We start from the raw sequence: 115,343 nt of genomic DNA, 5'->3' as shown, positions 1-115,343 counted from the left end.
CGAATTTGACTTACGCCGTTGCCGAACAAACCACGGTCGTCCTGTCTCAAGGCACATCCGGAACGGCAGTGACGGAATTGCAGCAAAATCTTCAATCGCTTGGGTATTTCACCTACCCGAATGCTACCGGATATTACGGCCAGTATACGGTGCAGGCTGTCCGCTCCTTTCAGCAAGCCTACAGTTTGCCGATGACCGGTGCCGCTGACGGAACGACGCGGACCGCGCTGTCCCGCGCTCTTGTGAAGAAATCCATCCTCGCCGATGCAAAACGATACATAGGTACGCCCTACGTGTGGGGCGGAAGCACGCCTGCCGGATTCGATTGCTCCGGTTTTATTTACTACTTGCTCTCGAAGCAGGGAGTTCCCGTGCCGCGGACCAGTTCGTCCGTCATGTCCGGTATGGGCTTTGCGGTTGATCGGGACCGTCTCATGCCCGGCGACTGGGTATTCTTTGGATTGAACGAGCCCGGCGTCGCCTCCCATGTTGGCATCTATATGGGCAACGGCGAGTTCATCTCCGCCACCCGCTCCGCCGGAATCGCCGTTCAAAAGCTGGACAGCAGCTACTGGGGGCCCAAATACCTCGGCGCCCGCCGCTACTATTGATCGCCGTTTACGAAAAAAAACCGTCCGCAGCCCTCGCTCCAGACAGGCGCGCATGATGCGCCCCCTGCCTGGAAACGAATGACCGTGACGGTTTTTTCGTCAGTGAATATCCTTTTTCTTAAAGCGTCCGCCCTTCACGTCGTGGATATTGCCAACTGCAAGAAATGCGGATTGATCAAGCTCCTCGACGATCGACTTCAGCTTTGCTTCTTCCAGCCGGTTGATGACGCAGAAGATGACCAGCTTGTTGCCGCCCGTAAATCCGCCTTCACCTTGCAAATACGTGACGCCGCGGCCCAAACGGTGCAAAATGGCGTCGCCGAGCTCGCGGCTATTCTCGCTAATGATCCAGACGGATTTGGATTCGTCGAAGCCTTCGATCGTAATATCGATCAGCTTGAAGGCTATGTAATAAGCGATAAGCGAATACATCGCGTGATCCCATCCGAACACGAAGCCGGCGCTGCTCAGGATGAACAGGTTAAAAAACATGACCACTTCGCCGACCGAGAACGGCGTCTTCTTGCTGAATAGAATCGCCATAATTTCCGTGCCGTCAAGCGAGCCGCCCGAACGGATGACCATGCCGACGCCGATGCCGAGAATAATGCCCCCGAATACGGCCGCAAGCAGCGGATCGGTGGTCAGCGGAGGAACCGGATGAAGCAGCCATGTACCGACGGACATCAGGGAAACTGCAAATAAGGTAGAGAACGCGAACGTTTTACCGATTTGCTTGTACCCGATAAACAGAAACGGAAGGTTGAATAATAAGAGAAATACGCCGATCGGAATACCCGACAAATGCGAGGTAATAATCGAGATGCCCACGATTCCCCCGTCAATGATGTTGTTGGGCACCAAAAAGTTTTCCAGTCCGACCGAGACGAGCGCCGCCCCCAATAAAATAAAGACGGCGCGTCTTACCAGTTTAGGCAATGATAATTTGGAATGCTGCTTGGCATTTTTGAGACCCGCCTGCATTGCTTCTCCCCCTTAGATTGCCGTAAGACCTCATAAACGACAAGATTTTTAGTTATTGTTACTGTTCCAATTTGATGTTGATTTTAAGCAAACCGACCCGGCGAAGCGCCTGGTATACAATAATTAGTACAGGCCCCAGAATGAGGCCGATCACTCCGGCAAGCTGGAAGCCTACATACATGCTGACCAACGCCGCCAAAGCATTGATCCCGACGGCGTCGCCGATAATTTTCGGTTCGATCAGACGGCGGAACACCATGATGACAAGCAGCAGGACGATCAGTCCGATTGCGAGCCGCATGTCTCCCGCCAGCATGCTGTATCCTGCCCACGGAATAAGCACGGCACTTGTGCCAAATACCGGCAAAATATCCACCAGCACGATAAGCAGGGCAACGGCAAGCGGATAATCGACTTTCAGAACGAGCAAACCGACCAGCGTCACCACATACGTTAGCAGACTGATCAGCACCTGCGCGAACAGGAAGCCTAAAATAGCACGGCGCAGATCGTTCAGCACCGCAGCTACCTTGGGCCTCGACTGCTTCTCGAACAGGTTCAGAAACGACTGATGCAGCTTCGGCAAGCTGAACGAAATCAAGTAAAGACCGATCACGAATACGAAAAAAAACACGAACCAATTCGGAATTGTTTTGGCTACGTCGAGAAAATAACCGGAGATGGCCGCCACGATACTTTTTAAATTTTCCGTAAGCATCCCGGCTCCCGTTTCCACGTAGCGCTGCACCTGCTCGGCAACGTCGTACGGCAGCAGCTTATAGAACAATTTGTTTCTTACCGACGCATCCTCAATAAACAGCTTGGCGTCGCTTAAATAGACGGAAGCGTTCTTCCAGAATTGAATGAGCTCCGTGACGATTTTGAAGCCGATCAGGTAAACGAAACCAAGCAGCGAGCCGGTAAAAAGAGTACAGACTACGGCGGAAACCGCCACACGCCCGCCGCGGAACATTCGTGTCAGCAGCAGAACGATCGGTTCGAGCAAGAGGGCAATCAACATGGCGAGCAAAAACGGGAAGCCAATGGTGAACATTCCGTACAAAAGCACGGCGCCAAGCACGCAAAATACGATCGTTCTAAGCGACATCGAACGGGTACCCCCTATTCGTCAGGATGATCTTGACCGGCTAGCAGACCCGAAACGGGCTGTTTCTGAACGGGTTGAATTTTTACACGCAAAATACGCAATCGCTCGACCTCCGTAATTTCGAACAGGAAGCCGTTCTGCTCCAGCCGTCTGCCTTTGGAGACGGAGCCTTCCAACTGCTTGAACAGCCAGCCTCCGATCGAATCCACCTCGTCGTCCTCGATCCCGAGGCCGAGCATATCGTCAAGATCCTCCAGCAGCACGCGTCCGTCAACGGAGTAAGTATCTCCGCTCTTTTCCACCTCGGCCCGCTCCGTTTCGTCGAATTCGTCGTGAATCTCGCCGACGATTTCCTCCAGAATGTCTTCGGTGGTAATCAGCCCGGCCGTTCCGCCGTATTCGTCGATCACGACGGCGAGCTGGGAGCGCTTCTTCTGCATAAGCCGCAGCACATGGCTGATTTCCATCGATTCAGGCACCATGAGCACCGGACGCAGGAATTCTTTGATATCGTGCTTTTTGTCCGGATCGCAAGTAAGCAGGTCCGACATATGGACAAATCCGATGATTTCGTCTTTATCGTCCGTAGCCACCGGATAGCGCGTATGCTTCGTTTCATAAACGATTTTTAAGTTTTCCTCATAGCTGAGCTCGGTAAACAAACAATCCATATCGGTCCGCGGCAGCATAATTTCCCTCGCGACCCGATCGGAGAACTCAAATATATTGTCGAATAGCGCCAGCTCGTCTTTGTCAATGTGACCGCTGCGGGCGCTCTGGTCCATCAAAATCCGAATTTCTTCTTCCGTATGCGCTTCTTGCTCCATAGCTGGCTGAATCCCGACCAGCTTCAAGAGCTTGTTCGCGGCGCCATTCAGCAGCCAGATCGCCGGATAAAAGATTTTGTAAAACAGCATTAAAGGAGCCGACAGCCATAGAGAGGTTGCTTCCGATTTCTGAATAGCCATGGATTTGGGCGCGAGCTCGCCGAGTACGATATGCATGAAGGTGATCACGGCGAATCCGATTGCGAACGACAAGGCATTGGCATACCAAGCTCCTCCGAGTCCGAGAGCTGCCAGAGTCGGTTCAACGATCAGATGCGATACAGCCGGTTCTCCTACCCAGCCCAAGCCCAGCGACGCCAGCGTAATACCGAGCTGCGTGGAGGACAGGTAAGCGTCCAGCTTTTTGGTTACGGCGAGCGCATACTTGGCTTTCGGGTTACCCTCGCTCTCCAACTGCTGCAGGCGCGTAGCCCGGACTTTCACCAATGCAAACTCCGCTGCGACAAAAAAACCGTTCAGCAGCACCAAAAACACGACCAGTAGAAGATTAAACGAAATTAATCCGAAATCGAACCCTGTACTGTGACTTTCCAAGAAGGATCAGTCTCCTTTGCAAAAGTAAATGAAATAATGGCTGAATTACACAAGTGCTTTCCGCTGGGCGAAATCGACGTCTTTATAATACGTATCGACGACCAGAAGATTCGGTCCGCAGCAGTTGGCCGCCGGACAATGACAGCTTACGGTCTTACTCAGGCGATGATCTTTCCAGCGCGCAAATACTTGATCGAGCCGGTCCGCATGAATGTTGCCGAGCGCAGGCACATCCGCAAAATCAGTGACGAAAACGTCGCCCGTGAACAGGTTCACGTTGAGGCGGTTGCGCCCGTCCGGGTCGTTGCGCACGGTCACGTTCGGCTCGCGGCGAAGACGAGTTACCAGCTCCCGGTCCTCCTCCAGCGGGCTGCAAGCATAAAAGGGCAGCGTGCCGAACAGCATCCACAGATCACGGTCGCGGTCGTCGAGTAGCCGATGAACCGCAGCCCGCGTCTGATCCAGCGTCAGCACCGGCAAATTGGAGGCAAAAGCGCTTGGATACATCGGATGCACCTCGTGGCGGCGGCATCCCATTTCACGAATCAGCTTATGGATTCCGCTCAGCTTCGCGTGCGTCCGGTAATTGATCATCGATTCCGCCGAAACGAACATCCCGCCGCTAGCGAGCGCTTTCGCATTCTCGACCATCCGTTCATATAGTTTAGCCGCCGTCGTGGCGGATACTCTTCGGTCTGTCCGGACGAACCCGACTTCGTAGAAATCGTCGGCGTTCAAATAGTTGAACGAAATATGCATGACATCGAGATAAGGAGCCATCGCTTCGTACCGTGAAAGGTCCAGCGTCACGTTGGAATTGATCTGCGAACGAACTCCCCGTTCCTTGGCGTAACGCAGCAGAGGAACGATATATTCGCGCACCGTCTGCTCGTGATAGCTCGGCTCCCCGCCGGTGATGCTGATCGTCTCCAATCCCTCGACTTCGTCCAGCCGCTTCAAGATGACATTCAGCGGGATGCGCGGTCCTTCCGATGCCAGGAGCGATTCGCCGACGGCGCAATGCTCGCAGCGCATGTTGCATAAATTCGTCACGGTCAGCTCGACGCTCGTCAATCGGTGTTCGCCATGCGTCTGCAAAGAGCGCAGCGGGTCCCACGGATCGTATTCGGGCGTTATCTGGGGCAATACGGGCAAATCGTTGACGATTAAGCGATCGGACATGTTGTTTTTTCACACCTGACTTCTTTAAAAAGTAAAATCTAACAATAATATATTACCCATTGTATCGTAATACGATTGAAAAGAAAACCGACGTCCTGTCGCGCCGCACCTTACTCTCGCTGTTCGGAAAGGTCGATGCCGCGCGGCTTTCCCCATTTTCTTGCCCAATTTCCCATTTCCACAAGTATGGTTTGAAAGTCTTTGCCTTTATCCGTTAAGGAGTATTCGACGGTTACCGGTACTGTAGGAAACACTTGACGACGGATAATCTCATGCTCCTCCAGATGACGCAAAATATCGGTCAATGATTTGGTGCTGATATGGTCCAGATTGCGGCGCAATTGATTGAACCGCTGCGGACCTTTGAACAGTTGTCGGAGGACCAGGAACGACCATTTTCCTCCGAAAATTTGGAGCGCCTCCTCCACGGAAGCCATGCATTCCTCTTCGTTTGAAATTGGGTCCACTCGATCACCTCCTTACGAAAGAGAAGTTAGTTTATAATTTAACATTATACTAAAAAATCAGCTATGCTTCAAATTAAAATCCAATAGCTTACCATGGTCCTAGCTCTCCAAAGCGCCGCCAATGCCAAAAAAGACAGCTTCCGGGAAGCTGTCTCTGTACGACTTGACACTATATAGGTTTATGGTTGACGTCGGTAATCATGATCGACAGCATTTTGGACAAGTCGATTTCGGGCGTATCTTTCAGCTCCTGTCCCTCCGCATCCAGCAGCAGACGTACGACCGGGCGCTGCGGTACGTTCGCATTCAAATCGACGACTACTCCCGTTTCGCCCGTATTTAAAGTGACCGTGACTCCGATCGGATAGATAGCGATTTTATCGCGGAACAGCTCGATCTGCTGGGGCTCATACAAGGTGCCCGATCCGGTAAACAAAATTTCCATCGCTTGATGCGGCAGCATGGCGCTGCGGTACACGCGGTGGGTCGTCATGGCGTCGTAAGAATCGACCAAGCCGATCCAGCGGGCGTATTCGTGAATTTCCGAGCCCTTGAGTCCGCGCGGGTACCCGCTGCCGTCCAGTCTTTCGTGATGCTGAAAAGCGCAGTGCGCGGCGAGCAGCGGAATATTGGGCTCGTCCTTCAGAAATTGAAAGCCGAATACCGTATGGTGCTTAACTCGCTCATACTCGCTTTCCGACAGCTTTCCTTTTTTGCGCAGCAGCTCCAGCGGGATTTGGGTTTTGCCCACATCGTGGAGCAGCGCCCCCAGGCCGAGCGTCATCAGCTCTTCCCGTTCGTAGCCGTGCGCCATGCCAAGCATCGTCGCATAGATGCACACATTGAGCGAATGCTGGAACAAATATTCGTCCATGAGGCTGATATTGGTCAGCATGATCATGGCATCCTTGTGCTGGCTCAAGTCGTCCAAAATCATGCTCATCATCCCGCGAAACGCTTTGCCGACCTGCAGCTGACCCACCAATTTGCGTTTGACCTGATCCTCCATCATTTTGCGGAAGGAGGTCCGGATCTCGGTAATTGCATGGAGCCGCGTTTCCTCGCTAAGGACATCGTGGACAATCAGATCTCGGGTCCGGGGATCGTCGATATATACAAAGTCCACGCCATGCTCGCCCAGGCGGGTAATAAGCGCCTGCGTCAGTTCCACCCGCTCGCCAAGCAGCGTCAACCCGTCCGAGTTGTATATTTTTTTCCCAAGGCGCATGCCGGGTTTGACCATGCTTAGCGGAAGCAAACGCATCAACGAACCACGTCTTCTTTCTAAAGAAAAATTTAGAAAAATACCGATATGATTTAAGCGTATCGAATTCGAATAAAAAGAGCAATATATTTTTTCACGTTTTGACAAAATTTATATGAACATCGGACGAAAAAAGCCGGAAACAAGAGAAGATCCCCTATTTCCGGCAAAATATCGTCGAATTCCGAACAAGCTACCGCAGCACGAAGATCCAGAACAACGCGGCGGCGGCAAAGCGATAATACGCAAAATACGACATGCTGAACTTTTGGACGAACTTGATGAACGTAACGACCGCGAGCAGGGCCACGACGAACGAAACGATAAAGCCGATGGCAAAAAATCCGACATCTCCGGAAGAGAACGTATCGAGGTTTTTTAGCAGCTCGTATCCGGTAGCCGCCACCATGACGGGGATGGCGATAATAAACGTAAAGTCGGCGGCGGCCTTACGGCTCGCACCGGCCAACATCCCTCCGGCAATCGTCGATCCCGAACGGGAGAAGCCCGGCCAAATCGAAATGATCTGCCATAGACCGATAAAAAACGCTTGCTGATACGTCAGCTCATCGACATCGTGGGCCGTTACCTCCGGCTGGAATTTCTCCCCAACGATGAGCAGCACGCCGCCAAGGATCAAGCCTATAAGGACGGTGGACGGCGAGAAGAGGTGGGCCTTAATAAAGCCTTTCGTCAAATAAGCGATTGCCAGCGTCGGTACGATCGCCAGCATAATGTGCAGCAAGTTCATCCCTTTGCCCGCTTTGGGCTTTTCCTTGCTGAGACCGAACAGCCGCAAAATCCGCTTCCAGTATACGACGACCCCGGCCAGTATGGCGCCGAGCTGGATGACGATCTCGAACGTTTTGATCAATTCATCCGTATCCGGAATCCCCAGCAGCGTGCTCGTCAAAATCATGTGGCCTGTGGACGAAACGGGCAAAAACTCCGTCAAGCCTTCCACGATGCCGATAATCACCGCTACCCACCAATCGTGCATGCGCTCCTCCTACCCTCTCCCTCGAATTGATCCATTTCGTATCATATATCGCTTTTTATATTCTAGCTTGTTTGCTGTGGTTTGTACACAAAGAAGCGCATATTTTAAGTCGTGTGCTGTGATTCTCCCACCGCGCGCCACCGCCTGGAAAAGCTGTGCTGAAGCGACGTTTCGTCGCGAAGCTCCCGGAGCAGCACATCGCGCAAAAATTCCGGCAGGAAGAATTCGGCCTCCGTCCCTTCTCCGAGAGACGTGAAGCCGACCCGGAACGTAAACATGTCGATGGAGCCGACCAAATATTGCCGCTCCGCTTCCAACGGCAGCCCGCCGACGTCTACGGAGCGAATTTTCGCATAATCGGCCCCTTTCGGGTCGTACTCTACGATGAGTCCGTCTACGCAAAGCGTGCCGAGTACTTTGCCGCGAAAGCCGTAGCCGTACAACGGTTTGTCCATGAACTCGGGGAGCAGCGATTCCTCCAGCGCGCGAAGCAGCTGCGTTCCGGTCAGCTTCATCCGGCACGGATTGATCGGCGACGGGCACAATTGAAGCAGCATGCCGGCCGATACCGGGCCTTGCGGCAGTCCGCCGAGCAGCTGTCCGGCGTTGACCAGGCCGATCTCGGCTTCCATCCACCGGCGCAATCCCCCGGCCAGCAAATTGCCGAGCGGCGATTCGCCATACCAATCATACGGCAGCTCGACAGGCAAGCGGGCGACCTCACGGTCCAATTCGGCGGCGGCACGAAGGCCATACTCCCCGATCAGGCTGCGGATCTCCTCATCCTCCGGCTCGATAGCCACCGCATGCACGGAACCCTCCGCACGCACCAGCTTCTGCTCGGCGGGGTCCCATTCCAGATCGACGACTCCGACGTATTGTCCGAATTTGCCTGTGGCGCAGACGAGCGTACCTCCGATGCGCAGCGGTTCTTCGAGCAAGTGATGCGTATGCCCGCCCAAAATCAGATCAATGCCCGGCACTTCGGCCGCCATGCGCTCGTCGTTGCGCAGCCCGAGATGGGACATGACGATGAGCACGTCCACTTGGGGACGAAGCTGCCGGACAAGAGGCGGCACGACGTCGAACGGCTCCCGCACGTCCCATCCGAGCAGGTTATAAAACTCGGTAAAGCAGGCGGTGACTCCGATCAGCCCGATGCGCACTCCCGCTTTGTGGACGATATGATACGGCACCGCCCACAGCGGCAGCGCTCCCGTTGCCGATGCCGGCAGGTTGCAGATGACGGTGGCGAAGCTCGCCTGTCGGCCATACAGCTCCGCAAGGACGTCCTCCGTGTAGGACAATCCCTCGTTGTTGCCAAGCGTGACCGCTTCATAGCCGGATGCATTCAGCACCGCGATGTTCGTCCGGCCGTCCGTCCCTTCGGTTTCCGGGCGCATCCGGTCGATATGATCCCCGATATCGAGCGTAAGCGTCCGCTCTTCCCCGGCTTCCGCGCGCAGCCTCCGCAGGACGGAGGCGATGCGGGGCATTTGTTCAAAGTGGCTGTGAATATCGTTCGTATGAAGGACGCGCAGCCTCATTCGTTCGATCACAAAGGCACCTTCCTTCAAGTAGCGAGTAGATGAACAGAGCGGCGTGCTTTCAAGAACGCGGCTTGAGCAGCTGCTCCGGTGTTATCGTATTTTTAAACCCGTACGTCGCCGATTTTTCCGCGGCCTCTTCATCGTAGAGAATCCGGATTCGCACGACGCTTTTCACATTGAGGCATTCGCTGCTTCCGCCCGGAACGTACAAACGGATCGGATACCCTTTGGCCAACGGGCTGCCGTCCTCCTGCTCATAGAGCACCAAGGCTTGCTTCAATTCGCTCCAAGGAATGCCCGCTTGAAATTCGTCCGCCCCTTCGACCTCCAAACGGGTCGGGGTCCGTTCCGGCTCCGCCTGCTGCGCTCGAACCCAAGCTTCGTACCATGCCGGCCAGTCGAACGCGTTCCCCGCGACGCCGCTCACCCGCTCCTGCACCGGAAACCTTCGCGGAGCGATGGCCGCCAACTCGCTTACGGTATACTGGACGCGACCGACGTACTCATCTGCGATTTCTATAGTCATGCTACGCCTCCATCTCCCTTGAAACATCACCAACCATTATATCATTTTTCGCTAAAAATATGGTATGCTGAAACTTAAAAGAACAGCCCGCAAAGCCGGTGGATCACGAGCTTAACGCGGCCGGACCAATCATCTGCCGCACAGAGATCCCATTCGCCGGACTTGGAAAGGCCGCATGAACAAAGGAGTAGACAACCATGAAGCTGAAGCTGCTGCTTTTCGCCGGATTGGCCGAGCATTTCGGTTCCCCGGTACTGGAGCTGGACATAGAACAAGACGGGCTAACGCCGCAGGAGCTTAAAGCGCTGCTGGCCGCCCGCTACCCCGCGGCATCGGACGTGCTTAAACAAGCGTTCGTCGCGGTGAATCAGCAGTACGCGGACGATGCGGTCCGCATCACCGGGCAGGACGAAGTCGCGCTCATCCCGCCGGTTTCCGGCGGCGAGCCGGAGCCCTACGCCATCACCCGCGATCCGATCCGTACCGATGAGGTGACGGCCAAAGTGCTTCACCCGGACCATGGCGCAACGCTGGCGTTTGTCGGCACTACCCGGGAATTTACCCATGGCAAAAGGACCACGAAGCTGGAATACGAAGCCTACGAGCCGATGGCGCTGAAAACGATGCGCCAAATCGGCGACGAGCTGTCCTCCCGCTGGCCCGGTACGCGGCTCGCAATTACGCACCGGCTCGGTACAGTGCCGGTAGGCGAGACGAGCGTCGTCATTGCCGTATCTTCCCCGCATCGCGACTTCGCCTATGAGGCCAGCCGCTATGCCATCGAGCGGTTGAAGCAAATCGTGCCGATCTGGAAGAAGGAAATATGGGAGGACGGCTCGGAGTGGAAGGGACATCAGCAAGGCCCCTGGAATCCGGCAGCCGGTCTTCCGCAGGAAGGAGAAGGGCGAGCATGAGCGTATCCGACAGCATGGCGGAGCAGGATAACGTACACGTTGCGGACCGGGAACGGTATTCGCGGCAGATGCTGTTCGCCCCCATCGGCGAAGCCGGGCAAGCCAAGCTGCTGCAAGCCCGTGTCGCCATCGTGGGCATGGGTGCGCTCGGCACGGTGCTCGCCAATCATATGGTGCGCGCCGGTATCGGCTTCGTGCGCCTGATCGACCGCGACTTCGTCGAGCGGAGCAATCTGCAGCGGCAGATGCTTTACGACGAAGCGGATGCGGCCGGCTCCGCGCCCAAAGCGGAAGCGGCTGCCGCCCGGCTTGGCGCGGCGAACTCCGGCGTGGTTATCGAACCGGTCGTGGCCGACTTGAATTTCGCCAATGCCGAGCAATTGCTTGCCGACGTCCAGCTTATCTTGGACGGAACGGATAATTTTGCGGTGCGCTTTTTAATTAACGACGTCAGCGTCAAGCACGGAATTCCGTGGATTTACGGCGGCGCCGTAAGCTCCCGCGGCGTCTCGCATACCGTCATTCCCGGTGAAACGCCTTGTCTGCGGTGCTTGTTCGATCAACCACCCGCGCGGGGTACGACGGAGACATGCGATACGGCAGGCGTGATCGGGTCGATCATTCATACGGTCGCCTCCCACCAAGCGGCCGAAGCGCTCAAGCTGCTTGTGGGGGTGCATCAGCAGCTAAACCGCAAGATGGTCCATTGGGACCTCTGGTACAACCAATACGCTGCTATCGACGTGTCGAAAGCGCGCAAAGCGGATTGCCCTTGCTGCGCGAAACGTCAATTCGAATACCTGGATGCTTCGCTGGAGGAAGATACGATCCAGACGCTGTGCGGCCGGAATTCCGTCCAAATCCAGCCCGTTGCGCCTACCGCGCTCTCTTTGGAAGAATGGGCGGAACGGCTTAAGCCGCTTGGACGGGTCGAGAAAAACCCGTTTCTTCTGAAGCTTCATTTGGACGAATCGCTAACATTGGTGCTTTTCCCGGACGGACGAATGATCGTACAGGGCACCGAAGACCCTACTGTGGCCAAAAGCTTGTACAGCCGCTATATCGGAATGTAATTGTTACAAAATAGATTAAATATTAATTAATTTTTACCTTTTATTCGACAAAATTCGAGTGCCTTGGGTTCATTTTCCTGTTATCATGAGAACAAAAGGGACAACTTTTTTATTTACGGTAAACGTCCCGTGACCCCAGGACAGAGGTGAACCCGTTGTGCTCATATCGATCCATCAAGTCAAAGTTGGCGATCGGCTCGGCTCAGATACGTTTAACGGGTACGGACTGCTGGTCCTATCCGCACATACCGAGCTTTCCGTCGATGACATTGAGAAGCTGAAACTGCACCATATCGACGAAGTGGACATCGCTTTTCGCGCGGATGACCAAGAGCCCGACGCAGCAAGAGACGAATCTCCACCAACGCAGACGGAGCACGCTGCCTCAGCTGCCGCAGTAGCAGCTTACCATGAAGCAGTTGACGGCATGAAAGGCATATTTGAGCAAGCGATCCAAAAAGGAATTGTGCACAAGGATCTTATTGACAACGGTTTCAACCCGCTTGTCCAGCAAGTTCATCAGGAGAGGGACGTCGTTTCGCTCCTGCTCGTGTTAAACAGTTCGGACGATTATACGTATCAGCACAGCGTTCAAGTAGGCATGATCTCCTATTATATCGCCAAATGGCTCGGACAATCAGAGGCGGATGCTGAGCTCGCCGGCAAAGCGGGCTATTTACATGACATCGGCAAAGGCTTCATCGATCCGGCCATTCTTCAGAAGCCCGGAAAATTGACGGCGGAAGAATATGAACGCGTGAAAAAGCATTCGATCTACGGATACGAGCTGCTGCAGCGTTCAGGGCTGCCCGCGGAAATATGCTTGACTGCCTTGCAGCACCATGAACGGCTCGACGGGTCCGGCTACCCGTACGGCCTGCGCGGAGATGAAATTCATCCGCTGGCCAAGATCGTCGCTGTCGCGGACATTTACAGCGCGATGATTTCAAGCCGGGTGTACCAGAAAAAACGCGATCTGCTGTTCGTTCTGCGCGAGCTTCACCGGTGCAGCTTCGGACAAATTGATCCTCATATTACGCAATTGTTTATCCAGCACATGGTCCCGAATTTTATCGGCAAAAAAATTCAGTTGGCTTCCGGTGAAACAGGTACGATCGTACTCACCCATCCGTCCGATGTTTTCCGGCCGCTCGTCAATTTTGACGGGATGTTCATCGATTTGTCGGAACGGACGGATTTGGAAGTTGAGCACATTTTCGCGGATTAATACACGTTTGCCTTACATACGAAGAACAGCCCTGACGGACAACCGGCCGGGCTGTTACTTTTTTAAGAGGATACCCGCGTGGCAGCCAAAAACGTCTGCTTCCAATACGCATTGTTGATGTGGGTAATCTGCACGCCGTCTTTCGGCTCCGGAGCAGAGTGAATCATTCTTTGGTTCCCTAGATAAATGCCGACATGACCGACCGTCTTCTGGCTGCGAAACTTACCGGGAACGTAAAAGAACAACAGATCGCCCTTCCGCAATTGTTTTCGGTCGACGGCGGTCCCTTGCTTGGCTTGGGCCCGGGCTGTCCGGTTCAGCGTTATCCCGGATTTGGCAAACACATATTGCGTAAATGTGGAGCAGTCGAACTTGCCCGAGGTCGAATAAGGTGCGGCGCCGAACGAATAGTTCACGCCGACGTATCGCTGCGCCCGGGTCAGCAAAGCGTTCATATCGACCTGCTTCAGAACGGGGACCGCCATATCATCCCCGGAAAAATGGTCCAGTCCCTTCATGGCCTCGACAGCATCGGAAGCCTCCAGCAGCGGGTCACGCTCCAGCCTCATCGCCGAAGCCCCTCCTGTTCTTTGAAACGGGTCCTTCGGGTCGTCGCCGAAGTCAAGCTCCGCTCCCGTGCTCGCCTCCAGCGGGCCGTCGATCGCCCCGCTAACCGCCCAGTCGGTGGCTTGGACGACCGCCGCCTGTTCCTTGATTTCGAATGATAAATCTTTCGCAAATACCGGGTTTAACGCCGACACGGGGATATGTATCTGGGAATTAAAAAGAATAGGCGCTTCCTTAAGCGCCACCGTCTCATCGTCTCTCAGCGCTGATGCTTGGCCCGGCTTCAGCTCGTAAGACGCGTCGTGCTCCCCCAACTGAAATACTCCCCTGGCTTGATCCCAATTAGACCGGAATCCGACAATTTTGGCAAAATCGGAACCGACCACATACGCGGTCCCGCCTATAGTCACGGTGGGAATCGTCATTTCCACCCGGCCCTGCGGCAGCATGCGAATAAATCCGCCGTTCAGGCCGATTGTTGTCGTTTTTCCGTTGATTTCTTCGCTTTTTAACCGGTTTGCGGCTTGCCCCTGATTGCTCGGAATGCCCTGTTGATTCGAAAGCCGTTGTTCCTTCGATAATTGCGGTCCACAGCCTGCCGCGAGCAAGCATGCAACCAACGAAGCCGCCACCGGACGCCGCCATGATCCGATCATCGCACCATCTTCCTCTCGTTCGTGAATTCGTGAATTCGCCGGAATTCGGTCCCTTTATAGGATGAAGCAGGGGTCAGGGCGCTATGCATCCGGTTGGCTGGAAACAAATAAGTGCAGTCCTCCTGCATAAATTGGGCAAGAGTATTCATAAAAAACTCATATAAAATTAAGGGAAAATTTATAGACGCCGGTATAAAAGGTAATGTATGTTTATAGCAACAACCCAGAATATCCCAATGACTCTTCTATTGGGAGGTGTTCGGCTAACCGACAACATTCAAATTGAAAGCGAATTCAAAATGTAGAAGACTATCCGCCTGGTACAAAGAAAGCGCTTGTCGAGTTCATTCTATGAAAAAAGGAGCTTGAGATGGTATGAAAAGAAAAATCGCGTCTATCGCTTTCGTACTTGTCCTGCTATTTAGTTTTGCTTCCTCTGGTTTGGCGGCCTCGAGCGGACCGGGTACAGGCAACGATACTTGGGCGCCGGTCCAAGTCCATGGCAATATTTATATTGAAGGCAACTTCATAAACAACGGTCGGAGTAGCCTCGGGGTCAACTTCAAGCTGTACCGGGTGACACCGAACGGAGATGTGCTGGTGGGCAGCAACTCGACAGGAGCCATTGTGGCCGGTCAATATGCGCGTCTCAAGATTCCTTTGGCTTCGAATCAGCCCGACGGACAGTATAGACTTGTCTTAGACTCGCCGGGTGATTTCACCGTCGTTGCCTATCTGGGCTATAATTAAACGTGAAAACCTCCACAGCCACTTTGCTCCTTAAGGTGGCGATGGAGGTTTTTCATCTTCAGCTTAACGCAGCTGCTCCTTCGATTTTTTCTTTCAATAAGCTTCTTGTCGCCCGGGCCACGATTCGTTTCGTCTCCTTCGTATCCGAAGCTTCCAGCCATGCATCGCAAATCCGACGCACCCAGTCTGGATTCGTCTTACCAGCATCGTTCAGCCAATTTCCCACCGAATCTTGAACATATTTGACCGGGTCGGACTTGACCTCCTCCAAAAGCGGAAGCGCCAGTTGAGGCTGCTCTTTCAAGACATAAAGGTGCTTGGCCCAAACGCCTTGCGGACGGAGCGATTCGACGGCAAACCTGCGGATATTCGAATCCTCATCACGCACCCACTCGTGCAAAATATCGAGTGCTTGCAATAATTCGTTAGAAATCGATTCCCTGACCGCCATCCAGGCCATCTCGCGCACGCCAAAATGGGAATCGGCAGCAAAAGGACGAATGCCCGTAAGTTTCTGCGTTATAGTTAATTGCTCGTCCAATCCGATCATATAAGCCGCCCAGCAGCGCACGCTATCTGAACGATGACAAGCTAATGCATGGAAGATTCGGAAGCCTTCCTTTTCCGGTACACGGTCCAACAAGCTTAGCCACTTTTTCGCAATGGCGGGGATCGTGCTCATGATCTTCTTTTGGTTCAACCGTTCCAAACCGGATAACATCTCATCCGATTCTTCATGCAATTCGAGTTCGCAGAGCACATGCTGCAGCAGCTTGAGATGATCGATAGCCAGCCACTCCGTAAGATTGGCGGTCTGCAGTCTCCCCCTTTGCAGCAGTTGCATCACGGCTTCTGGGATATCGGCAGCCTTTCGGGCTCCCTTCCGCTGTATAATCTCAGCAGATATGGGGATTTTCTTTTCCAGATCCATCGCTGCCCCCTGCTACGACGAAATCGAGTTCAAAATCTGCATGATTTCGGCAGGCTCCATGCGGTTTTTGTAATCAGCATCCACCTGCGCCGCACGGATGATCCGTGCTTTATCGATAACAAAAGTAGCGGGTACAGGGAACTCCCATGAATGATCTCCGTTAAAGGCATCCAGTGTAATACCTAGCGACCTGTAAATGTCGTGCAAATGATCGGGTATTCTAAATTTCAGATTGTATTTTTCCGCTGTTTGATTATGAACATCGCTTAAGATCGGAAAGCTGAATCGGTGCTTTTCATTTAGAAGTATGGATTGATCGGGAGTTTGCGGACTAACTGCAATGAGCTGAGCGCCGGCTGCTTGAAGGTCATTCCATATTCTCTGATAGGCCAGCAGTTGCAAGTTGCAGAAAGGACACCATGCTCCGCGGTAAAAGGTAAGAACAACGGGACCTTTAGCCGTTTCCTCGGACAACGTGATTTTGCTCCCTGTGTGATCGATCAAAGTAAAGTCAGGTGCCTGAGTTCCAAGCTCCAATCCTGTACCAACACCGGATTCCCGAAGCTCCCGGATCGACATGTCGAATGCATCCAGCACTTCTTGAGGGAGTAGCTGCTCCATCTGTGCCGTCGCTGCTTCCAATTCAGACTGCAATTTTTGAAACGGCATCTTTTCCATGAGATCATCTCTCCATATCGTATAGGTTTTAGCCTCTATACGATACTTCTTTTTCTTTAGGGAAAGATGTAATCCAGTTTACAACTGCAGCCGGAAACCTTACATGATGTTCCTTTCCGAAAGCTTGCCTCGATGAATGTAGATTGTTTTGAATCCGGTCTTAATCACTTGTTCTTTCACCAGATCCTGCAAGGCTGCCGTGACGGCCTCTCGGGTTGCACCGACGAAATTGGCGATTTCTTGATGGGAAAGAGGAATATCGATTTGGTAAAACTCGCAATCCTCCGTGACTCCAAACTGATTGGAAAGCTTAATAAGAATAAACAAAATTTTATCGTGCAGCTTCGCAAGGGCCAAATTTTGAGCCAGCTTGCTCATATCGATCATCCGCTCGCTCAATACTTTCATTAAGTTCATCATAAATCGGGGATGATGAACTAAAAAACTCTCGAATCGATCCTTATTCATCAAACAAATATGACATTCTTCTACTGTTTCTATGTATAGCTCCCGTGTGCCGAATGAAATTCCGGCCATTTCGCCGAACACGTTCCCTTCGCTTAGGATATCCAGAGTGAACTGCTTGCCTTCAGCATTAAGCTTGTACAGGCGGACCTTTCCTTTTTTCACAAAGTAAAGCCCTTCGGCAAAAGTGTCCGGTGTTTGGATATACTGATTTTTCGCAATCGTAGTTATTGAAGTGAGTTGATCCATTTCGACCAAATCTTCCATCGATAGCGAGTTCAGCAGATTGAATTGTGACAGGTATTGAATTTTGTCCATTTCTCTCCCTCATTTGTCCTTAAAAAAAATACGTACCCGGGCGACTTTACACCTAAGCGTAAACGTCGCTACGGACACGTATTTGCATGTTTCCCCGAAAATGAAAACTTAACCGATTGAGCCTTCCATCTCGAATTTGATGAGACGGTTCATCTCGACTGCGTATTCCATCGGCAGTTCTTTCGTGAACGGCTCGATGAAGCCCATAACGATCATTTGCGTCGCTTCTGCTTCCGTCAAGCCGCGGCTCATCAAGTAGAACAGCTGATCCTCGGATACTTTCGAGACGGTCGCTTCGTGCTCCAGCGTAATGTTGTCGTTCATGATTTCGTTGTACGGAATCGTATCGGACGTCGATTCGTTATCCATAATGAGCGTATCGCACTTGATGTTCGCTTTGGAGCCTTCCGAATTGCGTCCAAACGAAGCCAAACCGCGGTACGTTACTTTGCCGCCATGCTTACTGATCGATTTGGATACGATCGTGGATGTCGTGTCCGGCGCCAAGTGCGTCATTTTCGCACCGGCATCCTGATGCTGCCCTTTGCCCGCAACGGCGATGGAAAGCACCATGCCTTTCGCGCCGCGGCCTTTCAGCACAACCGCAGGATATTTCATCGTCAGCTTGGAGCCGATGTTGCCGTCGACCCATTCCATTGTCGCGTTTTCTTCCGCAACCGCACGCTTTGTAACCAGGTTGTAAATGTTCGGCGCCCAGTTTTGGATCGTAGTGTAGCGGACGCGGGAATCTTTGAGGCAGATGATCTCAACGACGGCGCTGTGCAGCGAGTTCGTGCTGTAGACCGGAGCCGTACAACCTTCGACGTAATGCACGAAGCTGCCTTCGTCGGCGATGATGAGCGTACGCTCGAACTGCCCCATGTTTTCCGAGTTGATCCGGAAGTAAGCTTGCAGCGGAATTTCCACCTTCACGCCTTTCGGCACGTAGATGAAGCTGCCGCCGGACCATACCGCACTGTTCAATGCGGCGAATTTATTGTCGCTCGGGGGAATGATCGTCCCGAAGTATTTTTTGAAAATTTCCGGATGCTCTTTAAGCGCCGTGTCGGTGTCCATAAACAGCACGCCTTGCTCTTCCAGATCCTTCTGCATGCTGTGGTAGACGACCTCGGACTCGTACTGAGCGGATACACCTGCCAGGAACTTCTGCTCCGCCTCCGGGATACCGAGCTTGTCGAACGTTTCCTTGATCTCCGTCGGCACTTCTTCCCACGTTTTCCCTTGCTTCTCGGAAGGCTTCACGTAGTATTGAATGTCGTTGAAATCCAAATCGTCCATATTGCCGCCCCAACGCGGCATCGGCATTTTCAAAAACTGCTCCAGCGACTTCAGGCGGAACTCCAGCATCCATTCCGGCTCGCCTTTCATTCTGGAAATCTCGGTCACGATTTCGCGGGTCAGCCCTTTTCCGCTCTGAAACACGGCTTTGTGCTCGTCGCGAAACCCATATTTATATTCTTCCATTTCCGGCATTTTCTTTGCCATGGGTGTCATACCTCCTTATTTGTTGGTGTTTACTTGGTCGATTCCTTTGCGCAGCGCATTCCAAGCCAGTGTCGCGCACTTGATCCGTGCAGGGAATTTGTTCACGCCGGACAAAGCTTCCAAATCTTCGTATTCAAATTCCACAGGCTCGCCTTTCATCAGCCCGGAAAATTTCTCAGCCATCTCCAGCGCTTCTTCGAGCGTCTTGCCCTTGACCGCTTCCGTCATCATCGAAGCGGAAGAAAGGCTGATCGAACAGCCTTCGCCTACGAACTTAGCCGCCTTGACCTTGCCGTCCTCGACCTGCATTTGAAGCTGGATTTTATCGCCACAGGTCGGGTTATTCAGATCGATACTGACGGACTGATTCTCGAAAGTGCCGCGGTTGCGGGGATTTTTGTAATGATCCATAATGACTCTGCGGTATAAATCATCCAATTGCATAGCCGAAGTACTCCTTTGTTTTAATAAGGGAAGCGACCAACCGGTCTACATCGGCTTCGGTGTTGTACAGATAGAAGCTCGCACGGGCAGTTGCCGTGACATTCAGCCAGCGCATCAGCGGTTGGCAGCAATGGTGGCCGGCACGGACCGCGATCCCGTCGGCGTCGAGCACGGTGGCCACATCGTGCGGATGCACCTCGTCCAGGTTGAACGTGATCAATCCCGCCCGATCGTGCTGCGGTCCGTACACCGTCAAGCCTTCGATTTGCAGCATGCGTTCCATCGCGTAGGCGGCCAATTGCTTCTCGTGCTTCTCGATCGCCTCCAAGCCGATGCCGTCCAGAAAATCGATCGCCGCTGCAAGGCCTACGGCTCCTGCGATGATCGGCGTACCGCCTTCGAACTTCCAAGGCAGGTCCTTCCAAGTCGAGTCATACAAGCCGACATGATCGATCATTTCGCCGCCGAATTCGATTGGCTCCATCTCCTGCAGCAGCTCTTTTTTGCCGTACAGGACGCCGATTCCGGTCGGCGCACACATCTTATGGCCCGAGAACGCGTAAAAATCGCAGCCCAGCGCCTGCACGTCCACCTTGAGATGCGGCGTGCTTTGAGCGCCGTCAACAACCATTTTGGCGCCCTTGCGATGCGCGATTTCCGCGATTTCCTTTATCGGGTTTACAACGCCGAGCACATTGGATACGTAAACGACAGATACGATTTTCGTACGCTCGGTAACGGTGCTCTCCACGTCAGCCAGAAGAATCGTGCCGTCCGGCTGCAGCGGAATATACTTCAAGACAGCGCCGGTCGCTTTCGCGACCTGCTGCCATGGAATGAGATTGGCGTGGTGCTCCATCGGCGTAATGACGATTTCGTCCCCTTCGCCGCATACGGCCCGCGCATAGCTTGAAGCCACTAAATTGAGCGCCGTCGTCGCCCCGCGGGTAAAGATGATTTCCTCCGTAGACGAAGCGTTGATAAAGCGCCGCACTTTCTCGCGCGCGCCTTCGTATGCGTCCGTCGCGCGGGAACCGAGCGTATGCACGCCGCGGTGTACGTTTGCGTTGTCGAACTCGTAGTAACGTTTAACGGCTTCGATCACCGAGATCGGCTTTTGCGATGTAGCCGCCGAGTCCAGGTAAACGAGCGGATGGCCGTTCACATCCTGATGAAGAATGGGAAATTGACTGCGTATGTCCGCCGTATTCATTGTCCCAGCTTCCTTTCCACGAGAAGCTGCAGCTGTGACGCGATCTGCTCCAGTGGAATTTGAGACACCACCGGTGCCAGGAAGCCGTAAATGATCAGCCGTTCGGCTTCTTCACGCGAAACGCCGCGCGACATCATATAGTATACCTGTTCTGGGTTCACTTGACCCACGCTGGCCGCATGGCCCGCCGTAACGTCATCCTCGTCGATCAGCAGAATCGGGTTGGCGTCTCCGCGCGCTTTCGGGCTGAGCATCAGCACTTTTTCTGTTTGCTCGCCGTTCGCTTTGGTCGCGCCCTTCTCGATTTTGGTAATGCCGTTGATGATGGCCGTTGCCCCGTCACGCATAACGGCGCGGGTGATCATCTGGCTGTCGGAGCTTTTGCCGAAATGAACTGCCCGGGTGGACACGTTCAGCTTCTGCTCGCCGGTACCGACGCAGATCACCTTTGCATCGGAGGTGGAGCCGTTGCCTTTCAAAATCGACGTCGTATCCGACATCGCGTTGCCGTAATGCATCTCGCCGACGATCCACTCGATGCTTCCGTCGTTCTCCACCAGCGCGCGGCGATACGTCAGATCGGTAATCGATTCGTTCAAATTATGCACCGAGGCAAAGGTTACCTTCGCTCCCGGCTTGACGACGACTTCCACAATGCCGTTTTGCACCAGGCCGTTCACGCTGCCTTCGGAAACGAAGTTGTCGACGTAAGTCACCGACGCATGCTGTTCGGCAACGATCAAGACGTGCGGTGAAAAGCTCGCTTCGGCATCGTCCGTCACGAACAGCGCTTGTACGGGTACTTCCACCTGCACGTTTTTCGGAACGTACAGGAACACGCCGCCGCTCCAAAGCGCCGTATGCAGCGCCGTCAGGCGGTTTTCGTCCTTGCCTACGACAGACATAAAATATTTCTGCACCAGCTCACCGTGGGTTTGGAGCGCTTCTTCGAGGCTCATAAACACAACGCCCTGCTGCTTCAACGTCTCGGAGACGCTGCTGTACACGACGCCCGAGTTTTTCTGTACGATCAGATTGTCCGGGTGTCCTTGCCCGTCGTTCTGCAGCAGGCTCTTGGCCGAGGCCGGCAGTTCTTCGAGCAATGCGAGCTTCGCGCCCGCTTTATAAGTTCCGAAGGAAGCGAGGTTCCAACGGTCGATTCTTGTTTTCTCCAATGTCGGCAATTCGAGCGATCCGGCAAGCTCCAGCGCTTGCGCGCGCAGAGTCGTCATCCACTCCGGCTCTTGTCTTGCTTTGGACAGCTCTACCAAGCTTGCGCGATCGATCGGAAGAACGGTTTGTGTACTCATGGTTAATCCTCCTGTTCCCTTTCGATAGCTTAGTATTTCGGAGCCGTCGTATTCATCGGAATCTTGAATTCCTCTTCGTCCTGGCCTACCCGCTCGTCCACGATCCCAAGCTCTTCTTTCACCCAGTCATAACCTTCGTTTTCCAGACGCTGAGCCAGCTCCGGTCCGCCGGATTTCACGATGCGCCCTTGCATCATCACGTGAACGTAGTCCGGGGTGATGTAGTTCAGCAGGCGTTGGTAGTGGGTGATGATCAGGAAGCCGCGGTCTTCGGAACGCATGGCATTGACGCCCGTCGCCACGATGCGCAGTGCGTCGATATCGAGGCCCGAGTCGATCTCGTCAAGAATAACGATGCTCGGATCCAGCATCATCATTTGCAGAATTTCGTTACGCTTCTTTTCGCCGCCGGAGAAGCCTTCGTTCAAATAGCGGTGCATGAACTCGGGGTTGATCTCCAGCTCTTTCATTTTTGCTTCCATCTGGCGGATGAACTTGATCAGCGAAATTTCGCTGCCTTCCTCGCGGCGGGCATTGATCGCGCTGCGCAGGAAGTCCGCATTCGTCACACCTGTAATTTCGCTCGGATACTGCATGGCAAGAAACAGGCCGGCACGCGCTCTCTCGTCCGTTGCCATCTCAAGCACGTCCTCGCCGTTCAGCGTCACGCTTCCTTCCGTCACTTCGTATTTCGGGTGGCCCATGAGGGTGGACGCCAGCGTACTTTTGCCCGTTCCGTTCGGTCCCATGATCGCATGGACTTCGCCGCCCTTAATCGTCAAGCTAAGGCCTTTCAAAATCTCTTTGCCCTCGACAGTCGCTTTCAAACCGTCTATAGTAAAATGCGGTACGTTTGCCATAGTTTCGTGCCTCCGAGTTTTAATTATTATTTAATGATAATCATTACAAACTGATTATCAATGATTCTCAATAATAATATTATATCTCAATATGCAAAATCAAGAAAGTCCCGTCCGCGGATTTCCCGGAACTATTTTTGTGCAAGCGCCTCCCGAATCCGGTTGGCCTCTATCGCAAAAGCTTCATCCGTCAGCACCGGCCGGCGCGGAGCCCCGTTCAGCGATTCGGGGAGCCCGATCCACGATTTGCACCCGTTATATTCGTCAAGCACCGGGATTCGCACAGGCTCGTCCAGCGCATACACCCTAAGCAGCATGACATGCAGCGGCTTCGTTCGTTTCCACTTCAGCCTCTCTTCGGCAAGCCGGTCCGTCCAAATGTGAAACGGCTTCAGCTTGGCAAGCTGTTCCTCGGTCTCGATCAGGATATCCTCGGCGAGCTCGGCGCAGCATCCGATTTCCGCTTGCTCGCCGTTCCCTTCGGGCGCCCAGTCGTCCACCCGCTCCGCGAACTCCGGCTTGATCAGCTCTTTACGCTGATGCTCATAGGTCGGATACAAATAAAAGCTGTCGGATTCCACTTGAAAATCCCGGGTTTCCTCGCGGATGCCGCCTTTGCGCATAATCAGGATTTGCCGCCCCTGCTTCAAAGCCTCGACGGCCACGGCCCACTCCTTCAGTCCGACCGCCTGTCCTTGCGGTATCATCTCTTGCACCTTCCTCCCTTAGTAGTTTAGCCCATTCGTTTACGCTATTATAGATTTCCAGCCAAAACATTGCAATTCCGAAAGAGCATAAAAACGATCGCAAAAATCGATGCTAAAAACGCTACATCATTCAATCCGCTGCGAGGAGGGTGAAGAGCTATGCGCGAAGGTCTGATTCCAACCGTTCTCGGTACGGCTGTCGCAGCATCCGGTGCCGCTATGCGAAACAAATTCCCGATGGCGGCCGCGGCGGCCGTCGGTTTTGGGCTCGCACACGTCGTGCTGGGAACCATTGACTTGGTGGAGCATCGCAGAAGAACGCAGTAGCCTCCGGGCTTTTGCTCGGCAAACAAAAAGGGAAGGCGCCCATGCCTCCCCTTTTTCAATATGCAATCGTTTGTCCGATCAGTTTCCGTTCTGTACATAATAATTGGAAGCCGAGATTCGTTGGTACTGCTCGTGACTTGCTTTTAAAGGATTCGCATTCAGGGCTACGGACGGATTTTCCGGCGAGGTCCACCCGAGCACGCACAGGATGGCGAAGCACGCCGCGACCAACAGCAATTTACCGAGCAGTTTCTCCATATCAAAAACCTCCAGCTCCGCGTATTTACCTTTATTGTATCTTCCAGCATTAAGCGCATATTATCGGGGTATGAACATTTTGTAAAAGACACGGCCAAGACCGGACAACGCGCACGGAAGGAAAACGCATTTCCTCTATTCCAACGCAAACCAAATTGATTTATACTAGAGAGAATGGCAGTTTTCATATGGAAAAAGGAGGAATTCAACCCATGTCCGCATATCATCCGCTGACGGAATCGGAAGCTATCGATTATGCAAGAAGTTTACCCGACCTGTTTCAACCCGATTCCGAGCTCGCGAGCCGCGAAATCGGGGACGGCAACTTGAATCTGGTGTTCCATATTTCGGAGCCTTCTACCGGGAAAAGCATCATTTTAAAGCAAGCGCTCCCCTATGCCAAAGTCGTAGGCGAATCGTGGCCTTTGACCTTGGACCGCGCTCGGATCGAGAGCGAAGCGTTGATGATTCAGGAATCGCTGTGCCCCGACCTTGTCCCGCACGTATACGCTTATGAGCCGGACTTGGCACTTACGGTCATGCAGGATTTGAGCGACCATATCATTATGCGCAAAGGCTTGATCGAGCGTAACAAATACCCGCTGTTCGCCGAGCATATCGGGACGTTTTTGGCCCGTACTCTTTTTTACACGTCCGACCTCGGCATGAACCAGCAGGAGAAAAAAGAACGGGTCAAACGGTTCATTAACCCGGAGCTGTGCAAAATTACCGAAGACTTGATTTTCGACGATCCGTATATGGATTCGCCGAACAATAACGTGCCACCGGCCATTCGCGACGCCGTCGCCGCCGTCTGGCAGGATACCGGGCTTCATCTGGAAGTGGCGATTCTGCGCGAGAAGTTTTTGACCCATGCCCAGGCGCTGCTGCACGGCGATCTGCATACCGGCAGCATCTTCATCAAGCCGGATTCGACCAAGGTCATCGACCCGGAGTTCGCCTATTACGGCCCGATGGGCTTCGATATCGGCGCGGTGTTCGCCAATCTGCTGCTGAACTTCGCCGCGCAGGAAGGCTGGGGCGAGGACGAGGCTTCGCGCCAAGATTTCCGCAGCTACTTGACCGGCACGATCCGCGACGTATGGGAGACGTTCGAGCGCGAATTCCGGGAGCTGTGGAACCGGCACAGTACCGACCGAATCGCCAAAACGCCGGGTTACCAGGATTGGTACATGAGAGAAGTGCTGCGGGACACGTTCGGCTTCACCGGCAGCAAGATGGTGCGCCGCGTGCACGGTCTGGCGCAGGTGGCCGACATCAATCAAATTCAAGACGAAGCGGCCAAAGAGCGCGCCCAGCGGCTGGCGCTCGCCATCGGCACGTCGCTCATTCAATTTAACCGGCAGGCGTCTTCCATCGAAGAAATGATCGAATTCGCCAAGAAGGCCGTGAAATAAATAAAGGAGTGTGTTGACACCTTGACTACGGAACAAACCAAGCAAGCGGACTGGCTGCAATCCGTCCGTTGGAATTCGTTGGAGGACCGCTTGGATCTGCTCGATCAGCGGCTCCTGCCGGACGAAATCGTCTATTTGGAGCTGACGACCTCCGAGCAAGTATGGGATGCGATTAAGCAGCTCGCCGTCCGCGGCGCGCCGGCCATCGGCATCGCGGCGGCGTTCGGGGTCTATCTCGGCGTGCGGAGCTTCTCCGGAAGCCGGGATGCACTGCTGGCGGAAGTCAACCGCCAATGTGATTACCTCGCGACGTCGCGCCCGACGGCAGTGAATTTGTTTTGGGCGCTGGACCGGATGCGGGCACGGGCCGAGGCGCTGCTCGGCGCAGCGGCATCGGAGGAGACGACGGTGGAGAGCGCGCAGCAGGCGCTGCTGGACGAGGCGCGGGCCATCCAAGCCGAGGACGAGGAAACGTGCCGCTTGATCGGCGAGCACGCGCTGTCTTTGTTCGAGGACGGCATGGGCGTCCTCACGCACTGCAATGCGGGCGGCCTCGCGACCGCAAGGTATGGGACAGCGCTGGCGCCGATGTACCTGGCGCTGGAGAAAGGCATCACGCTTAAAGTGTTTGCGGACGAAACCCGGCCGGTGCTGCAGGGAGCGCGCTTGACAGCGTTCGAGCTGCAGCAGGCGGGCGTCGACGTGACGCTGATCTGCGACAACATGGCCGGCGCCGTTATGGCGAAGGGATGGGTACAGGCGGTCATCGTCGGTACCGACCGCGTAGCCGCCAATGGCGACGTCGCCAACAAGATCGGCACCTACAGCGTCGCCGTACTAGCTAAGGCCCACGGCATTCCGTTCTACGTTGCGTGCCCGATGTCGACGATCGACTTGAACACCCCGACCGGGGCTGATATTCCGATCGAGGAACGACACGAGGACGAAATTACGCAAGGGTTCGGCAAGCGCACTGCGCCGCAAGGCGTGAAGGTGTTCAACCCGGCGTTTGACGTTACGCCGAACGAGTACGTGACGGCCATTATTACGGAAAAAGGCATCGTCCGGGCTCCGTACGGGGATAACTTGCGGAAGCTGTTTACGGAATAATCGCGGAATTATTAATAACGATGGAAAAACGGCCGTTTCCTGTGCGTCTTTGCACGGGAAACGGCCGTTTTCGGTTTAAGGAGCAAATGAATTTGGCTCTTTCATGTAAATAGGATGGATCATCTTCAAAATAAAGAGCACATCGTCACGGTCGAACTTGCCATCTCCGGTAACGTCCGTTTGAGCGCGGATCGCTTTCATCGCCGAATCCAAATCAGTGACGACCGGCAAAAGAGGTCTCACCCGGTCGATAAAGATGGTGTATAGTGCTGTATTTCCGTTCTCAGCCGTCACTTGCAGCTCGACAGGAAGCCTTTGTCCCAAAATGAGCGATTTTACATGCAGCATGCCGCCGCTCCATTCGACGTTGGCTTGCTGATTTCTAAGCGCGAGCTGTGCCTTCGGATCGTCCGGAACGATCTGCAAGCTTACGGTATCCGTCTCGGGACCTACGGTTAATAGATATTGATCGGCCGCGACCATGACAAGCGGAACCGAATTGTAGGTCACGGAACGAAGAGACGTGTTGCCGGATGGGCCGGATTGCCGGGTGACCTCCACATGGAAGCTGCTTATAAAGCCGCTACCGATTTTCGCGACAACGGAAAACGATCTCGTCTGGTTCTCAATCAGATCCGATACCGTAATCGTCCGTCCATAGACGTCATAGGTTACCCCGGTTACCGTGGGCGGGACATAGAACGTCGCATTCGAATCGTACAGCGTAACGCCGAGCTGCACCTGAGTCACGTTCCCAGGCACGCTTAGCGAGTACGTCCGGGTTTCCGGTTTATAGGACAAGGGAGCGTTGGCGTACGACATGCTCATCTCGTTCAAGGTGATTTCATACGGCTGCCCGTGCGTACCTGAACCGCCCGTCAGCACGATTCCTTCCTTCAGCGCGATCACCGGCAGCACCGAACGCGTGCCGTTGTCCTCCTGATCCCGGTTATCGAACCACGCCTTGCCCTCGGCGTTGACAAGCAGCGGATACGCTTTGTTCGCTTGAGCATCGTTCAGCGAATTGATCAGCCAGTGACCGGAAAGCAGCTTAGGATCTATGAGTCCAGATAGTTTGGCCAACTGATCTTTGGTCAGAAGTCCGACATTCGCATTGACGGTAAACGAACCCTTTTCCACCAGTTGTTCCTTCACAAAGTCATAGGTCTTAATACCGAACGGCGAAGCAGCAATCCATCGCTTCGTTTCGCCCAGGCTATTGTAAAAATCCTGGTTCAAATACTTGCCTACGGAGCCTTCCGCGGCCGGATCGAAGCGATAAGCCGGATTATCGGCATTAAATATATTGCTTTTATAGGCATTATTCCAATATAGGCTGGCGACCTGCGTCCCCGGCTTCAAGACCATGGTCCGGCTCGCAGGGTCTATCATCAACCATTGCTTTCCGGCGTAGGAAACGACATCGCCAACGGACAACAACGATAAGGAATCACCCACAGCAGGCTGCCTCACAATCATAATTTCATAAGGAGCCTTGGTCCCGACAACCGAATCGGCCACCTCGAATGTAATCCTGCTTTGTCCTACAGGCAACTGCCCAATCGAAAGCTGGTTTCCGCCATAAGACGCCGTTGCGCCGGAGGAGCCCGCTGAAATTTTTTCTACGGTCATCGCGGAATGGCTCAGCACCATATCGAGGGCCACAGCGTTCATATCGCGTGGAAGACGAAGGCCGTAGGCTCCCTTACCTTCATTGTTCATTACTTTTTGAACGGGAATTCCGTTCGTTGCGGTCAACGACTTGATAGGAGACAAATCGATTTCGCTTGGAGTCGCGCTGTATTCCGGAGCTACCGTTTTCCCCGTTCCGAGCTGACCGCGGCGGTTATCGCCCAAACCGTACAGCTTGTTCCCGCTTGAGAGCATGTAGGTGGTTTTTGCTCCGCCGGCAATGCCGGCGACTTGCTCTCCGGAGTATAAGCCCGAACCTTGCCCTGTTCCGGAACCTCCGGTCCCCGGCAAAGGTACCGCAATCGGAAAAGCAGCGTTGGAACGGTCGGGACGACCGGATTGCCCGAAATCGTTAAGCCCTGTAACGTACAATGTGCGCGGAGTGATCTCTCCGTCCCCGCGAATGAGCAGCGTATGGTCGCCGCCGGCCACCGCCCCCCTCGCGTCTCCGATCGGATCGCCGGTTTCCGTCGTCATGCGGCTAGCATAGCTTCGATGGCCCAAAGTCGGGCCGAGCCCCAACTGCCCATATTCGTTGCTGCCCCAAACGTAGACGCTCTGCCCGTCGCCCTTGGCGATCGAATGCTCATTCCCCGCCGAAATGCCGGAAATGTTCGTCAGCCTGTCGCCTAACGTTTCCGACCGGACGACCTCCACCGGCAAACGCTTGTCGGTCGTCGTGTTGTCGCCGAGCTGTCCTTTGTTGTTGCGGCCCCAGGCCAGCACGGTTTTGTCTGTCGACCGGGCCAAGCTGTGGTAAGCGCCTAAAGCGATCTCTTTTATCCCGGTGAGATCCCCCGTGCCCTCCTTATTTTTCACAAAAACCGGAAACCCGCTTGCAGCCTGATCCCCGCTGCCCAATTGCCCGTATGTATTGTCGCCCCACGCCGCTACTTTTCCGTCGTCGAACAGCAAGGCAGCGTGATCGAATCCGGCGGCCATGGCCGCCACCGGTTCCGCGTCCAGGTCATAGCCCGCACCAAGCTTGACGTTCCCGGGAGCGGTTCTTCCGTTCGTCGTCCCGTCGCCAAGCTGATACTTGTTGTTGCTTCCCCAGGCCTTCACTCTCTTGACCCCGTCTTCGCTTGTCAGCACCAACGTAAACGCGCTTTTGGCTCCCTCCGTCGGGTTGCCGCCGGCAGCGGCCGCCGAGGCGTTCGCGATCCCCGGAACCTGCCGCGGATACGGCTGGTCGGCCCCGCCGGTATCGTAGCCCAGCTGTCCGAAATCGTTCGCCCCCCATGTCCATACGGTTCCGTCCTCCCGTACGGCAACGGTATGCGAATAAGAGGAAGATACGGAAACGAACATCGTATTCGATCCGTCCTGACCGTACGCCTGACTGCGTCCCGGAAGCGACAGCAGCAGACTGAGGCAGACGATGATTGCGAGAATCCAAAGCATTCCTTTTCTTTTGAAGCTTGCATGAGAATAAAAATCTGAAACGTCGACCCGGTCGACCAAATCCACTTGTACTTCACTCCTTCTGCACAAAATCACAGGGATTGCTCTATGAGGCTATTACTTTATTTTACCTTATTTTACTGACACTGTGGGTGAATATTGTCATAATTTTAGAAATTGTCGCCCCGATCCGCAAGAGTTCAAAAGACTCAAAATAATACCGCTTTAGGCCGAAAACAGTTGCGAAAACTAGTGATATTGGCTATGATGAAGAAGAAAATATTTTTCATCATTTTTATCGGTATGAAGAAAATGATTTACAAAATCTTTGCAAAACAGGTGATCTGATGTCCGGTATTCTGCAAGCCTTACGGGAACAGCAGCACCAGATGAATCCGAAGGAACAAATTCTCGCGCAATTTATTTTGGAGCATGCCCACGAGGCCGTTCATTTGAGCATTACGGAGCTGGCCGGACGTTCGGGAACGAGCACCGCGACGGTGTCCCGTTTTTGCCGCAGCTTGCTGTTCAAGGGCTACGGGGATTTTCGCATGAAGCTGTCCGCCGAGCTCGTCCAGCCTGTTCCGGCGAAGCCTTCCTACCAGGACATTGTCGCGGGCAACACGCTTCACAGCATCGCCCAGGCGATTGAAACGAACCATCTGCGTTCGATCTCGGATACGACGCGGCAGCTCGACCTCACGGAGGTCCAACGGGCGGTGGATGCGCTTCACGACGCTCGGCGCATCGATCTGTACGGGATGGCGACCTCGGGGATGGTCGCGTACGATTGCCAGCAAAAGCTGGTGCGCATCGGCAAAATGGCGCAGCATTGGTCGGATTCCCACATGCAGATTACGTCGGCAACAAGCCTCGGCGAGGGCGATGTGGCGTTCGCTTTCTCCTATTCCGGCGAAACCCCCGAAACGCTCGACGCCCTCTTGTGCGCCAAGGAGCGGGGAGCCACGACGATTTCGCTGACCAAGTTCGGGGCCAACCGGATTTCGCAGCTTGCGGATATCCGGCTGTATGCCTCCTCGCTGGAGGAAGGGATGCGCCGCGGCGATATGGCTTCGCGGATCGCTCAGCTGCACGTGGTGGACATTTTGTTTACCGCGCTGCTCAGCCTGCACTTTGACGATTATGTTCCGCTTCTGGAGCAATCGTTTCAAGAAGTGAAAAAATACCGCAAAGAAAAAGGGAGATGAGCCATGAACATCTTAACATTCCGCACACAAGAAGAATTGAACAAAGCCGGTGCCGGCATCATTACCGGACTGCTGCAAACGAATCCAAGAGCCGTGCTCGGTCTTGCGACAGGCAGCACGCCGATCGGCATTTACCGCGAGCTTGTCGAATCGCACCGGCAAGGGCTGGTCAGCTTCGGCAAAGCGACGGCGTTCAATCTTGACGAATACGTCGGTCTTGAGCCGGGGCATCCGGCCAGCTACTATACGTTCATGCAGGAGCACCTGCTCGGTCTCGTCGACATTCCCCCGCAGCAATGCCATATTCCAAGCGGAATCGCGCCGGATCTGCAGGCGGAATGCGTCCGCTACGACAGCCTGCTGGAGCAGTACGGGCAGATCGACTTGCAGCTGCTCGGTCTGGGCCATAACGGGCACATCGGCTTTAACGAGCCGGACGCTACGCTTGAGGGCGGCACGCATCTCGTGGAGCTAAAAGAATCGACCCGCTCGGCGAACGCGCGCTTTTTTGACAAGCCGGAGCAGGTGCCGATGCACGCCCTGACCATGGGAGTCGGAACGATTCTGAAAGCGAAAATGATTCTGCTCGTCGTCCGCGGCGCGGATAAAGCGGAAATCGTACAGCGGGCGCTGCAAGGCCCGATCACGACGGATTGCCCGGCCTCGCTGCTGCAGACGCATCCGCACGTGGTCGTATTGCTGGATTCCGAAGCAGGGGGTTTGCTAAAATGAGCCGCGAAGCATGGGATACCCTGATCGTTAACGCCAAAATCGTCACACCGGATGCGGTGATTCCCGCCGGGTACGCCGCGGTCAAGGACGGTAAAATAGAAGCGCTAGGCTCGATGGCCGAGCTGAACGAAGCGTTGGCCGAAGCGGCCGGCGCGAAAATCGACGCCCGCGGAAGCTGGCTGCTGCCCGGCTTCATCGACGTGCATGTGCACGGCGGCTACGGCAGCGACTTCATGGACGGAACGATCGAATCGCTTGAAAATATTACCCGCTTTCACTCCACACACGGGACGACCAGGATGCTGGCGACCACGGTAACCGGCTCCCCCGAAGCGATCGGCCAAGTTCTGGAGAGCGTCAAGGCGTACCGGGAAAAAGGGATGCCTTACGCGCAATTGGCGGGCGTGCATCTGGAAGGACCGTTCATCAGTCCGAAATGGCCCGGTGCGCAAAATCCGAACTTTATCGTCACACCGAAGCTCGAATGGGTGAAGGAATGGACCAGCTGCTATCCGGGCTTGATTCGCCTCGTTACGCTGGCTCCGGAAACTGAAGGAGCATTGCCGGTCATTGCCTTCCTCGCCGGACAAGGTGTCGTCGTCGCCTGCGGCCATACGGATTCGACCTATGCGCAGATCGGCGAAGCGGTCAAGCATGGGCTGAGCCATGCCGTGCATACGTTCAACGCCATGAAAGGGCTGCACCATCGCGAGCCCGGCGTTGTCGGCGCCGTACTGACCGAGGACAAGATCTGCGCAGAGGTCATCGCTGACGGACACCACGTCCATCCGGCCTGCATCCGGCTGCTGACCCAAACGAAGCGCAGCGATAATCTGCTGCTTATTACTGACGCCATGTCCGCCGCGGGTCTCGGGGACGGCGATTTTGAACTCGGCGGGCTCGCCGTCGTGGTGAAGGACGGCGTCGCAAGGCTTCGCGACGGCGACAGCCTCGCAGGCAGCACGCTGACGATGATGGGCGCCTTCCGCTTTGTGGTCAACACGGTCGGAGTCAGCGTCGAGGAAGCGAGCCGGATGGCCAGTTGGAACCCAGCGAAGCAGCTCGGGCTGCTGGAGCAAACCGGCAGCATCGAAGCCGGCAAGCAGGCGGATCTGCTTCTCGTCACGCCGGAGCTTGACCTCGAACGCGTCTGGGTTCAAGGAAGCGAATTGCACCAATAATCGCGCGACAAAAAACCGGCTGTTTCCGTCTTTTATAGAACGGAACAGCCGGTTTTGTTTTTTAGACAATTCGCTTATTGCGCCATAAGCTGCTGCGTCACGATGTAGAAGCGGAGCTTGTTCAAGTCTTTGGCCGAGATGCTGTAAATTTCGGCGCCGTAGCGAATCGTTTTTTCTTGAATATGGGCGTACCGGACCACGACCTTCGGATGAATCGTTTCTTCGTCGCACATGATCATCGTATCGTAGACATGATTCATTTTGACGGAGAAATCGTTAATTTCAAATCCGAACCCGAGACGGCTGATCCTGCAAAAACGAACCGCCATCGTACGGAAATCGTCGATCAGCGTGCCGTACGTGTTCAGCTTGAAGCTGGGAAACGCCAAGTTCTCGTCGCGGTACATATCGTCCAGTACGGCATCCGGTCTCGCTTCTATATTGAAAATTTCCGAATCCGCCGGCACGAGAATCAGCTTGGATTTGGAAACCTGCAGCACGCGCATTTGCACTCTCTTCTGAAAATCAAAGCAGATGACGGATTCCCCGCCCGTAAAGGAGGACGGCTCCGTGCAGGAAACCTCCATTAAATCCGAACCTTCATAGGACACTTGTCCCTTGTAAACTTTCCCCTGATGAAGCAGCTGCATGTCTTTCATACCAATCACCTCCGCTTGATACCTCTACTATAGCTCCGAATAATTATAAAAGTTTCAGTTAAATATTAGGAGATTATTAGATTTGATGTCGATTGATGTCGTTTAGTGTAACATTTAAACATTTATTAAGATATGCGGAGAGTCGTTAGCTGTGCTGCTCATGGGGATATTCAAAGGGCACGGTGTGCCAAAAAGCCCCCCGGCTTGCGGAGGGCTCGATTCTTGCTGCTATTAATGCTCCATATGATCTTCCGGCTGGGCCGCTTTGACGGTTAGACCGCCGTCGACCATCAGCAGATGGCCGTTGACCTGCATCGCTTCCTCGGAGGCCAGGAATACCACCGCATCCCCGATCTGGCGGGCGGTGCCGAGACGCTTCATCGGATTCGCTTCGATTTCTTTGACCCGGATGGCATCGTCAGCCAAATAGTCCGTGCACATGTCGGTATCGACCGTGCTCGGGCCGACCGCATTGACGTTGATGTTGTACTTGCCAAGCTCGATCGCCATCCCCTTCGTCAGCATGTTCGCTGCCGCTTTGGACGATTGGTAATGCGGAATGACCGGGCTCGTGACGACGAGGCTGGCGGTCGACAAGACGTTGACGATTTTGCCGTAACGCTTTTCGATCATGGACTTCGCCGCCAACTGCGAACAGAGGAAAATCGATTTGACATTCGTATTGTACGTCCGGTCCCACGTCTCCTCCGTGCATTTCAAGAACGGCTCGAACGGCGCGATTCCGGCGTTGTTGACGAGAATTTCCACATCGCCCAGCAGCTCCTGCACCTGCCGGAACATGTCTTCCACCTGCTGCTTGCTGCCTACGTCGGCTTGAACCACTATCGCTTTAACGCCGTGCGCTTCCGCCTGCTTCTTCACATTCTCTGCCAGCGGGCGCGAACGCTCGGAAGTGAAGTTAATAGCGACATGCGCGCCTTCCTCAGCCAAACGAATGGCAATCGCTTCGCCAATGCCCCGGCTGGCCCCCGTAACGAGCGCAACCCGTCCTGCCAATCTTCCCATAAATCCATGCCTCCTTCGTTGTGTAGTAAGCTTACAAGCTCGGTCCGATCCGGTTGATGCTGAATTCGGTATGGCCCAAAATTTCGGCCTTCGTCAGCTTGCCGTTTGCGACCGCTTGAATTTCTTCCCAAACGACCTGACCTGCCGCCTCCAGGCTGAGCGTGCCTTCCAGCATATCGCTGACGTCGACGTCCATATTGTCCGACATTCGCTCGAACATCCGTTTGTTGCCGGTAATTTTGATGACCGGAATGACGGCGGCTCCGGTAGGCGTCCCCCGCCCCGTCGTAAAGCAGACCAGATGCGCGCCACCCGCCGCCATCCCGGAGACGCATTCGATGTCGTTGCCCGGCGAATCCATAAAATAAAGCCCGTGTTTCGGAATGTCCTCGGCGTACTCTATGACGCCTTTGATCGGCGCGGTGCCGCATTTGCTGATGCAGCCGAGCGATTTTTCCTCGATCGTCGTCAGTCCCCCGGCAATATTGCCCGGGCTTGGATTGCCGCCCCGCATGTCGGCGCCCATCCGCTCGACTTCCTTCTCGAAGCGGTCGACGATATGGTACAGCTTCTCCGAAATGTCCGGTGCGGCGCAGCGTGAAGCGAGCACATACTCGGCACCGATAATTTCCGTCGTTTCCCCGATCACGACACCGCCGCCCTGCTGAATGAGCGAGTCGGCTGCCGCGCCGAGCGCCGGATTGGAGGCAAGCCCCGAGGTCGCGTCCGAGCCGCCGCACTTCACCCCGATGATCAGCTCGCTGAAAGGTATCGGCTCGGGCTTCATTTCATCGAGCTGGACGCGCATTTTCCGCGCGATTTCCACTCCGTGCTGGATCGCTTTCACGGAACCGCCGACCGATTGAATGTCGAACACTTCGACCGGCTTGCCTGTCGGACGGATCGCTTCGGCCAACGCATGCGGATCGACGACCTCGCAGCCGAGGCTGATGATGATAACGCCGCCGACGTTCGGATTGCGGCCTGTTCCCGCCAGCACGTCGAAGGTGCGGTCTTTGTCCGCGCCGATCTGGCTGCAGCCGTGCTGGTGGGGAATCGCTACCGTGTCCGGAACCATCTGGTTGATCCGGGTGCACACTTGGTTGGCGCAAATGACGGTCGGGATAATCAGCAAATGATTGCGGATGCCCACGTCGCCGTTCGGTCTTCTATAGCCCATCATGTGATTCATGAGTACTCGTTCTCCCTTCGCTTCACGCTTTCGCCTGATCTCCGCGACCGCGGATGCCTTCGACGTTATGCACGTGAACATGCTGCCCTGCAAGGATCTGGGTAGTCGTCCGTCCGATCACTTCGCCGTACTTGCGGATATCTGTCCCGGCCGGGATATCTTGAATCGCAAGTTTATGTCCAAACGGAACGTCGTCCAGCAGCGTTACTTCCTGAACTTGCTCCTGTACCCGGAAGGTGATCCGCTGTCCCTGCTTCAAATCTTTGATCGCCGTCGCCACATGGTCGTGCGGGTCCATCACGAGCGCGTCCGCGCCTGCAATAATCGGTCCTGCCATCCGTCGTTCCTCCTTTTGTCCGCTGCCGTTACGCTCGCTCGTTAACCATGCGGTTCGTCAGCGAGCCCAGCTTCTCGATCTCGATCGTGACGACGTCGCCGTCTTTCAGGTAAACCTGCTTCTCCTCCGGATATCCGAGCACGACGCCCTCCGGGGTGCCGGTCAATATGACATCGCCCGGTACCAGCGTCATATGCTGCGAAATGTAGCTGACGATTTCGTCGCAATGGAATATCATGTCCGACGTATTGGAGTTCTGGCGTACCTCGCCGTTCACGATGCAGCGGATGGCAAGGTTGTTCGGATCGCCGACTTCATCGGCTGTCACCAGATAAGGCCCAAGGGGACTGAAGCCGTCGCACGACTTGCCGAGCAGCCATTGCTGGGTGCGCATCTGCAGGTCGCGGGCGGACAAGTCGTTCACGTTGCAGTAGCCGAACACGTGTTCCAGCGCGGCTTCTTTGGAGACGTACTTGGCTTTCTTGCCGATCACGATGACCAGCTCCGCCTCGTAATCCACCTTGCTCGTTACGCTGACCGGCAGCGGCACGTCCTGTCCGTGACCCGTCAGCGTATTGTTGAATTTGTTGAACAGGATCGGATACTGCGGAATCGGCGCGTTCGTTTCTTCCGCATGCTTGCGGTAGTTCAGCCCGACGCAGATGATTTTGTTCGGATGCGGAACGCACGGACCGTAAGTAAGCCCGGCTTCATCCAACACATACGCCTCGCTGCCGCCGGACGCGAGCGCTTGGTCCACGTAAGCTTGCAGCGCCGTAACCGCAAAAGGTCCGCCTTCGATGACTTCGTGCGCCGTCTGCGGCACGTCGACGTTTCCGGCAGGGACCGCTGCAAGTGCTTTAGCGATATGTACGACACCGCGATCGGTCTTGACGCCGAGCCGTTCCTGTCCGTCCTCGATAAAAGTAAGCAGTTTCATATTCGAATATGCCTCCTTGGCTTATTGTAGGCCTGGTCTTAAAACGATGCGTTACGCGTTCTTGCCGAAAACGACGCCCCCGTCGATATATAGCGGGGAGCCCATCATAAATTTCGACTCGTCCGAAGCAAGGAACAGCGCCGCTTTCGCCACGTCGTCCGGGCGTCCCAGGTCGCCGCTCAGCTGGCGTTTTTTCAGCGATTCGTAAGCTTCCTCCGGATTGTCGTAGGAGTTCCGCAAAAAATTTTCCACGAACGGCGTCAGGATCGTGCCCGGCAGCAGCGCGTTCACGCGGATGTTGTATGGAGCGTAATCGACCTGCATCGATTTGGTCAGCGCTAGCACGGCTCCTTTGGTCGCGGAATACGATGCCCTGCGCGCCAGCCCGATTTCGGCAATGCAGGAGGACATGTTAATGATCGAGCCTTCTTTGCGCTGCATCATATGCGGCAGGACGTACTTGCACGGGAGGAACGTGCCGCGGATATTGACCGTCATGACGCGGTCCCATGCCTCGGGCTCCACTTCGTGGATCGCCCCTACGCCGCTGATGCCGGCATTGTTAAACAGCACGTCGATCCGGCCGTACTTAGAGATGACGGTATCCACCAGCGTTTGAACGGACTCGGGATTCGTCACGTCGGCTTGCACGAACAGCGCGTTCCCGCCGGCCTGACGTATTTCCTCCACCGTCTCCTGCCCTTTATCCTCCGCCAAATCGTTGACAATAACCGTCGCGCCTTCGCGGGCGAACAGTTGGGCCGTGCTTTTCCCGATGCCCGAGCCGGACCCGGTAATGAGCGTTACCTTATTGTGCAATCTCACAGGGTTCACATCCTTCGGTTAAGTGGTGGTTTGATACTGCGACAGCCTCTCGGCGAGCGCGCATATTTCATGCCGGGCCAGCTCGCGCTTCGCCTCCCATTCGTGCTGGAACATGGAGCAGCTGATCGCCGCGACGACTTTCCCGTCGCCGGAACGAACCGGGGCGGCTACACAGCAGAAGCCCATGACCGCTTCCTGCAAGTCGAACGCATAACCGCTCGTCCGCACATCTTCAAGCTGGCGAACCAGGTCGGAGCGCTTCTGCAGCGTGTGTGGCGTCAGGCACGGATCGAGCGTTTCCGAAGCGTACAGCGTCCCGAGCTCGGGCTCGGCGACCCATGCCAGCATCGCCTTGCCCAACGCCGTCGCGTGAGCGGGATATTTGATCCCGGGCTCCGACGATAAGCGTACCGGGGAAGGCATCTCTTCCTTCGCCAAATAAAGCACCTCGTTCCGTTCCAGCTTCGCCAGCTGAATCGTCTCTTTGATGACGTGCTTGGTGACGGAGGCTTCCTTGCGGAACCGGTCGATCAAGCTGAATTGCTTGAAAAAAGCGTTTCCAATGTAGCCCAGCTTGGATCCTAGCGAATACGTCGCGTCATCCTCCCGTACGACCCAGTCCAGCGCTTCCATCGTGGCGAGCAGGGAAAACATTGAGCTTTTGTTGATCCCGAGCCGCTTCGACAGATCGATCAATTTCAGGCTGGAGGGCTGCTCCGAGATCGCTTGGAGCACAAGGTTGGATTTTTCGAGGGCAGGTACCCAATATTTCTTGTCCATGCTTCCTCCAAAATGCAGTTGGTTTTGTATAATAAACCAAGGTTTTATATAATTGACACTTTCATAGTACCACCGCGCTTTCGAAGGTGTCAATCGGAATTTGGCCTTCGGGCGGCGGGATGAAATGGATTGTCGTCGTTACCGAGGAAGGGGTTTCCGAGCAGGGGCGCCATGACGAGCTCGTGTCTTCGGGAGGCGTGTACAGCCGACTGCATCAAGCACAGTTCGGATCCTAGACTGTGAACGATGAAGAACCGTCCACGCAAAAAACGCAGACGGTTCTTTTCGTTTTTCTTACAGATTCTTCAAAGCAGACGGACGTTCCGTCTTTTCCCCGCCCGTGACGCTGCGCCGTAGCTTCAGCGCTCCAGATCGATTACGGTTTCGTTAAATGCTTGCCGGAAATAAGATAAACCCACTTTCCGTCAGGACTGCTACCCGCCACCGAAGTACCGCTCCCAACGCCCGAGACGATCTTATGCTCCGCACGTTTGTCCGCGTCGAACATGACGAGGTCTTGATTATAAACCGAATCCTTAGGTGCATCCGGGCTCTCCTGCGTTCTGAGGAGCAGATGAGTTCCGCTAATCCACTTTCCGTCTCCCTGGATATCCTCCGAGATTTTGACGGTGCCTTTATAAATTCCGGCGTGGTAATACAATTGATAGATCCCGTCGCTCGTACGGGTAAAGCCTCCCCATAAATCGTCGGGCAGCGGCAGTTTTAAAGGCTCGAGCTTCCCGGTCTTCCAAGTGTAAACGTACCGCTTTTCGTGGCCGGTGTCCGTTTCCATCATGATGTATACGCGCTCTCCGTCGTCCTCGAAACCAACCGGCAATTTGCCGGCATGCGTCTGGTTGATGGGCACTCTGCCGACCAATGCCTTGGACAACCGCCGTTCCTTGCCGGACTTCAGATCGAGAATGAGCAAATCGGGATCATTTTCCTGCTCTTTGACGCCCACCGCCATAATCAGCCGGGTACGGTCTTTACTGAAGCCCGCTCCATGCACGTAATCGTTCAATCGGATCGCAGCGGCCGTATCGTTCGCCGGAATTTCCGTCCCCTGCTCCGGTTGCTCGTAAAAGAACCCCCGGCGGTCGGCAATGAAGTTCCCGCTACCCATATAACGGGTCATCAATTTATTGGGGTACGGGATAAATTTTTTCTCTTTCACATCGTACACGGTGTAAATACCTTCAAAGGGAGCATCGCATTGACAATAATGAGTCGTACGGCTGAGCAGCAAAAACTTTCCTGCTTCATCCAGCATTTCGATTCCGTAAGGCGGATCGAACGAAGTGAGCGACTCCGAGCTTTTGCCGTCTACGGACATTTTCCACAATTGATTCGGCCGCTCTACAACTCCTTTGAACGAAGGAGTTTCGCCAAGCGTCCTCCCGCTCTTCGTTTTCGCTCCCGAGACGCTTAGCTGATAAGAATGAAACGTTGGCTCGGGCAGTGAAATTTCCTTAACCGTCAAGTCCAGCTCCCGATCGTTGACCCACCGGTAATCGAAGGAAGGCACGATCCCGTCCCCGAAGGCTCCTTCCTTCTCCGTATACCGCTTGGCTTGTTCCAGCAAGGCGGCTTCCACCGAGGCCCAATCCATCGCTTCGCCGAATTCCAGCGTAAACTGCTGCTTCGTCGGAGCAACATTCGTCGCGACGGGGGATTGCAGCCGAGGCTCATCCTTTAGCCGGATCCGTACGTCATTCTTCATCGCTTGGTCACCTAAGGACGTCTGACCGTTCAATGCAGTGGAAGGCGTTTCCGTCGAGGTTGTCGGACCTCCTTGTATGGCGGACGGCTGCTCAACGGGGCTTTTTTCCGAGCACCCGGCTATCAAGAGAGTGACGGCAAGTGCCACGGCGGACGACAATGTTAGGAAATACGTTTTCAGTAAAACAACCCCCTTTGGAGTTCGCATCTAAATGGTATTGACGTGTCGTTCTGCCAAATGTTGCATGCTGCCGGGCAATGAGGTTTCCTTTTTTAGTCAAATTTTTCGAGCTTCAAACGCTGCGAATCGACCCCGAACACAAATTGTAAAGAAATTATAAAGAAAATTTTAGAAAGAAAAATGAATTCTTTTCTGCCTTTCATCCGTCTATTAATGTGGGATGAAGAAATAATTGGGAAAAGACGGCGGGGCAAGGTAATTATGCCGTCTTTCGGAAAAGGTGGAGAAAAAGCAATGAAACGAAGTCGTATTGGGCTCACGGCCGGGCTGGCTGTAGCCGTGCTGATTGCGGGATGTAACTCAGGGGGAGGAGCCAAACCGTCCAAGACGCTTAAGGAGCTTGGCAAAGACGAGAAAGCGAGCATCAAGGTCGTATACTGGGACAAAAATTACTTTTTCCAGCAATACGGCAACTTGTTCTCGGCAAAATTTCCGAATATTGACGTGCAAGTCGTTTCTATGCAAAACATCTACGGCAGCGGCAAGGACCCGAACGAGGCATTCCAGAAGCTTATTGACGAAGAAAAACCGGATGTGCTTATGTTCGACTCGCCGGATACGTTCGAGAAGTGGGCCAATGACGGCAAGCTGTACCAGCTCGACGACGTCATTCGTCAGGACAAGTTCGACATCGAAAATATTTTGCCGAGTGTCGTGGAGCAGATCAAAGCGAAAGGCAACGGCAATATTTACGGGTTGACCCCTTCCTTCTACGGTCAGGCGTTATTTTATAATAAGGATTTATTCGAGAAGCACGGTGTCCCGCTGCCGAAAAACAAGATGAGCTGGAACGAAGTGCTTGACCTTGCCAAGCGGTTTCCGAAGGACGGGCAAGGCGATAACCGGATCTACGGCTTTGCGGAGAACACATCGTATGCTTTCTCCGATAAGAAGCAGGTTGCTTTTCAAATGATGAACGCTATCGGAGGGACCAGCGGATTAACCTTCGTCGACCCGGACAAAGGAGCGGTCACGATCCAATCGGACGGCTGGAAAGAAGCGCTTCTTACGACAGTGGAAGCTTTAAAATCGGGGGCGGTGTTTGCCGGCAGCGACGAAAAATTCGATCCAAATAAGCCGATGATGATGGAAGACCATATGAAGAAAGATTTGTTCGCCACCGGAAGACTTGCCATGACGGTTGGAGGATCTTATATGATTAGCAGCCTTCAACGCACCAAGGAAACGCTGAAAGACATAACGCCTGTCAACTGGGATATCGTTACCGTACCGGTCGATCCGAAAAACCCGGAAGTTTCAAACTCCGTCTCCCTTTCCGGGCTGTTCGCCGTCAATGCCAATTCTTCCAATCCGAGAGCGGCTTGGGAGCTCGTCAAGTATATTAACAGCGAGGAAATGGCCAGATTGCTGACCAAGTCCGAAGACGGGGCGATGCTTTCCCGGACGGCTTACGCCAAAGAACGCGAGGGCCGCAGTATGGAGCCATTCTATATGCTGAAAATGAGCGAGAACAGCCTTTACAAAAACTTCAACAAAATCCCGTACGAATTTTTTTATCAACCGTTCAACGAGTTGGCCGGAAACGAAATCCAGTCCGTTATCGAAGGCAAGAAATCGGTGGACGATGCGCTCAAGACAATACAGGAAAAAGGGCAGGAAATTTATATTAAAGCCAAGCAGGAGCAGGATGCCAAGAATGCGAAGGAAGGCAAAGATCAGAAGCCTGCCGAACCGGCTAAAAACTAAAGTTTAAACAAAGCAGCGGCGTCTGGGGAATGGCAAAACCCCGGACGCCGCCGTTTTTTCCTTATTTTGCAGAGCGGACGAACAGCTTCTGCAGTCCCTCGTATCTCGCACGCAGCCACTGAATCAGCAGCGCTTTTTTCTTCCTCGCCAGCACCGCCAACCCCGCAAGCAGAGCAAGAACGACGATCGCCCCGAAGGAATATTGGGTAATCAGATGCAGCAGCTGCTCGATTTTCGCTCCAAAAATATGGCCTATCGTCACGTAAGTCATCACCCACAAAATCCCGCCGATTCCGTTGTAAAGCAGAAGCGTGCCGAAGCGGACCTTGAGAATCCCGGCAACATAGCCCGTAAAGTGCCGCAGACCGGGGACGAAATAACTGACCAGAATGAGCTTGTCTCCGTATTTTCCGAACCATTCCGTCAATTGGCGGAGACGCTCCGGCTTAAGGAAAAAGTACTTACCGTATTTTTCAAAAAACGGGGTGCCAAGCCGTCGGCCCAGCATATAGGTGACGAACGTGCCGGTAATGGCCCCGAGATACGACACGAGGATGATGGAGGCCAGTTGAAACGTGCCCAAGGAAGCCATATGCCCTGCAATGGCCATAGCCAATTCTCCCGGAAACGGCAGCGCCAGCGATTCGGCGAACAATCCGAAGAATAAGACGAAGTAACCGTACTGTCCAAACATTTGACTAATCCATTCCATGATCAGGCTCCTTATCGACAAAATTCCGTCTGTGTATCAGCTATTCCAAGTATAGCTGGATGACGGACTGTCAATAACGGCCTTAGGGTTAGTTTTGGAACTGGCCTTTGGTCTTGGTAAACCTACGACTTAAAGACAGTTAGCAGATTTGCCCTGTTGAAACGACGATATCCTCTTGATAACGGATAGCTGCCCCGATTCCTGCCTCCAGCCCTTTGACGATAGCCTCCAGACTCATGCTCGGCTGTCCTTTATGCTGCACGGCTTGTTCCGGCAAAAATGGAATATGAATAAATCCTCCGCGAACCGCCGCATTGTCCGTCGTTGCCAGATGATGCATCAAGCCGTAAAACAGATGATTGCAAACGAACGTGCCGGCCGTATGCGATACGGAAGCCGGAATGCCGTGATCATTCATCTCCTTCACCATGGCTTTAATCGGAAGCGTGGACCAATAGGCGGCGGGGCCCCCGGGGATGACCGGCGTATCGATCGGCTGCTGCCCGTCATTGTCGGCAATCCGGGCGTCATTGATATTAATGGCGATCCTTTCGATCGTAATATCCGGCCGGCCACCGGCTTGACCGACACAAATGACGAGCTTCGGCTTGATTTCCGACACAGCCGCAAGCAGTCGCTCAATCGATTTATCGAATACCGTCGGGATCTCGCGGGTCTCCACGCGATGGCCGTCCACCGTTATTCCCTGCAGCCTTCGAACGAGTTCCAAAGCGGGATTGAGCGCCTGCCCTCCAAAAGGATCAAACCCGGTAACAAGAATGTTTTCCACTATCATATCCTCCTCGCGATATAAAACCTGGTTGCAAAGCTGGAATGTATTTTCATATTTTAATATAATTGAAGCAGCGTTCCGATATACGGAACGAGTTGGAGGTTGCCATGCAGAATAAAAACAAGACCGTCGTCAAAGCCAAAGAGATTCTGGATCTCTTTCTAACCTACGAACAGCTATCTTTGCAGGAAATGTCGGCGTTGTCGGGACTAGCGAAAACGACCGTGCACCGCATGATCGGCTCGCTTGAGGAAATGGGCCTGCTCGCCAAAACCGCAGAAGGAAAATACGAGCTCGGCTTCATGTTCCTGCAATTCGGACAGTTGGTCAAGGAGCGTCTCGATATCCGCAAAATCGCCCTGCCGGTCATGAAGCAGCTGCGGGACGATGTGGAAGAGGCGGCCAATCTGGTCATCCGGGAAGGGAGCGAAGCGATCTACATCGAGAAAGTCGATACGACCCAGCCGGTAAGGGTGTTCACCCAAATCGGCCGCAGAGCTGCTCTTTACGCCGGAGCCTGTCCACGGATTTTGCTCTCGTTCATGTCGTCACAGGAGCTGCAGAAGTATATGGAAGAAACGCCGCTCGTCGCCTACGCAGACGGCACGATCACCGATAAGCGGAAGCTTATCGAGTCGATTCAAGAAGCGAAAACGCGCGGCTACACAATCAGTCATTCGGAGCTGCGCAATTTTACTTCGGCCGTGGCCGTTCCTATTTATAATTATAGCGGACAAGTGATTGCAGGGCTAAGCATCTCCGGATTAGAAAACCGCTTTACCGAACAGCGGCTGCCGGAATTAATCGAGAAGACCGTGGCCGCAGGTAAAGCGATTTCCAAAAATATGGGATATTTAGAGCATTGACACGATGTGCGGCGGACTGCCGCTAAAAAGCGAGAACATACATCAGCACGATATTGGTCGCCAACAAGATTAGAGCTGTCGGCACTTGGGCCTTGATGACACTATACTTGGGCAAATCGAGCAAAGCGGCCGGCACGATGTTAAAGTTGGCCCCCATCGGCGTCATCAGCGTCCCGCAGTAACCGGACAGCATGCCGATGGCGCACATGATGGCCGGATTAGCCCCATGCATGCCCACGAGCAGCGGAAGGCCTATGCCTGCCGTCATGACCGGGAACGCGGCGAAAGCGTTTCCCATAATCATCGTAAATACGGCCATCCCGATGGAATAGGCAGCTACGACGAGCAGACGGTTGTCCACCGGAATGGAGGAACCGACCAGCTCCGCGACCACTTTGCCGACCCCCGCTGCGGAGAACAGCGCCCCCAAGCTGGCAAGCGTTTGCGGAAGCACGGCAGCCCAACCGATGGAATCGAGCAGGCGCCGCGATTCCTTCACCGGGACAATGCTTTTTTGTTTGGTCAGCATTATGCCCGCGATGAATGCCAGTACACACGCCACGCCAAGGCTGGCCAGCGTTACGTTGGACTTGTCCAGCAGCCGCAAGCCGCCGATGGTCACATCCTTGAGCAGGGTAGCTCCGATTAGCGTCAGAAGAGGAATCATCAGAATCGGCAGGAACAGCTTGTTTTTATATTTCGCTGCCGAAGCCGCCCTCTCTTCATCCGATACTTGCTTATGCTTGCCCGACCGCACGCCGCCAAAGCCGGCAATGACCGCCATGACAATGACGATGATCCCCATATACATAGGTGGAATAAGCTTGCCGAAAGCAAAGGATACAGCGAAAAGCGCCCAAAACGCCGCCGTCAGCAGCCGCTTCGGATTGCTTGTATCCTTCAAGCTGAGACCTGCGATAATTGCCAAAAAGACCGCGGCGACATAGTAAACGTATTCCAGATTAACTAGCATGGCTCTGCACCTCTTCCAAGGTAACTTCAGACGAGCCGGACGGCTCCGAATCCATCATCTGCTTGATTTTACGATCCAGCAGGTACAGCCTTATGCCATGAATCACAAAAGCCGCAATCGCCGTCGGAATCCCCCAGACGGAAACGTGCAGAGGCTCCACTTGAATGCCGTTCTGCGCCAGGAAGCCTTGGATTAGCAGCACGGCGCCAAAAGCGATAAAGATGTCCTCTCCAAAAAACAGACCCACATTGTCCGTCGATGCGGATAAAGCTTTGATCCGATCGGACACGTTTTTGGGCAAAGGTCCGTGTCTGTGCGCTGCCGCGCCTTCGGCCATCGGAGAAACAAGCGGACGAACCATCTGGGCGTGCCCGCCAAGGCTGGTCAGCCCTATGGCTGCGGTCGCTTGACGGATAAGCAGGTAGACCAGCAGCAATCGGCCTGTCGTGGCCGCTTTAATTTTGCCGATCAGCTGCTGCGACTGCTCCTTCAGACCGTAGCGTTCCAACAATCCGACGACCGGCAGCGTGAGGATAAACAAGGACAAATAGCGGTTGGAAACGAAAGCGTTGCCGAAGGTCGTTAAAATTTCGCCGAAGGACAGATGGCCGGCAATTCCTGTCACAATCCCGGCCACGCAAACGACAAGCAGCGGATTAAAGCGCAGGGCGAAGCCGACGATGACGATCAAGACTCCAAGCAGCGTCAACATAAATGTATTCCTCCCTTTAGATGTTGCGGTTATCGTGAGCCGGCACTAGCGCAATTCCTTCGGCTTGGAGCATGTCCCGGATCCCGCGGGCGAAATCCACGGCATGCTTCCCGTCGCCATGAATACAGATCGTCTCGGCTAGGATGGGAACGTCCGCCCCCTGCTGCGATCTGGCCGTTCCTTCCTTCACCATGTTCATAATTTGCTTGACGGCGGCCGACGGATCACTGATCAAGGCGTCCGGTTGGCTGCGCGGAGTCAGGCTTCCGTCCGATTGATAGGTGCGGTCGGCAAACACCTCGCTTGCCGTCAGCAAGCCGAGCTTGGCCCCCGCACGAATCAGCTCACTTCCGGACAGGCCGTACAAAATCAGCTGCGGATTGACTTTATAAACGGCCTCTGCAATCGCCTCCGCCAGCTTGGCGCTGCGGGCCGCCATATTGTATAATGCCCCGTGCGGCTTGACGTGACGCATCACGCCCCCTTCCGCTTGGACGAAGCCGTTCAGCGCCCCGATTTGATAGACGACCATGTCAAACGCTTCCTGTGGCGAAATATCCATATTCCGCCGGCCGAAGCCGATCAAGTCCGGAAGCCCCGGATGGGCGCCGATGGCCACCTTGTTACCCAGCGCGGACTTGACGGTTTGACGCATCGTGCCGGGATCTCCGGCGTGGAAGCCGCAAGCGATGTTCACCGAAGTGACGAGCCGCAGCATTTCCTCGTCGTTCCCCTGCTTATAGGCCCCAAAGCTTTCCCCCAGATCGCAATTTAAATCCATCACATACACAGGCTGCCGCCTCCTTTCAAATTTCAGCGGATAACGCACCGCCAGACGTCATTCACCGGGCCTTTAAATAAAGCTTGATCGCCCTGGTCAATCGTTCGAATTCCAGTTCTTTCCGGATATAAAGCTCCTCCGCCTCCCGCAAAGAAACCTCGGCGAACCGGATGCTGTCTCCGGGCTTGGCTTGAGCCAAAACGGGAAGGTCCGCCGTGATGACCTGAGCGATTCTCGGATAGCCTCCGATGGTTTGGCGGTCCGCCATCAGCACGATCGGATTCCCTTCGGGCGGCACCTGCACGGTACCGAATGAAACCGCTTCAGATAGTGTCTCCAGCGATTCCTTAAAAGCCAGCGTCTCCCCCTGCAGCCGGTAGCCCATCCGGTCCGACTGCGGCGAAATCCGAAAGGATCGGGTGACAAACGCGGCTTGGCTTTCTTCCGTAAAAGCATCGTATTCCCGGCCCCGGATCACCCGGATCACGGGATCATTGCCATAGGCGGGCAGCGCCTCGTTCCCCATAAACCATTCCGCTGCCAGCCACCTCCTCGTACGAAGAGCGGACTGCCGGGCTTTCAGGTAACCGGCCGCCGGTTCGGAAGGAAGACCGCAGCCAAGCCGGTCGTCGGCCTTCAAGGCTCTTCCTTCGTGCCCTCCGATTCCCGCCCGCAGATACGTGCTGCGGCTGTGCATCACCGGCGGAACATCGATTCCGCCCGCTACCGCCAAATACGCGCGGGCGCCCGACCGGCACGGCCCGAATTCGAGCATCGAGCCCTCCCTGATCAAGAGGGGCCTCCATAAAGGAACCGGCTCTCCTTCAATCGCAGACGACAGATTTCCGCCGCAGATGGAAATGAGCGAATCAGACTCAAACCGGATGACCGTTCCCATCAACGTGATTTCCAAGGCGGCTGCATTGTCCTCGTTGCCGACCAGCGCATTCGCCGCACGAAGCGCGAACATATCCATAGCCCCGCTGACGATAACCCCCTGCCGCTGAAATCCAAACCTTCCTTTATCCTGTACCGTGGTCAAGAGTCCCGGATTGACGATCTGCATGCTCATGTGCTGCCCTCTCTCCACTCTTCGAATTGTTTAAGCGCGATCGGCTGGAATCGCACGATATCTCCCGCCTTCAGCAAGCTGGGCGAAGGGTGGTCGGGGCGAAATAACGGCAGCGGCGTTCTTCCGATCAGCTGCCATCCTCCCGGCGTAGAGATCGGATAAATTCCGGTCTGGTTTCCTCCGATGCCTACCGTTCCCGCCTCAATCTGCAGCCGCGGCGTGCTTCGCCGTGGCGTGGCGATACGTTCGGATAGTCCGCCCAAGTAAGGAAAGCCCGGAGCGAACCCGATCATATAGACTAAATAATCTTGAGACGAATGGATTTCGATGACTTCCTCGGGAGTCAGTCCATGATATTCGGCCACGCTGTTCAAGTCCGGCCCCAGCTCGCCTCCGTAGCATACAGGAATATGCACGATATTCGAAGCGCTTTCAAAGGTGTTGTCCAAGTTAGCGGCCGCCCGCTTGATGATGCCTTGGATCATCTCATACGGGGAGCGGAACCCGCTGCCGCCTCGCACTCTGCAGCTTTCCCCCGTCACTGGATCGCACAGCTTCAAGGGATCGTAAAACACGGTAACCGTCACAAAGGCCGGAACAATTTCGATCAGCCCCGGAAACGGATGCCGCTCAAGATAGGCGGCCAGAGCTTGAACTTGGTGGTGCGTCTTCGGATCAATGCCGCTACCCAATTGGACGGAAACCGCGGCATCGCCCAGCGGAACTATTTCCGGCTCCATCCGCTCTTCGCGCTGGTTGTCAGGCATGCTGCCCACCTCTTTTCATCGATGTTCGTTCGCGGGTCGGTCCGGATGGATTTCATGCGTTTCCAGGAACTTCGTATCAAAATCGCCCGATATGAACGTCTCGTGCTCCATCAATTGCCGATGGAACGGAATCGTCGTCTTGATCCCGTCGATCACAAACTCGTCCAGCGCCCTTCTCATACGTCGAATGGCATCCTGCCGGTCTTTGCCCCAAACAATGAGCTTCGCGACCATGGAGTCGTAGAACGGCGAAATCTGATAGCCGGCATATACCGAGCTGTCAACCCGGACACCGAAGCCTCCCGGGGGCGTGTAAGCCGTAACTTTGCCCGGCGAGGGCATGAAATCTTGAGCCGGATTCTCGGCATTGATTCGGCACTCCATCGCCCATCCGTTGATACGGACGTCCTGTTGACGGAACGAAAGCGGGCAGCCTGCCGCTACGGTCAACTGTTCTTTGATGAGGTCAATCCCGGTGACCATTTCCGTGACCGGATGTTCGACCTGAATGCGCGTGTTCATTTCCATAAAATAGAACCGCCCATGCCGATCCAGCAGAAATTCTACGGTACCCGCGCCACGATAATTGACCGCTTTGGCGGCGACGACGGCCGCAGCGCCCATTCGTTCCCGCAATCCGCTGTCGATCGCAGGGGACGGCGCCTCTTCCACCAGCTTCTGATGGCGTCGTTGAATCGAACAATCCCTTTCGCCAAGATAAACGACTTGGCCCTCTTGGTCGGCCATAATTTGCACTTCGACGTGCCTTGGACCTTCCAAGTATTTTTCCAGATAGACGCCCGAATTGCCGAACGCTGCGTCCGCTTCTTTCCGCGCTTGCTGGATGACCTCGGCCAGCTGCTTTTCGTCCTGGGCCACTCTCATCCCTTTCCCTCCGCCGCCGGCGGTTGCTTTCACGATCACCGGATAACCGATTTCCGCCGCCATCCGTACAGCGTCTTCCACCCGGTTGATGATGCCGTCCGTACCCGGAACGACCGGAACGCCTGCCTGCCGCATCGTTTCTTTGGCCACGGCCTTGTAGCCCATCTTGCGAATCGCTTCCGCGTCCGGTCCGATAAACGCGATGTCGTATTGTTCGCATGTCTCCGCAAAATCGGCATTTTCAGACAGAAATCCGTAGCCGGGATGAATAGCGTCGGCCCCTGCATGCAAAGCAACGGCGATCAGACGGGCCACATTCAAATAGCTGTCCTTGGCGGCCGTCGGCCCAATACAGTAGGCTTCGTCCGCCATGCTCACATGCAAGGCAGCTTTGTCCGCTTGGGAGTATATTGCAACCGTTTTCATATCCAGTTCTTTACATGCCCTTATAATGCGAACGGCGATTTCTCCCCGGTTGGCGATCAATACTTTCTTCAACATGAGATGCTCCCTTCCATCCGTTTGGTTCACGCGATTACTCGGGTTTGACGATAAAGAGTGGCTGCCCGTATTCCACGAATTGCCCGTTCTCGGCGGCGATCTCCACGATTTCTCCTGTTACCTTGGCCGATACTTCCGTGAACAGCTTCATGGCCTCCAGCACGCAAACCACCTTGTCCGGGGTTACCTTGTCTCCAACCTGCACATAAGGCGCTGCTCCTTGCTCAGCCGACGCATAAAACGTGCCGACGGTCGGCGCGACGATCTCGATGAGCTTGAGGGTATCCGCCTCCGTGTTCTTTTCGGGCACTGCCGGATGCTCGCCGCCGTCGGGTTCTGAAGGCTTCGCGGCCGCAGCTTCCGCATGATCCGCTATGGGCTCCGCCGCCGGCTTCGAGCTGCGTTTGTCCGCTTTTGGCGAAAAGAAAGCGTTGTCTTTTACGATTAATAATTTTGCCATCCCATCCGAATATTTAAACTTCTGAACGGGCGATCTGCCGATCAGTTCGATGATGTCTTGCAGCTCTTGTTTCGTAAACACGTTGCCGCCTCCTTGACAGGAATTCGTGAAATCATGAGTCAAAATCTTGTCGTACCGAATTTCGGAATTTAAGTTCCGTTTTTTAATAGTTTGATTGTAGCAACATCTTTCTAAAAAAACAAGATGCTATGTGATGTTTTTTAACATAAAAAAGCCTCAAACCCGCCGAAAATCCGGGGGCTTGAGGCTATTATTCTTTACTTCACGGGAACGACCCGCTTCACCATATGATCATACAAATGTCCGCTGACCTGAAGCTGACCGTCCGCTTCGTAGCCCTTGGCCTCATACAACCGTCTCGCTTTGTCGTTGCTTTCCTCGACGATCAGCGATACTTTGTCGTATCCTCGCCTTGCGGCTTCCGCTTCGAACGCCTCCATCAAAGCCTTGGCAATACCCTGCCCTTGATAGGCCGGATCGACGGCGAGCGAATCCAAATAAAACTCGTCGTCCCGCGCTTCCTTCGTTAGTGTGATATCCGGTTGTCCGTTCGCGGCAAGCCGCTCGACGAGCGGCCGATCCAATTCGGCCGTACGGCTGCCGTGGTAGAACAGTATAAAGCCGACCGGACGTCCATCCCGCTCCGCAACGAGCGTATTCTCATAGCTGAGCCGGTTGTCCTGGCGCTCGAAAAATTCGCGCAAAATATGCTGCGCCTGCTCCGGATCGGTAGTGCCCGTCAAAGTAAACGCAATATCGCCGATGGCGGAATAAATGAGCGGTATGACGCTAGCTGCGTCTCCCGGTTGAGCTTGTCTTATCATAAAAATCCTCCTTAAGCTTCGGCCGCGTAAGTCTTACACGGACTGCAGCCAAACATTTTTGAAATCGATCCAGCCGAGCGAATTGAACGTTACCCCGCGCAAGGACGGATCGTGCACCGTCTGCAGCCCTTTGAACAAGAGGAACAGCACCACATGCTCGTGGTTCATAAGCGCCTCCAGCTCCTGCATCCGGTGCTTGCGATATTCGGGTGACGGAGAGGCCAGCAGGTCAGAGGCGATTTTGTCTACGCGCGCGCTCACCTCTTCGTCCATAACCAGGCGAACATAGCTGTCTTCGCGCAAATACAGCTCCAGCAGCGACACTTCCCCTTCGTCGATCACGAATTGGTGCAGCAGCGCCTCCGCGTTCAACTTATGGTCCCGGACCCGCTGTGCCAGCTCGGAGATCTCATAGCAGACAACCTCCGCCTCGATCCCGAACGCCCGGCAGCGGTCCCGCAGCCAGTATGCGTCCGCCAGATGCTTCCAGATGGCCGCGATCCGGAACGGCTCTCCCGTATACCCCATCTCGTCCAAAAGCTTCCGGGCGACGGACGGATCGAACGCATGATCCTCCTGCCCCAAATAATCGTGAGGCTGCATCCCGGTTGCAGGAAAACGGCGATTTTCGCCGAGACGCTCCACCATGCTTTTCCGGTCCACCAAATGATGGAGCGCTTTGCGAAACCGCACGTCCTGCTGCGGCCCGCCCTGCCGCATATTGTAGGACAACATCGTACAGCCGTTGTTCAACAGCTCGATGCGCTCCCAGGATGCCGTACGGGATAGCTTGCACCTTCGTGGTTGCACAGCATTTTTTCGGAATCGCCGGCTTGGAAGTTGTGCACTTCCTCGGGCGGCAGGAACACCACCTCGACCCGGTCCAGGTGCGCCCGACCTTCGAAATAAGAAGGGTTCGCCGTCAGCACGCACCGGCTTTCGTTCCACAGTTCCAAGCGGAATGGTGGAACATGATGCCTCTCCGCAAATAAAACTTCCAAACGAGGTGGTCCGAACTGCATTCCCAGTAGTGGGCAACCTGCGGCTCCACCGTCTGCCGCTGCTCATTAAAGGTGACCAGCGTATTATACAACTGCTTCATCAAATGCGCTTCGAACGCATAGATCATCCGCCCGGGATCAAGGGTCAGAATCGACCGGAACACCGGAAAACGCAGCGTCTCGACCGGCTTGCTGTCGGCCGTTTCCTTCTTATAGCCGAAATAATCGGACAGCCAGGCCATGAACCGCTCCTTCGTATCCGTTCCTTGACCGAACCGCTCCAGCCACTCCAGCGCATCGTTCAGTCGGCCGCCCTGCACCGCCTGCTTGGACAGTTCCAACAGCAGTTCCTGCGGCTCCATAAGAAACCGGACCCGGGATACATGCCCGCGTCCGCGTCCTGGGCTCCACTCGATCCAGCCGGCGCTTTCCAGCTTTTTAAGAATCATTTTCACATTCCGCTCTGTACAAAGCCAGAGCTCCGTAAGGTTGGCCACCGACACTTCCGGCCACGCTTCCCCCGGCATATGGAAGGTACGATACAGCTCAAAGTATTGGATTTCCAGCATGATCGTTTCAGCCGCTTTCGTTTGGGTTAAGCTTATTGTACTTCTTTTTGGGCTCGGGGTGAACCCAGGGGAATGCTTTCGGGATGCGGGGGGCTAGTCGAGCTGGGCCTTGGCCTGGTGGAACCGGTGAAAATCGCTGGTCAAACGGTGCAGCTTGGCTTCGGTTCTTTTGATGAATTTCGGATTGGTGCTGTCCACTATTTCGTCGATAAGCCAATCCAGCTTCCCTTTTAACTCGACAAGCCAGGAAGCGGGACGGTCCTGCCGGAGCCGCTGCAAATCGTCCGCGAAAGCTTCGGATAAAAAACGGAGCTTCGGCGGCTCCAGCCAACCGCGGACGGCAAAGTGGCGCGGAGTCGTATCGTACCGGAACTGCTGCCCCGGCACTTGATCCCAAAAGTCTTCCCATTCCCGAATCAAGCCGGCTTCATAATAGATATACTTCAAGAAACCGCACAGCCAAGCCGTACAGCTCGTATTGCGCTGTCCGCAGCCGATACCGTCTTCCAGAAACGGGCAGCCTGAGCAGCAGGAGCCGCCGCCCGGAATACAAACTTTACAGATCAGATCCGCTCCCACACCTTCGAGATAAGCCAAACCCGCTTCGATCACTTCTTGTTTGGTCGTCGGGCGCGCAAGCTCTTTTTGTTGCCGAGTCCAAAAGCCGGACATATGCCATCGCCTCTTTCCAACGAATAACCGGTCAAATCTTTGATTATTTGAATATAACAATATTATACGTTCACGGTTTGTTTTACAACCGGCTTCTTATCTGTGGTATGATATTCATATATTCAGACGTTCAACGTTTTAAGGGGCTTAGATCCATGAATCGTGAAATCCAGCAGTTTAAAGCGGAGTTTTTCAAAGCATTGGCGCATCCTATGCGCATCCGGATTCTTGAGGTGCTGTGCGAAGGGGACAAAAACGTTAACGAGCTGCAGGCTATTCTGAGAAGCGAAGGCTCCGCCGTGTCGCAGCATTTGGCCGTACTCCGCAGCAAAAATGTGGTCAGCGGAACCAAAGAAGGAACCTCCGTTATTTATTCTTTACGCGATCCTCTGATTAAAGACCTCCTCGGGGTAGCCAGACAAATCTTCGATAATCATTTGGTGGACGCCATCTCACTGCTTGAAAACATACGCAACGAATAATTATGCCGATGGACGGTTGCAAATGTCGAAAAACCGGTCTCCTTGTGCTTGCAAGGAGCCGGTTTTTTGTTTGTTATCCGTTGATGCGGCGATAAACCTCGTAGCTGCGCCGGGCGCATTCCGAAATCGCGATCGGATGAAAGCCGCTTATTTCCGAATACAGCGTATCGTTCAGCTTCGCAGTCCAATGCTCCGGCAGCCGCTTCGCCCCGTCTATCGCGCCCATGATCGAACCGACGGTTGCGCCGTTGCAGTCGGTGTCCCAGCCGCCGAGCACCGCCGTCGTGACCGCGGTCTCGAAATCGCCGCGGGCGAAGACAAGCGCTGCCGCGCATAAAGCGGCGTTGTTGTTCGTATGCACCGGATGGTAATGCTTGAACGCCTCCCAGATCCGGTCGACCAGCTCGACCTGGTCTTTCGCTTCCCGGGCGATCGCCACCGCTTGTCGGATATCGGAAGCCAGGCGGCAGCGCTGCGGAATTTCGCTCAAACCGATCTCCACGATCCGCTCCGGGTCGGTTTCGACGAACGCCGCGGCGATCATCGCCGCCACGAACATAGCACCGTAGACGCCGTTCTTCACGTGGGAGAACGAAGCGTCCCGCCAAGCGAACTCGGCGGCCAGCTCGGGATGCCCCGCCGCGCCGTAGGCTAATCCGTCCACGCGGATTTGCGCGCCGATCCATTCGCGGTAAGGATTCAAGTGCATCCGCACCCACTCCTTTTGCGCATCGGAATCCGCTTCCCGCTGCCACCCCATCTGGCTGTTCAGCACCGTAAAGTTGACGTAGGACCGCGCCTCGGCGGTGAACACCTTATGAAACGGCAAATGCTTAAGCCATAGGCCGCCGACGTCCCACGAGTCCCAATCCTTTCCCTTCTCCTCCAGCAGCAGCAGACCGAGCACTGTATAACGGATATCGTCGTCGGTTTCCATATACCGGATACGCTCCAGCTCGCTTTCCTTTCCGTAGGGGGCGAGCGCCAGACCGTACCGCTCCTGTGCCCGCGACTGTCCCGGCGTATAATCGCGAATTGGCCAAGCATCCGCTCCTTCGAACCACAGCTTTACGTTGGCCCAGCCGGGATACTCGTCCGTGCCGTACAGGAACGGCCCAATCTCCAGCGGCTTGCCAAGCGCGCAGCCTACGCTTCGTCCGAGCCACGCACCATAAAACTTATCCTTCCACTGCTCCTCCGTCCACTCCGCTCGCAGCTTGCGCGGACCTTCCGGACGCGCCGCCCGGATCTCGTCCAGCCCGTTCGGCTCCGAATACGGGAAGTCCGCCGCGATCGGCAATGCGGACAATTCCTCGTAAACGGTCGTCAGCCTGACGGCATCTTCCCCGGCCTCCTCTAGCTTCGCTTGAAACCCCTCGACGTTGCAGCCTTCTTCCTTCCGCTGCTTGATTTCATCATGCAGCAAAACTTGCAGCGCTTGCCAGCCCCAACCTGCCATCTGCTCTCCCCATTTCCGTATCGAGTGTACAGCCTGCCTGACCTAAGTTGTACTTTCATTGTAATCGGCGGGAGAGCGCGTCGTCGTCTTATTTTCATCCATATTATTCTCAAAAACGGCTAGATTCCTTGCCAACTCGCGATATTCCAGAGGAGCGGACCCGACGATTTGCCGGAACGCGCGATAAAACGGCGCATGGCTTTGGAAGCCGCTAGCAAACATGACGTCCGCCATCGGCAGATCGGTGCTGGCCAGCAGCCGCTTGGCCTCGTTTACGCGCAGCCGGAGCAAATACTGTTTAAACCCGATGCCCAGCTTCTCCTGAAAAAGATGCCGCGCCCGGGACGGGCTTAAGCCAAGCCGGGCAGCTGCGTCATCGAGCGTCAGCGATTCTCGAAATCGCTCGTCGATATAATCGAGCGCTGGCTTGATGCGGTAGTAGGACGTCAATGTCCGGTTCCATTCCGCAGACGACGTTTGTCCGCTGTAATGCCTGAGCAGCAGCGCGCAAATCTGCAAAATTTTCCCCCGCATCATGCCGTGATAGCCTGGCTGCTTGTACCGCTGCTCGTCCGTGAGCTCATGGAACAGCCTTCCGATTCGGCGGGCCGTGTCCAGCTCCCCTGGAATACGGTTCTGAAACTTCGTCGGCAAATAGACGAACGGCAGCAGCAGTTCCCTATCCGCCTGCTCGATCACCATCGGGTCAAAATATAAAAACAGATAATGGCTCGGATTGTCCGCATCCGATGCGGCAGCATGCCGCTCCAGGTGGTTGACGACGAAGACGTCGCCCGGCTGCGCCGCATAAGCCTTTTGCCCGAAATAAAAAGTACCGCTGCCCGATAAACAATAACCGATCTCCAAATGGTCGTGGGTATGAAACGGATCGATATGCACGCGCGGGGACCATTCGAACAGTTGGATTGCCGGTTCATTTCGCATCCTTTTCACATCGCTCCTTGCCTGGCGGGTTACCCTGCCTTGTCAGGGCTTCGTTCTTTTCATTATACCTAAGATTATGCCAAAAAGCGGCACCTGTCCGTCATTGACAAGAACGGATTTCCGGGTGTATATTCCCCATATATTCAAATAATCAAATATATGAAAAGAAGGTCTTGTCATGAAGCGGTCGGGTAGATTTGACGGGTACAGCGCAAAAGATTTTCGCCGGGATCTGATCTCAGGCTCGATTGTCGGGGTTATAGCCATTCCTTTAGGGATGGCTTTTGCCATTGCAGCCGGAGTCAAGCCGCAGTACGGCATTTATACGACGGTGATTGCCGGATTTCTCATCTCGCTGCTCGGCGGGTCCAAATTCCAGATCGGCGGGCCCACGGGCGCGTTCGTTCCAATTTTGTTCGCCATTGTGATGCAGTACGGGTATGAAAATTTGCTGATCGCTGGCGGGCTGGCGGGAATCATCCTAGTCTTGATGGGGGTGTTCAAGCTCGGTGCGCTGATTCAATTTATTCCCCGTCCGGTGACGATCGGCTTTACCGCCGGAATCGCCGTCATCATTTTCACCGGCCAAATCGCGAATTTTCTAGGGCTGAGCGGCATCCGCAAGCATGAGGATTTTTTATCCAACATGAAAGAGATCGGGCTGCACCTGTCGACGGTAAACCTATACAGTGTCCTAACGGCGGTCGTGTGTCTCGCTCTGTTATTGGCGACCCCGAAGCTGCTGCCCCGAGTGCCCGGATCACTCGTCGGCCTGCTGGTATCCAGCGTGCTGTCGGTTGTGCTGTTCGAGGGCCGGGTCGATACGATCGGGTCGACGTACGGCGCCATTCCCGGGACGCTTCCCCAGTTTCACGTGCCGGAGGTAACGCTTGAGAAGGTAATCCCGCTTCTTGGCCCGGCCTGCATCATCGCAGCGCTCGGAGGAATCGAGTCGCTCTTGTCGGCGGTCGTAGCCGACGGCATGACGGGAAGCCGCCATCACAGCAACCGCGAGCTGATCGGACAAGGGATTGCAAATATCGTCACCCCGTTGTTCGGCGGAATTCCGGCGACGGGTGCGATTGCCAGAACCGCGGCCAATATTAAGAACGGGGCAGCGAGCCCCGTGTCGGGGATGGTGCACAGCATCTTCGTTCTCCTCGTGCTGATTGTGCTTGCCCCCTCGGCTTCTGCCATTCCGCTGGCCAGCATGGCGCCAATCCTGATGATTGTGGCCTGGAATATGAGCGAGCGCAGAGAGTTTGTTCATATTGCGAAAACAAGAACAGCCGATTCCGTCGTCCTGATCATTACTTTCTTGCTTACTGTGCTGACCGATCTGACAACGGCTGTAATCGCCGGGCTTATTCTAGCGGTCGTTCTGTTCGTCCGGCGGATGAGCGGCATGCTCAGGGTGACCAAGGTTTTGCCTGACCCGGCTTCTCACCGCGGGAAAGTGGCTTCTCATATCGTAAACGAGAGCCATGACTGTCCACAGATTGCGATTATTACGGTGGAGGGAGCGTTGTTTTTCGGAGCGGGGACGCTGTTTGAAAAATCGATTTCGGGGACGCTCGACGAACGGCCGAAAACCGTGATCCTGCGCCTCGGCAAAGTGCTGTTCATGGACACGACGGGAGAATCGTATTTGGCCGGCGTGGTCCGGGATATCGTCCGGCAAGGCGGCATTGTTCTCATCTCGGGCCTGCAGCCTCAGCCCCGGGACGTGTTAAACCGAACCAGACTTGACGAGTTGATCGGAAAAGAGCACTTTTTTGCGCATACAGGCGATGCGATCGATTACGCTTTGACCCGGTTGGAGCACCGGAAGTGTCTGGGCTGCCGGCATTTTGCCTTTCGGGAGTGCGCCACCCTATCTCAACCGGATATCGCAAACGAGCATTAAAAAAGCAGCCCCTGCCAAGTCGAGCTTGGCGGGGCTGCCGCGTTATTGAAAAGTTTAGCCTTCCATTAAGCTGTTCAGCGGAACCTCTTGCTCCTGCTCCGGCTGGCCGAGCGGATAAATTCTGGCGGACTCCCGTTCTTCGTCCACATGCTGGATATAAATCGGAACTCCTTCGTACGTCACGTCCACCATTACCGGCGAGGCGGCGATTTCCTGGGCACGCTGCTTATTCATGGCTATGACCTCCTTTGGATTAGGTAACCGTCATAGTATGCGTATAAGCGACTGGAATATGCTTCCGGCTTCCGCTTTGGAATTCGATTTAAGCCCCGTTTACCGGATAATGACCGCGTACACCTTGCCCGGACCGTGGATGCCGATCGTCAGATCGTTCTCGATGTCGGCGCTGCGGCTCGGCCCGGTAATCAGGTTAAGCGACGAAGCGTACTGTGCCGGCAGCTGTTTGCCGCGGGTGATCTGCTCGAATGCCTCACCCATCCGGTTCACAAGCTGATCGGCCCGGAAGACGGCGAACAAAATTTCCGTCAGCAAGCTCACCGAGCGGCCACGCTGCGGGGAGCATTGGAGCACCAAGGTGCTCGTATTCGCGACGGCGAAATCGGGCCAGACGATCCCGAGCTGGCAGCGCTCGGTTCGCTTCAGCAGCTCGCTCCGCTGCGCCCAGTTCGCGCCTCCCGCCGCCTTCGGCCATGCCTCGCTGTCGCCTGCTTCCACCGGCAGCCATGGCGCGACGGCGATGCCGGAGGCAGCCAGCGCCTCGTCCAAGCCAAGCGCCGTCAGGCCTTCGTGCTCCCAGCGGGACACGTGTGTCACGCCAAGCTCGGCGGCGATGTCCTGCAACCAAGCGCCGATTTTGTCCGCTGCCTCGGCTTCATCCACCACCAGCACCTTGCCGGTCAAAGCCTGCCAGTTCCGGGCAAACAGCTCGATCTTTTCCTCCGTTGAAGGCTTGATCTGCTTGTAAAACTCCGGCGCGCCGCGAAATGGATGCGCTGGAACCGCCGCCGGGACCTCCCGGCGTCCCAGCCTCGACGACACATTCGCGATAAACGCTTCGCGGCCGCGGATCGTTCCGTTACTCATGGCGCCCGCCTCCTTTCCCAGAGCCATCCGCCTTGCCCCGTCCGGGCACAGCTTGCCCGCGGGCTGCTCCGTCTTCGCTCCGGCCGCCCCGCTGCTTTAGCTCCTGCTGGAGCGTGTCCCAACGGTCGCGGAACGACAGCTTCGGCTTCATCGGGAAATGGCGGGACTGCGTCCAGCCCGCTGCCGGACCCGGCGCCTTCTTGATCACGCCTTTGCTCACGAAAGGCTTCATCATATAGTAGGCGGACTTCGTCGCCATCTTATACAGCGTGACGTTCCCGAACATCGTCTGGAACGTCTTGAAGGCGGCGCGCTCCGCCAGCGGAGTCAGCCCGAGCCGCACCTTGCGCGCCCGCAGCTGCACCAGCATGTCGTGCAGCGGAATTTTGACCGGGCATGCCTCGTGGCAGGCCCCGCACAGACTGGAGGCGTAAGCGAGCTGCCCCGCCTCCTTCATGTCCTGCTGGAGCAGCGGCGTCAGCACCGCCCCGATCGGGCCGCTGTACACGCTGCCGTAGGTGTGGCCGCCCACGTGACGGTACACGGGGCACACGTTCAGACAGGCTGCACAGCGAATGCAGTGCAGCACTTCCTGAAACACCGGATCACCGAGCTGCGCCGACCGCCCGTTGTCCAGCACGATCAGATGAAGCTCCTCCGGCCCGTCGAGCTCGCCTTCGCGTCGCGGCCCGGTGATCATCGACGTGTAAGTCGTCAGCTTCTGCCCGGTAGCGCTGCGGGCAAGCAGGTTCAAGACGACCTCCAGGTCATCATAGGTCGGCACGAGCCGCTCCATGCCCATGACGACGACGTGGCACTTTGGCAGCGTCGTCACCATCCGCCCGTTGCCTTCGTTGGACACGAGCGTGATCGCCCCTGATTCGGCAACGCCGAAATTGCAGCCGGTTAGCCCGATATCCGCTTCCAGAAAATAATTGCGCAGCCGCTGCTTGGCATACTTGGCCAGCACCTTCGTCTCCGGCGCAAACGTCTCGCCCGCTTCCTCCGAGAAAATATCCGCGATCTGCTGCTTATTTTTGTGAATCGCCGGAATGATCAGATGCGACGGCGTCTCCTTCGCGAGCTGCAAGATGTATTCGCCGAGATCCGTTTCGATCGCCTCGATCCCGCGTTCCTCCAAATGACGGTTCAGATGAATTTCCTCCGATACCATCGATTTCCCTTTTGCCACCAGCTTCGCCCGGCGTTTCTCGGCAATTTCCATAAACGTCTTGACCGCCTCATCCCCCGTCTGGCAGAAATAGACGTGGCCTCCGGCTTTGGAAACGTTATCGGTAAACTGCGTCAAATAATAGTCGAGATGTTCCACGACATGCTTGCGGATCTGTCTCCCCCGCTCCCGCCAATCCTCCCAATGGCCGAAATCGTCCGTCACCTGAAGCTTGGCCGTCTTCAGCTTGTCGGTCGTAAACGCAACCGCCTTGCGGAGAAAATCGTTCGTGAGCGCTTCTTCTGTGCGCTTTTTTAAGCCCGTGCCGATCAATTCCTTCTCACTTGCCGTGCCGCTCACCGCGCTTCACTCCTTCCTCCAGCAGCTGGGCCAGATGCATGACGCGCACCGGCTTATTCTCTTTATTCAAACGGCCTCCGATGTTCATCAGACAGCCCATGTCCGTACCGATCAACAGGTCGGCATTCGTCGCGCAGACGTTGGCGGCTTTCTCGCAGACCATCGCTTCCGACATGTCGGCCATCTTGACAGCAAACGTGCCGCCGAAGCCGCAGCAATCTTCCTTGCGGGGCAGCTCGATCAGCTCCAGCCCCTCGATATGCGCCATCAGCTCGCCCGGCTCCTCACGCACCCCGAGCAAACGCATCGCATGGCAGGACGGATGATACGTCGCTTTGCCCTCGTACACGGCGCCGAGGTCTTTGATACCCAGCACGCTGACTAAAAACTGGGAAAACTCGTACGTTTTCCCGATCAGCTTCTCCGCCTTGGCCTTCCACTCCGGCTCATTCTCGAACAGCTGCGGGTAGTAATGGTGGACCATTCCAGTACAGGATCCGGAAGGCGAGACGACATAATCGCTGTGCTCGAATGCGCGGATCAGATTGCGCGCCACCTCGCGGGCTTCATCCTGGTAGCCGCTGTTGTACGCAGGCTGTCCGCAGCAGGTCTGCATTTGAGGAAAATCAACCTCGCAGCCGTATCGGTGCAGAAGCCTGACAACGCTTTCGCCGACTTCCGGGTAGATCTGGTCGGCCAAACATGTAATGAATAAAGAAACTCGCATACAGGTCCCCATCCTTCGATTTATGGTTCCTTCTCTTACTTGTCAGGTTATCAGATAAGTTGTTATTTGAAAAGAGCCTTCTCCATAACAGGCGAAACTTTTTACCGTGGAAAAGCGTCGAATGGGGTGAACGATGAAGGATATTTGAGGTGTTTTGACGTTATATTTCCAAGAAAGGGGTAAACTTCCAATTGGCAATCGTTTGAATAAAATTCTTGGCACGGTCTTCCTGCTCGCCAGCGGAGCCTATTACACCGCCGAGAGGATCGGGACCAAGATTGCTGCAGCGATTCCTGCAGCCGGAGCGGCTGCAAGAGGATCATACGATGCGACGCTGTCCAACCCGACATTTTTTGAAAACTTCTTCGTTTGGTTTTTTATGCTGGTCGGCTTCGTGCTGCTTACGTTCGGCTTTCCGAAAGACAAGGACGGATAGGCCGCTCCGCTCGGCAACGGCCGGTCCTTCCCCTTGTCCTATTTATTCAAATAACGGATCAGTACCTGCTCGACATGAAACAAATGCCGCCGCATCTCGTCCTGCGCAGTCCTCGGATCCTGCCGCTTAATCGCCTCGTACACGGCTTGATGTTCCTGCAGCAGCTGCCGGGAGACCGTGCGGTTCGCATACATTTGCAGCCGGCGCGTTTCGCGGATCGCGGTCTGCATCTGCGATGAGATCGATTCGATCATCCGCGCCATGATCGAATTGTGCGTCGCTTGGGCGAGTACTAGATGAAACTCGATATCCGCCCGCTCGCCTTCCTCTTCGTCGCCCAGATGCTCCTCCATCCGCTTGAGCACCGCCTCGAAGCGCCGCAAGTCTTCCTCCGTCCGTTTCTCCGCCGCAAGTGCCGCATTGGAAACCTCCAGCGCTTGGCGCGCCTCGATCAGCTCCATCACCGTGTCCCGGCTCATCAGCAGCGAATTAAATTCCGGCAAATCCACGTCCTGCGACTCGATGCTGCGTACATAGCTGCCTTCCCCTTGGTAGCTTTCCACCAGCCCCATCGCTTTGAGCGCACTGAGCGCTTCCCGGATCGTGGAGCGCCCCACTTGGTAGCTCTCTGACAGCTCCTTCGTGGAAGGAAGCTTATCGCCCGGCTTCAGCGCACCGCCGACGATCTGCTCTTTGATTTGCTCGGCGATGGCTTCGGAAATTTTGCGCGGCGTAATTTTTTGAATTTCCACCTTCCCGTCCCCCCGTTCGTCTTGACGCGTCATTTCCATTATACCCGCTTTGGCAAGGAGCTCAACCGGACGCACCCGCCGCTTGAACGCGGCAGCAGCCCGTCCGAGAAGAACGGGAATGGCGCGCCCTCCGGTTCATGAACCGTTGTTTTGACGGGCCGTCTGCTCGTCCAGCCAAAGGAGAACGTCCTGCATCACTGCATCGCGATTGATCTCGTTCAGCATCTCGTGACGGCCTTGCGGATACAGTTTGCAAGTCACATGCCGCAAGCCCAGCTCCCGGTATATACCGGCCAATTCAACAACCCCTTTTCCTCTACGTCCGACCGGATCCAGCTCGCCGGAAAATAAATAGACCGGCATATCGACCGGAATCCGACGCATGTTCCGCTCATCGTGAATCTCTTGCAGCCCGCGGAAAAAATCGATCCAGAAGCCCGCCGTCATCGCAAAACCGCACTCCGGGTCCGCAGCAAAAAGGTCGACTTCGCGTTCGTCGCGGCTGAGCCAATCGAACGGCGTCCGATTCGGCCGAAACTGGCGGTTATAGCTGCCGAGCGTAAGTCTCATCAGCAGCTCGCTGCGATGCTGCTCCCCTTTGCGGGCCGCCAGTCTCCGGGCCAGCGCGCTGCCGATTCCAAGCAGCTTCTGCGGCCCGTTCGTTCCGGACAAGACGATGCCGTCCACTTTCTCGGGAAATAAGTACATATATTTTTGAGTCAAAAATGACCCCATGCTGTGGCCGAATACGTAAAAAGGAACATCCGAAAATCGTTCGCGAATCAGGTCCGTTAGCTGCCCCATCGCTTCCGCCATGCGTTGAAAGCCGTTCTCGCCGATGACGCCGAACCGCTCCGGGCTGCCCGCCGTCCGGCCGTGCCCTCGATGGTCGTTGGCATACACCGCATAGCCCGCCTCCGTCAGCACCCCGGCGAATCGCTCGTAACGAGCGGCCGTTTCGGCCATCCCGTGCGCGATTTGTATCACGCCCTTCACCGGCACATCCTCTTCCGGCAGCCATTCGTATACGAATATCGCTTCCCCGTCAGCGTCGGGAAATGTAAATTGTCTGTCTCTCATCGGACTCCTCCGTTCTCCCGAATATCCTACCGTCCTATTATAGGACGAATTCCTCCCTCCGGGAAAGATGTCTCCGTCCATAAAAAAAACGCCTGATTTGCTCAGGCGCTTTACCTCAAGTGGTTTCGGTCAAAACATCCGTACAATCGCGTCCCGGCCCTTCATTCCCGGCACCACGCCGAGCGACTCGGCTCCGTAGGTGACCGACTCCAGCGGCGCTTCCAAAAGCTCCTCGATCGTCCGCACGCCCGTTGCTCGGGCGGCGATAATGCCCCGTTCCCTCAAACGTTCATTCAGCAGTCCCACATCAAGCGCGCCGCACATAATGTACCCTTTGTCGGTCGTCACCGCAAGCAGATTCGTCTTCGGCAGCTTCACCTCGATCGCCAGCGCCGTGTGCCCATCCAACTCCACCGGTTCCATGCGCATCATTGCCCCAAGCATCCCCTTTAACACCCGTATGCCTATACTATATGCCCTTGGGCTTTCATCCGTGCACGGGGTCGGGGAATTATGAAATGCTACCCAATGTCAAGATACGATTTTTTGAAAAATAAGAGATAAAATACTAAACTCCGGAAATTATATCTTTTGCCAATTCAATTAATTCTTTTGTTTCATTGCGATTTACTTTAGAAATATCAAATGGCTCCCCATTTATGACCATTTTTTCTATACTACTGTTATCTAATTGCTCGATTTGAGGAGCTTCTCCAATAAAAGTACAATGAATTAGGGTACTCATAAAAAATTGGGTTCCAATAAATGTGCAGTTTTCAAAACGACAATATCTAAGATCAACTCTCTTTAGGTTGGCAGAATTGAAATTGCAGTTAATAAAAACAAGATCTCTTCCCACAAGTTTATTTAAATTTGCCTTGTAAAAAGATGTATTTTGTATTGGTTCACCGTCGTTGTTTAAGCCAATTTTGTGCAAATTCGCATATTCAAATGAACAATCAATTAATATGGAGCTGATTCCAGATTTTATATCTGTATAATCAAGCCTTACATCTTTTAATACACTTCTTGTAATCGACGTTATAGTTGAACATGATAAATCTATATTATGTAAGTTTTGATAAGAAAAACATTTCAAGTCCAAACCTCTAAAGTCTCGTTTTGACGATATCTCACCAAAAGGAGAATTAGGAAAATTAACATTTGCATCTTGACGATTACGCCAATCTTTTTTCCATAAAACTTTGTTTAATTGAGCGACATAATCTTCGTCCCATCTGTTTTTCAATGCTTCTATTTCTTTCTTTTTGAATGCCAAATTAACTCAATCCTTTTCATAATCTCCCTGACTACCGCAAATTTACGATACCATAATATAACATTATTTTTCGACAGTGAATTACTATTTCAAACTCCCGCTTTAATGTAAATAAATGAGAGCTAGTTATGATATCCACAAGGAAGCGTACTATGAGTCAACATTGGGATTAAGGAGAAAGACATGAAAATGTGTCACTAACAATAGCCGCTTTTAAGGGCGGTTCTTCAAAAGATTGATATGAAAAATTCGCTAATTCTAACTTGAAATAAAATGCACGACGCCAATAACAATTAACAGTGAAAAATAAATGACCACCAGCCATAGAATGATTTTGACAACTCTGGCTAAAAGCGACTCTTTCGTTGGAGAACTCATTTTGCGATCAACTCCAATTCGGATAGTCCCTCAAATGATATAACAATGCTCAATACGCTGGGCTATAGACAATTTACCATACAATTACAAACATATCCATAATTACTGAAGAACACAAAAAATTTGACATAGTCCTTTAGATGTAGTATTCTCGCATCATATTTAGTTATTAGGTCCTACCATTTTTATCCTGAACCTAGTTCCAACATACCGCAGCAGCAGCATGCCAATTTCGTACCATACGTCGCTTTCGAACTTCAAGTTATTCCCATCGTATACGAACAGTATTAGGATAATAATTCCAGTCTGTTTACTTCTATTTTCCTATAGTAAAAAATGTTATAGTAAAGATTACGCAAGCATCAAATGAGGAGGAGCCGCCTGTGGAAGCCAGCAAACTGCAAAAACGAAAGTTTTTGTTCAATGTAGACATCATGATTGAGGAAGATACCAACGGGCGAGCCTTGGAGAAGCTGCTGCATCAGCTCAATTCGGAACTTGTAACCGATTATCAAATCAAGCAGGGGATAGAATTAGGTAAAACGATCGAGGCCTCGCTGAAAGAAACCATTCTCAAAAAAGTCGACACGTCTGCCGAGCCGGTGAAAAGCCGGACGAACGCCGCTTCTGCGGAAACCGCCCCGAAAGCTCCATCCGCTTCGAACGCCAAGGTGACCAAGGCTGCGGTGGAAAAACGCCCGGAAGCCGATCCGTTCAAGCAGATCTGGGAAGAAATGAAAACATTTCAACAAAGCAATACGCTTGTGCGTTTGTCCATCGTGAAAGAGAAAGGGGTCAAGCTCAGCATGCCGTGCCGTATTCTAAATACGGACCCATCCAGCGGAAACCTCACGGTCTATCATGTCGACGAAAAGAAAGTCTACTTGCTTAAAATTAACGAAATTGACGATTTTCAGGCCCGCTGAACCGGGCCTTTTTAATTTAAAGGGGGACTCTCCTCGCCGGCCGCAGCCTGCGCAGAGTAAAGCTTCATCAGACACTCCGCGTCAGGAACGGCAAGGGGCGGGCTCAAATAAAAGCCTTGAATGAGATGGCATTCGTTCTCATGCAAAAATCGGAGCTGCTCCTCGGTTTCGACGCCTTCTGCGATCACTTCCATGTTCAAATGCCGGGTCATGGCGATGATCGAAGCGACGATGGCCGCATCGTTCGGATCGGTCATAATGTCGCGCACGAAGGAGCGGTCTATTTTTAATTTATCGATCGGGAATTTTTTCAAGTAGGATAACGAGCTGTAGCCGGTCCCGAAATCGTCGATGCTGATTTTGACCCCGAGCTTCTTGAGCTCATGCAGCAAATCGCTGGCATAATCGACATCCATCGTGCAGCTCTCCGTAATTTCGAGCTCCAGCAGGCCGGGATCGAGCTCCGTTTCCCGAAGCGTCCTGCCGATTTTGGCGCACAGCTGATGCTGCATGAACTGCCGGATCGACAAATTGACCGACACCGGTACGACCTCCAGCCCGGCATCCTGCCACTGCTTGTTCTGCCGGCAGGCTTCCTTCAACGCCCATTCGCCGATGGGCACGATCAGACCGCTGTCTTCCGCGAACGGAATGAACTCTCCCGGCGCAACCAGCCCGCGCTCCGGATGCTGCCACCGGACGAGCGCCTCGAACCCGACAATGCGGCCGGTCGCAATATTGATCTGCGGCTGATAATACAGCAGTAGTTCGTTGTTGGCCAAAGCCCGGCGAAGCTCGCTTTCCAGAGTTAAGCGTTTCAATGATACGGACTTCATCTCGCTGTTGAACAGTTGATAGTTGTTTTTGCCTTTTTCCTTGGATCGGGTCAATGCCATATCCGCGCATTTCATAAGCGAATCCGCAGACTCGTCCTCCTGCGACAGCAGCGATATGCCGATGCTGGCCGTCAGGTGAACTAAATTTTGCCCCAGTACGAAGGGCTCCTCCAGCAAGTCGAAAATTTCCTTTGCGATCGCTCCCACCGGCTCCGCCTCTTGATCAGACACTTGGAAGAAAAACGCAAACTCGTCTCCTTCCGTACGCGCGAGATAATCGTCCGGGCCCACGCAGCGGGAAAACCGTTCCGCTACCTGCAGCAGCAGCATATCTCCGTAATCGTGCCCGAAGCAATCGTTGACGATCTTGAACCGGTCGATATCGACGAACAGGACAGCCAGCGTTCGTTCCCGCCGGGACGCGGCCGCCATCGCGGCGTTCAAATGCTGCACGAACAGTCTGCGGTTCGGAAGCCCCGTCATATCGTCATAATAGGCGAGATGCCGGATCTGCTCTTCGGTTCGCGTCGCGGACGTAATGTCCTGGCAAACGATCAGAACCCCTGTCGTGATCCCCTGCTCCTTCACAGGGACGACCGTCGTATCGAGATCGACGCGGTATCCGTCTTTATGCAGAAGCGACGTTTTGAACGAAAGCGGCGAGCCATGCAGCGCTTCGGTGAAAAAGTTGTTGGTCCTGCCGGACAACTCTTCCGGAAACAGGATGCGCAGGTGCTTCCCTCTCAGCTCTTCCTCCCGGTATCCAAACATGTGTTCCGCTGCCGGATTCCATTGCAGAAAACATCCCCTGGGATCGACCAGCCCTACGGCGCCCGGATGGTGATGGAATAACGCGTTCAATCGGCTGTCCGCCCTGCGAAGCCGTTCCTCCGCCGTACGGCTTCGGGCGTCCGCTTCGGACACAGTCCGGGACAGCCGAACAATACGTTCCCACGAATAAGCCATCAACAGGAAGACAGCGATGCCGAATCCCCATAAGAAAACCCCTCCGGCCCACCAGCAGACGAAGAATCCGACCGCCGTCCCTCCGCATGCGAACAGCATCGTTCTTTTTTCATCACACGGTTGTATTCCATTTGCTGATTCGTCGGTCCTAGGCATGCGGGCCTCCTTTCCCGGAAAGGTACGTTTGTCAGAGTATTCCAATCCCCTATCTTGTCCGTAGAAATTCTACGCACAACTGTCTTTTTCCTGCTAAATCGACAAAAAAAGCGAGTTATTCCAGAAAGGTAGGCATAAAAAAATTCGGCATGAAGACCTGCCGAATGTGGAGAAAGAGACTTAGGACTTATTTTGCCCGAAGGGCCAGAACCAAGGACAGCCAACCGAACAAAAAGGCCACCCCGCCGATAGGGGTAATCGCACCCAACTGCTTTATCCCCGTTATACTCAGAACATACAGACTGCCCGAAAAAACGACGATCCCGACAAACATCGACCAGCCGGCCCGGCGTAAATGTCCGTTGGCCGGAAGCAGGGAGGCAGCAAGTCCAATGGCGATCAGCCCGAGCGAATGCATCATCTGGTACTGGACGCCGGTCTGGAAATTAGCCAGCATATCTGCTGTGAGCTTTCCTTTCAGCGCGTGTGCGCCGAATGCTCCGAGCGCTACCGACAGAAATGCGCAAATGCCGCCAAGAGCCACAAACGTTCTGTTCATCAACTTCACCTCCCTTTCCATGATATAGTATTTTTTCCCCACTGCCAAATGAACAAAATAAGTCCTGCCTTCTCGCCGAATTCGGCTTTGTCAGCAGGACTTCTCACGTTATGCGGATAATGGATGCGCGGGCATTACAATTGGCCGATATCGTGCTGGCCGACAATCAGCGTAATAGGCTCCAGAAAGACACGGGTGATGGCAGGCTTCTTGAGCAAGTCAATCTCAATGTCGATGACCTTGAACCGCTCCTGCTTGCCTTCGCGCTTGTCGTATACCACTTCGAATTCTTTTAGCCCGAGCTGGTACGAAACGACGGAACAACCGATCGTTAAGGCTGGCGCCTCGTGCTCTCCGTGATCGAAAAGTACTTCAGCGATAATTTCTTCGTTCATGTCCACAATTTTGACTGTTTGGCAAATCGCATATTTCATTGCCATCCTCCTCCGGCAGGGGCGAAGCTGATCGTTGCTCTGAAGTGACGTGCCCCCGTTTCATATCACGAATTCGACGTTCTGCGTCCAAACTCCTGCTTTTTTCCAACCGGATGCGGGACAAAAGTTCGTTATTTTTTTGAACGAATCCCGCCACCTACAGTAGATTACACCGTATGCGGTCCCGATTCGCGGGCGTTTCCCCGCATTTTCCGCTCTTGCCGGGCCCATTGAAACACGATAAAGAGAAGCACGAGCAGCTGCGGAACGAACGTTTCCCAAGTCGGGTAGACGCCGAGCCAATTCCAGGAGGGAAGATAGCCGGGCACATGCGCGGGAATCTGTCCCGCGATTTGCAGGGCGTGGATGCTCTGGCCCAAAAATTTGAGAACCAGATAATAGATCAGTACCGTGGCTCCCAGAAAAAACGGACGAATCGGCAGCAGGACGCTTCCCCGGACGATGACGAAGCCGAGCAGAAACAGCAGCAAGGCGGCCGAGCCGATGCCCAGCGCAAGCTGCGCCGGATCGATGGAGGGGGCCATGCCGATGTAGAAAATCGCCGTCTCTGCGCCTTCCCGCAAAATCGAAAGCGCCGCAACCAGGAAAAGGGACCACAGGTTGCCGCTGGCCAGAGCCACGCCGACCTGATTATTAATATACCGATTCCACGTATCGACATGGGATTTGCGGTGAAGCCATGCGCCTACGGTTAACATCAAGAACACAGATACAAGGCCCATGACGCCCTCCAACAGCTCGCGAGTGCTCCCGGAGGCCACATTGGCAATCGTGAAAGTAAGCACGACGGCCAAGACGCCGCTGGCGAGCAGCCCTGCCGCTCCGCCGCTCCATACCCATCCTTGCTTGGAGGCGTTGCCGGTCCGGCGCAAAAAGGCGAGCAGCGCAGCCAGCACGAGCAGCGCCTCAAGTCCTTCACGCAGCAGGATAATCGCGGCATCCCAAGCCGAATAGCTCGTTTGCGCCGTGAACGGCTGAAGCTCCGTCTGCATCTCCGAGACGATGCGGCCCGCCTCCTCCGGCTGCGGAGGATTGGACAGCAGCCTGCTGGCCGCTTCCGTCATCTGCCGTTCGATGCGGTCATACGTGTCCGGGGCTCTTGTGCGAACCTCGCCTTCCACGGAAGGCCAGATCTGGATAAAGGCCTGAAGCTGATCGGCCGCTTCCGCGTTGCGGGCCGCGTCGATGGCATCTGCGGCTTTTTGCAGAATCGCCAGCGCGTCGGCTACCGATTGCTTGCCGGAAGCGGCGGCGTCCTCCCGCAGCTTGCCGCTGGCGTAATCGTCGATAAGCTGGATCAATTCGCGTATGCCCTTGTCGGCCGCTTCCGCCCTCGGGGGCTCCGCCTGCAGCGCGATTCGGATCATGCTTAGCTTCGTCTCGATCTGTCCGTACACGCCGGACGGATCCGACCGGATGGCCGCTTCGCTTTTGGACCACTGGCTGTCGAACTGCTTATAGTGGCTCCGGGCTTTGTCCCAGTCGCTATGCTGTATGTCCGTCTGCGTCTGCCGCAGGATGGGAAGCAGCGCGCCAGCTGCTTGTTTCCCGTCCGCTTTCGAGTCCTTTTTCGCTCCGGCCCCCGCGAATCGGCCGACCGCCTTCGTCAGCTTGGACACGGCCTGGTAGGCCTCGTCGGGCTTGGAAGCGGCATCGGTCACCGCCTTCTTCGCTTCGGCTAAGGCTGACGCGACGCTATCCGCCGCTTCGCCGGAGGGGGCGTTCAGCTTGCGCCATTCCGTCTCGAACTTCTCCAGCTCCGCTGCCGTTTCCTGCCACTTGTGCTCGCCTGCATGAACCAGCGCTCCGCCGACGAGCGGCATCAGCGAGTCGGGTGCCGCCGTTTCGGCGAGCGTGCGGCCGCTCCAGCCGAACAGAAGCACGGCGGCAGCCAGCAGAAGGACGAAGAAGCGTTGTTTGCCATAAGAGCGTATCCCGTATGCTTTTTCCATCTTCATCCACCGGATCACTCGAACAGCCCCTCCCCGATGTAGCCGCCTTGCCGCGCGCCCGGAAAACAGGCGAACAGCGCGCTGCCGACATGCACGATATATTCGTTCAGCTTGTCGCGCTTCGCGAGACGCTGCTGGATCGGGACAAACTGGGTTCTCGGGTCCCGTTGGTAGCAGATGAACAACAGCCCGGCGTCAAGCTGCCCTGTTTGACGGTCGATGCCGCTGGAGTAAGAATACGAGCGGCGCAAGATTTTTTCCGCCGGCTGCTCGCCATGCGCCAGACGAGAATGCGCGGTCAGCGGAATGAGCGGCTGACCGGCTTTGTCCTTGGCATCCAGCGCCAGCGGGTCGGACTCGTTCTTCGCCCCCAAGGGCGCTCCGCTGCTCCGGTATCTCCCGAACGTCGCCTCCTGATCGCTGAGCGTGGAACGGTCCCACACCTCGATCCGCATCCGGATTCGCCGGACGACCATATAGCTGCCGCCGCTCATCCATGCGGGCTGCTCCGAAGGCTGCACCCAGACGATATCGTTCATGGATTGCTTGTCATGGATATCCGGGTTGCCCGTGCCGTCCTTGAAGCCCAGCAAGTTGCGAGGCGTCTCGCCTGCCGGACCGGACCCGCCCGTCCGCTGAAAGCCTTCCTGGGTCCAGCGCAGCACGGCGACGCCCCGGGCAAGCCGCGTCAGATTGCGCAGCGCATGAAAGGCGACCTGCAAATCGTCCGCGCACACCTGCACGCCGATATCCCCGCCGCACCATTCGGGCCGCAGACTGTCTCCGCCAAAGCGGGGCAGATCCGCAAGCGCCTCCGGCCGCTTGGCTCCCAGCCCGAATCGTGCATCGAACATGGAGGGGCCGACGCCGAACGTAATCGTCGTCCGGCACGGATGCAGACCTGCCGCTTCGCCCGTATCCGCGGGCGGCATACTCTGCTGGTCCTCCTCGCCGCCGACCGGCTGCCCCGCCGTCATTTTCGCTGCGGCATCCGTCCAACGGCGGAACAGGTCCTTGACTTCGGACAGCTTCGCGGTCGTCAGATCGAAGGCGGCAAAGCAAATAAAATCCTGCGCAGGCGTCACAATACCCGCTTGGTGCGCATCGTAGAACGGGATAACCTGTTTAGGGCCCGCGTTTGATGCCGTGGAGGCAGCGGGCGCCGCCAGCTTGGCCGTTCCCGCCCACACGCCGCCCACGCCGACCGATCCGAGCAGCAGTCCTACTCCTCCGGCTCCGGCCAGCTTGAGCAGGTCGCGGCGGCTGATGGACGAACGATCCTGCCCGTCTTGCGGCTTTTCGCCTTCCTGACTTTTTTCCGTCATTCGTTTATTCGTCTCATCCATGAATTACGCCCCCAGCAGCTTGCCCATGCCCGACAGTGGCTCTGCCAGCGCATCGATGGCTTGGCTCAGCTTTTTGGTTTGCTCTTGCGTCAGCTCCGTGTATGAAACGTAGCCACTGCCTTTTTTAAACGGTGCGAGCGCTTGGTTCAATTCCACGAAGCGCGTTCCGATCGTTTTTGCCAAAGCGGCGTCTTTTTTCTCAAGCTCGGGCTTCAAGAGCTCGAAAATCTTGTTCGCTCCCTCGACGTTTGCGGCGAAATCGTACAGGTCTGTATGGGAATAACGCTCCTCTTCCCCGGTCACTTTTCTGGACGACACTTCGTTCAGCAGCTCCACGGCGCCGGTGACGAGCATATTCTCCTCGATGTCCACCGTCTCGACCTTAGCCCGCAGCAGCTTGCTGTCGCTCAGCAAACGGTCGGCCGTCTCTTCCATGCCTTTGGTCGTTTGCTCGGTCCAGAGCGTTTTCTCGATCCGGTGGAAGCCCCGCCATTCCTTCTCGTCCACGTCGCCTTCCCTCGCATCGATGTTCGGGTCGAGGTCGCCTAAAGATTCAGCAATCGGCTCGATCCGCTCATAGAACATCCGCGTCGGGGCGTATAGCTCCTGACTCTTTTTCAAATCTCCGGATTTGACGGCTGCCGTAAATTCGCCCGTTGCTTTGACGAACGCATCGCACTGCTCAATGACAAACTTCCGGTACTGCTCCGTTGCGTTTTTTAAATCTACCGCAGCAGCCGCAGGTTTCGCGGCCGTATCGCTTGCGGACGGCGCAGAGGCCGGCTGGGCTGCTTTCTTGGTATTCTCACCGCATCCGGCAAGCAGCAGTGCAGAGCAAAGCACGATGGAGGAAACGGCCGTGAACGTCTTGGACATAAATTCAATCTCCCTTTTACCTAATCATTATCCTCGTTTTCGTGATAATGATAATTATTATCAGTGATAAATTATCATAGAAGTGGATGTTTTTCAATGAAAAATTTTAGCATTAAAGTTTATTCGATATTTGGACAAAAAAACCTCAATCTCCAAAAAATGTCGAAGATTGAGGTTTTGTTTTTAATCGGCGTCGGCCGACGGATTGGCATGCATCTCGGCATACAGCCCCCGCAGCGCCAAAAGCTGCTCGTGCGTGCCCCGCTCGACAATCTCGCCTCCGCGCACGACGAGAATCAGGTCGGCCTCCTGAATCGTGCTGAGCCGGTGGGCGATGACGAAGCTGGTCCGCCCTTGCATGAGCGCCTTCATCGCTTCCTGAATGTGCATCTCCGTGCGCGTATCGACGCTGCTGGTCGCTTCGTCCAGAATCAGGATGGACGGGTCGGAAAGAATCGCCCTGGCAATCGTAAGCAGCTGCCGCTGCCCATGGCTCAGATTGCCGCCTTCCGCCGAGAGCGGCGTATCGTACCCTTGAGGCAGCTTGCGGATGAAGCCGTCCGCGTTTGCCAGCTTGGCTGCCGACCGAATCTCCTCCTCCGTCGCGTCCAGCCGCCCGTACCGGATGTTGTCGCGAATCGTGCCGGAGAACAGATGCGCGTCCTGCAGCACCATGCCGAGACGGCTTCTGAGGCCGTTTTTGTCCCACTCCTGGATATCTTTCCCGTCGATTCGGATCGTCCCTTCGGAAATATCGTAGAAACGGGTGAGCAAGTTCATGATCGTCGTTTTGCCCGATCCGGTCGGACCGACCAAGGCGACGACTTGCCCCGGCTGAGCAGCGAACGATACTCCCTGGAGAACCGGCGTGTCGCTGTAGCCGAACGTTACCCGGTCGAACTCGACTTCCCCGCGGATGGCTTCCTGCGCCTTCCGGCTGCCCGTAGTCCCGAACTCCGTCTCGGTATCCAGAATCTCAAACACCCGTTCCGCTCCGGCCACGCCGGATTGAATCATATTGTACTGGTTCGCCAGCTCGTTGACCGGACCGCTGAATTGCTTGGAGTAATTCAGGAAGCTGACGATGACTCCGATCGTCGTCCAGCCGTTGTACGCCATCCAGCCTCCGGCCACCGCCAGCAAAATGAAGCTCGTATGGTTCAACAGGTTCATGAACGGGCCCATCATGCCGGAAAAAATTTGCGCCCGCGTCCCCGCCTGCCGCAGCTTGGCGTTTATCTCTTGAAACTGCCGGGCCGCCAGCTCCTCGCGGTTGTAGATTTTGACGACCTTCTGCCCGGAGATTGTCTCCTCGATGAAGCCGTTCAGCGCGCCGAGGTGGCGCTGCTGTTCCTTGAATTGGCTTTTGGTGCGCTTGCCGATTTGCCGGGCGACGGCGGTGGCAAGCGGAATGATCACCAGCGCGACGAGCGTCAGCCATCCGTTCAGCAGCAGCATCATCGTCAGCGATCCGAGCAGCATGACAATGCTCGTGATGAGCTGCAGCAAGCTTTGGTTCAGCGTGTTCGAAACGTTGTCGATGTCGTTCGTCGTTCGGCTCATCAGCTCCCCGTGCGGCGTCTTGTCGAAGAAGCGTACCGGGAGCTCCTGCATATGGGCGAACAGGTCGCCCCGCAGTTCCCACACCGTCCGCCCGGCGATGCCGGACATGACGTACGTTTGCAGCCACGAAACGGCGCTGCCGCCGATATAGACGGCCAGCAGAAGTACGCACAGCCACAGCAGGCCGTTCGGATCGCGAAGCGTAATATAGCGGTCGATCGCCGCTCCGATCAAATACGGTCCCGCGAGGGACAGCACGAGCCCGAGCAGCACAAGCGCGATGACGCCGGCCAACGCCGCCCGCTGCCGTTTCAAATACCCCCACAGCCGCCGAATGGCAGCCCGGGTGTTCTTGGCCTTGACCTTAGGCATCGGTTCGCCCCGGCGTCCGAATCCGAACGCCGCCGCCGGAAGATCCGCCGTTTTTTTTCCGTCAGGACGAGCTGAGGGCTGAGCTTGAGGTGCCATGGACGCTCGCCTCCTTTCCGTGCTGGGAGCGGTAAATATCGCGGTAAATCGTGCTGCTCCGCATCAGCTCCCGGTGCCTGCCCCGGGCGGCAATCGCGCCATCCTCCAGCACGAGGATCAGATCCGCTTCCGTCACCGACGCAATGCGCTGGGCGATGACGATGCAGGTCGTTTCGCTCTGCAAAGCTTCCAAAGACTCGCGGATGCGAGCTTCCGTCACCAGATCGACGGCGCTCGTACTGTCGTCGAGAATAAGAACTTTGGGCCGGAGCAACAGCGCCCGCGCGATGGATAAACGCTGCTTTTGGCCGCCCGACAGATTGATGCCCCGCTGGCCCAGCTCCGTATCGTAGCCGTCCGGCATACGTTCGATGAATTCATGAGCCTGCGCCGCTCTGGCCGCCGCCTCGACTTCCTCCTGCGAAGCGTCCGGCCGCCCGTATCGGATGTTGTCGCGAATTGTCCCGCTGAACAGGATCGCCTGCTGCAGCACGATGCCGACTTGACTGCGCAAATGCTTGGAGTCGATGTCTCTCACATCGGTTCCGTCGACCAGCACCCGACCCTCCGTCGCATCGAACAGCCGTGGGATCAGGCCGACCAAGGACGATTTCCCCGAGCCGGTCGCCCCAAGAATGCCGATCGTCTGACCCGGCTCGACGGCAAAGCAGACGTCTTTCAGCACGAAGTCGGTCTTCCCCGGATCGAACGAGAACGATACCCTGTCGAACCTCAATTGCCCGGCCCGGATCGCGCCGGTTTTGGCCTGCTTGGCTTCCGCAATGCCCGGCTGCGTCTCCAGCACTTCGCGGATGCGATCCGCAGACGCTTTGGCCCGAGAGAACGAAATCAGCAGCATGCCGACGGACAGCAGGGAGAAAAGGAGCTGCGACATATAGCTGAGGTATGCGATCAGGTCGCCCACCGGCATCGTGCCTTCCCACGTCTGCGCGCCTCCGTACCAGAGCACGGCCACGATGCCTGCGTTCAGCACCAGCATCATCAGCGGCATATTGGCGGCAATGGTCCGTGCGGCTTTCAGGGCGATCTCCAGGTGCGCCCGGTTCGCCTTCCCGTAACGCTCACGCTCGACGGCGGAGCGGACGAACGCTTTTACCACACGGATGCCCTTGAGGTTCTCCTGAAGCACCGTGTTCAGCCCGTCCAGCTTTTCCTGCACCCGGCCGAACAGCGGAACCGACAGCCGGATAAGCGTGTACAAAATCATAATCAGGAGCGGCACCACCGCAAGCAGCATCAGCGAGAGCCGCGAGCTGAGCGCGATCATCATTGCGATGCTGCCGACCGCCAGCGACGCACTGCGAACCATGGCGCGCAACAGCATCTGGATCTGGTTCTGCACCTGCATGACATCCCCTGTCAGCCGGGTTACAAGCGATCCCGTCGTCAGCCGATCCAAGTTGTCGAACGAAAAGGTCTGTACTTTTTGAAACAGGCTGAGACGCAGATCCGCCCCAAAGCCGAGCGCCGCCCGGCTGGAAAAAATCGTACAGCCCACACCGCCGAGTAATCCGACAAGCGCAGCACCGATCATCAGCAGGCCCGTATGCCAAATGTGCCCCAGATCGCTGCGCACGACGCCTTCGTTGATGACACTTGCCATCAGCCTCGGCTGCAGCAGATCCATGCACACCTCCAGCACCATAAACAGGGGCGCCAGCAGCGCAGCCCATGTATAAGGCTTCAAATAGGTTCTAAGCTTCCACACATTCATTGTCCTCCGTTTATTTGTCGACTAACTATTCATTCTTAAAATTCCGTTGAAACGTCTCCAAATTATCGCGAACCTGGAGCAGCAGCCGACGGAACAGCATTTTTTCCTCCGGGCTGAAATGCTCGAAGCATTCCGCCTCCAATACCTGCAGCGCTTCCTGGACGCCGGCGGCGGCTTGCCGTCCTTTCCCGGTCAAGTAGACGCGGGACACGCGCTGATCGCCCGGGTCCGGCTTCCGTTCGACGAGCCCCGTCTTCTCCATGCGGTTGATCATCACGGTTAATGTGGGCGGCTTGATGAGCATGCTGTCCGCCAGCTCCTTCTGGCTCTGCCCGTCCCGCTCCGACAACCGCATGAGCAGCGGAGGCTGTCCGGGAAAGACGTCGTATTTCTGAATCATCAGATCGACGCTGTGCCGATGAAGCTTGAGCACATGCCGCATCAGGCGGGTCAGCGAATCGTCGTGCAACATCGAGGAGTCCTCCCTTTAGTTTGTCGGCTAAATAAATTCAGGTTAGGGGATTTTGGAGCTTCTGTCAATGGGGCTTTGGAAATTCGGGAGCACAAATAGCTCTGCTTTGGGAGAAGCGAGGCTGAGCTTGTTGAGAAAGTGGTTAATTGAGGTTATAGAGGTTACGAAGGGGTGGGGTATCTACTTCCGACCGCTGTTGTCATCGGGAAATTTTTATTGAAGCCGCTTATCAGCGGACATTTCCCGAAGACAAAGGCGGCCGCTATCGCTTCTCCAGTGGATACCCCACCTCCGTATGTATCTCTATTCTTGTTAAAAAACCACTTTCTCAATAACAAAAGCCCCGCTTCGGGAGAAGCGGAGCTGTTTTGTTTTAAAGGAGAGCTAGTACACAGTCCGTACCGGCCTGGATTTAAGCAAACTCGTGTGGAATTTTGCGTGCTACGCCGGTTTCCACTGCGGCTTGTGTTACTTTTTTTCTAACCGCTTCTACGACCCGGCTGTTAAAGACGCTCGGAATGATATACTGCTCGTTCAATTCGTCGTCCTCTACGGTGGAGGCGATCGCGTAAGCGGCGGCAAGCTTCATTTCCTCGTTAATGGTCGTCGCCTGGCAATCCAATGCCCCTCTGAAAATGCCGGGGAAGCACAGTACGTTATTTAACTGGTTCGGGTAATCCGACCTTCCGGTTGCCATCACGCGAACGTACGGTTCCGCAATTTCCGGCAGGATCTCCGGCGTCGGATTGGCCATCGCAAATACGATCGGGTCTATCGCCATTTTTTTCAAATCCTCGACACCGATCACCCCCGGACCGGACAGGCCGATAAATACATCCGCATCCTGCATCGCATCCGATAAAGTGCCCGCAATGTTATCCGGGTTCGTATGCTCGGCATACCATTGAAACATGGGATTACTGTACGCTTCACCCCGGCGTATGATCCCAACGGACCGCGAAGCGCCGATGATATGCGTCACTCCGGCAGCCATCAGCATCTTGGTGCAAGCTACCCCGGCGGCGCCGACCCCGCTGAAGACGACTTTAATATCCGTCAGCTTTTTGCCGACCAATTTCAATGCGTTAATCAGTCCCGCCAGCATGACAACGGCCGTCCCATGCTGATCGTCATGAAATACCGGAATATCCAGCTCCTGCTTCAACCGTTCCTCGATTTCAAAGCAGCGCGGAGAGGAAATGTCCTCCAGGTTGATTCCGCCAAACGCCGGCGCAATCGCTTTCACAATCCGGATAATTTCTTCCGTATCCTTCGTATCCAAACAAATCGGAAACGAATCGATGCCCGCCATTTCCTTGAACAGCATCGCTTTTCCTTCCATCACCGGCATAGCCGCGATCGGCCCGATATCTCCGAGCCCGAGGACGGCCGTTCCGTCGCTGACGACCGCCACCGTATTTCTTTTGATTGTCAGCGAATACGCCTTGGCAGGGTCTTCGTGCAGCGCCATACAGACGCGGGCTACACCGGGAGTGTACACATGGGAGAGATCGTCCCGATTCTTGATGGGGACCTTCGAATGGACCTCAAGCTTGCCGCCCAGATGCATTAAGAAGGTGCGGTCGGAAAAGTTAATGATTTTAATTCCCGGCACTTTGGTCACATTTTTAATCAAGGTAGCTTCATTTTCCGCATTGGACACATTCACCGTAATATCGCGGATCGTCGTATTTTTACTTCGGTTCACGTTATCGACAGCGACAATTTCGCCCCCGGTTTCGTGAATCGCATTCGCGATATGAATGAATGGAACATTCGGTTCCGTCTCCATTCGCAAAATAATCGTATAGCTCCCGCTTGTTTGAACTCCCATGACAAATTCTCCTCCCCTGATATCCCCCTGCAAGTGGATCGATACTATCAATGTTGTATCACATTGGAGAGAATAGCCTCCATTAATGTGTAATATTAATATATATGATACAACCTTATTCGTAAAGAGTATGATTGTCAAATCATAGAGGAATGAATCCCGATCATGCATTAAATCTTCCCATCACAATGGTATTATAATAGTTACCGTCAGAAAGAATTTTGTCGTTTTTCAATATACCTTCCACTTCAAAACCAAGCCTTTTATACAGCTCAACAGCCTTGTCGTTGGTTTCCAACACATTCAAGGTCATTTTTTTAATGCCGTTCGCGTCAGCCCAAGTAATCGATTCTTTTAAAAGATTTTTTCCGATACCGTATCCCCAAAACTCTTTTAATACGCATACTCCGAATTCGACTTTATGAGAGAATCGTTTCAAGTAAACTCCTTCGCATCTTGAAAAACCGACTATCCGATCCTGAACGGTGGCGACTAGAAACAAGTTTCTTGGTTGCTCGGTATCGGTTTTAATGATCTGCTCGAAGCCTGCCGGATCGATAAACGCCTCCCCTCTTTCTCGGTCCATATTTTCGGTTTCTCCGTCAATCTGCAATCTTACTTCGGACAATTGTCCGGCGTCTTTTTCCCTTGCGGATCTGATCGTATAATTCAATCCGTTGACGTAAAATTGTTGTGTGCTCGTTAGCATGTTAGGCTCCATTCTTTAAGTTTGTTCCATAGCACGCGCTTCAAAAGAACAAAGCCCCGATATCGAAAAATCCATATCGAGGCACGTGCATGCAAGCAAAATATTCAGTTAAACTATTTTACCATAATTTCCAAAAATCCAAAACATCATAGAATCGATAGCGGTTCGATAGACAATACGAAAATGACAATCGTCACCAAGATCGGATTACTTCTTTCACTGTTTGACAACTCCCGGATGAGAGATACTTAATTTACAAATTGATCGAAGGAGTGTTGTCACCATGAACGCAACCGTATCCCTAGGAATTTCCGTATTAATCTTTCTTCTCATTATTCGCGGTCAATTCCGCGGCATGAGCACCCCCATCAAGAAGCCGGGGATTTCCTTACTGCTGCCGATTTTATACATCTCGACCTCGTTATTTCAATTAATGGACCCGAACCTGCATCTGCAGTCCAGCCAAGTTCTCATCGCGCTGCTGATCGGTCTGGTCATTTCCGTTCCGCTTATTATGACGACGAATTTTGAAGTCCGGGAACACGGGGCGGCGTTTATCAAGCGCAATAAAATCGTGTTTGTCATCCTGATCGTCGTCTTTGCGCTTCGGTTCGTGTTTGTTGGCACGGTTAAGGTTATCGATCCGAGCACGCTGGGCTTTTTGTGCAACTTGGTCACCTTCGGTTATGTGGCTTGCTGGAGAATCGTAAGCTTCATCAAATTCCGCAATGTACTCAAATTGGCTTAGCCGTCACCGGATCTTCTCCCGGTACTGTCCTGGGGTTACTCCCTTGATGGACTTGAACATTTTGGTAAAATACTGCACATCCTCATACCCGACCCGATGCGAGATTTCGTAAATCTTCAGCGTCGGGTCGCTCATCAGTTCCGCCGCTTTATTGACCCTGAACTCCATCAAATATTTCGTATACGAAACGCCGAGCTCCTCTTTGAAAATTTTGCTGAAGTACGACGCGTTCAAGTAAAAGCGCTCGGCTACGGTGTTCAGATTCAGCTCCTCCGAGTAGTGAAGCTCCATATATTCCAACGCTTTCTCGATTACCTTGCGCCTTTTTTTGCTCTGCGAATGTTCCAGAAAGTCGATGATTTTCGTAATGGTATCGCCGAGCAGCCCATGAATTTCGTCCGTCGATTGCGACTGCTGCAGCAGCTCGAAAAAATGCAGGCAGAAATTCGAAAAGTCTTTCGCCGCCCCGCTGCCCTCCACGGCGGTCCTGACAAGCGAATTGACGATATCGATATAAATAAACTTCAAGTCGATCGGGCGGATGCTCCGGTTTTCCCACACGATCTGATCCAGACTCGCCAAGGCTACGGCCTTGTTCCCTACCCGGATATGGTTGATCAGCGCTTCCGTATCGTAAAGCCGATATCCCCTCGTTTTGTTCGGTCCTGTCGCAGTCCTCGTCTCTTTGCCCCGCCCCGTGTCCAAATAGCCGTGGAGCAGCATCTGCTTCGCCTGCCGGTAGGACACGGAAATGTCCAGCAGGTCACCGACCGCTCCGCCTAAGCCAATGATGACGGCGCTGCCGACGATTTTATGAACGATTTTGCGGATATCTTCGAACATCGTCAGGCAGGCGCGGGCCAGCGCATCGTCCTCCTCGAAGGAGGAAACGATGCAGACCACCTCGTCCGCATGGGCGAAGACGATCTCGTTCTCGCACACGTTCGGCAAAAAATCTCGCAGCAAATTGCGCAGCACGAACTGGGTAAAATTCGCATCCGGCTTATTTTCCGGCGGAAACGCTTCCGGCTCCGGCACCTGGAGCACCAAACAAGCATGGCGGAGGCCCTTGTTCTTCAACCCGAAATCGTTCAGCGCCTCGCGCAATTTTGGCTCGTCGGGCTTGTGTCCCATAATCAATTTCGAGAAGAGCATTTCCTTTAATAATGGCAAACGCTTGTTGACCTGATCGTCGGCTTTTTTCAGCAAAGCTTCCTTTTGCCGTTCCGTCTCGATTTGCTCCAGGCAACGCGCGACCACATCAAGCAGATCGTCGTCCTCCACCGGCTTCAAAATATAATCGGAAGCGCCTAAGGAAAGCGCCTTTTTGGCGTACTCAAAATCGCTGAAGCCGCTGATAATAACCACTTTAGCATCAAGCCGTTGCTCCTTGAGCCGCTTGATTAATTCCAGCCCGTCCATACGGGGCATTCGGATATCGGTCAGGATGAGATCCGGCCGCACTTCCCCAGCGAGGGCAAGCGCTTCTTCGCCGCAGGTCGCTTCATGCAGGAAGCCGATGCCCAATTTGCCCCAATCGATCGTATGCACGAGCCGCTCGCGAATCCATGCTTCGTCATCGACTACGATCATGCGGTACATCCGAATCTCCCCTCTCCATCGTCATGACAGGCAGCTTAACGGTCACGCGGGTGCCTTGCCCGTATGCGCTTTCCAGCGTAACACCGTAGGTCATCCCGTATTTTAAACGAATTTGCCGATTCAGGTTGCGCAGCGCGAATCCGGACGATTCCCCCGGATTGTTCCCGTCAAGCATGCTTTGCAGCTTCTCCAGAGCGGCAGGCTCGATACCGATGCCGTCGTCCTCCACGTACAGGAACAAAGCGTGCGATTGCCTTACGGCGGAGATCGTCAGTTGACCTCCTCCCTTGCGCCGTTCGAGCCCGTGGTAAACGGCATTTTCCACGATGGGCTGCAGCAGCAGCTTCGGCACCTGACAGACATACAGCTCCTCGGGAATGTTCAGATCAAAGGTAATGGCGCCCTTATACCGGATATTGAGGATCGTCAAGTAGTTGATCACCAGCTGCACAGCTTCCTTCAGCGTGACGACCTCTTTGCCCGAGCTCAGGCTGATTCTGAAAAATTTGGACAACGCGGCAACCATCTGCGAGATCTCGTCCACTTTTTTGATCCTGGCAATACTATATATGGAGTCGAGCGTGTTGTATAAAAAATGCGGGTTGATCTGCGCCTGCAGCAGCTTGATTTCCGCTTCCTGATTTAAAATTTTTTCATTCTCCAAATCCTGGATCAAGACGTTCAACTCGTCGACCATATCGTTAAACCCTTGATACACCCGCTTGTATTCGTCCCCGCGGTTATCCTTGATCTTGAAATCAAGCCTGCGGTTCTCGATTTTTTGCATGGCCAAGACCAATTTCTCCAAAGGCTTGTAAAAGAAACGGGACAGCAGCAGCGTAATGCCGAAGATCAAAATTCCGGTCACCGAGATGACGATCAGCATAAACTTTTGCATTTCATTGACTTTCCCCAAAATCTCGGAAGCCGGAATCACGACGACATAGCTCCAATTCGTGTAGTCCGAAACGGAATAAACGGCAAACTTCTCTTCGCCCTGTACGGTGATAAAGAAGCTGCCGCTCTTGCTTTTCATGTTTTGGATCGTATCGTTCATGTGGGAATAATCCGCGGTCCTGCTGCCGACGAGCCGGCTGTCCGGGCACGCCACCACCGTGGAGCTCCGATCCAGCACGACGAACTCGCCTGGGATACCGCGCTGAATCTTTTTATAATAATCGCTGATAAAGCTCTCGTTGACATTCGCCGCCAATACCGCGATATCGTGGCCGTCTTCGTCGCTCAACGCCGTCGTAAACGAGATCTGCTTCGCGGTTTCCAACCGCGTTTCGATGCCGTTCAACGAATCGTAATTGACCGGCGCGGACACGAACCAACGGTCCTTCCATTGCCCGCTTTTCGCTTGCTGCACAAAATCGATATGGTCTACGTTGACATCCTCGTAATAGGTCGACTTGGAGTCCATGATCGTATTTTGCTTCACCAAATACAAGTAGAACGAGTCGATGCCCTCCAATATATTCATCACTTTAATCCGTGTAATGAAAAAGCTCAGCAGATCCATGATGCCGTTGTATTTTTCGTTTTTCTCTTCCGGTTTCAGCGGTTCCCCGCGCTTGGCGATGGCGATCAGCCGGTTTTCGGTCAGCAGCATCTTGCTCATGCCCGCCACGTTTTCCAGCGCGGAATCGATGTTGGTCACGGCAAATTGGATGCTGCTGATGACGACCTTGGAGGTTTGGTCCGTGATGGCCTGCTCCGACCATTTGAACAGGATCGTGCTGACCAGAATCATGGGAATGAGAATGACGATAAACATGATCACGAACATTTTCAAGCGAAAGCTCATATTTCGAAGGGCCATGGTATCTTCGTCCTTTATTCATCGTTCGTATCCACATTATACCGTGGCCATCCCTTTTGCGCTTTACCCCTTTTTCTTCATGTATTGAATCGAGGCAATGAGGACGGCGACCAAAATCAGCAGACCGCGCACGATATACTGCACATATTCGTTCACATTGAGCAGCGTCATGGCGTTGATCAGCACCCCGAGGAAAATAAGGCCGATAAACGTCCCCCGTACTTTCCCGATCCCGCCCATCAAGCTGGTGCCGCCAATAATGACGGAGGAAATCGCCATCATTTCCCATCCTTTCCCGAAGGAAAACGACCCGGACATGACTTGGGAGGACACGAGGACGCCGCTAAGTGCCGAACAAAGCTGCACCACGACCATGCAAATGATTTTCACCCGCGGCACATGAATGCCGGACAGCCTTGCCGATTCCGGATTCCCGCCCACGGCGTAGACCGAGCGTCCGAATTTCGTATAGTTCATCACGGTATATACAATGGCGAATACGAGCAGCAGAAGGATCGCAGGAATCGGAACAGAAAGAAATTCGCCCGAGCCCAGCTCGTTGTACCACGACGGCAGCGTCGTCACGGGGAAGCCTTTGGAGACGACCGCCGCCAGCCCGTAAATGACGTTCAACATCGCAAGCGTGACAATAAAGGACGGCATTTTATACTTGGTCATAATCCATCCGTTGAACAGCCCGATCAGCCCCGCCACAACAAAAGAGAGCACGATGCCGACCACGACCGCCTGATCCATCGGCATGATGCCCGAGCTGCTGAGCCACCCGGTCGTAAGACCGATGATGACCCCCGTCAGGGCGACGGTCGAGCCGATGGACAAGTCGATCTCCCCCGCGATAATCACCATCGTCATCCCGAAAGCGATACAGCCCTGCAGCGCGATGTTGCGCAGAATGTTCAGCAGGTTCTCCGACGTTAAGAAGCCGGGAGACGCGAAGGCCATAGCGATCACGATCACGAGCAAAATAAGTTCGAGCACATATTTGTTCAAGCCTTTGCGGATGTCGATACGGGAACTTTTGTTTAATTCCAGCGTTGTCGATTTCATGCGGTTTCTCCTCCCATACTTAACGCGTACAGCTCGTCGATCTTCAGTTCCTCGGGGACGTATTCCCCTTCGATGCGTCCGTCCCGCAAAATCAAAATCCGGTGGCACACCTCAAGCAGCTCCTCCAGCTCGGACGAAACCATAATGCTCGATATGCCCTTACGAGACTGCTCCCAGATGACCTGAAAAATTTGCTGCTTGGCGTTCACGTCGATCCCGCGCGTCGGCTCATCGAAAAACATAATCTTCGGGTCCGTATTCAGCCAGTTGCCGACCACGACCTTCTGCTGATTGCCGCCGGACAACGAAGAAACCGGATGCTCGACGTCGGTCGCTTTGATCTGCAGCTCTTCCATCTGACGGCGCACAAATTCGGCCTCCGTTTTCTTGCGGATCATCGGGCCCTTCGCGATCCGGTCAAGGCTCGCCACACACAGATTGTCGCGGATCGAAGCGAGCTGGATCAGGCCCTCGTGCTTCCGGTCCTCCGGCGTTAAGGCCAAGCCGGCTTTTTTCATTCTCGCAGGAGTCGGCGAATCGATCCGCTGTCCGCAGCAGTAAATTTCGCCGCTATCCAACTGGTCGGCGCCGAAGATTGATTTCAGCAGCTCGGTACGCCCGGAGCCCAGCATGCCGGCGATGCCGAGAATTTCCCCTTTTTTCAATTGGAAGGAGATATCGCGGAATTTGTGTTTTCGCGTCAGCCCTTTGACCTCCAGCACCACCTCGTTGGTCACGCGCAGATCATCCGGACGCGTCCGGATCTCTACATCGCCGAACATCATATGGATCAGTTCTTTCCGGGTGAGACCGGCCATCGGAGCCGTGCCGATAAAATGCCCTTCGCGCAGAACGGTGCACGTATCCGCAATCTCCCACAGCTCATGGAGCCGGTGTGAGACGTAAATGATGATGACGTCTTTTTTCTTCAGCTCGCGGATCATATTGAACAACGAATCAATCTCATTTTTGGCCAAAGCCGAGGTCGGCTCATCCAGTTGAAGCACCTTCGGCTTGAACGTCAGCGCTTTCACAATCTCGATCATTTGCGCCTGACCGACGCTCAAATTCGCCACCAGTTCGTCCGCAGCGATATCGATGTTGTATTCGTTCAGCAGCTCGCGGGTCATGCTGTAGGCTTTCTTCCAGTCGATAAACGGACCTTTCATCGGCAGTCGGCCCAAGAAAATATTTTCCGCCACCGTCATGCCGGGGACGAGACTGAGCTCCTGATATACGATGGCGACTCCTTGGGCGAATGCGTCACCGGGATCTTTAAAGCGCAGCGCGGTGCCATCCAGTATGACTTCTCCTTGCGTCGGCTGGACGGCGCCGGAAAAAATTTTGAGCAGGGTCGATTTGCCGGACCCGTTCTTGCCGAGCAGCGCGTGCACCTTGCCGCTCTCAAACGACACCGTCACCTGATCCAACGCGACCGTGCCGGGGTAATGCTTCGTAATGCTGCGGGTTTCCAATACGCTCATATGCCTTCCCTCGCGATCTCCTCTGGGGCTTCTACCGGCCATCCGGGGCCGCTGCAGCAGCCCCTCCGTCTCCCGATGCGGTTAATAGTCATATCACTTGCTCTTGCTCATTTTGGCATTCAAATCCGCTTCGAACTTGGCGAGGCCTTCGGGATTGGATCGGCTTAGTAGAATTCCGTCAACGCTTGTCGTCTTCCCTTTGTTCGCGCTCACATCTTCGCCCTTCAAGCCCTTGATCAGCAGCTCCATCGCTTTATATCCCATACTGTACGGATCTTGACCCGCAATCGCCTGCAAAATATTGTCCTTCTCCTTCAGCATTGCGATCAACTGATAGCTCGCATCGGTGCCGAACACATACACCTTGCCCGATTTGCCCGCATTCTTCACCGCCATCGCCGCTCCGATCGTGCCGCCCTCGTTAGCCGCCCAGATGACGTTCACGTCCGGGTGAGCCGTCAAAATATCGCCGACGACGGAGACGGCCTTATCCTGCAGCCATGCGTCTTGATCGGCCACGACCTGCACATCGGGGTTTACTTTTTTCACCTCTTCCAAAAAGCCGTTCACCCGGTCGGTGCTTTGCTGCGGAAGCTGGGACTTGTATTGCAGCACGGCGATTTTCGCTTTGCCTCCCAGCTTTTCCTGGATGAAGCGGGCCGCTTCCTTCCCGGTCACCTGACCGATATTTTTGTTGTCCGACGTATAGCCGCCGACGATGAACGGTGCGTTGGTCAAGGAAATGTTCGTGACGGAAACCTTCACGCCCTTGTCGTCCGCCCGCTTAAGCGCAGCCACCGAGGAATCCTGATTAAGCGGTGCGATGGCGATCCCGTCCAGCTTTTGCCCGATATACGTGTTGATCAACTCGGTTTCTTTTCCCTGATCGTTCCCGGTATTGCCCGTCAAAATTTTGACGCCGGCCGTATTGGCGGCATCCTGATAACCGAGCGATAGCAATTTCATAAACTGGTCTTCCTGAAAGACGACGCCGGCAACAACGAGATTCGCTTTTTTCTCTTCTTTTTGGGCCGCGGTTTTCTCTTCCTTTTTCCCGGAATCGCTCGCCACCGGTGTCTGCCCGCAAGCCGCTAACGAGAAGGCCAGCGTAAGCAATGCCATGGAAACCAAACCTTTTTTCAATCTTTTCACATTCAGCACCCCTGACTTTAGTGTGGATTTGTTCCTGCGGAGCATGCGGTCCGCGGGACCCGAAACCGGCATTTCCAAGGCCGCCCGGCTTCTGTTTTTATTCTAAAATGGACGAAGAAAGCCAACAACAAGACTGTTTTTTTATTTGTTGTATTATTTTTGTTTCTTTGGCGATTCACCCGCCGGCGCGGTGACCAAACGGGCGGATGGGCGAAGGGAAGATTCTAGTGTAAGATAGCACGTTTTATGGCACTGTGACGGATAGCAAAATTTCATTGCTTATTCCTCCGCCACGCGCACATAAAATTTTGTGTGTTAACAAAATGATTTATCACAAAAAAACCCCGGAAGAGATTGCTCTCTAAAACCGAGATTTATCGGAAAATAATTCCAATCTTTTCGTGATCATTGTTAGCACCGGCCATGAAATTGGCATTTTAATTTAATCAGGCTCATCGGTGGTAAACTTTTAATCCCTTTTTTTGGGGATTAGTTGAGGATGAACTCTCACTTAGATCTTTAAATTTATAAACCATTTAAAAACTAAAAGGACAGGTAAGCGTCCTAATCTCTCTACCTGTCCTCTTCAAAATATTCGAATCGTTCCCTATTAGTTATAAATAATTCCACAATAAAAAATCCATTTCTATATTACTTGTCAGCTAATCTATCATTGAAACTTCATCGACGTAGAGTGTCCCGCCGCCACCTTTTGCCAATGCGTCTAACCGGATATGAACGCGGGCTTGGGTTGTTCCTGCCGGAGTTTTAAAAGATCCGATAAGGCTGGTGTAGTCCATATTAGCCTTGTATTCCGCAATATTTTCGCTGCCCAACAAATTATAAGCCGCATCATAAAAGTACACAAATACCGATGCCTTAGCATTCATTAGGTCATTAATTCTCAACCGTCCGCTTAGACTATACGTTGTGCCGCTTTTTACCATCGTATCTTGAAAAATATGCAGGCCTCCGCTTGGTATATTGCTAGCGGCTAACTTCTGTGCACGTTGACCCGCACTTACAGGCCACGTTACTACTTGGTAAGCTGGATTTATTCCGGGATCAGCATACGCATTCCAATTATCCGCTACGCCGATTATTCCTGTACTTTCCTCATAACCACCGTTAATCAATAAATTTGCTGCACTTTCCTTTTTAATCGCAAAAGAGTCCGCATGGAGTGTCCCGCCGCCACCTTTTGCCAATGCGTCTAACCGGATATGAACGCGGGCTTGGGTTGTCCCTGCCGGAGTTGTAAAAGAGCCGACAAGGCTGGTGTAGTCTGTGTTAGCCTTGTATTCCGCAATATTTTCGCTGCCCAACAAATTATAAGCCGCATCATAAAAGTACACAAATACCGATGCCTTAGCGTTCATCAGCTCGCTAATTCTCAATCGTCCGCTTAGACTAAACGTTGTGCCGCTTTTTACCATCGTATCCTGAAAAATATGCAAGCCTCCACTTGGTATATTGCTAGCGGCTAACTTCTGTGCACGTTGACCCGCACTTACAGGCCACGTTACTACTTGGTAAACTGGATTTATTCCGGGATCAGCATATGGACTCCAATTGTCCGCTACGCCGTTTGGTCCCTGTATTATCCTCATAACCACCGTTAATCAATAAATTTGCTGCACTTTCCTTTTTAATCGCAAAAGAGTCCGCATGGAGTGTCCCGCCGCCACCTTTTGCCAATGCGTCTAACCGGATATGAACGCGGGCTTGGGTTGTCCCTGCCGGAGTTGTAAAAGAGCCGACAAGGCTGGTGTAGTCCATATTAGCCGTGTATTCCGCAATATTTTCGCTCCCCAACAAATTATAGGCCGCATCATAAAAGTACACAAACACCGATGCCTTAGCATTCATTAGCTCACTAATTCTCAAACGTCCGCTTAGACTATACGTTGTGTCGCTTTTTACCATCGTATCCTGAAAAATATGCAAGCCTCCACTTGGTATATTACTAGCGGCTAGCTTCTGTGCACGTTGCCCCGCACTTACAGGCCACGTTACTACTTGGTAAACTGGATTTATTCCGGGATCGGCATACGCATTCCAATTATCCGCTACGCCGTTTGTCCCTGAATAAGTTTCGAAACTATAATTCGCCATGATGTTATTATTCACCAATTTATTTAACAAGTTCCCGTTTTGGTCGTAATAGTAACTCACAGAACCATCAGACCTAATTTGTTGGGTTAATTTTCCATTTGAATCATAGAAATAAGTATCGGCTAATGCAGACTGTGTAAAACCAGAAGAAAAACTAATAACAACTACTATCAAAATCAATATTTTTATATATATTTTCGTATTCATTTAAAGTTCCTTTCAATAATTGATAAAAAAGCAACCAATAATCCTGTCTACTAATACCGAGTCAATTCTCGAATAATGGTTAAGTGCACATTAATTTTATCGGGCTTCGTCAGTGGTCAACTGCCAATCAATTTGTCTCTACTTCTAGATCGTGAGTATGCATTCTTCGTTCATCCTCATAAGGGATCGATCCAAGCATATCAAACTTGAAATATTGTTCAAAATTGGTTATGGAGTATAGACAAAATGCATGGAATCAATGTATCTCGCATCATAAAATGCTACGGTCAGCTTGGTTTGTGCGTTGTTTAACTCCGCTGCATATACCTGTCCGTTTAGTCGATACGGTTGGTTAGGCTCTACTTCCAAAGCTTGTAATAGCGCCATGCTTCTGCCATTTAAAGCAGTACTGGTCATCTTCTGTGCCCGCTTTCCCGACATCACATACCTGTCTTCATTCTGGTAGCTTGCCAGAACTCCTTGGCTTTCCAAATTTGCCCAACCGTCAGGAGCAAATTCCCATTGGAATCATAGTCGTAATAAATGGTTCCATTTGAAGTCGTAGCTTCCTTTAATGTTCCTTTACTATCGTAAAGATGTTGCGTTTTGACGTTTGCAGCCATGGTCGTTGAAACCCAACTAATACTAAACATGAAACATATTGAAAAGGAAATGAATCTTTTTAGCATGTAATATGAGTGCCTCCAAGAAGTTTTGTTATGATGTTTTTCAGGGCTTATCTTTTTTTGTTAAATTACACCTTTTCCAGATAGCTTGTGTAAATGTAGCTAGCTTGTAACTTTGTTCAGGAGCTCGCTAGACTTAGAAAAAACACAACACGTGGATTAGTCGTGTTGTGTTCAATGAGAGATTAGCTCGCTGATTTTAGAATAGCCCAATACTTTACCTTCCAAGGTATAGGTGTGATCATTGCGTTAGACCAAAATACGTGTACCTCCTGTTTCCTCAGAAAGACCGTAGTTTATGTGATTGCTATATCTTACTTTGTTATTCTTGCAATCCGGATATCGTCCCTCAAATTAGCTCTTCTTAAAACTAACAGCGTCCATAATGAAGGCTCCCGGTGCGGGTGATTCCAAGTGTAAATGGATTCTAGCCATAACTGCATTACCCGGTGCAGTAGTAATGCCTCCGATTGTTGTCCATGTATTCGTCAAGCCTGTTTCCGCTGGTCTAACATCACTTAGCAGGTTACCCGAAGCATCATAATATTGAACAACCATCTGTACCTTACCGCTAGATAGCGCCGTAATATTTACCAGTCCTTTAATTTCATAGGTACTGTTTCCTGTTATGGCTACTTCTTGGTAAATTCCTCCCAAGCCTGCCATTGATACTTGTTGCGCACGGCTTCCTGATACTACTGGCGTCGTAACCACCTTAAAGTCTCCCGCCGCTCCATATCTTGTCCATCCATCCGCTATTCCGTTTTTTCCTGTGTAGATTTCAAAATTTTCGTTATATAGAAGATTTCCATCTAAGCTCTTCTTAAAACTAACAGCGTCCATAATGAAGGCTCCGGGTGCGGTTGATTCCAAGTGCAAATGAATTCTCGCCATGACCGCGTTACCCGGCGCGGTAGTAAGACCTCCGATTGTTGTCCACGCATTCGTCAAGCTCGTCTCCCCCGAACGTTCATCCCTCAACAACTTACCCGCTGCATCATAGTATAGAACGACCAGTTGAACTTTGCCGCTGGATAGCGCCGTAATATTTACCCGACCCTTAATTTCATAAGTACTATTCCCGGTCACGGCCACTTCCTGATAAAGTCCACCTAACCCAGCCATTGATATTTGTTGCGCTTGGTTACCAGACACTACCGGTGAAGAGATCACTTTATATTCTCCCGCTGCTCCATGCCAGTATCCTGTCCATCCGTCTGCTATTCCATTGGTTCCCGTATAGATCTCAAAGCTTTCATTATACAGAAGATTTCCATCTAAGCTCTTCTTAAAACTAACAGCATCCATAATGAAGGCTCCGGGTGCAGGTGATTCCAAGTGCAAATGGATTCTAGCCATAACCGCATTACCCGGTGCAGTAGTAATGCCTCCGATTGTTGTCCATGCATTCGTCAAGCCTGTTTCCGCTGGTCTAGCCGTAGGCATACCCCAAGAGCCTTTCCCACCTACAAGTCATGCAACGCGCTTAGCACAGCCGTAGAGCCGCAGGGCAGGGGAGTGCATGAAGCCTGCAAATATGCGATTGTCAAAGAGCGCATTTGTTGATTCATGGGGACTATCTAGCCACATGCAGCAGCGGTTGTAAATGGGGTTTTCGAGCATTTGAATTTAAAAATAAAATGATTTAGGGTGGGGAGAAGGCAGTAGCACGCTAACCCCCCAGTGTCTTGGGAAAGCAAAGTACGCCTTCACAGGCGCGGGGGTAGCATGATACCAACGGGAGATTTTTGAGGGAGGGCGGTGCAGAACGTTGTACTCGCATCACTAGACGAACAGAAAGGGGGTAATTTGACGCGATAATATTATTAATAACCCCAAGAACTACCCAACCACCAGAATCGCCTACACAGGCATTCTGTGCGTCTGGTGAACGAATAGCCCGCCGCGGCTGCCGCGGGAGGGGGTCGGGGGAGGGTATGAAAAAGAAGCCTACCGAATGTGGTAGACTCCTTGAAAAAATAGTCCCGAGCACCGCGAGAGGGAATATAATGAGAATTTTAATTCTTTCGTTTAATTTGGTCTTTTAATATTTCTTTTAATTGTAGATGGAATTTACACATACTTATGGACTAATTTTCCGTAGCACATGTAAAATTACATAGGGGTAGGTAAAAGATTCGATTTCAAAATGACTATTTTGGTATTTGAAACCGTAGTATTTATACATCCCTTGACTGATGAAATCATGAGCTACTTATTGGGTTATTAACCCCAATAATAGTATAAGGTGCTTACCCTTATTATCGAAAATGTATCTCATTTAAGTAGCTCTCCAATAATCCGATCATTTCCAAGTAGTTTTCCTTGAAATCCCCTGCCTCCTCCATCATATTAATGAATTTCCTATAATGTTTTTCGTCTTCGACAAACTCATATACAGCCTTTCGCGCACTGTCTAAAGATTGAGGAATATCATACTCTATGATATTTTCCAGCATCATACTTCTCTCATCAGGTTTGCATAATGCATGGTATTTTTTATACCAATCATAAACGCATTCGCTCGCTAGAATATAAGGATTTTGGGAAAGATCACATATACGATAAACGTCAGCCGAAAATGTATGTCTTTTCTTTATGAACCCCTTTTTGACAAGACCCTGAATCATTTTACCAACCGTCTTATAGCTTAGACCCGTGTACATTTCCAATGTTTTAAGTGGAACTTGGCAACATCCTTCATCGTTATTCATCCATGACATAAGTTCCCACAATACCGCTTTTTCGTTCGTGGAGAGAAACAAGCATCGTCTTAACGTCTGTGGGACATTTAGAAAATACGTATTATTAGGCGAAGAACAGACTACCGCGTTCTTATATCGTTTTTTATCCTCGCAGCTAAAGATACCCTTGTATGAAAAAGCCCCCTCGTTGTCAATGTAATCGAATTGATTTTGCAATCTATCCAACCATTTATACACCGCCATAATTCCCCATCCCTTTCTTGACTTTAATTGCTTTCACTTTTTCTATACGAATTGTATTAAAGACAGTTAAGACCGCATAAAAGAAAAATCCCCGCACAATGGCGGGGGGAAGCTTACAGAAACAGATTAGAAAGTCATGCCGAATACAGTCATACCTGACATACAGACTCACTGAGCAATCTATAATTTGACACATCCTACAAAAAGCATCATTACGCTTACCCCATTAAAATCAAGGCTTTGCAGTCAATTATAAGCGCACCACAACACCCCAAAACACCATAGCGGGCGGCGGGGGAAACATATGGCGATTCTTGAATTGTCACATCGGAATAATTCATGGATAACAAGTCAGCCTATAGAACAATCGTAAATCCTAAATGAAATAGATTTAGATTGCCGCACCTCGGCACTCTATGTTGTAAGATACTCCGACTCCGTTCAATCTTAGCGGGGGGGTAAGAATAATCGAATTACCTTGGCTTCGTTATCTCCCGCCTGATTAATTGGTGGTGCTTGGTGCGCGTGAGTTGTGGCGGGCGGTAGCTAAAAAAACAGGTCAATCATGGTAGTTTCGAAAAAAACCTTGACTGAGTGATGAGCACTCGATCAAGGTTTTGAACATTATTCTGCCATCCAAATAATCTTTCCATCTGTAGAAGTTATCTTATTAGGCGGATCGGTATGAAGGGAAATTTCAATAAACGAGCTTTTCCCTTTTTGCAACCAACTATAGATACTTCCTTCTTCCTTAATCGGCTTTGACAATATATTTTTAACTTCAATAACTGCAGCATCGTATTCCATGAACCCACTGTCATTCTCATCTAAACCATTGTCAGTCTCATAAATAGTATCTCTAACACCGAGAATCTTAAAGCCACTTTCCCACTCAATTATTATGTCTTCTTTAGGTATTGAAATTATGGCTCTGATCAAAGAATCATATCCCATATATTCCTCCTGTTTTAAGGCGCTGATGGAACAATGTGTGCACCATCTTTGCCATAATGAATAATTCCTTTTGTCGTTTCTTCATACAAACCAGTATCTCTATTGTAATACTCCCCTATAGGTTTACCAAATTCAACCCTTTCTCGCCCAGGTTTGAACATATCGCCTTTGCCTGCATAACTATCGAGTAATTCTTGTGCGGTCTTATTATCCCCATAGAAGGTGCTCTTGTTTTTACCATTTGACAATTCTTGTTTGTAGTTAGGTGTACCTACGATATGTTTTTCCTGATCCCCATGTTTTACTTTAACTGGATAACCGTCAACTTCACGATAAGGACCTTCTGGTACAGATTTCTTACCATAAGCGGGGCCACCATTACCCTTCCCCTCAGCCTTATTAGCAGCACTTCTCAAAGCATTAGCCTCGGCTTGTACCGTCATTTGAGTTAATACAGGCTCCTCAACTGGTTGGGGAGCAACTCGAATGTTTTGCGAACGTGCCCTACCAGTAGATCCTTTTGAAGTTCCTCCAATGCCAATAGATGGGCCTGGAAGCCCTCCTCCACCACCAAGGCTTGTATCTTCCTCGGCAAAATTACCCGTCGAGTCCTTGTAACGTAAAGGGTTATTCAACACATACGTATACAAATTCAAGCTCAGTGGGTTATCAAGCTTCCCTTCATACGTATCCTGACTCATAAAACGGCCTACGGTCGGGTCATAATACCTCGCTCTAAGGTAAATTAACCCACTCTCGTCATCCTGCGGCTCGCCTGTGTAACGATACGGATTATTCATTCCCTCTGTCTTGCTCAGTACGTTACCCCAAATATCGTAGTTATACGTATTAATAATATTCCCCGCGGCGTCTTTAATCGCAACTACATCACCGTGACCGTTGTAGAAATAGTACCCCGACTTTGCTGTCGTGTTGTCTTGTCTCCACAGCAGCTCGTTCCCCCAGATGTTCCGGGCCTTTACATTGCCGTTCCCATCCAATTCCTCAATCACTTTGCCATTCAAGTACACATAACGCGTAAAATTGCCATTGACCGTTTTCGTTGCCCGCAACCCGTCGCCATAGTAGCTGTACGTTGCTTGCTTACCACTGTTGTTATTAAATGTTTTCAATTGGTTCATTGCATTATAGGTATAGCTCTGATCGTTTTCTGGAAGTGCAATCGAACTGACTGTTTCCATAGTCAATCGGTTACCCTTATTATCATACGTGTAATTGTTCTTTCCGCTTGGAAGGCTCTCTTCCTTAATACGATTCAACCCATCATACACAAATCCGTAATTCGTACCATTGCGATTGATACTGCTTATATTCCCGAATCCATCATATCCAAACGTTTCTGTCCAGTTATTAAATTTCTGGGAGGTCAGCTCCTTAAACGCATCCTTTTTCTTTTCTTGGCTCTGCCCATTTGGGTAACCGATCGTATAAATATTTTCATTGGTCGCCGTCCGGTAGGAGGGGGTTATCGTCATCATATCTGGATAGGATACCGATGTAGTCCGATTCATTGTATCGTACCCATAGGTTACCACTTTGTTATCGGGATAAGTTAATCGGTCCATCCGATCATAAGCATCGTAACCCATTTCATAATAACGCCCGCCAACAGTCTGGCCCTTCATCCGCTTCCATTCATCATAAGAGTAATTCAGCGTTTCATTCTCGCTGTTCCTCATTCCTTCTATCAGGCGGGTCATCGGAGCATAATCTTGTTGTAGCCAGTAGATTTCCCCACCAGACGAATTTGTAATACTTGTACGGTTCGGTTCGTTATATGACGTATACGAATATTGGTATGTTTGACCAGCCTTATCGATGTATTTGCTGGTTAAGCCATTGTTCTTATATTCGTACTTCTCCCGCGCACCGCCTGCATTCGTTTTAACCAACGGCCATGCTAATTCATTATACTTCGTTTGCTTCTGTACAGTTCCGTCAATATACTGAGCAATCACTTTCCCAAAACGGTTGTACACATACGTATACACCTGTCCCGCGTCATCCTGCAGATACGCCAGATTTCCCGAACCGTCATAACGGAAGCGAGTCGTCTGGCTCTTCCCACCACTTTGTACTTGCTTCTCTATGACTTGACCTAGTGAATTATACGAGAATATCGTCGTTCGTTCTTTGCTCGGACTTTTCTCGATTTGCTTGATCGTACGCCCATATGGATCGGTATAGGTCCAAGTCTCCTTTCCGTCTGGTTCTACGGTCTTGGTCGTGCGCTGCAATTGGCTCATCAAACTATTAAATGCTGCGTTTGCATAAGTCGCGGTTCTGGTTTCCGACGCTGCATTTGTCTCCGTCTTCACGCCCATCGGCCCATAGGTGTACGTCGTTTTCAACGAATCTTGACCGTAAGGAAGCTTTTGCAGGACCAGCTTTCCCGTGCTGTCGGTTTTAGCAGTCAGCACTGTGCGGTCTTTGCCTTCCAGGGACCGCTGCTCTAATTTTTCTACTTCTCCATAAGGCGTATAGCTCGTAAAGGTATACGAACCTTCGGGAAGTTTTTTGGTTACTTTCCGCTGGGCATCATCGTACGTGTAAGTCGTTGTCCGACTTTCAGCCTGATTTCCTGAGGCTGGGACGAATTTGCTTTGCGTCAGTCTATCCTTGAAATCGTATTCCATCTCAGCCCGGCTGCCGTCAGGATACGACTGCACGCGGAGCCTGTCTCTTAAGTCGTATCCGTAGGATAACGTAATAGGAGTCTGTTCTCCGCCATCGGCAAGTGAAGCCTTCACCGTTTCTTTCAGTACATGAAGTCCGCTGCCATCGTACTCCACCGCTTTTTCCGTTGCGAGCGGCTGTTGATTGTACTGATTTCCAGAACTGGTTTCTCTAATTATATTCGGTACCAATTTTCCCAGGTCGTATTCATAGTCCGTTACAATCGTATCCGTATACGTTTCACCAGGATTCGACGGATTCGGATACATCTCTTTCTTAGTCGCTTTTTTCAAAAAGCCATAGACGGGACTACATGGTTTCATCCCTTTAATTTCAGAGTCGTAGCACATCTTGGTTGTCGTTGTATCATACTCGTAATCTTCCTGATGAACCGTGCGACCATCCGCGGATGTTTTCTTCAACTGGCTGATTTGGTTGTAAATCCCGTTGTAGGCCCATTCCGTTCGATTGCCTTGCGAATCTTCCTGCTTTATCAGAAATCCCATAGCGTTATATTCGTTCTTTTGAAAAACGGCATAATTCGCTAACGAAGCTGGTACGTCATGGGTTCCATTCATCAAAAAATCCCGTATTTGTTGAGGCTTCGTATCATTGGTTATACCATTTCCCCAACGTTTAACGAGGTAGGGCTTAGTTTTTCCCTCATCGTATTGATACGTCGTCATCTCTGAGGAAGCGATCGTGTACTGGGTTCCATCACTTGAAATGGACGAAAGCGGCGAAGGCTCCGCTACTTGATGATTTTCAGAACGCAGTAAGAAGTTTTCTTTATTGATGAAAAATTTGCGTGTTATGGCATCCGTATAGGTTTTATAATCATATGAAACCGTAGTTTCAACCGTGTCTCCACCGCGGTAAGAGCCGCTTCGAGTTAAATGAAAGTCCCCGCGAGGATTGCCAATTTTGGAATAAAGCCAAATCTCGGGAGCCGCCGTGCTATTTCCAGAAACGGATTCGGTTAAAACCTTTGTTTCCCCGGAGCTATTCGTATACTTATAGTATACGTTAACTACCGGATGATACCCGCTGTACGTAATTACAATAGGATCGCTATAATTACGAATGGTTCCTCTTCTACGATTCTGCTCTTCATAATTTCCGTAGTTTTTCCAATTCGGATCGTAACCCTGATAAGCATACTGCGTCGTAAAACCCATATCGTCCGTTGCTTCTTTTAACAACATGAACTTAACGTTTTCGGAGGTTTGTAAATCATAAGAACGCATACGGTTTGAATCTACACCTTGTCCATTCACTCGGATATCCAAGATAGGGTTACCGCTTGCATCGAGATTAAACTCGTAGTTTCCTTTTGTAGCCCGGTCATTGGTATCAGCCTGCCATTGAGGCGAATCGAGATCGTAGTAGGTATATGATTTCCGTGTTTGATTCATTTTTGTATCGAACACGCTGTCTAATCGGATGCCAGGAATACCTCCAGCTATCGAATGCTTTGATTTTTTATATTGTATGTCATGAGTCAGATTACGATTTGCATCATATACCTGAAAGCCGCTAATACTGCGGGTAGCTTCGTCAAGGGGAAGGCGAATTTCTCTACCCATAGAGTCCGTTATAGTAAACAAGCTGCCAGGACTCGTATATGCGTAAATAATTTTATCTCCAAACTGATTGCTCTTGATAACGATCGGGTTTTCATCAGCAAAAAAATATGTAATTTGGTCATCGATCGTTAGCAAACGGCCCGCCCATACGTGCTGCAACTTGACGTTGGCATAGGGGTGGTTATATGGTGTAATCTCATTTTTTTTAAACTTATAGGTGGTGCCATCCTCCAGCGTGATTATTGTATCTAGCGTGTAATCATCACCGCAATATCTACCTATATTTCCGTATTTACACATTTTCAGGTTTTTTTCCAACTTTGCGGAGATGGTCGGAATATTGAGGTACCATCCGTGAGCGATCTGAACAGACGATAATTGAACGCCTTCCACCTTCCAATATTCAAGTCCGTCAATAAACACTAAATGCTCAACATTCGACATCATCGAATTATACCTTCTTATTAACTTCAAATCTAAGCCGTGCTTTCCTGGCAGGAATAGATCCACATCTTCTTGGATGCTTGAACGATGGATCATATCAACCCCATCACCTGTATTCACTTTATAAGGAAGCGGGTCTTCCGGAGCCTTATACGCATAGCCGGATGTTTCTGCCATAGAACGAAACATCGCTTTTCTTTGATAAACGTCACGCGTTACATTTTCCTTTACTTTAGGGTCGACCAGTTGAGGGACTGGAGGCTTTAGCTTGTCTACTGTAATGGGCGTTAATTTCTGCAAACGTTGTTGGGCGTCTTGCGGAAGAGCTTTGACCTTCTCTTTAGCCTGAGCATCTGTCCATGCCAGCATTTCGATAAGCTGTTCTTGCGTTAGCAATTTGGCTAGATTCGGGTAATCATAAGCAGTTGCCTGAAGCATCTGAGATGTATAGGTTTGGCGGATTTCATTAACTTCCTCTAGAGTAAATACCCCCCACTCTGTAGTAACGGCAGAAGAGGATTCAGGTTTAGCGATCTGAGCATTGGCACCATAGACAAATTGGTATACCGCCTGTGTTACATTCTGCTGAGTATCTGTAACGGCAAGTAACGACGGATTCGCTGCCGCACTACCAAATATTAGGAACAGCGAACTAAGCAATGAAAAGCACAAGAAGAAAGAAATAAGTTTACGATATTTTCTGGACATGTGGGCCTCCTATTTTGATCATTCTCATGATTTTTTATTGTTATAAGGATCTTTACTATGTACTCTTCATAGCTAATAATCTCTACCGTTATCCCATTTTGTAAATCCACTATTATCGCTAGGTTGTGGGAAGAGATTAGTTCCTGTTGGAGGGTCAAACGAATATTTACCAGTTGTTGAAGCATCGAAAGGGAGAACAAGCAGTACTATAAATAAATTCAAAAAAAATTATCGAAATTTTTTTGAAATCGTTAGGAACGTCCATAAAATATTTCCATCACATGTCTGATATAAATTCTACAGGACTACATTACTAATATTTTCCGTGTTAAATTATACCTTTGTCAGATGGTGTCTGTATATAGAGGATTATGTAAAAAAATAAATAATCTCCCCTTCACCTGCTGGCACGGTGACCAAACGGGCGGGCCACTCATAGAATGCATCATCCAAGCCGCGGGAGATGAAGATTGTGAGCAAAGCGAAAACTGCCAAAAAGAACGTCCCGATGTCGTCCATCGACAAAACCAAGTTCAACATGAAGGTGGTCACCTCGGATGTGTGCGCCCGCTGCCGCAAATGCCAGCGCGGACTGCGGTATCTCGAGAAAATGTCCCAGCCGGGCGCCGTCGGCAACGGGGTACCCTGCATCCTGACCAAAGGCAAGGCTTACGTTTAGCGTGGTGCTTGTACCGACGAATCGGCGTCCGGCGAAATGAAAAGGGCAAGGTACGCTTCCGGCGGTTCCGGAATTCGTTCCTTGCCCTTTAGTTTGATAGCTTGCGGTCGGCAGCGCTTCTTCTATCCCTTCAGCACGTACGTCCGCCCGCCTTCCGCCTCGAACATCAGCACGCCGTCGCGGACCTCGAACGTCACCGCTGCGCCGTCCGACACCACGGCCGACACCGCCGTCTGCGTCCGAACCTGACATATGCCGCTATGCCCGGCGCGAATCGTCGCTTCCGTCAGCCGGTGATCGTCCCAAGTCAGGCCGACCTCGTAGCCGCCGCGCGCCCGCAGCCCGTAAACGCGGCCCGCCGGCCAAGCCTTCGGCAGCGCCGGCAGCAGCGCCAGCTCCCCTCCGTGGGACTGCAGCAGCATTTCCGCGATCCCGGCCGTGCCTCCGAAGTTGCCATCAATCTGGAACGGGGGATGCGCGTCGAACAGGTTCGGATACGTCGACTGGGCGAGCAGCGCCGCTACGTTCTCGTACGCCTTGTCGCCTTCGCCGAGCCGGGCCCAGAAGTTGATAATCCACGCCCGGCTCCAGCCGGTATGCCCTCCGCCGTGCGCGAGACGCCGCTCCAGCGTCCGCTTGGCCGCCTCTGCCAGCTCCGGCGTGCGGTGAAGGTGAATCATCTCGCCGGGATGCAGCGCGAACAGCTGCGAGATGTGGCGGTGGCCCGGATCGGCCTCCTCGTAATCCTCCAGCCACTCTATGATCTGGCCGTGCCGTCCGATCTGGGGCTGCGGCAGCTTCACCATGGCTTCCGCGAGTCGCCGGCGGAACGCCTCGTCCTGGTCGAGCGTAGCGGCCGCTTCCCGGCACGCCTCGAACAAGGTGAATGCGATCTGCGAATCCATCGCAGGCGCCATGCATAGATTGCCTGTGACTCCGTTCGACAGCACGAACTTGTTCTCGGGCGATATCGACGGTCCCGATAACAGCCGTCCCTGCCCATCCTCCAGCAAATAGTCCAGCAGGAACTGCGCCGCTTCCTTCATGAGAGGATACGCCCGGTCCGCCAAGAACGAACGGTCAAGCCCGAAGCGGTAGTGCTCCCACAGATGAAGCGACAGCCAAGCTGCGCCCATCGGCCAGATCGAGGCGCTAACCGGAATGCCCTCTACATGCGTATCGCCCCACAGATTCGTGTTGTGGTGCGCCATAAATCCGCCGCAGCCGTATACCTCCCGCGCCGTGACCCGGCCGCTTTCGCGCATCCGCTCGATCAAGTCGAACAACGGCTCGTGGCACTCCTGCAAATGGCACACTTCCGCCGGCCAATAGTTCATCTGCGTGTTAATATTAATCGTATACTTCGATTCCCAAGGCGGCGTATAGTTATCGTTCCATATTCCCTGCAGCGTAGCTGCGAGCGAGCCCGGACGCGAACACGACAGCAGCAAGTACCGCCCGAATTGGAAAAAGGTTTCCACCAATCCCGGATCGTCCTGCCCTTCCTTCACGCGCTGCAGCCGTTCATCCGTCGGCAAAGACACCGCCTCATCCGGCTCCGGCTTCGCCAGCTCCAATCCGACCCGTCGGAAATAGCGGGCGTACTCTTCCGTATGCGTGCGCTTCAACTCTTCGTACGGCAGTGATGCCGCCCTTGCTATCTGCTCCAGGCAGACGGCTTTCGGATCGTCATGCCGGAACGTCGTGCCTGCTGCAAGCAAGAGGGTTACCGCATCCGCGCCCTCCACCGAGATAAAGTCGCCGATCGGCTTTACGACGCCACCCTCAGCAATCGCTTTCAAGACCGCGCTGAAGCTGACGCCTTCCGTACCGCACTCACCGTACATGATCATCGTGTCTTCGCCGTATTTTTGGCTGCCCATATCGAACGGCCGGCGCATCATATGCGTGCTGAACGTGAGGCTCCCGGGCCGGTCCGCCGTCAGTCGGACGGCCAGCACCTGATGGACCGTGCTGCTGAAATATTCCCGGGTATAGCGGACGCCGTCCATGTCATAACGGACCCGTACGAGGGCCTGCTCCAGATCGAGCTCCCGTTCGTAAGCTTGCGGCGGCTTATCGTGCCCGAGCATGTACAGGAGCAAATCGCCGAGCGGCTGGTACGGGTGCAAATATTTGGGCGCCGACATTAACGCCATCCGGGCCAAATGCTCCGCTTCCTGCTGCTTGCCTTCCATCAGCAGCCGCCGAACTTCCGGCACGTTCGCCCGCGCGTCGGGATTGTTCGCTTTTTTCGGTCCACCGTACCAGACGGAATCTTCGTTTAATTGAATTTTCTCCTGCCCTATCGTGCCAAACACCATGCCGCCGAGCCGGCCGCCCCCAATAGGAAGCGCCTCCTCCCACCTGCGGGCCGGAGCTGAATACCACAGCGCCAATCGGCTGGAACGTTCCTTCATCCGTCATCCCTCCCCTATATTCTATTTATTGTAGCCGATCGCTCGGCGCGAGGATATGTACTTTCTTACGATTCTTTTGGACAAAAATAAGGTCCAGGCCGAGGTACGCTCGAAACCTGGACTTTCGTTCGGCATGCGGGCCAGTGCCGTCAAAGCGATACTTGCTGCTCGCTCAACCACGCTGTGATATGCTTTTTGAACTTTCGCGCAGCCGGGGAAAGCTGCTTGAAGGATACGGCCGCGAGCACGATCGTGCGGTACGGATCGCCTTCGAGACCGATCATGTGAATGCCGTCCAACGCTTCGTACAGCACCATCGCCGGCAAAATGCTGATCCCGAGCCCGTTTTTCACCATCGCCATGATCGCTTGATCTTCCAGCACTTCGTATTTGATGTTCAGCGACAGCCGGTTCACTTTGATGATGCGCAGCAGGTCGCTTTCCTTGCCCCACTTCGGCATAATGAACGGCTCCGCTTGCAGTTGGGCAAGCGACATGACAGTCATCTCGCGGTAAGGGGACTCGTCTGGCACGATACAGAGCAGGTTGTCCTTAGTCAGCGGGATGATGTCGAAAGGCCGGGCCGCCGTTAACGAAACGAAGCCGAAATCGACCGCGCCGCTCGTAATCCAATCGTTAATTTCGTCGTAGTCGCCCTCCAGCAGCTTAATCTCGATCGCCGGGTGCTCCGCCTGGAACCGCTTCATGATGCCGGGCAGCCATTGGGTGGAAATGCTCGTGAAGGTGCCGATCCGCACCGTTCCGGTCTCCAGCCCTTGAATCGAAGCGACCTCCTGCTTGAGCAGCTCGCTTCGCTGGATAATGTCCCGGACATGCTTCAACACGCGCGCTCCGTTCGGCGTCAGACCGATTCCGGCGCGCCCCCGGGTCAGCAGGGTGAAGCCCCACTCGGACTCCAGACTGGCGATGGCATGGCTAACCGCCGATTGGGTCAGTCCGAGCTTCTCGGCCGTCCGGGTCAGGCTTCCCAACTCGACGACCGTACTGAATACTTCGTATTTGGCCAATGACATGGATCGTCTTCCTTTTCATGAAAATAATTCACATATTATATGATAAACATTCATTTTTCTTATTCATAGTGTACCGTTATACTAATCGATGTGTAAATACATATCGTGTAGGGAGCCGGACAGATGAGAACGGAAGTTAAAGCGGATTTGATGATGCTGGGAGCGACGATGCTATGGGCGTCTTCGTATTTGTTCACCAAAGTCGGATTGCAATCGTTGGAGACATTCAATCTTATTGCTTTGCGGCTGCTGATTGCATTTCTGTTGTCGGCACTTGTCTTTCATAAACGTGTGAGGAGCGCCAGCTGGTCGACGGTGAGTTCGGCTTTTGTGTTGGGCTCGATCTTGTTTCTCTGCTTCGTATTCATCACCTTCGGAGTCCGGTCGACCTCCGCTTCGAACGCAGGCTTTCTTGTCGGTCTCTCGGTGATTTTCGTTCCGATCCTGTCGATCCTTTTCCTGAAAAAAAGACCGGAGGCGCGCCTTCTTCTGTGCATCGGACTCGCCATCGTCGGGATCGGCCTGCTGACGCTGACCTCGTCGCTGACGATCAATCAAGGGGATATTTACTGCTTGCTCGGCTCGTTGCTCTTCGCCGTGCATATGCTCGTTACGGGCTCGGCCGTCAAACAGGGGGATGCGATCGCCCTCGGCGTGCTGCAGCTCGGTTTTGCCGGACTGTGGGCGCTGTCCTTCTCCTTCCTGATGGAGACGCCGAAGCTGCCGGATACGTTCGACGCCTGGACGTCGATCCTCGGCCTGAGCGTCTTATGCAGCGCCGTCGCCTTCGTTCTGCAAGCCAGCGTGCAAAAGTACGCCTCGCCTACCCGAGCGGCGCTGATTTTCGGCATGGAGCCGTTGTTCGCGGCGATCTTCGCTTTTGTTTTTGCAGGGGAAACGTTGACGTCCAGAGGGTACGTCGGCGCGGCGCTGCTGCTGCTCAGCGTATTTCTCGCGCAGACCGATGTGAAGAAGCTGCTCGACGGGAAGCGGCTCGCCGTCAAGAAGCATCGGCCGGTAAGCAAATAGCTTTGAAGAATTTAGAGGAACGCCGATGTCTTAACGACAGCGAAAGAGCATTGATTCGAAAAATAAGACATCTGCGGTGCGCTAACCTGACTGTGCGAAGGCAAAATTATATTTTTCGACACACATAAAGGAACGCATGTTCCTCTATCGTCCGCGATCCAATGTAAAAAGGTACGATAGCGCATCCGAGTTCCTCTAATTTTCGCAACGTACACTTTTCTGGGCGTGGCGTCACGGAGCTGCACGCTTTCCCGGCCGCGGTGTCACGACCCTGCATGGTGCGGTCAGTCCCATTAAGCACGCCCCGCGCACTCCCGCAAATAACAAGATCCCGCCTGCTCCTTTTCAGAGCATGTGCGGGATCTTTTCATCGCGCCTCAAATCTTAAACCGGTAACCCGCGCCCCAGATCGTATCGATATACTGCGGATTGGACGGGTCCTGCTCGATTTTGTCCCGTAGCTTGTGGATATGCACGGTGACGGTCGCGATATCGCCGACCGAATCGTAGCCCCAGATGTGCTCGAACAACTGGTCCTTGCTGAACACGCGGTTCGGATTGGAGGCGAGAAACGTCAGCAGATCGAACTCCCGGGTCGTAAACGTCACTTCCTGATTGTTCACGAACACGCGGCGGGACGACTTGTCGATAAGGAGGCCGCGGATGCGGATTTCCTCCGTCTGCGGAGCCCGGCTGCCGAGCAGCCGATCGTAGCGCGACAGATGCGCCTTCACACGGGCGACTAGCTCACCCGGACTGAACGGCTTGATGATGTAATCGTCGGCGCCGAGGCCCAGGCCGCGGATTTTGTCGATCTCTTCCTTTTTCGCGGATACCATCAGAATCGGAATATCGTGCTTGTCGCGGATTTTCCGGCATATTTCGAAGCCGTCTACTTTGGGCAGCATCAGATCGAGAATGATCAGATCGTAATTCCCCGTGAGCGCCTTCTTCAGCCCCTCGTCCCCGCTGTGCTCCATATCGACCTGATACCCATTGATCTCCAAGTAATCCCTTTCCAGCTCGGCAATGCTCGTTTCGTCTTCGATAATTAAAATATTTTTCATCGCTCAGCCCTCGCCGCCCGTAATTTGATGGAGCGTAAAATAAATGCTCGTGCCTTCGCCAAGCGTGCTTTTAGCCTGAATGACGCCGCCGTGCTCCTCGATAATATGCTTCGCAATGGCAAGGCCCAGCCCGCTGCCTCCGGTGCCGCTGTTCCGCGACGGGTCCGCCCGGTAAAACCGGTCGAAAATATGCGGCAGCGCCTCCGGCGGAATGCCTTGCCCGTTGTCCCTGACTTCCACAATGACCCGTTCGCCGTCGGACTGCATCCGAAGCGTGATGAGTCCCTCTTCCTTATCCATATATTTGATGGCGTTGCCGATCAAATTGACCAGCACCCGCTTCAGCTTCTCCCGGTCGGCCGTAACCCATACCGGAGCTTGCGTCTCCGGAGCGTCGAACCGAAGCGTGACGCCTTTCTTTTCAATGTCAGCGTGCAGCTGCATGTCGAGGGTGCAGTCCTGCAAAAAAGCGTTCAAATGCACCGGTTCAAAATGAAACGGCAGCTTCTTCAAATCCAGCTTGGAAAACAAAAACAGCTCATCGATCAGATGATCCATCTGAACGGCTTTGGCATAGATCGTTTTCAAATATTTGTCCAGCTTATCCGGCGAGTTCGATACGCCGTCCATTATGCCTTCGACATAGCCTTTTATGGCGGTCACGGGCGTTTTCAGATCGTGTGAGATGTTGGAAATAAGCTCCTTGCGGTTCTCTTCGTACTTGAGCTGCACTTCGACGGATTGCTTCAGCCTCCGGCGCATCTGCTCGAAGGACACCGCCAGTTCGCCGATCTCATCCTTCGCCTGCGGATTGACTTCAAAGTCGAGATTGCCTTCGCGAATTTCGCCTGCCGCCCGCTGCAATTGACGAAGCGGACGAATCACGCTGCGCGACACCCAATACGTCAGCAAGCCGTTGGTCAACACGAGAATAACAAGCAGCGAAATAAAAAATGCCGAGGTGTAGGTGCGGAAAATTTTGCCGAAAAAATTCATGTCCGTCGCGATAAAGGCACTCCCCGGACTGCCGTCCTTAAAACGGAAATCCTGCTGCCGGGATAAGAACCAAGGGCCCCGGTCCTTCATCGGCCGGGCATTGAGATCCGAATCCCCCGCCCCGTATGGCGGCAATTTGCCAAGCAGCTCCGGCTTGTTCAGCTTCTCGGACACATAGACGATGCTATCTTTTTTCCGTACGACCAGCCCCATATTGATCGGCCGGAGCCGCTCTTCGAATTGCGCCGTTACCGCCGGGTTCAGCAGCGAATCGGGATCTTGCTCCGTCTTAAGCTTCAATTCGGCGCTGATAGAGGCTTCCTTCTCAATCACTTCTTTGACGGGATTATGTTTCGTATCGACGTTGTACAGCGATTGGACGTCGCCGAAAAAAGCGGCGACAATGATCAAAAACGCTACGCCGGCAAGGATAACCGGTACAATAAGCATCATGAAATAGGAAAGTACCAACCGGACTTTGATGGACATCGCTTCGGTCTCCTAGTATTGTTTTCGCTCGAATAAGGTATAGCCTCCTGTAAAAAACAATATACAACAAGCGGCCAGAAACATAAAGACGTTCAGGATTTTGCCGGACGCCACCGAGGCTCCGAGCCACAGCATATGCCAGTCAGTGTAAGCCGCAGGGGTATACACCGCCAGCGCAGGCACGAAGTACGCGCCAAGCTTCGCCAAAGCGTACAGCAGAATGCAGACCGTCAGCGCGCCGCTGCCGTTTTTGAAAAATTGGGCGATAAAAGCCGCGGCCAATCCGAGCGTGAACAGAGGCAGCAGCGCCGTGACATAAGCGGCGGCCGTCCGGCCCAGTCCCTGCACAACCGCCCCCCCGCCGCCCAGAAACAGCAGGCTTGTCACCGATACGATAAGGGCGATTGCCAAATGCAGCGCCGTGTACCCAAGTATGGCGGCCAACTTAGATGCGAACGCTTGAAATCTTGTGATCGGCCGCGTTAGAAGCAGCTTCATCGTCTTGTCGCCCGCTTCTCCGGCGAACATATCGGACGCCGTCATGAAGAGCAGCAGCGGCAAGTAGACGGCAGTATAAAAGCCAAGCAGGACGACCGGGAAATCCGCAGAGGTCAGCGCCGCTACGCCGAAGCCGAATTGAAGCCGTGAGGCGGCAGCTGCCGCAGCAATCGGGATTAGGGCGGTCAGGACGAGAAAAACAACCGTTTTGCGCCGGGCCAACAGCTTCGCCAGCTCGTTTACCGTATTCGCATAAAAACTAGGCATGCACTTCCGCCCTCCTTTCTTCACGCACTTGTTCCATAAAATAATTCTCGAGCGTCATCGGGTTCGCGCCGCGGACAATATCCGCTACGAAATCTTCCCGAATCAGCCTTCCGTTATACAAAATGCCGATCCGGCTGCACAGCTGTTCCATCTCTGTAATCAGATGACTGGATAAGAAAAACGTAATGTGCTGTTCACGGGCCAGCCGGGCAATCAATTCGCGCATCTCCACCATGCCCTCGATATCGAGCCCGTTCGTCGGCTCATCCAATATAAGCAGCTCCGGCTCGGACAGAATCGCCGCGGCCACGCCCAAACGCTGCTTCATGCCGAGCGAGTATTGGCTTACTTTTTCGTGCTTGAAGGCGGCAAGTCCGACCAGATCCAGCACCTCGTCGATCCGTTTGCGGGACAGCTGCGGGTAAAACCGGGCCGCGAGCTCCAAATTTTTGTAGCCGCTCATGTAATCGTAAGCATCCGCCGTTTCGATAAGTACGCCCACCTTGCTCATCGCTTTCACGAAGTCGGCTGAGGCATCTTGCCCGAACAAGCGCACCTGCCCCCGGTCCGCCCGGCACAGTCCGGCAATGATTTTCATCACGGTCGTCTTGCCGGCACCGTTCGGACCGAAAAATCCGTAAATATCTCCGCGCTGCACTTGCAGCGTAATATTTTCCACGCCGCGCCGGTTGGGGTAAATTTTGGTCAATCCGTTTAGCTCCAGAACAGCTTCCATCGGCTCATCTCCTTATTCATCGAAGCTCAAGCTTTTGTGCGGACGGCGAAGGGCGGCTGACGGGCCGCCCCTCTGTCCCGCTGTGGCAATAGCGCTTATTCTCCGTGTTTTTTCACATCGAGCGTCTTCACTTGCTTGCCGCTCAGATCGACATGATCCGCCGTCGTGCCGTTGAAGTTGGATAAGCCAAAATCGGCAGCAACGACGACTTCGTGGGAAACGCCTTGCGCATCCTTACCGCTGATCGTCAGCGTCATTTGCTGCTTCTCGATCCGGTTGTCCGCGTTGACTTGGGCAGCCAGATCGAACTTGTCGATCTTCACGTCCTGCGTCAGCTTCGGCATGCTGTCTTGCAGTCCCTGGAGCTTATCGCCGAACGGCTCTTGAACGCCTTTATGATGCCCCTCTGCGTTTGCAGCCTGCTTCACCACGAGCGATCCGATCGCATTCGCCACCGCCGGAATTTGGCTTCCGCTCAGCTGCATCGAGATGTTCTTCGTCCCGTCCGCTTGCGGCGACAAGGTGACATAATCCTTCAGATTGCCGACCAACGCGTCTACGACATTCTCGACTTCGGCGCTAATGCCATCCGGAGCTTGCCCCCGGTGCTCGCCCGCCTTCCCCTTCCATTGTTTTCCTTCGATGACATTGTATACGTCGTTGTCGCTCGCTTTAACGATTTGCTTGCCGTCCTGCCGGTAGAGATTAATTCCCTGACTTGCTGCGCCACCGTTCAGGTTGATTGCCGCGCTCATTTCGTTCTTCGCCTTATCTTCTTTGACGGTCGACTGCACGTCGAGCAGCTTCGTTCCGTTATCCTTCACCGTGACATTCATTTGCTTCGTCACATTTTGTACCGCGAACGTTTGCTTGACGGCTGACTTATAAGCGTCGTACCCTGGGGCGTCTCCGAGCCCCGCATAGGCGGAACCGATCATAAGCAGGCTTCCGACGGCTACGCTAACTCCGGTTAATGCGACTCGTTTGTTCATGTTTCTTCCTCCTTGGGATTGGGGTTTGAAAGCATCTCCGGCTTCCATAATTCCATCCTAAACGGAAGAGCTAAACATTCTAGAAAACGGAGATTAGCCGTTTCTAAACAAATCATTAAAACTTTATTAACTGGGCATCCCGATTCCTCACGGGATACAAAAAAAACCGGATCGTTCTGATCCGGGGTGGTAGAATTCGACTAAGATTCAACAAGACGCTGGCAATTTTGTTAGGTCTGCCGAACGCTAACCGCCGGTTCAAGCAGGGTTAGCGTGTTGTTGAACGTATTCAGGTTCACGAGAGCCCCGATAGGAATAGCCGCTTTATATTGGCCGTGTCCGGTTGCGAGATTCGTCAGAAGAGGCTTGCCGAGAGGAACGACGAATTCGGTGATTACATTTTCATAGGACTTCTCGTAAGCGGCCGGACAATCCGTACATTCGCCCATGACGATGCCAAGACAGTCCTGGAACTTCCCTGCCAGCTTCAAATGATTCAGATACCTGTATACCGTATTGGCCGGCTCGTGGGTTTCTTCCAGAAACAGCACCTTTCCCCTTGTATCGATCTCGTAAGGCGTACCCAACGTATCGACCACAGAGGTCAGATTGCCGCCGACGATCGGTCCGGTAACATTCCCCGGCACACGGCTGACAAGCGGAACATCCGGCGGATTTACAATGGGGCGGTAAGAAGATATTGACGATACGGCGGTAAAAAACTGGTCGAAATTATACGTGGGAGTTTCCGGTTTGAAATCAATCAGCATGAGGCTGTGAAAAGTAATAAGCCCGCCATACAAGTACAGTGCATTCAGAAGAAACGTCACGTCGCTGTAGCCGGTAATGATTTTCGGATTGCTTCGGATGATGCCGAAATCAAGGTAAGGAAGCATGCCCGACACGCCTACGCCGCCGCGGGTGGGAAGAATCATGTTGACCTGCGGATTGGCGAACATCGTCATCAAGTCGTACGCCCGCTCTTGATCGGTACCGGCGAGAAAGCCGTTACGGGCATACGCATACCGTCCCAGGACGACCTGGAACCCCATCCCTCTCAAAAACTGGACGCGCGCATCAATCACATCTGCTTCCAGCGGACTGCCCATGGCAACGACTCCGATGGTATCGCCTTTTTGCAGCGCAGGCGGTCTAATGGCCATATGCCCACCTTCCTCTCCCAAAGCGTCGTGCGACTTCCGTCTTTTCAAGTATATGGGGGCACATACCTGGCCATCCCTATTTTTCGCTGCATATAAAAATGATTTATCAGAAGCAATCCAAATACCATGAAGTCCTGTTTCCATTAAATCAGCTCTATCGGAATGTAAATTTCCGTTTCGGAATCTTCGTTGTCGGGACCTTGATAGGCAGATCCGTAATATTCAAATTCATAAGGAAGGGTCAAGGCGTATTCCGACTGGGGAAGCCTCGTTTCATAGATGTACTTTTGAGCCTCCAACACGGCTAAAGCCGAGGGATTCTTAGCTAGTTAACGCACGCAGGCCATTTCTGTTTTGTGCAGACTGCTAAGTTAAGAGCTAGCTCATTAGCTCATCCTAGATCAGAGCGTATAGCTATCTAGGCTGATAGACTGTTACCATCTATCACAGGTTGGCGCATGATGTTGATGGCTCCAACTCTGTCGCGGTGTGAGCGATACCCGCATGAACATTGATACGTTCGGTCCATTGCCTTGTTCAGTTTCTCGCAGTTTGGACACGTTTGGGAGGTGTAGGCAGGATGGACTTCGATGATGTTGATACCGGCCAATGCCGCTTTGTATGCGATAAACATTTGCAATTGATGGAACGTCCAGTTATGCAAGTTTTTAGCGTTTTTACGACTTGTTCTTGTCGTTTGGCGAATGTTCGTTAGCTTTTCCATCTTGATGACCGATACTTGTTCTTCGATCGCCATGTTCACGATCTTACGGCTGATTTTGTGGTTTTGGTCTTTTATGTAGCGATGTTCTTTATTTTCTTGCTTACGGATTGCAGAAAGTTTCTTTAACTTGCCCATCTTTCTTCTGCGCTCCTTGTATTTGCGGCGAATGTACTTGTTCTGTCTGCCGTTGCCAACAAATTTCGTCTTACCTGTTGAGGTGACAACAACGGCAGGGATTTTTAAACCCAAGTCAATTCCCATCGCGACATCGCCGGTTGCTTGTTCTGTCTTTCTTTCAACAGAAATTTGTACGTACCACTTGCCCGACTTCTCAACCACTATTAAGAGGCCAAGCTTGCCGCTGGATAGCAAACGTTGTTCGCGTTCCGTTACACGAGCCGAAATCTTGAGTCGCTGTACCTTTCCGTCCAACATAACAGGAAATGCAACGCTATGGTCCCCGAGTGAATAATTCTGGTTATTTACGTAGTAGGCTCTGCGCTTGAGAACCGGACGTTTTCCTTGCTTTTTCGTCTTTTTATGAATGCTTTGCGCATCGCGAATGGCTTGGTTCTTTATGGCGGATGGAAGTTTGGCATCGACATCCTTGGAGGTGAGCTTTGGAAATGTGCCCGATGCTTCCGCTTGTTCGGTTAGGAGATTGACCGTTTTGATGTATTCGCCCCCCATCTCCTTGAGCAGGGAAACATCGTTTGGGAATATTCGAATTTGAACGGTTACGGTTTGCATGGCTTCACCCCCTTGTCTTTTGTTCTTCTACATAACGTTTGATGGTTTCGCTCGAAACATTCCCTGCCGTGCTGACAAAATAGGAACGTGTCCAAAGGCTTGGCAGATGCTTCAAGTGCTTAAATTCTTGACGCAAAAATCGCGAGGTCGCACCTTTCAATTTTGCCATAATGTCCGCTGGAGAATCCGTTGGTCGCACGTTTAAGAATAGTTGCACATGATCAGGCATGACTTCCATCGCAACCATAAGCCAATCGTTTTCCTGACACAGCTCTTGCACAAGCTCTTTAAATCGCGCTTCTACCTGATTCACAAGTACCTTTCTTCGGTATCGCGGGCAAAACACAAAATGATAGTTGATGAGTGATACGGTTGTTGTCGTTCTTCTATATTCTTGTCCCATACACCGATTGTATTAGTTTAAATATACAACTGCAACAACATGAAAGAATGTAGGACAATGAAGCTGTCTAAAGACAGCCCTTGTCCTAAGCCGTTTCATCCCATGCCTAAAGGTAAGGGCTTTCTCGGCTAAGATCTGTAAGGTTCGGAAATGCTCAAGCTCATCTTCCCATTCTCCGATTGAACATAACCGACAGCTATGATTGTAAATGATTTGCTTTCTTGTGTCTGCAACTTCATCATTCTCTTCTTCTTTTTCTTTATTGTACCGGCCCCCCCTGATATTTTCCTGATCCTGCTTGCGCTGTTATGGGCCATTTCGCCCGGTTATTGAACGAAACCTGATTTCATTTGACACGTCCAACGGCAAACAGCCCGCGGTCACCCCGCGAGCCTCATCCCATACTTATAGCCTCTCCTCTATTCCACCTTCGCGCCGTGGGAGCGCAAAAACAAGATCGCTTGCGCCGCGTCCATCCGGGCACCCTTAACCTCAAGCGACTTAAAATCGACGCCGTCCAGGTTCGCACCTCGCAGATCGGCTCCGTGCAGCTTGCATTTGGCAAGCTGCGTACGGGAGAGATCGGCTTCCCGCAGGTCCGCTTTTTCGAAATTGCATTCGTACAAGTCGGCTTCCGTGAACCGGACACCTCTCAGGTTTTGCTTGGACAGGTTGGCGTGCCTCAGATTTGTGTACGACCAATCGCCCCGCTCGATCGATATCCCGTCGCAGCTGGCCTCGGAGAAGTCGGAGCCAACCATTTTGCACTCCTCGAATTTGGCAACAAACAGATTCGCGCCTCTAAATCGGCAGTTCGTGAAAGCCGAGCCGTGATGAACGGACGCATTGAACTGAGCCCCGGTAAAATCGCAATCGAT

Annotated in this window: 107 protein-coding genes and 1 pseudogene (2 of these 108 cut by a window edge); 21 read left to right on the top strand and 87 right to left on the bottom strand. The window is 53.3% G+C overall.

Annotated elements, in window-relative coordinates:
• Nucleotides 1-611, top strand: partial view of a C40 family peptidase gene (locus ET33_RS13300; protein WP_051775314.1) — the 3' portion only. Its footprint begins 79 nt before the window's first position; only the last 611 of its 690 coding nucleotides appear in the window; its start codon lies off the left edge, out of view; its stop codon occupies nt 609-611.
• Between the two features lie 99 nt (nt 612-710).
• Here the strand turns inward: ET33_RS13300 and ET33_RS13295 are convergent, their stop codons facing one another.
• From ET33_RS13295 to ET33_RS13255, 9 genes are all read right to left on the bottom strand, one after another.
• A complete protein-coding gene (locus ET33_RS13295) occupies nt 711-1,595 on the bottom strand; it encodes a YitT family protein (protein WP_036681758.1) in 885 nt (294 codons plus the stop codon).
• A 58-nt stretch (nt 1,596-1,653) separates the two neighbouring features.
• Nucleotides 1,654-2,703: a sporulation integral membrane protein YtvI gene (gene ytvI, locus ET33_RS13290; protein WP_036681756.1), complete on the bottom strand. Its 1,050-nt coding sequence runs from the start codon at nt 2,701-2,703 to the stop codon at nt 1,654-1,656.
• Between the two features lie 14 nt (nt 2,704-2,717).
• Nucleotides 2,718-4,085: a hemolysin family protein gene (locus ET33_RS13285; RefSeq protein WP_036681754.1), complete on the bottom strand. Its 1,368-nt coding sequence runs from the start codon at nt 4,083-4,085 to the stop codon at nt 2,718-2,720.
• 45 nt (nt 4,086-4,130) lie between these two features.
• On the bottom strand, nt 4,131-5,267 hold the full coding sequence (yfkAB, locus tag ET33_RS13280; RefSeq protein ID WP_036681752.1) for a radical SAM/CxCxxxxC motif protein YfkAB: 1,137 nt from the start codon (nt 5,265-5,267) through the stop codon (nt 4,131-4,133).
• A 110-nt stretch (nt 5,268-5,377) separates the two neighbouring features.
• Entirely contained in the window at nt 5,378-5,734 is a 357-nt protein-coding gene (locus tag ET33_RS13275) for a winged helix-turn-helix transcriptional regulator (protein WP_036681751.1), read from the bottom strand.
• Between the two features lie 169 nt (nt 5,735-5,903).
• Complete coding sequence (locus ET33_RS13270; RefSeq protein WP_036681749.1) at nt 5,904-6,998, bottom strand: HD-GYP domain-containing protein; 1,095 nt, start codon at nt 6,996-6,998, stop codon at nt 5,904-5,906.
• A 193-nt stretch (nt 6,999-7,191) separates the two neighbouring features.
• Nucleotides 7,192-7,998 carry an undecaprenyl-diphosphate phosphatase gene (locus tag ET33_RS13265; RefSeq protein WP_036681747.1) on the bottom strand — a complete coding sequence of 269 codons (807 nt, stop codon included), beginning with the start codon at nt 7,996-7,998 and terminating at the stop codon, nt 7,192-7,194.
• 104 nt (nt 7,999-8,102) lie between these two features.
• Complete coding sequence (locus ET33_RS13260; protein WP_036682549.1) at nt 8,103-9,545, bottom strand: bifunctional metallophosphatase/5'-nucleotidase; 1,443 nt, start codon at nt 9,543-9,545, stop codon at nt 8,103-8,105.
• Nucleotides 9,546-9,606: 61 nt separating this feature from the next.
• A complete protein-coding gene (locus tag ET33_RS13255) occupies nt 9,607-10,074 on the bottom strand; it encodes a molybdopterin-dependent oxidoreductase (RefSeq protein WP_036681744.1) in 468 nt (155 codons plus the stop codon).
• 197 nt (nt 10,075-10,271) lie between these two features.
• Here ET33_RS13255 and moaD point away from each other — a divergent pair, with 197 nt between their 5' ends.
• From moaD to ET33_RS13240, 3 genes are all read left to right on the top strand, one after another.
• Nucleotides 10,272-10,988: a molybdopterin converting factor subunit 1 gene (gene moaD / locus ET33_RS13250; protein ID WP_036681740.1), complete on the top strand. Its 717-nt coding sequence runs from the start codon at nt 10,272-10,274 to the stop codon at nt 10,986-10,988.
• Nucleotides 10,985-12,061, top strand: coding sequence for a ThiF family adenylyltransferase (locus ET33_RS13245; RefSeq protein ID WP_036681736.1), 1,077 nt, complete (start codon nt 10,985-10,987; stop codon nt 12,059-12,061). The genes moaD and ET33_RS13245 overlap by 4 nt, the downstream gene beginning before the upstream one ends.
• Before the next feature lie 157 nt (nt 12,062-12,218).
• The gene (locus ET33_RS13240; protein WP_036681732.1) at nt 12,219-13,289 is read left to right on the top strand and encodes an HD-GYP domain-containing protein; all 1,071 of its coding nucleotides are present in this window, start codon (nt 12,219-12,221) and stop codon (nt 13,287-13,289) included.
• Nucleotides 13,290-13,351: 62 nt separating this feature from the next.
• Here the strand turns inward: ET33_RS13240 and ET33_RS13235 are convergent, their stop codons facing one another.
• The gene (locus ET33_RS13235) at nt 13,352-14,512 is read right to left on the bottom strand and encodes a C40 family peptidase (protein ID WP_036681730.1); all 1,161 of its coding nucleotides are present in this window, start codon (nt 14,510-14,512) and stop codon (nt 13,352-13,354) included.
• Nucleotides 14,513-14,887: 375 nt separating this feature from the next.
• Between ET33_RS13235 and ET33_RS13230 the strand changes: the two genes are divergently transcribed.
• Nucleotides 14,888-15,262: a hypothetical protein gene (locus ET33_RS13230; RefSeq protein WP_036681726.1), complete on the top strand. Its 375-nt coding sequence runs from the start codon at nt 14,888-14,890 to the stop codon at nt 15,260-15,262.
• Nucleotides 15,263-15,320: 58 nt separating this feature from the next.
• Here the strand turns inward: ET33_RS13230 and ET33_RS13225 are convergent, their stop codons facing one another.
• The 9 genes from ET33_RS13225 to ET33_RS13185 all read right to left on the bottom strand — a co-directional run bounded on the left by ET33_RS13225 (nt 15,321) and on the right by ET33_RS13185 (nt 23,694).
• The gene (locus tag ET33_RS13225; RefSeq protein ID WP_200879208.1) at nt 15,321-16,193 is read right to left on the bottom strand and encodes a DNA alkylation repair protein; all 873 of its coding nucleotides are present in this window, start codon (nt 16,191-16,193) and stop codon (nt 15,321-15,323) included.
• A 12-nt stretch (nt 16,194-16,205) separates the two neighbouring features.
• Nucleotides 16,206-16,871, bottom strand: coding sequence for a peroxiredoxin-like family protein (locus ET33_RS13220; protein WP_036681724.1), 666 nt, complete (start codon nt 16,869-16,871; stop codon nt 16,206-16,208).
• A 99-nt stretch (nt 16,872-16,970) separates the two neighbouring features.
• Nucleotides 16,971-17,654, bottom strand: a complete 684-nt coding sequence (locus tag ET33_RS13215) for a Crp/Fnr family transcriptional regulator (protein WP_036681722.1) — start codon at nt 17,652-17,654, stop codon at nt 16,971-16,973.
• Nucleotides 17,655-17,762: 108 nt separating this feature from the next.
• Nucleotides 17,763-19,160, bottom strand: a complete 1,398-nt coding sequence (gene sufB, locus ET33_RS13210; RefSeq protein WP_036681719.1) for a Fe-S cluster assembly protein SufB — start codon at nt 19,158-19,160, stop codon at nt 17,763-17,765.
• Nucleotides 19,161-19,175: 15 nt separating this feature from the next.
• Nucleotides 19,176-19,604, bottom strand: coding sequence for a Fe-S cluster assembly sulfur transfer protein SufU (sufU, locus tag ET33_RS13205; protein ID WP_010492177.1), 429 nt, complete (start codon nt 19,602-19,604; stop codon nt 19,176-19,178).
• Complete coding sequence (locus ET33_RS13200) at nt 19,591-20,817, bottom strand: cysteine desulfurase (RefSeq protein ID WP_036681715.1); 1,227 nt, start codon at nt 20,815-20,817, stop codon at nt 19,591-19,593. Before ET33_RS13200 ends, sufU begins: the two co-directional genes overlap by 14 nt.
• Complete coding sequence (gene sufD / locus ET33_RS13195) at nt 20,814-22,127, bottom strand: Fe-S cluster assembly protein SufD (RefSeq protein WP_036681713.1); 1,314 nt, start codon at nt 22,125-22,127, stop codon at nt 20,814-20,816. The genes ET33_RS13200 and sufD overlap by 4 nt, the downstream gene beginning before the upstream one ends.
• Nucleotides 22,128-22,156: 29 nt before the next feature.
• Nucleotides 22,157-22,987: a Fe-S cluster assembly ATPase SufC gene (sufC, locus tag ET33_RS13190; protein ID WP_025852740.1), complete on the bottom strand. Its 831-nt coding sequence runs from the start codon at nt 22,985-22,987 to the stop codon at nt 22,157-22,159.
• Nucleotides 22,988-23,118: 131 nt separating this feature from the next.
• Nucleotides 23,119-23,694: a DUF1802 family protein gene (locus ET33_RS13185; RefSeq protein WP_036681707.1), complete on the bottom strand. Its 576-nt coding sequence runs from the start codon at nt 23,692-23,694 to the stop codon at nt 23,119-23,121.
• A 159-nt stretch (nt 23,695-23,853) separates the two neighbouring features.
• Between ET33_RS13185 and ET33_RS13180 the strand changes: the two genes are divergently transcribed.
• A complete protein-coding gene (locus tag ET33_RS13180) occupies nt 23,854-24,021 on the top strand; it encodes a hypothetical protein (RefSeq protein ID WP_036681704.1) in 168 nt (55 codons plus the stop codon).
• A gap of 78 nt (nt 24,022-24,099) precedes the next feature.
• Here the strand turns inward: ET33_RS13180 and ET33_RS13175 are convergent, their stop codons facing one another.
• The gene (locus ET33_RS13175) at nt 24,100-24,279 is read right to left on the bottom strand and encodes a hypothetical protein (RefSeq protein WP_036681701.1); all 180 of its coding nucleotides are present in this window, start codon (nt 24,277-24,279) and stop codon (nt 24,100-24,102) included.
• A 212-nt stretch (nt 24,280-24,491) separates the two neighbouring features.
• Between ET33_RS13175 and mtnK the strand changes: the two genes are divergently transcribed.
• Nucleotides 24,492-25,697, top strand: coding sequence for an S-methyl-5-thioribose kinase (gene mtnK / locus ET33_RS13170; RefSeq protein ID WP_036681699.1), 1,206 nt, complete (start codon nt 24,492-24,494; stop codon nt 25,695-25,697).
• 21 nt (nt 25,698-25,718) lie between these two features.
• Nucleotides 25,719-26,807, top strand: coding sequence for an S-methyl-5-thioribose-1-phosphate isomerase (gene mtnA / locus ET33_RS13165; protein ID WP_036681696.1), 1,089 nt, complete (start codon nt 25,719-25,721; stop codon nt 26,805-26,807).
• A gap of 75 nt (nt 26,808-26,882) precedes the next feature.
• On the opposite strand, the gene ET33_RS13160 is transcribed toward mtnA, so the two are convergent.
• Nucleotides 26,883-29,969 (bottom strand): RCC1 domain-containing protein, encoded by a 3,087-nt coding sequence (locus ET33_RS13160; protein WP_036681694.1) that lies wholly within the window; start codon nt 29,967-29,969, stop codon nt 26,883-26,885.
• 281 nt (nt 29,970-30,250) lie between these two features.
• Here ET33_RS13160 and ET33_RS13155 point away from each other — a divergent pair, with 281 nt between their 5' ends.
• From ET33_RS13155 to nagA, 3 genes are read left to right on the top strand one after another with little or no spacing between them, the layout of a single operon-like run.
• Entirely contained in the window at nt 30,251-31,111 is an 861-nt protein-coding gene (locus ET33_RS13155; RefSeq protein ID WP_036681691.1) for a MurR/RpiR family transcriptional regulator, read from the top strand.
• Between the two features lie 3 nt (nt 31,112-31,114).
• Nucleotides 31,115-31,843, top strand: coding sequence for a glucosamine-6-phosphate deaminase (gene nagB / locus ET33_RS13150; RefSeq protein ID WP_036681689.1), 729 nt, complete (start codon nt 31,115-31,117; stop codon nt 31,841-31,843).
• Entirely contained in the window at nt 31,840-33,024 is a 1,185-nt protein-coding gene (gene nagA, locus ET33_RS13145) for an N-acetylglucosamine-6-phosphate deacetylase (protein WP_036681686.1), read from the top strand. The genes nagB and nagA overlap by 4 nt, the downstream gene beginning before the upstream one ends.
• Nucleotides 33,025-33,098: 74 nt before the next feature.
• Here the strand turns inward: nagA and ET33_RS13140 are convergent, their stop codons facing one another.
• The 7 genes from ET33_RS13140 to ET33_RS13110 form a co-directional block, all read right to left on the bottom strand.
• A complete protein-coding gene (locus ET33_RS13140; protein WP_036681684.1) occupies nt 33,099-33,683 on the bottom strand; it encodes a hypothetical protein in 585 nt (194 codons plus the stop codon).
• 231 nt (nt 33,684-33,914) lie between these two features.
• Nucleotides 33,915-34,709 carry an SDR family NAD(P)-dependent oxidoreductase gene (locus tag ET33_RS13135; protein WP_036681682.1) on the bottom strand — a complete coding sequence of 265 codons (795 nt, stop codon included), beginning with the start codon at nt 34,707-34,709 and terminating at the stop codon, nt 33,915-33,917.
• 31 nt (nt 34,710-34,740) lie between these two features.
• Nucleotides 34,741-35,901 (bottom strand): UxaA family hydrolase, encoded by a 1,161-nt coding sequence (locus ET33_RS13130; RefSeq protein WP_036681679.1) that lies wholly within the window; start codon nt 35,899-35,901, stop codon nt 34,741-34,743.
• Between the two features lie 22 nt (nt 35,902-35,923).
• Nucleotides 35,924-36,238, bottom strand: coding sequence for a UxaA family hydrolase (locus tag ET33_RS13125; RefSeq protein ID WP_036681677.1), 315 nt, complete (start codon nt 36,236-36,238; stop codon nt 35,924-35,926).
• Nucleotides 36,239-36,266: 28 nt separating this feature from the next.
• Entirely contained in the window at nt 36,267-37,178 is a 912-nt protein-coding gene (locus ET33_RS13120; protein WP_036681675.1) for a fumarylacetoacetate hydrolase family protein, read from the bottom strand.
• Between the two features lie 51 nt (nt 37,179-37,229).
• Nucleotides 37,230-38,003 (bottom strand): SDR family NAD(P)-dependent oxidoreductase, encoded by a 774-nt coding sequence (locus ET33_RS13115; protein WP_036681673.1) that lies wholly within the window; start codon nt 38,001-38,003, stop codon nt 37,230-37,232.
• Nucleotides 38,004-38,021: 18 nt separating this feature from the next.
• Nucleotides 38,022-38,783, bottom strand: a complete 762-nt coding sequence (locus ET33_RS13110) for an IclR family transcriptional regulator (RefSeq protein WP_036681671.1) — start codon at nt 38,781-38,783, stop codon at nt 38,022-38,024.
• Nucleotides 38,784-38,911: 128 nt separating this feature from the next.
• Here ET33_RS13110 and ET33_RS37430 point away from each other — a divergent pair.
• Nucleotides 38,912-39,019: pseudogene (locus tag ET33_RS37430) on the top strand (ABC transporter); the annotation flags it as partial.
• A gap of 140 nt (nt 39,020-39,159) precedes the next feature.
• On the opposite strand, the gene ET33_RS13105 reads toward ET33_RS37430, so the two are convergent.
• Nucleotides 39,160-40,506, bottom strand: coding sequence for a hypothetical protein (locus ET33_RS13105; RefSeq protein ID WP_051775313.1), 1,347 nt, complete (start codon nt 40,504-40,506; stop codon nt 39,160-39,162).
• Nucleotides 40,507-40,980: 474 nt separating this feature from the next.
• Here ET33_RS13105 and ET33_RS13100 point away from each other — a divergent pair, with 474 nt between their 5' ends.
• The gene (locus tag ET33_RS13100) at nt 40,981-42,453 is read left to right on the top strand and encodes an ABC transporter substrate-binding protein (protein ID WP_051775343.1); all 1,473 of its coding nucleotides are present in this window, start codon (nt 40,981-40,983) and stop codon (nt 42,451-42,453) included.
• A gap of 61 nt (nt 42,454-42,514) precedes the next feature.
• Here ET33_RS13100 and ET33_RS13095 read toward each other — a convergent pair whose 3' ends face one another.
• Both ET33_RS13095 and pcp read right to left on the bottom strand, forming a co-directional pair.
• The gene (locus ET33_RS13095) at nt 42,515-43,165 is read right to left on the bottom strand and encodes a DedA family protein (protein WP_036681670.1); all 651 of its coding nucleotides are present in this window, start codon (nt 43,163-43,165) and stop codon (nt 42,515-42,517) included.
• Between the two features lie 139 nt (nt 43,166-43,304).
• Entirely contained in the window at nt 43,305-43,955 is a 651-nt protein-coding gene (gene pcp / locus ET33_RS13090) for a pyroglutamyl-peptidase I (RefSeq protein WP_036681668.1), read from the bottom strand.
• 110 nt (nt 43,956-44,065) lie between these two features.
• Between pcp and ET33_RS13085 the strand changes: the two genes are divergently transcribed.
• A complete protein-coding gene (locus ET33_RS13085; RefSeq protein WP_036681665.1) occupies nt 44,066-44,824 on the top strand; it encodes an IclR family transcriptional regulator in 759 nt (252 codons plus the stop codon).
• A 22-nt stretch (nt 44,825-44,846) separates the two neighbouring features.
• On the opposite strand, the gene ET33_RS13080 is transcribed toward ET33_RS13085, so the two are convergent.
• The 11 genes from ET33_RS13080 to ET33_RS36380 form a co-directional block, all read right to left on the bottom strand.
• Entirely contained in the window at nt 44,847-45,797 is a 951-nt protein-coding gene (locus ET33_RS13080; protein WP_036681663.1) for a DUF979 domain-containing protein, read from the bottom strand.
• Nucleotides 45,787-46,509, bottom strand: coding sequence for a DUF969 domain-containing protein (locus ET33_RS13075; RefSeq protein WP_036681660.1), 723 nt, complete (start codon nt 46,507-46,509; stop codon nt 45,787-45,789). Before ET33_RS13075 ends, ET33_RS13080 begins: the two co-directional genes overlap by 11 nt.
• A 16-nt stretch (nt 46,510-46,525) precedes the next feature.
• Nucleotides 46,526-47,299 (bottom strand): LamB/YcsF family protein, encoded by a 774-nt coding sequence (locus tag ET33_RS13070; RefSeq protein ID WP_036681656.1) that lies wholly within the window; start codon nt 47,297-47,299, stop codon nt 46,526-46,528.
• A 52-nt stretch (nt 47,300-47,351) separates the two neighbouring features.
• Nucleotides 47,352-48,362, bottom strand: coding sequence for a 5-oxoprolinase subunit C family protein (locus ET33_RS13065; RefSeq protein WP_036681652.1), 1,011 nt, complete (start codon nt 48,360-48,362; stop codon nt 47,352-47,354).
• Nucleotides 48,359-49,129: a 5-oxoprolinase subunit PxpB gene (gene pxpB / locus ET33_RS13060; protein ID WP_081890313.1), complete on the bottom strand. Its 771-nt coding sequence runs from the start codon at nt 49,127-49,129 to the stop codon at nt 48,359-48,361. The genes ET33_RS13065 and pxpB overlap by 4 nt, the downstream gene beginning before the upstream one ends.
• 15 nt (nt 49,130-49,144) lie before the next feature.
• Nucleotides 49,145-50,515, bottom strand: a complete 1,371-nt coding sequence (accC, locus tag ET33_RS13055) for an acetyl-CoA carboxylase biotin carboxylase subunit (protein ID WP_036681648.1) — start codon at nt 50,513-50,515, stop codon at nt 49,145-49,147.
• Nucleotides 50,516-50,549: 34 nt separating this feature from the next.
• On the bottom strand, nt 50,550-51,056 hold the full coding sequence (locus ET33_RS13050; protein ID WP_036681646.1) for an acetyl-CoA carboxylase biotin carboxyl carrier protein: 507 nt from the start codon (nt 51,054-51,056) through the stop codon (nt 50,550-50,552).
• A gap of 197 nt (nt 51,057-51,253) precedes the next feature.
• Entirely contained in the window at nt 51,254-51,820 is a 567-nt protein-coding gene (locus tag ET33_RS13045) for a GNAT family N-acetyltransferase (RefSeq protein WP_036681643.1), read from the bottom strand.
• Nucleotides 51,821-51,853: 33 nt separating this feature from the next.
• Complete coding sequence (locus ET33_RS13040; protein WP_036681639.1) at nt 51,854-52,573, bottom strand: ABC transporter substrate-binding protein; 720 nt, start codon at nt 52,571-52,573, stop codon at nt 51,854-51,856.
• Between the two features lie 169 nt (nt 52,574-52,742).
• Nucleotides 52,743-53,390, bottom strand: coding sequence for an SgrR family transcriptional regulator (locus tag ET33_RS13030; protein ID WP_036681632.1), 648 nt, complete (start codon nt 53,388-53,390; stop codon nt 52,743-52,745).
• 93 nt (nt 53,391-53,483) lie between these two features.
• Entirely contained in the window at nt 53,484-54,062 is a 579-nt protein-coding gene (locus ET33_RS36380) for a hypothetical protein (protein ID WP_051775312.1), read from the bottom strand.
• Nucleotides 54,063-54,217: 155 nt separating this feature from the next.
• On the opposite strand from ET33_RS36380, the gene ET33_RS13020 reads away from it, so the two are divergent.
• A complete protein-coding gene (locus ET33_RS13020; RefSeq protein ID WP_036681629.1) occupies nt 54,218-54,544 on the top strand; it encodes an ArsR/SmtB family transcription factor in 327 nt (108 codons plus the stop codon).
• Nucleotides 54,545-54,617: 73 nt separating this feature from the next.
• On the opposite strand, the gene ET33_RS13015 is transcribed toward ET33_RS13020, so the two are convergent.
• Both ET33_RS13015 and ET33_RS13010 read right to left on the bottom strand, forming a co-directional pair.
• Nucleotides 54,618-56,003, bottom strand: coding sequence for an ADP-ribosylglycohydrolase family protein (locus tag ET33_RS13015; RefSeq protein ID WP_036681625.1), 1,386 nt, complete (start codon nt 56,001-56,003; stop codon nt 54,618-54,620).
• A gap of 42 nt (nt 56,004-56,045) precedes the next feature.
• A complete protein-coding gene (locus tag ET33_RS13010) occupies nt 56,046-56,948 on the bottom strand; it encodes an AraC family transcriptional regulator (protein WP_036681622.1) in 903 nt (300 codons plus the stop codon).
• 178 nt (nt 56,949-57,126) lie between these two features.
• Between ET33_RS13010 and ET33_RS13005 the strand changes: the two genes are divergently transcribed.
• A complete protein-coding gene (locus tag ET33_RS13005; protein ID WP_036681618.1) occupies nt 57,127-58,854 on the top strand; it encodes a SulP family inorganic anion transporter in 1,728 nt (575 codons plus the stop codon).
• Between the two features lie 54 nt (nt 58,855-58,908).
• Here the strand turns inward: ET33_RS13005 and ET33_RS13000 are convergent, their stop codons facing one another.
• From ET33_RS13000 to ET33_RS12985, 4 genes are all read right to left on the bottom strand, one after another.
• Entirely contained in the window at nt 58,909-59,088 is a 180-nt protein-coding gene (locus tag ET33_RS13000; RefSeq protein WP_036681614.1) for a small acid-soluble spore protein H, read from the bottom strand.
• A 99-nt stretch (nt 59,089-59,187) separates the two neighbouring features.
• Nucleotides 59,188-59,958, bottom strand: coding sequence for a LutC/YkgG family protein (locus ET33_RS12995; protein ID WP_036681610.1), 771 nt, complete (start codon nt 59,956-59,958; stop codon nt 59,188-59,190).
• Nucleotides 59,951-61,489 carry a LutB/LldF family L-lactate oxidation iron-sulfur protein gene (locus ET33_RS12990; RefSeq protein WP_051775311.1) on the bottom strand — a complete coding sequence of 513 codons (1,539 nt, stop codon included), beginning with the start codon at nt 61,487-61,489 and terminating at the stop codon, nt 59,951-59,953. The genes ET33_RS12995 and ET33_RS12990 overlap by 8 nt, the downstream gene beginning before the upstream one ends.
• Nucleotides 61,470-62,216 (bottom strand): (Fe-S)-binding protein, encoded by a 747-nt coding sequence (locus ET33_RS12985; protein WP_036681606.1) that lies wholly within the window; start codon nt 62,214-62,216, stop codon nt 61,470-61,472. Before ET33_RS12985 ends, ET33_RS12990 begins: the two co-directional genes overlap by 20 nt.
• 202 nt (nt 62,217-62,418) lie before the next feature.
• On the opposite strand from ET33_RS12985, the gene ET33_RS12980 reads away from it, so the two are divergent.
• Nucleotides 62,419-62,652 carry a hypothetical protein gene (locus ET33_RS12980; protein ID WP_152570630.1) on the top strand — a complete coding sequence of 78 codons (234 nt, stop codon included), beginning with the start codon at nt 62,419-62,421 and terminating at the stop codon, nt 62,650-62,652.
• 38 nt (nt 62,653-62,690) lie between these two features.
• Here ET33_RS12980 and ET33_RS12975 read toward each other — a convergent pair whose 3' ends face one another.
• The 4 genes from ET33_RS12975 to ET33_RS12960 all read right to left on the bottom strand — a co-directional run bounded on the left by ET33_RS12975 (nt 62,691) and on the right by ET33_RS12960 (nt 65,763).
• Nucleotides 62,691-63,404 carry a FadR/GntR family transcriptional regulator gene (locus ET33_RS12975; protein ID WP_036682534.1) on the bottom strand — a complete coding sequence of 238 codons (714 nt, stop codon included), beginning with the start codon at nt 63,402-63,404 and terminating at the stop codon, nt 62,691-62,693.
• 135 nt (nt 63,405-63,539) lie between these two features.
• Nucleotides 63,540-64,484 (bottom strand): alpha/beta hydrolase, encoded by a 945-nt coding sequence (locus tag ET33_RS12970; RefSeq protein ID WP_036681599.1) that lies wholly within the window; start codon nt 64,482-64,484, stop codon nt 63,540-63,542.
• A gap of 129 nt (nt 64,485-64,613) precedes the next feature.
• Nucleotides 64,614-64,916, bottom strand: coding sequence for a YunC family protein (locus tag ET33_RS12965; protein ID WP_036681595.1), 303 nt, complete (start codon nt 64,914-64,916; stop codon nt 64,614-64,616).
• Between the two features lie 136 nt (nt 64,917-65,052).
• Nucleotides 65,053-65,763 (bottom strand): pentapeptide repeat-containing protein, encoded by a 711-nt coding sequence (locus tag ET33_RS12960; protein WP_036681590.1) that lies wholly within the window; start codon nt 65,761-65,763, stop codon nt 65,053-65,055.
• 761 nt (nt 65,764-66,524) lie between these two features.
• Between ET33_RS12960 and ET33_RS12955 the strand changes: the two genes are divergently transcribed.
• Nucleotides 66,525-67,067, top strand: a complete 543-nt coding sequence (locus ET33_RS12955) for a hypothetical protein (RefSeq protein ID WP_051775310.1) — start codon at nt 66,525-66,527, stop codon at nt 67,065-67,067.
• 11 nt (nt 67,068-67,078) lie between these two features.
• Here ET33_RS12955 and ET33_RS12950 read toward each other — a convergent pair whose 3' ends face one another.
• The 11 genes from ET33_RS12950 to ET33_RS12900 all read right to left on the bottom strand — a co-directional run bounded on the left by ET33_RS12950 (nt 67,079) and on the right by ET33_RS12900 (nt 80,994).
• Complete coding sequence (locus ET33_RS12950) at nt 67,079-69,025, bottom strand: putative bifunctional diguanylate cyclase/phosphodiesterase (RefSeq protein WP_036681585.1); 1,947 nt, start codon at nt 69,023-69,025, stop codon at nt 67,079-67,081.
• A 187-nt stretch (nt 69,026-69,212) separates the two neighbouring features.
• Nucleotides 69,213-69,584: a DUF423 domain-containing protein gene (locus ET33_RS12945; RefSeq protein ID WP_036681582.1), complete on the bottom strand. Its 372-nt coding sequence runs from the start codon at nt 69,582-69,584 to the stop codon at nt 69,213-69,215.
• Nucleotides 69,585-69,718: 134 nt separating this feature from the next.
• On the bottom strand, nt 69,719-70,018 hold the full coding sequence (locus ET33_RS12940) for a hypothetical protein (protein ID WP_036681580.1): 300 nt from the start codon (nt 70,016-70,018) through the stop codon (nt 69,719-69,721).
• A gap of 167 nt (nt 70,019-70,185) precedes the next feature.
• Entirely contained in the window at nt 70,186-72,009 is a 1,824-nt protein-coding gene (locus ET33_RS12935) for an FTR1 family iron permease (RefSeq protein ID WP_051775309.1), read from the bottom strand.
• Nucleotides 72,006-73,337, bottom strand: a complete 1,332-nt coding sequence (gene efeB, locus ET33_RS12930; RefSeq protein WP_036681576.1) for an iron uptake transporter deferrochelatase/peroxidase subunit — start codon at nt 73,335-73,337, stop codon at nt 72,006-72,008. Before efeB ends, ET33_RS12935 begins: the two co-directional genes overlap by 4 nt.
• A 3-nt stretch (nt 73,338-73,340) precedes the next feature.
• Nucleotides 73,341-74,213: an iron uptake system protein EfeO gene (gene efeO, locus ET33_RS12925; protein WP_036681573.1), complete on the bottom strand. Its 873-nt coding sequence runs from the start codon at nt 74,211-74,213 to the stop codon at nt 73,341-73,343.
• A gap of 183 nt (nt 74,214-74,396) precedes the next feature.
• Nucleotides 74,397-76,244, bottom strand: a complete 1,848-nt coding sequence (locus tag ET33_RS12920; protein WP_081890311.1) for an ABC transporter ATP-binding protein — start codon at nt 76,242-76,244, stop codon at nt 74,397-74,399.
• Nucleotides 76,210-77,979 (bottom strand): ABC transporter ATP-binding protein, encoded by a 1,770-nt coding sequence (locus tag ET33_RS12915; protein WP_036681570.1) that lies wholly within the window; start codon nt 77,977-77,979, stop codon nt 76,210-76,212. The genes ET33_RS12920 and ET33_RS12915 overlap by 35 nt, the downstream gene beginning before the upstream one ends.
• Before the next feature lie 25 nt (nt 77,980-78,004).
• The gene (locus ET33_RS12910) at nt 78,005-78,451 is read right to left on the bottom strand and encodes a MarR family winged helix-turn-helix transcriptional regulator (RefSeq protein WP_036681567.1); all 447 of its coding nucleotides are present in this window, start codon (nt 78,449-78,451) and stop codon (nt 78,005-78,007) included.
• 412 nt (nt 78,452-78,863) lie between these two features.
• Entirely contained in the window at nt 78,864-80,243 is a 1,380-nt protein-coding gene (locus tag ET33_RS12905) for an NAD-dependent malic enzyme (RefSeq protein WP_407668098.1), read from the bottom strand.
• Between the two features lie 205 nt (nt 80,244-80,448).
• Complete coding sequence (locus ET33_RS12900) at nt 80,449-80,994, bottom strand: GNAT family N-acetyltransferase (protein WP_036681560.1); 546 nt, start codon at nt 80,992-80,994, stop codon at nt 80,449-80,451.
• A 283-nt stretch (nt 80,995-81,277) separates the two neighbouring features.
• On the opposite strand from ET33_RS12900, the gene ET33_RS12895 reads away from it, so the two are divergent.
• Complete coding sequence (locus ET33_RS12895) at nt 81,278-81,742, top strand: CcdC protein domain-containing protein (RefSeq protein WP_036681557.1); 465 nt, start codon at nt 81,278-81,280, stop codon at nt 81,740-81,742.
• Nucleotides 81,743-81,745: 3 nt separating this feature from the next.
• Here ET33_RS12895 and ET33_RS12890 read toward each other — a convergent pair whose 3' ends face one another.
• The 12 genes from ET33_RS12890 to ET33_RS12830 form a co-directional block, all read right to left on the bottom strand.
• Entirely contained in the window at nt 81,746-83,344 is a 1,599-nt protein-coding gene (locus tag ET33_RS12890; RefSeq protein WP_036681555.1) for a response regulator, read from the bottom strand.
• Nucleotides 83,319-85,169 carry a cache domain-containing sensor histidine kinase gene (locus ET33_RS12885; RefSeq protein ID WP_036681552.1) on the bottom strand — a complete coding sequence of 617 codons (1,851 nt, stop codon included), beginning with the start codon at nt 85,167-85,169 and terminating at the stop codon, nt 83,319-83,321. The genes ET33_RS12890 and ET33_RS12885 overlap by 26 nt, the downstream gene beginning before the upstream one ends.
• 63 nt (nt 85,170-85,232) lie before the next feature.
• A complete protein-coding gene (locus ET33_RS12880) occupies nt 85,233-86,237 on the bottom strand; it encodes an ABC transporter permease (RefSeq protein WP_036681549.1) in 1,005 nt (334 codons plus the stop codon).
• Complete coding sequence (locus ET33_RS12875) at nt 86,234-87,721, bottom strand: sugar ABC transporter ATP-binding protein (RefSeq protein ID WP_036681547.1); 1,488 nt, start codon at nt 87,719-87,721, stop codon at nt 86,234-86,236. Before ET33_RS12875 ends, ET33_RS12880 begins: the two co-directional genes overlap by 4 nt.
• 93 nt (nt 87,722-87,814) lie before the next feature.
• Nucleotides 87,815-88,873, bottom strand: coding sequence for a substrate-binding domain-containing protein (locus tag ET33_RS12870; protein WP_161783540.1), 1,059 nt, complete (start codon nt 88,871-88,873; stop codon nt 87,815-87,817).
• 662 nt (nt 88,874-89,535) lie between these two features.
• Complete coding sequence (locus ET33_RS12865) at nt 89,536-90,330, bottom strand: carbohydrate binding domain-containing protein (protein WP_036681545.1); 795 nt, start codon at nt 90,328-90,330, stop codon at nt 89,536-89,538.
• A gap of 97 nt (nt 90,331-90,427) precedes the next feature.
• The gene (locus tag ET33_RS12860) at nt 90,428-91,195 is read right to left on the bottom strand and encodes a hypothetical protein (protein ID WP_036681541.1); all 768 of its coding nucleotides are present in this window, start codon (nt 91,193-91,195) and stop codon (nt 90,428-90,430) included.
• 440 nt (nt 91,196-91,635) lie between these two features.
• Nucleotides 91,636-91,884 carry an RHS repeat domain-containing protein gene (locus ET33_RS12850; protein WP_036681535.1) on the bottom strand — a complete coding sequence of 83 codons (249 nt, stop codon included), beginning with the start codon at nt 91,882-91,884 and terminating at the stop codon, nt 91,636-91,638.
• Between the two features lie 351 nt (nt 91,885-92,235).
• Complete coding sequence (locus tag ET33_RS12845; protein WP_152570629.1) at nt 92,236-93,189, bottom strand: carbohydrate binding domain-containing protein; 954 nt, start codon at nt 93,187-93,189, stop codon at nt 92,236-92,238.
• Between the two features lie 953 nt (nt 93,190-94,142).
• Complete coding sequence (locus ET33_RS12840) at nt 94,143-94,829, bottom strand: helix-turn-helix domain-containing protein (RefSeq protein ID WP_036681531.1); 687 nt, start codon at nt 94,827-94,829, stop codon at nt 94,143-94,145.
• Between the two features lie 624 nt (nt 94,830-95,453).
• Entirely contained in the window at nt 95,454-95,783 is a 330-nt protein-coding gene (locus ET33_RS12835) for a hypothetical protein (RefSeq protein ID WP_036681528.1), read from the bottom strand.
• 14 nt (nt 95,784-95,797) lie between these two features.
• On the bottom strand, nt 95,798-101,218 hold the full coding sequence (locus tag ET33_RS12830; protein WP_036681525.1) for an RHS repeat-associated core domain-containing protein: 5,421 nt from the start codon (nt 101,216-101,218) through the stop codon (nt 95,798-95,800).
• Nucleotides 101,219-101,681: 463 nt separating this feature from the next.
• Between ET33_RS12830 and ET33_RS12825 the strand changes: the two genes are divergently transcribed.
• Nucleotides 101,682-101,897 (top strand): hypothetical protein, encoded by a 216-nt coding sequence (locus ET33_RS12825; protein ID WP_036681522.1) that lies wholly within the window; start codon nt 101,682-101,684, stop codon nt 101,895-101,897.
• Nucleotides 101,898-102,019: 122 nt separating this feature from the next.
• Here the strand turns inward: ET33_RS12825 and ET33_RS12820 are convergent, their stop codons facing one another.
• Together ET33_RS12820 and ET33_RS12815 are read right to left on the bottom strand one after the other, a co-directional pair.
• Nucleotides 102,020-104,317 (bottom strand): glycoside hydrolase family 95 protein, encoded by a 2,298-nt coding sequence (locus ET33_RS12820; protein WP_036681519.1) that lies wholly within the window; start codon nt 104,315-104,317, stop codon nt 102,020-102,022.
• A 149-nt stretch (nt 104,318-104,466) separates the two neighbouring features.
• The gene (locus tag ET33_RS12815; protein ID WP_036681515.1) at nt 104,467-105,351 is read right to left on the bottom strand and encodes a LysR family transcriptional regulator; all 885 of its coding nucleotides are present in this window, start codon (nt 105,349-105,351) and stop codon (nt 104,467-104,469) included.
• A 123-nt stretch (nt 105,352-105,474) separates the two neighbouring features.
• Between ET33_RS12815 and ET33_RS12810 the strand changes: the two genes are divergently transcribed.
• Complete coding sequence (locus tag ET33_RS12810; protein ID WP_036681513.1) at nt 105,475-106,380, top strand: DMT family transporter; 906 nt, start codon at nt 105,475-105,477, stop codon at nt 106,378-106,380.
• Nucleotides 106,381-106,757: 377 nt separating this feature from the next.
• Here the strand turns inward: ET33_RS12810 and ET33_RS12805 are convergent, their stop codons facing one another.
• From ET33_RS12805 to ET33_RS12765, 10 genes are all read right to left on the bottom strand, one after another.
• Entirely contained in the window at nt 106,758-107,447 is a 690-nt protein-coding gene (locus tag ET33_RS12805; protein WP_036681510.1) for a response regulator transcription factor, read from the bottom strand.
• A gap of 3 nt (nt 107,448-107,450) precedes the next feature.
• Nucleotides 107,451-108,932 carry a sensor histidine kinase gene (locus tag ET33_RS12800; RefSeq protein WP_036681508.1) on the bottom strand — a complete coding sequence of 494 codons (1,482 nt, stop codon included), beginning with the start codon at nt 108,930-108,932 and terminating at the stop codon, nt 107,451-107,453.
• 12 nt (nt 108,933-108,944) lie between these two features.
• Nucleotides 108,945-109,697, bottom strand: a complete 753-nt coding sequence (locus tag ET33_RS12795; protein WP_036681506.1) for an ABC transporter permease — start codon at nt 109,695-109,697, stop codon at nt 108,945-108,947.
• Nucleotides 109,690-110,433 (bottom strand): ABC transporter ATP-binding protein, encoded by a 744-nt coding sequence (locus ET33_RS12790; protein WP_036681504.1) that lies wholly within the window; start codon nt 110,431-110,433, stop codon nt 109,690-109,692. Before ET33_RS12790 ends, ET33_RS12795 begins: the two co-directional genes overlap by 8 nt.
• A gap of 95 nt (nt 110,434-110,528) precedes the next feature.
• Nucleotides 110,529-111,425 (bottom strand): hypothetical protein, encoded by an 897-nt coding sequence (locus ET33_RS12785; RefSeq protein ID WP_036681502.1) that lies wholly within the window; start codon nt 111,423-111,425, stop codon nt 110,529-110,531.
• Nucleotides 111,426-111,655: 230 nt separating this feature from the next.
• Nucleotides 111,656-112,588 (bottom strand): S66 peptidase family protein, encoded by a 933-nt coding sequence (locus tag ET33_RS12780; protein WP_036681500.1) that lies wholly within the window; start codon nt 112,586-112,588, stop codon nt 111,656-111,658.
• Nucleotides 112,589-112,731: 143 nt separating this feature from the next.
• Nucleotides 112,732-112,890, bottom strand: coding sequence for a GyrI-like domain-containing protein (locus ET33_RS40595; RefSeq protein WP_152570628.1), 159 nt, complete (start codon nt 112,888-112,890; stop codon nt 112,732-112,734).
• A 116-nt stretch (nt 112,891-113,006) separates the two neighbouring features.
• Entirely contained in the window at nt 113,007-114,062 is a 1,056-nt protein-coding gene (locus ET33_RS12775) for an RNA-guided endonuclease InsQ/TnpB family protein (protein WP_036681498.1), read from the bottom strand.
• Between the two features lie 4 nt (nt 114,063-114,066).
• A complete protein-coding gene (gene tnpA, locus ET33_RS12770) occupies nt 114,067-114,465 on the bottom strand; it encodes an IS200/IS605 family transposase (protein ID WP_036681495.1) in 399 nt (132 codons plus the stop codon).
• Between the two features lie 419 nt (nt 114,466-114,884).
• Nucleotides 114,885-115,343 carry the 3' portion of a pentapeptide repeat-containing protein gene (locus ET33_RS12765; RefSeq protein WP_036681492.1) on the bottom strand. The gene runs 147 nt beyond the window's last position, so only the last 459 of its 606 coding nucleotides appear in the window; its start codon lies off the right edge, out of view; its stop codon occupies nt 114,885-114,887.

It is taken from the genome of Paenibacillus tyrphae (assembly GCF_000722545.1).
GTDB classification, from domain to species: Bacteria; Bacillota; Bacilli; order Paenibacillales; family NBRC-103111; genus Paenibacillus_G; species Paenibacillus_G tyrfis.
Note: the sequence above shows the minus strand (reverse complement) of the source record. Positions and strands in the feature narration are given on the sequence as shown.

Bases quoted from the DNA above. Each gene is read 5' to 3' on its own strand.
- ET33_RS12880 (WP_036681549.1), bottom strand. From the start codon at position 86,237: ATGAAATCGACAACGCTGGAATTAAACAAAAGTTCCCGTATCGACATC.
- nagB (WP_036681689.1), top strand. From the start codon at position 31,115: ATGAACATCTTAACATTCCGCACACAAGAAGAATTGAACAAAGCCGGT.
- ET33_RS13075 (WP_036681660.1), bottom strand. From the start codon at position 46,509: ATGTTGACGCTGCTTGGAGTCTTGATCGTCATCGTCGGCTTCGCCCTG.
- ET33_RS13080 (WP_036681663.1), bottom strand. From the start codon at position 45,797: ATGCTAGTTAATCTGGAATACGTTTACTATGTCGCCGCGGTCTTTTTG.
- ET33_RS12905 (WP_407668098.1), bottom strand. From the start codon at position 80,243: ATGGAGACGGAACCGAATGTTCCATTCATTCATATCGCGAATGCGATT.
- ET33_RS12860 (WP_036681541.1), bottom strand. From the start codon at position 91,195: ATGAATACGAAAATATATATAAAAATATTGATTTTGATAGTAGTTGTT.
- ET33_RS12940 (WP_036681580.1), bottom strand. From the start codon at position 70,018: ATGAAATATGCGATTTGCCAAACAGTCAAAATTGTGGACATGAACGAA.
- ET33_RS13260 (WP_036682549.1), bottom strand. From the start codon at position 9,545: ATGAGGCTGCGCGTCCTTCATACGAACGATATTCACAGCCACTTTGAA.
- accC (WP_036681648.1), bottom strand. From the start codon at position 50,515: ATGTTGAAGAAAGTATTGATCGCCAACCGGGGAGAAATCGCCGTTCGC.
- ET33_RS12890 (WP_036681555.1), bottom strand. From the start codon at position 83,344: ATGTACCGCATGATCGTAGTCGATGACGAAGCATGGATTCGCGAGCGG.
- ET33_RS12810 (WP_036681513.1), top strand. From the start codon at position 105,475: ATGAGAACGGAAGTTAAAGCGGATTTGATGATGCTGGGAGCGACGATG.
- ET33_RS13110 (WP_036681671.1), bottom strand. From the start codon at position 38,783: ATGGACAAGAAATATTGGGTACCTGCCCTCGAAAAATCCAACCTTGTG.
- mtnK (WP_036681699.1), top strand. From the start codon at position 24,492: ATGTCCGCATATCATCCGCTGACGGAATCGGAAGCTATCGATTATGCA.
- ET33_RS12965 (WP_036681595.1), bottom strand. From the start codon at position 64,916: ATGATGCGCATGGAACCGGTGGAGTTGGATGGGCACACGGCGCTGGCG.
- sufC (WP_025852740.1), bottom strand. From the start codon at position 22,987: ATGGCAAACGTACCGCATTTTACTATAGACGGTTTGAAAGCGACTGTC.
- ET33_RS12825 (WP_036681522.1), top strand. From the start codon at position 101,682: ATGAAGATTGTGAGCAAAGCGAAAACTGCCAAAAAGAACGTCCCGATG.
- ET33_RS13200 (WP_036681715.1), bottom strand. From the start codon at position 20,817: ATGAATACGGCGGACATACGCAGTCAATTTCCCATTCTTCATCAGGAT.
- ET33_RS12795 (WP_036681506.1), bottom strand. From the start codon at position 109,697: ATGCCTAGTTTTTATGCGAATACGGTAAACGAGCTGGCGAAGCTGTTG.
- ET33_RS13235 (WP_036681730.1), bottom strand. From the start codon at position 14,512: ATGATCGGATCATGGCGGCGTCCGGTGGCGGCTTCGTTGGTTGCATGC.
- ET33_RS12850 (WP_036681535.1), bottom strand. From the start codon at position 91,884: ATGCTAAAAAGATTCATTTCCTTTTCAATATGTTTCATGTTTAGTATT.
- ET33_RS13295 (WP_036681758.1), bottom strand. From the start codon at position 1,595: ATGCAGGCGGGTCTCAAAAATGCCAAGCAGCATTCCAAATTATCATTG.
- yfkAB (WP_036681752.1), bottom strand. From the start codon at position 5,267: ATGTCCGATCGCTTAATCGTCAACGATTTGCCCGTATTGCCCCAGATA.
- sufU (WP_010492177.1), bottom strand. From the start codon at position 19,604: ATGCAATTGGATGATTTATACCGCAGAGTCATTATGGATCATTACAAA.
- ET33_RS12790 (WP_036681504.1), bottom strand. From the start codon at position 110,433: ATGGAAGCTGTTCTGGAGCTAAACGGATTGACCAAAATTTACCCCAAC.
- ET33_RS13220 (WP_036681724.1), bottom strand. From the start codon at position 16,871: ATGGAAAAGATGCCGTTTCAAAAATTGCAGTCTGAATTGGAAGCAGCG.
- ET33_RS12885 (WP_036681552.1), bottom strand. From the start codon at position 85,169: ATGGCCCTTCGAAATATGAGCTTTCGCTTGAAAATGTTCGTGATCATG.
- ET33_RS12920 (WP_081890311.1), bottom strand. From the start codon at position 76,244: ATGGCACCTCAAGCTCAGCCCTCAGCTCGTCCTGACGGAAAAAAAACG.
- ET33_RS12950 (WP_036681585.1), bottom strand. From the start codon at position 69,025: ATGCCTAGGACCGACGAATCAGCAAATGGAATACAACCGTGTGATGAA.
- ET33_RS13120 (WP_036681675.1), bottom strand. From the start codon at position 37,178: ATGAAACTGCTTACTTTTATCGAGGACGGACAGGAACGGCTCGGCGTC.
- ET33_RS13230 (WP_036681726.1), top strand. From the start codon at position 14,888: ATGAAAAGAAAAATCGCGTCTATCGCTTTCGTACTTGTCCTGCTATTT.
- ET33_RS12820 (WP_036681519.1), bottom strand. From the start codon at position 104,317: ATGAAGGAACGTTCCAGCCGATTGGCGCTGTGGTATTCAGCTCCGGCC.
- ET33_RS13125 (WP_036681677.1), bottom strand. From the start codon at position 36,238: ATGGCAGGACCGATTATTGCAGGCGCGGACGCGCTCGTGATGGACCCG.
- ET33_RS12815 (WP_036681515.1), bottom strand. From the start codon at position 105,351: ATGTCATTGGCCAAATACGAAGTATTCAGTACGGTCGTCGAGTTGGGA.
- ET33_RS13095 (WP_036681670.1), bottom strand. From the start codon at position 43,165: ATGGAATGGATTAGTCAAATGTTTGGACAGTACGGTTACTTCGTCTTA.
- nagA (WP_036681686.1), top strand. From the start codon at position 31,840: ATGAGCCGCGAAGCATGGGATACCCTGATCGTTAACGCCAAAATCGTC.
- ET33_RS12895 (WP_036681557.1), top strand. From the start codon at position 81,278: ATGAACGCAACCGTATCCCTAGGAATTTCCGTATTAATCTTTCTTCTC.
- ET33_RS13015 (WP_036681625.1), bottom strand. From the start codon at position 56,003: ATGGCAGGTTGGGGCTGGCAAGCGCTGCAAGTTTTGCTGCATGATGAA.
- ET33_RS13130 (WP_036681679.1), bottom strand. From the start codon at position 35,901: ATGAATCACATGATGGGCTATAGAAGACCGAACGGCGACGTGGGCATC.
- ET33_RS12775 (WP_036681498.1), bottom strand. From the start codon at position 114,062: ATGCAAACCGTAACCGTTCAAATTCGAATATTCCCAAACGATGTTTCC.
- ET33_RS12875 (WP_036681547.1), bottom strand. From the start codon at position 87,721: ATGAGCGTATTGGAAACCCGCAGCATTACGAAGCATTACCCCGGCACG.
- tnpA (WP_036681495.1), bottom strand. From the start codon at position 114,465: ATGGGACAAGAATATAGAAGAACGACAACAACCGTATCACTCATCAAC.
- ET33_RS13255 (WP_036681744.1), bottom strand. From the start codon at position 10,074: ATGACTATAGAAATCGCAGATGAGTACGTCGGTCGCGTCCAGTATACC.
- ET33_RS13225 (WP_200879208.1), bottom strand. From the start codon at position 16,193: ATGGATCTGGAAAAGAAAATCCCCATATCTGCTGAGATTATACAGCGG.
- ET33_RS36380 (WP_051775312.1), bottom strand. From the start codon at position 54,062: ATGTCCGGCTTTTGGACTCGGCAACAAAAAGAGCTTGCGCGCCCGACG.
- ET33_RS13030 (WP_036681632.1), bottom strand. From the start codon at position 53,390: ATGCTGGAAATCCAATACTTTGAGCTGTATCGTACCTTCCATATGCCG.
- ET33_RS12830 (WP_036681525.1), bottom strand. From the start codon at position 101,218: ATGTCCAGAAAATATCGTAAACTTATTTCTTTCTTCTTGTGCTTTTCA.
- ET33_RS12900 (WP_036681560.1), bottom strand. From the start codon at position 80,994: ATGCTAACGAGCACACAACAATTTTACGTCAACGGATTGAATTATACG.
- ET33_RS13135 (WP_036681682.1), bottom strand. From the start codon at position 34,709: ATGGGAAGATTGGCAGGACGGGTTGCGCTCGTTACGGGGGCCAGCCGG.
- ET33_RS12805 (WP_036681510.1), bottom strand. From the start codon at position 107,447: ATGAAAAATATTTTAATTATCGAAGACGAAACGAGCATTGCCGAGCTG.
- ET33_RS13000 (WP_036681614.1), bottom strand. From the start codon at position 59,088: ATGAATAAGCAGCGTGCCCAGGAAATCGCCGCCTCGCCGGTAATGGTG.
- ET33_RS13085 (WP_036681665.1), top strand. From the start codon at position 44,066: ATGCAGAATAAAAACAAGACCGTCGTCAAAGCCAAAGAGATTCTGGAT.
- ET33_RS13105 (WP_051775313.1), bottom strand. From the start codon at position 40,506: ATGAAGAATGACGTACGGATCCGGCTAAAGGATGAGCCTCGGCTGCAA.
- ET33_RS13180 (WP_036681704.1), top strand. From the start codon at position 23,854: ATGCGCGAAGGTCTGATTCCAACCGTTCTCGGTACGGCTGTCGCAGCA.
- ET33_RS12800 (WP_036681508.1), bottom strand. From the start codon at position 108,932: ATGTCCATCAAAGTCCGGTTGGTACTTTCCTATTTCATGATGCTTATT.
- ET33_RS13010 (WP_036681622.1), bottom strand. From the start codon at position 56,948: ATGCGAAATGAACCGGCAATCCAACTGTTCGAATGGTCCCCGCGCGTG.
- ET33_RS13155 (WP_036681691.1), top strand. From the start codon at position 30,251: ATGTCCGGTATTCTGCAAGCCTTACGGGAACAGCAGCACCAGATGAAT.
- ET33_RS13185 (WP_036681707.1), bottom strand. From the start codon at position 23,694: ATGATACCGCAAGGACAGGCGGTCGGACTGAAGGAGTGGGCCGTGGCC.
- ET33_RS12915 (WP_036681570.1), bottom strand. From the start codon at position 77,979: ATGAATGTGTGGAAGCTTAGAACCTATTTGAAGCCTTATACATGGGCT.
- ET33_RS12945 (WP_036681582.1), bottom strand. From the start codon at position 69,584: ATGAACAGAACGTTTGTGGCTCTTGGCGGCATTTGCGCATTTCTGTCG.
- sufD (WP_036681713.1), bottom strand. From the start codon at position 22,127: ATGAGTACACAAACCGTTCTTCCGATCGATCGCGCAAGCTTGGTAGAG.
- ET33_RS13020 (WP_036681629.1), top strand. From the start codon at position 54,218: ATGAATCGTGAAATCCAGCAGTTTAAAGCGGAGTTTTTCAAAGCATTG.
- efeO (WP_036681573.1), bottom strand. From the start codon at position 74,213: ATGTCCAAGACGTTCACGGCCGTTTCCTCCATCGTGCTTTGCTCTGCA.
- ET33_RS13245 (WP_036681736.1), top strand. From the start codon at position 10,985: ATGAGCGTATCCGACAGCATGGCGGAGCAGGATAACGTACACGTTGCG.
- ET33_RS13175 (WP_036681701.1), bottom strand. From the start codon at position 24,279: ATGGAGAAACTGCTCGGTAAATTGCTGTTGGTCGCGGCGTGCTTCGCC.
- ET33_RS12785 (WP_036681502.1), bottom strand. From the start codon at position 111,425: ATGAACAAACGAGTCGCATTAACCGGAGTTAGCGTAGCCGTCGGAAGC.
- ytvI (WP_036681756.1), bottom strand. From the start codon at position 2,703: ATGTCGCTTAGAACGATCGTATTTTGCGTGCTTGGCGCCGTGCTTTTG.
- ET33_RS12910 (WP_036681567.1), bottom strand. From the start codon at position 78,451: ATGTTGCACGACGATTCGCTGACCCGCCTGATGCGGCATGTGCTCAAG.
- ET33_RS12995 (WP_036681610.1), bottom strand. From the start codon at position 59,958: ATGAGTAACGGAACGATCCGCGGCCGCGAAGCGTTTATCGCGAATGTG.
- ET33_RS12840 (WP_036681531.1), bottom strand. From the start codon at position 94,829: ATGGCGGTGTATAAATGGTTGGATAGATTGCAAAATCAATTCGATTAC.
- ET33_RS13140 (WP_036681684.1), bottom strand. From the start codon at position 33,683: ATGAAAGACATGCAGCTGCTTCATCAGGGGAAAGTTTACAAGGGACAA.
- ET33_RS12780 (WP_036681500.1), bottom strand. From the start codon at position 112,588: ATGGCCATTAGACCGCCTGCGCTGCAAAAAGGCGATACCATCGGAGTC.
- efeB (WP_036681576.1), bottom strand. From the start codon at position 73,337: ATGGATGAGACGAATAAACGAATGACGGAAAAAAGTCAGGAAGGCGAA.
- ET33_RS12970 (WP_036681599.1), bottom strand. From the start codon at position 64,484: ATGAGAGACAGACAATTTACATTTCCCGACGCTGACGGGGAAGCGATA.
- ET33_RS13270 (WP_036681749.1), bottom strand. From the start codon at position 6,998: ATGCGTTTGCTTCCGCTAAGCATGGTCAAACCCGGCATGCGCCTTGGG.
- ET33_RS13100 (WP_051775343.1), top strand. From the start codon at position 40,981: ATGAAACGAAGTCGTATTGGGCTCACGGCCGGGCTGGCTGTAGCCGTG.
- ET33_RS13005 (WP_036681618.1), top strand. From the start codon at position 57,127: ATGAAGCGGTCGGGTAGATTTGACGGGTACAGCGCAAAAGATTTTCGC.
- ET33_RS13215 (WP_036681722.1), bottom strand. From the start codon at position 17,654: ATGGACAAAATTCAATACCTGTCACAATTCAATCTGCTGAACTCGCTA.
- pxpB (WP_081890313.1), bottom strand. From the start codon at position 49,129: ATGCCTGACAACCAGCGCGAAGAGCGGATGGAGCCGGAAATAGTTCCG.
- sufB (WP_036681719.1), bottom strand. From the start codon at position 19,160: ATGGCAAAGAAAATGCCGGAAATGGAAGAATATAAATATGGGTTTCGC.
- ET33_RS12985 (WP_036681606.1), bottom strand. From the start codon at position 62,216: ATGCGAGTTTCTTTATTCATTACATGTTTGGCCGACCAGATCTACCCG.
- ET33_RS13065 (WP_036681652.1), bottom strand. From the start codon at position 48,362: ATGAGCATGCAGATCGTCAATCCGGGACTCTTGACCACGGTACAGGAT.
- ET33_RS12845 (WP_152570629.1), bottom strand. From the start codon at position 93,189: ATGGATGCTGTTAGTTTTAAGAAGAGCTTAGATGGAAATCTTCTGTAT.
- ET33_RS13045 (WP_036681643.1), bottom strand. From the start codon at position 51,820: ATGATAAGACAAGCTCAACCGGGAGACGCAGCTAGCGTCATACCGCTC.
- ET33_RS13265 (WP_036681747.1), bottom strand. From the start codon at position 7,998: ATGCACGATTGGTGGGTAGCGGTGATTATCGGCATCGTGGAAGGCTTG.
- moaD (WP_036681740.1), top strand. From the start codon at position 10,272: ATGAAGCTGAAGCTGCTGCTTTTCGCCGGATTGGCCGAGCATTTCGGT.
- ET33_RS12835 (WP_036681528.1), bottom strand. From the start codon at position 95,783: ATGGGATATGATTCTTTGATCAGAGCCATAATTTCAATACCTAAAGAA.